General features: G+C 71.1%; 65 protein-coding genes, 1 tRNA gene and 1 pseudogene (1 of these 67 running past the window's edge). 27 read left to right on the top strand and 40 right to left on the bottom strand.

Features of this window, described 5'->3' with window-relative positions; genetic code table 11:
- Positions 1-213: 213 nt before the first annotated feature.
- Positions 214-405 carry a hypothetical protein gene (locus ABD841_RS14815; protein ID WP_344971676.1) on the top strand — a complete coding sequence of 64 codons (192 nt, stop codon included), beginning with the start codon at positions 214-216 and terminating at the stop codon, positions 403-405.
- A 72-nt stretch (positions 406-477) separates the two neighbouring features.
- Entirely contained in the window at positions 478-1,188 is a 711-nt protein-coding gene (lexA, locus tag ABD841_RS14810) for a transcriptional repressor LexA (RefSeq protein ID WP_344971674.1), read from the top strand.
- A 306-nt stretch (positions 1,189-1,494) separates the two neighbouring features.
- Here lexA and leuS read toward each other — a convergent pair whose 3' ends face one another.
- Positions 1,495-3,963 (bottom strand): leucine--tRNA ligase, encoded by a 2,469-nt coding sequence (gene leuS, locus ABD841_RS14805; RefSeq protein WP_344971687.1) that lies wholly within the window; start codon positions 3,961-3,963, stop codon positions 1,495-1,497.
- 557 nt (positions 3,964-4,520) lie between these two features.
- Here leuS and ABD841_RS14800 point away from each other — a divergent pair.
- A complete protein-coding gene (locus ABD841_RS14800) occupies positions 4,521-6,539 on the top strand; it encodes a hypothetical protein (protein WP_344971672.1) in 2,019 nt (672 codons plus the stop codon).
- 434 nt (positions 6,540-6,973) lie between these two features.
- Here ABD841_RS14800 and ABD841_RS14795 read toward each other — a convergent pair whose 3' ends face one another.
- The 7 genes from ABD841_RS14795 to ABD841_RS14765 form a co-directional block, all read right to left on the bottom strand.
- Positions 6,974-8,149 carry a cytochrome P450 gene (locus tag ABD841_RS14795; RefSeq protein WP_344971684.1) on the bottom strand — a complete coding sequence of 392 codons (1,176 nt, stop codon included), beginning with the start codon at positions 8,147-8,149 and terminating at the stop codon, positions 6,974-6,976.
- A 109-nt stretch (positions 8,150-8,258) separates the two neighbouring features.
- Positions 8,259-9,152, bottom strand: coding sequence for an alpha/beta fold hydrolase (locus ABD841_RS14790; RefSeq protein ID WP_344971670.1), 894 nt, complete (start codon positions 9,150-9,152; stop codon positions 8,259-8,261).
- Positions 9,153-9,230: 78 nt separating this feature from the next.
- Positions 9,231-10,487: a cytochrome P450 gene (locus ABD841_RS14785; protein ID WP_344971668.1), complete on the bottom strand. Its 1,257-nt coding sequence runs from the start codon at positions 10,485-10,487 to the stop codon at positions 9,231-9,233.
- A gap of 63 nt (positions 10,488-10,550) precedes the next feature.
- Entirely contained in the window at positions 10,551-11,243 is a 693-nt protein-coding gene (locus tag ABD841_RS14780) for a GNAT family N-acyltransferase (RefSeq protein ID WP_344971666.1), read from the bottom strand.
- Between the two features lie 558 nt (positions 11,244-11,801).
- Positions 11,802-13,637 carry a hypothetical protein gene (locus ABD841_RS14775; RefSeq protein ID WP_344971664.1) on the bottom strand — a complete coding sequence of 612 codons (1,836 nt, stop codon included), beginning with the start codon at positions 13,635-13,637 and terminating at the stop codon, positions 11,802-11,804.
- 109 nt (positions 13,638-13,746) lie between these two features.
- Entirely contained in the window at positions 13,747-16,902 is a 3,156-nt protein-coding gene (locus ABD841_RS14770) for a hypothetical protein (RefSeq protein ID WP_344971662.1), read from the bottom strand.
- A 611-nt stretch (positions 16,903-17,513) separates the two neighbouring features.
- Positions 17,514-19,058 (bottom strand): GMC family oxidoreductase, encoded by a 1,545-nt coding sequence (locus ABD841_RS14765; protein WP_344971660.1) that lies wholly within the window; start codon positions 19,056-19,058, stop codon positions 17,514-17,516.
- 179 nt (positions 19,059-19,237) lie between these two features.
- On the opposite strand from ABD841_RS14765, the gene ABD841_RS14760 reads away from it, so the two are divergent.
- A complete protein-coding gene (locus ABD841_RS14760) occupies positions 19,238-20,773 on the top strand; it encodes a long-chain-fatty-acid--CoA ligase (RefSeq protein ID WP_344971658.1) in 1,536 nt (511 codons plus the stop codon).
- Positions 20,774-21,034: 261 nt separating this feature from the next.
- On the top strand, positions 21,035-21,604 hold the full coding sequence (locus ABD841_RS14755) for a hemerythrin domain-containing protein (RefSeq protein ID WP_344971656.1): 570 nt from the start codon (positions 21,035-21,037) through the stop codon (positions 21,602-21,604).
- Positions 21,605-21,719: 115 nt separating this feature from the next.
- Here the strand turns inward: ABD841_RS14755 and ABD841_RS14750 are convergent, their stop codons facing one another.
- The 4 genes from ABD841_RS14750 to ABD841_RS14735 form a co-directional block, all read right to left on the bottom strand.
- Positions 21,720-22,979, bottom strand: coding sequence for a class I SAM-dependent methyltransferase (locus ABD841_RS14750; protein ID WP_344971654.1), 1,260 nt, complete (start codon positions 22,977-22,979; stop codon positions 21,720-21,722).
- A 14-nt stretch (positions 22,980-22,993) separates the two neighbouring features.
- On the bottom strand, positions 22,994-24,352 hold the full coding sequence (locus ABD841_RS14745; protein ID WP_344971652.1) for an FAD-binding oxidoreductase: 1,359 nt from the start codon (positions 24,350-24,352) through the stop codon (positions 22,994-22,996).
- Between the two features lie 110 nt (positions 24,353-24,462).
- Positions 24,463-25,443, bottom strand: coding sequence for an NAD(P)-dependent oxidoreductase (locus tag ABD841_RS14740; RefSeq protein WP_344971650.1), 981 nt, complete (start codon positions 25,441-25,443; stop codon positions 24,463-24,465).
- Position 25,444: 1 nt separating this feature from the next.
- Positions 25,445-27,049, bottom strand: coding sequence for a serine/threonine-protein kinase (locus ABD841_RS14735; protein WP_344971648.1), 1,605 nt, complete (start codon positions 27,047-27,049; stop codon positions 25,445-25,447).
- 258 nt (positions 27,050-27,307) lie between these two features.
- Here ABD841_RS14735 and ABD841_RS14730 point away from each other — a divergent pair, with 258 nt between their 5' ends.
- The 6 genes from ABD841_RS14730 to ABD841_RS14705 all read left to right on the top strand — a co-directional run bounded on the left by ABD841_RS14730 (position 27,308) and on the right by ABD841_RS14705 (position 31,748).
- Positions 27,308-28,441 carry a CaiB/BaiF CoA transferase family protein gene (locus ABD841_RS14730; RefSeq protein WP_344971646.1) on the top strand — a complete coding sequence of 378 codons (1,134 nt, stop codon included), beginning with the start codon at positions 27,308-27,310 and terminating at the stop codon, positions 28,439-28,441.
- On the top strand, positions 28,438-29,106 hold the full coding sequence (locus ABD841_RS14725; protein WP_344971644.1) for a nitroreductase family protein: 669 nt from the start codon (positions 28,438-28,440) through the stop codon (positions 29,104-29,106). The genes ABD841_RS14730 and ABD841_RS14725 overlap by 4 nt, the downstream gene beginning before the upstream one ends.
- Before the next feature lie 141 nt (positions 29,107-29,247).
- Positions 29,248-30,093: an ABC transporter ATP-binding protein gene (locus tag ABD841_RS14720; protein ID WP_344971642.1), complete on the top strand. Its 846-nt coding sequence runs from the start codon at positions 29,248-29,250 to the stop codon at positions 30,091-30,093.
- The gene (locus ABD841_RS14715) at positions 30,090-30,926 is read left to right on the top strand and encodes an ABC transporter permease (protein ID WP_344971640.1); all 837 of its coding nucleotides are present in this window, start codon (positions 30,090-30,092) and stop codon (positions 30,924-30,926) included. The genes ABD841_RS14720 and ABD841_RS14715 overlap by 4 nt, the downstream gene beginning before the upstream one ends.
- 19 nt (positions 30,927-30,945) lie before the next feature.
- Positions 30,946-31,185, top strand: a complete 240-nt coding sequence (locus ABD841_RS14710) for a helix-turn-helix transcriptional regulator (RefSeq protein WP_184544329.1) — start codon at positions 30,946-30,948, stop codon at positions 31,183-31,185.
- A gap of 5 nt (positions 31,186-31,190) precedes the next feature.
- Positions 31,191-31,748, top strand: coding sequence for a hypothetical protein (locus ABD841_RS14705; protein WP_344971638.1), 558 nt, complete (start codon positions 31,191-31,193; stop codon positions 31,746-31,748).
- 30 nt (positions 31,749-31,778) lie between these two features.
- On the opposite strand, the gene ABD841_RS14700 is transcribed toward ABD841_RS14705, so the two are convergent.
- Positions 31,779-32,246: a GyrI-like domain-containing protein gene (locus tag ABD841_RS14700; RefSeq protein ID WP_344971636.1), complete on the bottom strand. Its 468-nt coding sequence runs from the start codon at positions 32,244-32,246 to the stop codon at positions 31,779-31,781.
- Positions 32,247-32,381: 135 nt separating this feature from the next.
- Between ABD841_RS14700 and ABD841_RS14695 the strand changes: the two genes are divergently transcribed.
- Positions 32,382-33,821, top strand: a complete 1,440-nt coding sequence (locus ABD841_RS14695; protein WP_344971634.1) for a GuaB1 family IMP dehydrogenase-related protein — start codon at positions 32,382-32,384, stop codon at positions 33,819-33,821.
- Positions 33,822-34,359: 538 nt separating this feature from the next.
- Positions 34,360-35,151, top strand: coding sequence for a YflT domain-containing protein (locus ABD841_RS14690; protein ID WP_344971632.1), 792 nt, complete (start codon positions 34,360-34,362; stop codon positions 35,149-35,151).
- 217 nt (positions 35,152-35,368) lie between these two features.
- Here the strand turns inward: ABD841_RS14690 and ABD841_RS14685 are convergent, their stop codons facing one another.
- From ABD841_RS14685 to ABD841_RS14675, 3 genes are all read right to left on the bottom strand, one after another.
- Positions 35,369-36,298: a carbohydrate ABC transporter permease gene (locus ABD841_RS14685; protein ID WP_344971682.1), complete on the bottom strand. Its 930-nt coding sequence runs from the start codon at positions 36,296-36,298 to the stop codon at positions 35,369-35,371.
- An 85-nt stretch (positions 36,299-36,383) separates the two neighbouring features.
- Positions 36,384-37,358 carry a carbohydrate ABC transporter permease gene (locus ABD841_RS14680; RefSeq protein ID WP_344971630.1) on the bottom strand — a complete coding sequence of 325 codons (975 nt, stop codon included), beginning with the start codon at positions 37,356-37,358 and terminating at the stop codon, positions 36,384-36,386.
- Positions 37,359-37,441: 83 nt separating this feature from the next.
- Entirely contained in the window at positions 37,442-38,797 is a 1,356-nt protein-coding gene (locus ABD841_RS14675; RefSeq protein ID WP_344971628.1) for an ABC transporter substrate-binding protein, read from the bottom strand.
- Positions 38,798-38,988: 191 nt separating this feature from the next.
- Here ABD841_RS14675 and ABD841_RS14670 point away from each other — a divergent pair, with 191 nt between their 5' ends.
- Both ABD841_RS14670 and ABD841_RS14665 read left to right on the top strand, forming a co-directional pair.
- Complete coding sequence (locus tag ABD841_RS14670; protein ID WP_344971680.1) at positions 38,989-40,368, top strand: GH1 family beta-glucosidase; 1,380 nt, start codon at positions 38,989-38,991, stop codon at positions 40,366-40,368.
- Positions 40,365-41,375: a LacI family DNA-binding transcriptional regulator gene (locus ABD841_RS14665; protein WP_344971626.1), complete on the top strand. Its 1,011-nt coding sequence runs from the start codon at positions 40,365-40,367 to the stop codon at positions 41,373-41,375. The genes ABD841_RS14670 and ABD841_RS14665 overlap by 4 nt, the downstream gene beginning before the upstream one ends.
- A 44-nt stretch (positions 41,376-41,419) precedes the next feature.
- Here ABD841_RS14665 and ABD841_RS14660 read toward each other — a convergent pair whose 3' ends face one another.
- Positions 41,420-42,190 (bottom strand): SDR family oxidoreductase, encoded by a 771-nt coding sequence (locus tag ABD841_RS14660; protein ID WP_344971624.1) that lies wholly within the window; start codon positions 42,188-42,190, stop codon positions 41,420-41,422.
- Between the two features lie 152 nt (positions 42,191-42,342).
- Between ABD841_RS14660 and ABD841_RS14655 the strand changes: the two genes are divergently transcribed.
- The 3 genes from ABD841_RS14655 to ABD841_RS14645 all read left to right on the top strand — a co-directional run bounded on the left by ABD841_RS14655 (position 42,343) and on the right by ABD841_RS14645 (position 45,742).
- A complete protein-coding gene (locus ABD841_RS14655) occupies positions 42,343-42,717 on the top strand; it encodes an FKBP-type peptidyl-prolyl cis-trans isomerase (protein WP_344971623.1) in 375 nt (124 codons plus the stop codon).
- A gap of 371 nt (positions 42,718-43,088) precedes the next feature.
- On the top strand, positions 43,089-44,615 hold the full coding sequence (locus tag ABD841_RS14650; RefSeq protein ID WP_344971621.1) for an ATP-dependent DNA ligase: 1,527 nt from the start codon (positions 43,089-43,091) through the stop codon (positions 44,613-44,615).
- Positions 44,616-44,968: 353 nt separating this feature from the next.
- Complete coding sequence (locus ABD841_RS14645; RefSeq protein ID WP_344971619.1) at positions 44,969-45,742, top strand: septal ring lytic transglycosylase RlpA family protein; 774 nt, start codon at positions 44,969-44,971, stop codon at positions 45,740-45,742.
- A 212-nt stretch (positions 45,743-45,954) separates the two neighbouring features.
- Here ABD841_RS14645 and ABD841_RS14640 read toward each other — a convergent pair whose 3' ends face one another.
- Complete coding sequence (locus ABD841_RS14640) at positions 45,955-46,503, bottom strand: DUF1707 and DUF4870 domain-containing protein (RefSeq protein ID WP_344971618.1); 549 nt, start codon at positions 46,501-46,503, stop codon at positions 45,955-45,957.
- 232 nt (positions 46,504-46,735) lie between these two features.
- On the opposite strand from ABD841_RS14640, the gene ABD841_RS14635 reads away from it, so the two are divergent.
- Positions 46,736-47,074, top strand: coding sequence for a hypothetical protein (locus tag ABD841_RS14635; RefSeq protein ID WP_344971616.1), 339 nt, complete (start codon positions 46,736-46,738; stop codon positions 47,072-47,074).
- On the opposite strand, the gene ABD841_RS14630 is transcribed toward ABD841_RS14635, so the two are convergent.
- The 5 genes from ABD841_RS14630 to ABD841_RS14610 all read right to left on the bottom strand — a co-directional run bounded on the left by ABD841_RS14630 (position 47,041) and on the right by ABD841_RS14610 (position 51,760).
- On the bottom strand, positions 47,041-48,159 hold the full coding sequence (locus tag ABD841_RS14630; protein WP_344971678.1) for a DUF4192 domain-containing protein: 1,119 nt from the start codon (positions 48,157-48,159) through the stop codon (positions 47,041-47,043). The genes ABD841_RS14635 and ABD841_RS14630 overlap by 34 nt on opposite strands.
- Positions 48,160-48,467: 308 nt before the next feature.
- Positions 48,468-49,244 carry an EI24 domain-containing protein gene (locus ABD841_RS14625; protein ID WP_344971614.1) on the bottom strand — a complete coding sequence of 259 codons (777 nt, stop codon included), beginning with the start codon at positions 49,242-49,244 and terminating at the stop codon, positions 48,468-48,470.
- Between the two features lie 356 nt (positions 49,245-49,600).
- A complete protein-coding gene (locus ABD841_RS14620) occupies positions 49,601-50,194 on the bottom strand; it encodes a Maf family protein (RefSeq protein ID WP_344971613.1) in 594 nt (197 codons plus the stop codon).
- A gap of 290 nt (positions 50,195-50,484) precedes the next feature.
- Positions 50,485-50,787: a hypothetical protein gene (locus ABD841_RS14615; protein WP_344971610.1), complete on the bottom strand. Its 303-nt coding sequence runs from the start codon at positions 50,785-50,787 to the stop codon at positions 50,485-50,487.
- Between the two features lie 79 nt (positions 50,788-50,866).
- Entirely contained in the window at positions 50,867-51,760 is an 894-nt protein-coding gene (locus ABD841_RS14610; protein WP_344971608.1) for a hypothetical protein, read from the bottom strand.
- Positions 51,761-51,999: 239 nt separating this feature from the next.
- Here ABD841_RS14610 and ABD841_RS14605 point away from each other — a divergent pair, with 239 nt between their 5' ends.
- Entirely contained in the window at positions 52,000-53,109 is a 1,110-nt protein-coding gene (locus tag ABD841_RS14605) for a DUF3616 domain-containing protein (RefSeq protein ID WP_344971606.1), read from the top strand.
- Positions 53,110-53,334: 225 nt separating this feature from the next.
- Here ABD841_RS14605 and ABD841_RS14600 read toward each other — a convergent pair whose 3' ends face one another.
- Both ABD841_RS14600 and ABD841_RS14595 read right to left on the bottom strand, forming a co-directional pair.
- Complete coding sequence (locus tag ABD841_RS14600; protein ID WP_344971604.1) at positions 53,335-54,093, bottom strand: peptidyl-tRNA hydrolase; 759 nt, start codon at positions 54,091-54,093, stop codon at positions 53,335-53,337.
- A 138-nt stretch (positions 54,094-54,231) separates the two neighbouring features.
- Positions 54,232-55,506: an MFS transporter gene (locus tag ABD841_RS14595; RefSeq protein ID WP_344971602.1), complete on the bottom strand. Its 1,275-nt coding sequence runs from the start codon at positions 55,504-55,506 to the stop codon at positions 54,232-54,234.
- A 284-nt stretch (positions 55,507-55,790) separates the two neighbouring features.
- Here ABD841_RS14595 and ABD841_RS14590 point away from each other — a divergent pair, with 284 nt between their 5' ends.
- Positions 55,791-57,530 carry an ABC transporter family substrate-binding protein gene (locus ABD841_RS14590; protein ID WP_344971600.1) on the top strand — a complete coding sequence of 580 codons (1,740 nt, stop codon included), beginning with the start codon at positions 55,791-55,793 and terminating at the stop codon, positions 57,528-57,530.
- Positions 57,531-57,679: 149 nt separating this feature from the next.
- Positions 57,680-58,072 (top strand): DUF3224 domain-containing protein, encoded by a 393-nt coding sequence (locus ABD841_RS14585; RefSeq protein ID WP_344971598.1) that lies wholly within the window; start codon positions 57,680-57,682, stop codon positions 58,070-58,072.
- Positions 58,073-58,250: 178 nt separating this feature from the next.
- Here ABD841_RS14585 and ABD841_RS14580 read toward each other — a convergent pair whose 3' ends face one another.
- From ABD841_RS14580 to ABD841_RS14555, 6 genes are all read right to left on the bottom strand, one after another.
- Complete coding sequence (locus tag ABD841_RS14580; protein WP_344971596.1) at positions 58,251-61,067, bottom strand: DUF5682 family protein; 2,817 nt, start codon at positions 61,065-61,067, stop codon at positions 58,251-58,253.
- Positions 61,064-62,179 (bottom strand): ATP-binding protein, encoded by a 1,116-nt coding sequence (locus ABD841_RS14575; protein ID WP_344971594.1) that lies wholly within the window; start codon positions 62,177-62,179, stop codon positions 61,064-61,066. Before ABD841_RS14575 ends, ABD841_RS14580 begins: the two co-directional genes overlap by 4 nt.
- 12 nt (positions 62,180-62,191) lie before the next feature.
- Positions 62,192-63,580 (bottom strand): vWA domain-containing protein, encoded by a 1,389-nt coding sequence (locus tag ABD841_RS14570; protein WP_425581987.1) that lies wholly within the window; start codon positions 63,578-63,580, stop codon positions 62,192-62,194.
- A 32-nt stretch (positions 63,581-63,612) separates the two neighbouring features.
- Complete coding sequence (locus ABD841_RS14565; protein ID WP_344971590.1) at positions 63,613-65,013, bottom strand: hypothetical protein; 1,401 nt, start codon at positions 65,011-65,013, stop codon at positions 63,613-63,615.
- Positions 65,013-65,516 carry a hypothetical protein gene (locus ABD841_RS14560; RefSeq protein ID WP_344971588.1) on the bottom strand — a complete coding sequence of 168 codons (504 nt, stop codon included), beginning with the start codon at positions 65,514-65,516 and terminating at the stop codon, positions 65,013-65,015. The genes ABD841_RS14565 and ABD841_RS14560 overlap by 1 nt, the downstream gene beginning before the upstream one ends.
- 93 nt (positions 65,517-65,609) lie before the next feature.
- A complete protein-coding gene (locus ABD841_RS14555; protein ID WP_344971586.1) occupies positions 65,610-66,428 on the bottom strand; it encodes an alpha/beta hydrolase in 819 nt (272 codons plus the stop codon).
- A gap of 398 nt (positions 66,429-66,826) precedes the next feature.
- Here ABD841_RS14555 and ABD841_RS14550 point away from each other — a divergent pair, with 398 nt between their 5' ends.
- Positions 66,827-67,774 (top strand): hypothetical protein, encoded by a 948-nt coding sequence (locus ABD841_RS14550; RefSeq protein ID WP_344971584.1) that lies wholly within the window; start codon positions 66,827-66,829, stop codon positions 67,772-67,774.
- A gap of 109 nt (positions 67,775-67,883) precedes the next feature.
- On the opposite strand, the gene ABD841_RS14545 is transcribed toward ABD841_RS14550, so the two are convergent.
- The 4 genes from ABD841_RS14545 to ABD841_RS14530 form a co-directional block, all read right to left on the bottom strand.
- The gene (locus tag ABD841_RS14545) at positions 67,884-68,303 is read right to left on the bottom strand and encodes a DUF1622 domain-containing protein (protein WP_344971582.1); all 420 of its coding nucleotides are present in this window, start codon (positions 68,301-68,303) and stop codon (positions 67,884-67,886) included.
- A gap of 240 nt (positions 68,304-68,543) precedes the next feature.
- On the bottom strand, positions 68,544-69,263 hold the full coding sequence (locus ABD841_RS14540) for a hypothetical protein (RefSeq protein WP_344971580.1): 720 nt from the start codon (positions 69,261-69,263) through the stop codon (positions 68,544-68,546).
- A gap of 473 nt (positions 69,264-69,736) precedes the next feature.
- Positions 69,737-70,933: an NAD(P)/FAD-dependent oxidoreductase gene (locus ABD841_RS14535; RefSeq protein WP_344971578.1), complete on the bottom strand. Its 1,197-nt coding sequence runs from the start codon at positions 70,931-70,933 to the stop codon at positions 69,737-69,739.
- Positions 70,934-71,026: 93 nt separating this feature from the next.
- Positions 71,027-71,971 carry an RNA polymerase sigma-70 factor gene (locus ABD841_RS14530; RefSeq protein ID WP_344971576.1) on the bottom strand — a complete coding sequence of 315 codons (945 nt, stop codon included), beginning with the start codon at positions 71,969-71,971 and terminating at the stop codon, positions 71,027-71,029.
- 327 nt (positions 71,972-72,298) lie between these two features.
- On the opposite strand from ABD841_RS14530, the pseudogene ABD841_RS14525 reads away from it, so the two are divergent.
- A pseudogene (locus ABD841_RS14525) lies at positions 72,299-72,469 on the top strand (HU family DNA-binding protein); the annotation flags it as partial.
- A 92-nt stretch (positions 72,470-72,561) separates the two neighbouring features.
- Here ABD841_RS14525 and ABD841_RS14520 read toward each other — a convergent pair.
- The gene (locus ABD841_RS14520) at positions 72,562-73,353 is read right to left on the bottom strand and encodes an ArsR/SmtB family transcription factor (RefSeq protein ID WP_344971574.1); all 792 of its coding nucleotides are present in this window, start codon (positions 73,351-73,353) and stop codon (positions 72,562-72,564) included.
- A gap of 960 nt (positions 73,354-74,313) precedes the next feature.
- Between ABD841_RS14520 and ABD841_RS14515 the strand changes: the two genes are divergently transcribed.
- Entirely contained in the window at positions 74,314-75,753 is a 1,440-nt protein-coding gene (locus ABD841_RS14515; RefSeq protein WP_344971572.1) for a pentapeptide repeat-containing protein, read from the top strand.
- Positions 75,754-75,909: 156 nt separating this feature from the next.
- Here the strand turns inward: ABD841_RS14515 and ABD841_RS14510 are convergent, their stop codons facing one another.
- The 3 genes from ABD841_RS14510 to ABD841_RS14500 form a co-directional block, all read right to left on the bottom strand.
- Positions 75,910-76,077: a hypothetical protein gene (locus ABD841_RS14510; protein ID WP_344971570.1), complete on the bottom strand. Its 168-nt coding sequence runs from the start codon at positions 76,075-76,077 to the stop codon at positions 75,910-75,912.
- A 245-nt stretch (positions 76,078-76,322) separates the two neighbouring features.
- A tRNA-Ala gene (locus tag ABD841_RS14505) sits at positions 76,323-76,395 on the bottom strand.
- A gap of 111 nt (positions 76,396-76,506) precedes the next feature.
- A complete protein-coding gene (locus ABD841_RS14500) occupies positions 76,507-78,060 on the bottom strand; it encodes a vWA domain-containing protein (RefSeq protein WP_344971568.1) in 1,554 nt (517 codons plus the stop codon).
- Between the two features lie 289 nt (positions 78,061-78,349).
- Between ABD841_RS14500 and ABD841_RS14495 the strand changes: the two genes are divergently transcribed.
- Entirely contained in the window at positions 78,350-80,119 is a 1,770-nt protein-coding gene (locus ABD841_RS14495) for an asparagine synthase-related protein (RefSeq protein WP_344971566.1), read from the top strand.
- A gap of 238 nt (positions 80,120-80,357) precedes the next feature.
- On the top strand, positions 80,358-81,224 hold the full coding sequence (locus tag ABD841_RS14490; RefSeq protein ID WP_344971564.1) for an LLM class flavin-dependent oxidoreductase: 867 nt from the start codon (positions 80,358-80,360) through the stop codon (positions 81,222-81,224).
- On the opposite strand, the gene ABD841_RS14485 is transcribed toward ABD841_RS14490, so the two are convergent.
- Positions 81,127-81,375: the 3' portion of a MerR family transcriptional regulator gene (locus ABD841_RS14485; protein WP_344971562.1), read on the bottom strand. The gene runs 168 nt beyond the window's last position; 249 of the gene's 417 nt are visible here — the last part of the coding sequence; its start codon lies off the right edge, out of view; the stop codon is at positions 81,127-81,129. The two genes, ABD841_RS14490 and ABD841_RS14485, sit on opposite strands and share 98 nt — an antisense overlap.

Here is an 81,375-nt window from a genome sequence, read left to right as displayed (position 1 = left end):
CCCGGCTCCGCCCCTCGTGGCATTCCCGGCTCCGGCCTCCGCCGTGACCCCGGCCCCGGGCCCGCCCCCGCCCGGCGCTCGGGACCGGCCCCCGCCCGGCGCTCGGGACCGGCCCCCGCCCGGGGCTCGGGGCCCGCCTCCGGCCGCGGCAACGCCTCCCGCCTCGGCGGCGGGACGAGCCACAGGTGCGGCGCCTCCTGGGATCGCCGCCCGGTGCGCGCCTTTCTCGCGGTCCTGGATCGCCGTGTCGCCGCGGTCGGCTTCATCATGGCCCCCATCCCCTCGACCTGGCCGAACACATGTCGAAGAAAGATCGGCGAATCGAACACGATGTCGATCGAACTCCCGTACGATGTTGTACACCACGGCGTCGCCGATTTCGAGGACATTCGAACAGCTGTTTGAATATGATCTTCGTCCGAGATACGGTCGCTGTGTGCGACGCATTCGATACAGACCGGGAGGCGAGGAGTTCGTATGAGCGAACGCGACGAGAACGGTTCGGCCGCCAGCGACCTGGCGGTCCGCAGACGTGACTCCCTTGGCCTCACCCCCAGGCAGCGGAAGATCCTTGAGGTGATCCGCGACTCCGTGCAGCAGCGGGGCTATCCGCCGTCCATGCGCGAGATCGGCGAGGCGGTGCAGCTCACCAGCACCTCCAGCGTGTCGCACCAGTTGACGGCGTTGCAGCGCAAGGGCTACCTGCGCCGTGACCCACACCGCCCCCGCGCCCTGGAGGTCCGCCTTCCCGGCGAGCCCGTGCTCTGGGTCGACCCCGACTCCCGCGAGGACGAGACCCCGGTCAGCCGCCCGACCGCGGCGTACGTGCCGCTGGTCGGCCGGATCGCCGCCGGTGGTCCCATCCTCGCCGAGGAGAGCATCGAGGACGTGTTCGCCCTGCCGAAGCAGCTCGTGGGCGAGGGCACGCTCTTCCTGCTCCAGGTGACCGGTGACTCGATGATCGAGGCGGCCATCGCCGACGGAGACTGGGTGGTCGTGCGTCAGCAGCCGGTGGCCGACAACGGCGACGTGGTCGCGGCGATGATCGACGGGGAGGCCACGGTCAAGACCTTCAAGCGCAAGGACGGCCACGTCTGGCTGGTCCCGCACAACTCCAACTACGACCCGATCCCGGGTGACGAGGCCACCGTCCTCGGCAAGGTCGTGGCGGTGCTGCGCAAACTCTGAGGCGGCACGACGCGGAAACGCGGATCCCCGGCCGGGGATCCGCGTAGGGCGGCAGGCCGACCTCCGTGGCAAATCGAAGCGGATCCCCGGATGCGGGGATCCGCTTTTTTCGCATGTCTTGCCCCGTGTGCTTCCTGCGTGTCCTTCGCACGCCTCGGCCGCGGCGCCGTCGCCCCACCCACCGTGCGAGATCACCGTGCCGGCCGCGCGGTGGACGCCCCGCGCCGTACCTCAACGGCCTGGGCCCGTATCTCACGAGGCCGGAAGAGAGCCGGGGTGCCCGGCGAGCGGGCACCCCGGCGGCGGCTACGGGACGATGTTGACCAGCTTGGGCGCGCGGACGATGACCTTGCGCGGCGTGCCGGACAGGAACGCCTTCACCTTCTCCGAGGCGAGCGCCAGCGCCTCCAGGTCGGCCTCGGAGATCTCCGGGGAGACCTCCAGCCGGTCGCGCACCTTGCCCGCGACCTGGACGACACAGGTGACGGACTCCTGGACCAGCAGGGCCGGGTCGGCGACCGGCCAGCCGGCCCTGGCGACCGAGGCCGGGTGCCCCAGCCGCTCCCAGCCCTCCTCCGCGGTGTACGGCGCGACCAGCGACAGCATGACCGCCAGGGCCTCGGCCGCCTCCCGGACGGCCGGGTCGGCCGCGCCGGGTCCGGAGTCGATGGCCTTGCGGGCCGCGCTCGTCAGCTCCATCATGCGGGCCACCACGACGTTGAAGCGGTAGGCCTCGACCAGCTTGGTGACCTCGTCGACGATCTGGTGGACGGTCCTGCGCAGGTCCAGGTCGCCGGCGGCGAAGTCCACGCCTGGGGCGGAGGCCGCCCCGGCCTCCGCCATCACCCGGAAGGCGCGGGCCAGGAACTTCTGCGACGCCGCGGGCGAGACGTCGGCCCAGTCGATGTCGTCCTCGGGCGGACCCGCGAAGATCATGGTCAACCGGACGGCGTCCACGCCGTAGGAGTCGATCTGCTGGCCCAGGTCCACGCCGTTGCCCAGCGACTTCGACATCGCCTTGCCCTGGTTGATCACCTGCCCCTGGTTCAGCAGGCGGGTGAAGGGCTCGGTGAAGTCGACCATGCCCATGTCATGCAGGACCTTGGTGAAGAACCGCGAGTACAGCAGGTGGAGGATCGCGTGCTCGACGCCGCCGACGTACTGGTCGATCGGCCCCCACTGGCGGACCTTCTCCACGTCGAACGGGCCGCCCTCGTAGTCGGGGTCCACGTAGCGCAGGTAGTACCAGGAGGAGTCGACGAAGGTGTCCATGGTGTCGGTGTCACGCCGGGCGGCGCCGCCGCACTTGGGGCAGTCGACGTTCACCCAGTCCGTGGCCGCGGCCAGCGGGGAGACGCCCTTGGGCGCCAGGGCCTCGCCGCGCAGGTCGGGCAGGGTGACGGGCAGCTGGTCGTCCGGGACGGGAACCTCGCCGCAGTCGAGGCAGTGGATGATCGGGATCGGGCAGCCCCAGAAGCGCTGGCGGGACAGCAGCCAGTCGCGCAGGCGGAAGTTGACCGCCGGCTTGCCGGTGCCGCGCTCGCTCAGCACCTCGGTGATCTTCCGGATGGCGTCGGCCTTGTTCAGGCCGTCCAGGGGGCCGGAGTTGACCAGCGCGCCGTCGCCGGAGGTGGCGACGCCGGTCTCGCCGGGGTCGGCCATGCCGGTGTGCACCACGACCCGCACCGGCAGGTCGAAGGCGCGGGCGAAGTCGAGGTCACGCTGGTCGTGCGCGGGCACGGCCATGATGGCGCCGTGGCCGTAGTCGGACAGTACGTAGTCGGCCGCCCAGACCGGCATGCGCTCGCCGTTGACCGGGTTGATCGCGTACCGGCCCAGGAAAACGCCGGTCTTCTCCTTCTCGGTGGACAGGCGGTCGATGTCCGACAGCTTGGCCACCTCGGCCCGGTACGCCTCGAAGGCCGCCCGCTGCTCCTCCGCGACGATCTCCTCGGCCAGCGGCGCGTCCGGCGCGACCACGAAGAAGGTCGCGCCGTACAGGGTGTCGGGGCGGGTCGTGTAGACCGTGACCGGCTCGTCGCGGCCCTCGATCACGAAGTCGACGTCGGCGCCCTCGGAGCGGCCGATCCAGTTGCGCTGCATGCTCAGCACGCGCTCCGGCCAGCCGCCCTCCAGCTGGGCCATGTCCTCCAGCAGCCGGTCGGCGTAATCAGTGATCTTGAAGTACCACTGGGTCAGCTCGCGGCGGACGACCTCGGCGCCGCACCGCTCGCACCTGCCGCCGACGACCTGCTCGTTGGCCAGCACGGTCTGGTCATTGGGGCACCAGTTGACCAGGCCGCCCTTGCGGTAGGCCAGGCCGCGCTCGAAGAAACGGATGAACAGCCACTGGGTCCACCTGTAGTAGGTGGTGTCGCTGGTGTGCAGACGGGTCGACCAGTCGAAGGAGACCCCGTAACGCTTGAAGGAGGCCGCCTGAGTCTCGATGTTGGCGTAGGTCCACTCCGCCGGGTGGGCGTTGCGCTTGATCGCGGCGTTCTCCGCGGGCAGGCCGAAGGAGTCCCAGCCGACGGGGTGCAGGACGTTGTAGCCCTTCTGACACCAGTAACGCGCGACGACGTCGCCGATGCCGAACGCCTCGGCGTGGCCCATGTGCAGGTCGCCCGAGGGGTAGGAGAACATATCGAGCACGTAGCGCTTCTCGCGCGTGTCGGCGGGGTCGTCGGAAGCCCGGAAGGGGTCGAGCTCCTCCCACCGCTGCTGCCACTTGACCTGCAGCGCCTGCGGGTCGTAGTGCTGCTCGTCGCTCGCCATGTCGGCTCTGTCGCTCACGTTGAATCTTCCCTCGGTCTACGTCTGCGCGGATGATCTGACCCGTCCGGCCCCAATGGAAAAACCCCCCGCTCACGCGGAGGGCAGCCGCATCGGCCGGGCGCTCAGGGACGGGAAAGCCGATGCGGCCCGGTAAGCAGGGTCGCGGCACGCATAGCCCAAGCCTATCGCAGCCCGCAAGGCGTATTCGTGGCCTGGGAAAACAGAGCCGATCATGCGAAATGAGGGACAGACAGGCCGCCGGGTCAGCAGAATGGGGCTCGCATCCATACCGGGACGGACGAGATCCGACGGCTATGCACCTGTTGTGACCTCATATGTCCCTCCCGTCTACTCTTTTCACCGTGGCACACTCAGTCGAGCCGGGGCAGGGCCCGGATCCGTTGGAGGTCGGTCTCCCCTTGCAAGACCCACCGACCGATCCCACCGGGCTCCAGTTCAGGGGTGCGTTCTCCGGTTTCCCTGCGAACCACCCCGTCTCACGTGAGACCATGCCCAATACACACAATTCGGGCAACCACGCCGGAGGTAAGGAAAGCATGGCCTCGGAGCAGTCCAGCCAGTCCCACCTGCCCCCGGCATGGCCGGAGGCAGCGGAGCCGACGCCCTCCTGGGCGAACGACCCGCTGGGCACCGGTCCGCGGCTTCCCCGTCCCCAGGAGGAGCCGCAGGGCGGCTCCTGGCAGACCTCCCCCGGCGGCAACGGCTGGGCCCAGGCCATGGGCCCCCAGAACGACGCCTGGCAGAACGCCTCCGCGCCGCAGGGCGACACGCAGGGACACACCTCCCCCGGCGGCAACGGCTGGGCCCAGGCCATGGGCCCCCAGAACGACGCCTGGCAGAACGCCTCCGCGCCGCAGGGCGACACGCAGGGACACACCTCCCCCGGCAACAACGGCTGGCCCCAGCCCACCCCGGCGCAGAACGACTGGCAGAACACCTCCGGACCCCGCAACGACGTCTGGCAGAACGCCTCCGCGCCGCAGGGCGACGCGCGCGGGCAGGAAGACGGCGGCTCCTGGGGCGCCGCCGGCCGTTCCTCCGTCCGGCCGGACGACGGTGCGTGGCCGTCCGCCGCCTCTGCCGACGGCGGCACCTGGCCGCCGACGCCGCCGGGAGACGCCGTGTGGCCCCCGGCGCCTCCCACGGGCAACGACGTGTGGGCATCCGCCACCCCGTCGGACGGCGGCGCGCAGGGCGCAGGCTCCGCCGGGACGCAGGACCGGGTGTTCTCCCTGCCCTCCTGGGCGAACGCATCGATCGACGACCCCGCCGCCCCCGGCAGGGTGCCCCTCGACGGCGGCATGCCGCCCGGTGACGGCCACGGCGGCGGCGTGAGCGGCGACGGCTCCGGGAACGGCTTCGGGAACGGTCCTGGAAACGGCATCGGCACCGGTCACGGGAGCGGGAACGGCGGCCCGGCCAATGAGACCATGCGGATCAGCTACGGCGTACCGGACAATCCCGCCATGTGGGCTATGGCCGCGGCGCAGGCCGCCCCCGCCGCGTCACCCCAAGACGCTCCTGTTCAGCATGGCGGAACCGGCTCCCAGCCCACGCAGGCCCACCCCGGCCGGCCCATGCACCCCGATCAGCCCGCGTACCCCGGCCAGCCCATGCACGCGCAGGCCCACCCCGGCCAGCCCATGCAGGCTCACCCCGGCCAGCCCATGCAGCCCGGTCACCACCTGAGCCGCGACCCCTCCGACCCGAACAAGCCGTTCGTGACCGCGGGCCAGATCAGCGGCCCGAAGACGCCTCCGCCGGATCGCCAGCAGGAGCTGTGGGACACGGTCTTCGGTGAGGACTACCAGGCCATGGAGGACGAGGACGAGGCCCAGGGCAGGCCCGTCTGGATCTTCGCACTGGCCGGTTCCGTGGTCATCGCGCTGGTCGGGGCCACGATCTGGGCGTTCCTGGCCGGGCCGTTGGCCTCCGCCGACGAGGATGTCGTCGCGGACCCCAAGCCCTCCGCGACCGCGAAGAAGACCACCAAGCCCGCCGCCGTCGGCCGGTTGCCTCGCTTCACCGGCAAGGCGTCCCCGGTGGCCGGAACGCTCGTCGACCAGCCTGCGGGGATCACGCTGGCCAAGCTCGGCGCTCCCTGGCGGCAGGACCAGCGCCCGACGGTGTCCACCACCTACGGCTTCACGACCCGCCAGTATCTGCTCGCGGGCACCGACTCGACGGGCAAGAACCAGTTCGCCCAGATCATGTCGGGTCCGCTGTCTCCGCGGCTGAAGAGCAAGTACACCTCGCCGACGAACCTCGCCCCGGTCATCAACGCGGTGGCGTCCACCGGCCGCAAGAGGTTCTTCCCGGAGGGCAACACCGCCCGCAAGACCGCGCAGCAGACCCTGTCGGTGAACGGCAAGCCGGGCCAGCTGGCGGCGTACGAGATCACCTCGGGTGACATCAAGACGACCATGGTCGTGGCGGCGGTGAGCACCGGTGCCGACGTGCCGGCGATCGTCTACATGTCCGTGCCGGACACCAAGAAGGAACTGTTGCCCGACGTGAACACCGTGTTCAAGTCGATCAAGCTGCAGGGCCAGTGAGCCGGGGCGCGCGGCCCATGTGCTCGATGCCGTCGACGGAGCTGAAGTAGGGCCGTTCCGGCGTGCCGCCCTCGATCCGGGGGAGGCGCCGGAGCGGCTCGCGGACCAGAGCCCTTCCGTGATCTGCCGGGATCGGCGGTCTCCGGCATCGCCGATCCCGGCAGATCACGGAAACCCCGGCTGCCCCACCCCCGGCGTGTTCCGCCCCGGGCGGGCGGCGCGTGGCACCGAAGACGACCGGCCCGCAGGGGCCCACGTGCCCTGCGGGCCGGTCGTCTTCGGCGGCGCGTCCGCCCGCTGCCGCGGCAGGATCTCCGGACCGGTGGGCCGGTCCGGGGACCTGTGCCGTCAACCGCGGGGTCCCCGAGGCGTTGACCAGGTGCTCGGTACCGAATGCGCCTCACGTAGTGGGACAGGAACGCGAATCCGGCTCGCTAGAAGGCGCACTCCATATGCTTGATGCCGTTGATGAAGCTGGAGCGCAGGCGGTCGGGCTCGCCGACGGAACGGATCTCCGGCAGGCGGGTGAACAGCTCGCGGAACATCACGGTGATCTCACGGCGGGCCAGATGCGCGCCGAGGCAGAAGTGCGGGCCCGGACCGCCGAAGCCGACGTGCGGGCCCTCGGTTCGCGCGATGTCGAAGCGGTACGGGTTGGTGAAGACGGCCTCGTCCCGGTTGGCGGCCCAGTAGAACAGCAGGACCTTGTCCCCCTCGCGGTAGAGCCGGCCGTTCATCTCGTGGTCGCGGGTGAGGCTGCGGCGCATCCAGGCGACGGGCGAGGCGAGGCGGACGATCTCCTCGACCGCGCCGGGCATGCGCCCGTCGAGGTCGGCGAGGAGGAGCGCCCGCTGGTCGGGGTTCTCGGTGAACAGGTGCAGGCCGTGGGAGATGGCGTTGCGGGTGGTCTCGTTGCCCGCCACCACCAGCAAGATGAAGAACGAGCCCAGCTCCTGCATCGTCAGCTTCTCACCGTCGATGTTGGCGCTGGTCAGGGCGGTGGTGAGGGTGTCGCCGCCCTCGGCGGCCAGGGAGACGACGAGTTCCTGGAGCGTCTGCCCGGCGCCGAGGAGCAGTTCGGCGGCGCGGGAGAGGTCGGTGATGAACTCGGGGTCTCCGCCCGAGAGGATGATGCTGGTGGCGTCGAAGACCGTCTGGTAGTCCTTCTCCGGGATGCCCATCATGTCGCAGATGATCTTCAAGGGGAGTTTGGCGGCCACCTCGGTCACGAAGTCACAGCCCGGTCCGGCGGCGATCAGGTCGTCGACGATCCGCGCCGCGGCGGCCTCGACATCGGCCTCGAACTGCTTGATCATCTTGGGCGTGAACGCCCGCGAGACGATCCGGCGCAGGCGCGCGTGCCGCGGGTCGTCCATATTGATCATCGAGCCGAAGTACTCGTTGAAGTCGGGGCCGAGGTCCTGGATGGACGTCGCCCCGCGACCCGAGGAGAAGATCTCGGGATGACGGCTCGCCTCGACGATGTCCGCGTGCCGCACCAGGGCGTAGTAGCCGGGACCGGGCGGCGCGAAGGGAATCTCGGGCTCGGCGAACCGGATCGGGCCCGGTTGGGCGCGGAGCACCGCGAAGGCGGCCTCGCGCTCGGCCATCGGCCGCTCCCAGAACGCGATGTCCGACAGATCGATATCCGCTAGCGAAACCGTCACACCAGCCTCCACTAGAATGGCGTTCTGTTTTGCAGATCCTGCCACATGTCGTTCAGCCCAGCCAGTCCAGGATGAGATCGTTGACCTCCCGGGGCCGCTCCAGGTGGAGGAAGTGCCCGGCCGCAAGGACGTGTTCGACCCTGGACCCGGGCGGGAGGAAGCTCGCCGCCTGGTCGACCTGGTCCACCCCCATGCAGCCGTCGCGGACCCCGTGGAGATAGAGGATCGGCACATCCCGGCCGGTCGCGGCCTGCTCGGCGGCGTAGCGGCCGGTGGGTGCCACGGTGCCGAGCATGGCCCGGTAGTAGCCGATCGCGGCGGCGAGGTTCGCCGGGGCGCCCAGGCTCCGCCGTACGAGCGCGACGTCCTCGGTCGCGTCGTAGCCCGGCGACCAGTCCCGCCACAACCCCTCGATGAAGCCGTCCCGCGACGCGGCGGCCTCGGCCAGTCCGGTCTGGAAGAGGAAGACGTAGAACGACCGCTTGAGCTGCTCGTAGTCGAAGAACGTCTCCAGCACGGCGCCCGTCGGGGGCACCGCCATCGCGACCCCCGTGCGCCAGCGCTCGGGGGCGAAGGCGGTGGCTCCGTAGACCGGAAAGGCACCCCAGTCGTGCCCGATGAGCACCGCGTCGCCGTCGCCGCCGAGCACCTCGTGCAGCGCGCAGGCGTCGGCGACCAGCGCGCCGCCCTCGTAGGCTCCGTCCGAGGGGATGGACGTCGGCGCGTAGCCGCGCATGAACGGCGCGACCGCCCGGTAGCCACGCGCGGCCAGCTGGGGCATCAGGTGCCGCCAGGTGTGCGCGGTGTCGGGGAATCCGTGCAGGCACAGCGCCAGTGGCCCTCGCCCCATCTCCAGGTACGCGAACTCGACGCCGTTGGCGGTGACGGTCTTGAGGTTCTCGGTACGGATGTCGGCGGGGCCGTCGCCCGCGGGGCGGATGTCCATGAGGTGGAACCTAACACTCGCTTGGCCTTCGCGGACGCCGATGTCCCACGTGGGACGCCGGGGCGGGCACCCCGGCGATCAGGTGGTGTACGACATGTGCTTGATGCCGTTGATGAAGTTGGACAGCAGATAGGAGGGCTCCCCGCTGGAGCGGATCTCGGGGAGACGGGTGAACAGCTCGCGGAACATCACGGTGATCTCACGGCGGGCCAGATGCGCGCCGAGGCAGTAGTGCGGGCCCGGACCGCCGAAGCCCACGTGCGGGTTGGGGTGGCGGGTGATGTCGAAGGTGTCGGGGTCGGTGAAGACGGCCTCGTCACGGTTGGCGGAGTTGTAGAAGAGCAGGACCTTCTCGCCCTTACGGTAGAGTCGGCCGTTCATCTCGTGGTCGCGCGTGACCGTACGGCGGAACTGGATCACCGGCGTCGAGTAGCGGACGATCTCCTCGACCGCGCCGGGGATGTGCTCCTCGAAGTCGCTCAACAGCAGCTCACGCTGCTCGGGGTTGTCGGTGAGCAGCTTGAGCCCGTGGGAGATGGCGTTGCGCGTGGTCTCGCTGCCGGCGACGACCAGGAGGATGAAGAACGACCCCAGTTCCTGCGGGGTGAGCGACTCGTCGCCGTTGACGAGCATGCTGGTCAGGTCACCGGTGGAGGCGCCGCGGCGCTCCCTGCCGAGCCTGGCGGCCAGCCGGTTCAGCTCGCGCCCGGCGGCGATGAGTTTGACCAGGCCACGGGCGACGTTCCAGCGGGTGAGTTCGGGCCGGATCCCGGTGTACTCCGCGTCGGCGTTGCCGAGGATGACGTTGGTCGCACGCAGGACCTGCGGATGGAACCGCGGGGGGATGCCCATCATGTCGCAGATGACCTGGACGGGCAGCCGGGCGGCGATCTGGGTGACGAAGTCGCCCGGTCCCTCGGCGATCGCCTCGTCGACGATCCGGGTCGCCGCCCGCTGCAGGTCTTCCTCCATCTTGGCCAGGATTCTGGGCGTGAAGGCCCGCGAGACGATGCGGCGGAGCCGGGCGTGCCGGGGATCGTCCATGTTGATCATTGAGCCGAAGTAGACCGCCAGCCAGCGTGGCATGTCGGCGATGCTGTTGGCGGTCGGCTCGCTGCTGAACACCCCGGCGTTCCTGCTGGCCTCGGTGACGTCGGCGTGCCGTACGAGGGCGTAGTAGCCGGGCCCGTGCCCGATGAAGGGAATCTTGTTCTCTTTCGTGAACACGGGCCGGTCGAGCTGCCGGAGCCGCTTGAAGGCATCCATGCGCTCCGCCTGCGGGAGCGACCAGAACGGGATCTCTGAAAGGTCGACATCCGTCGTTTTCACCGTCATCTGCCCAGATTTGAGCAAGTAAGCACTTACGTCAAGTGTGACCCCCGGCACACCGGAACCAGATCACAGGTGAAGGATGTGGGCGTCGACCTCCCGGCGCAGGACACCGCTGAGTCCTTCGCACAGGTCTGTCACGGCCTGCTCGTACTCCGGCGTCCCGCCTTCGATGCGGTAGGAGACCACGCGGACGGTGTCGCTGTACAGAGGGACGTAACGGTCCGTCTCAGGGTGATCCACCCAGCCAAGACGTCCGTGCCACCCGCTCTCCGTGGCGGCCTGGGCGATCAGAAGCCCGGCGCCCATGGCCCGGCCGACCGCGACGACCGCGGCCATCACCTTGTCGGCCAGTTCGTCGCCGCGCACGCGCCGGGAGACGACGAGCCGGCTCACCTCGAGGACCGGTCCACCGACCGCCCCCGCCATCCTGAGCACCTCGTCGTACCGCTCCGCCCCCAGGTGCCGCCGCGTGTGGAACAGGGTGGTCAGCTCCGGCGGCACGAGGCGGACGCAGGCGGAGATCCTGTCCTCCGACCACAGGTGCGCGGTCATGTGCCAGGAGCCGAAGTCGACCTCATCCGCGTCGACGTAGCGGCCGACGTCGTCGCAGAAGTACGGCCGCCTGCCGTTGTCGTACATGACCTTCCCCCGGAACTCGTGGATCTCCGTCAGCCACGCCTCGGCCCGGCCGAGAGCCGGCTGCTTGCGGATCCGCAGCTCGATCTCATTGCCGCCGATGGGGGTGAGCGCCGATCTCACCGGGGACCCCGAGTCGGGAAACGGGGAGGCGACGGCATCGGCGTCACGGCCGTGTCGCCGGGACCGTCCTCCGGGAGCGTTCCGCGTTGGTCCGTCACTGCGCTCATGTCGTCTGCCTCATCGCCTCACTGTCATCGCTCGCCCGGCGGCAGCGGGACGGTCATGACCGCGGCCGCCACGAGAGAACCGGCGACCGACGGCACATGCCCCCGTCCTCGGGAGACTCTTCCGCGATCCATGGGGATACGCGGGCTGAGGCCCGCCGCACCGCCGGTTCGAGGGGTTTCCCGATCGCCCTTCACGCTAGACCCCGGGAAGCCCCCGCCGATCCCCCTGGGGGCCGATTTCCGATCACCCGCCGGGCTGACGACTCGTTCCGACGGCGTCCGGGCGCGGGAGGCGAACCCCCGGACACGCGACGGGCCGCCGTGCCGCACGGCGTCCGGTCCGCGGAGAGCGGAGCCCCGGGCGCACGACAAGCCGTCACGGCGGACACCGGCCGTACCGGTGACGTCCGCCGTGACGGCCGGGTTCACCCGCCGCCGCTGCCCGGCGGCGTCAGCTCCGCTGGACCGGGCCGCTCAGCACGATGTCGTCGACCACCATCGCGCCGCCGAATTTCAAGCCCCAGATCATGTAGTAGTCACCGAAGTCGTTCGTGGTGAACGTCACCGACTTCGACCGCACGTCCCCGTCCGCGGGTTCGGGCCAGAACGTGACCCCCACGTCCTGGGAGGACCCTCCGGCGGTGCTGCGAGCCCGGAAATAGGGGGACGTCTGTTCGTGGACCTGGAGAAGCCGGTATCTGAAGGTCACCGTGTAGGTGGTCCGGGGGGCGAGCTTCAGCTTGGCCGGGTCGGACCGCAGGAGCTCCGACCACTCCTGCGTCTGCGGGGACTCGCCGTACACGGAGTGGTTCCCCGCCACGCGCTGGACCGGATCAGAGGTGATGCGCCCGTTCGCCGGGGAGTAGACCGAGTTGTCGAACGAGCCCTCCTCGAAGCTCTCCTTGACGCAGCGGCACGGCCCCGCCGAGCCGTCGTAGCGGCCGGTCCACGTGGCGTCGACGCCCGTGGAGACGTTCTTCACCGTGACGGTGACCTCCTGGCCGTCCGGGACGGCGGGGATCGTCGTCTCGAACCCGTGGCGCGGCCCGTACTGCGGGTACCTGGCGCCGATGTCCGGCCGGTCGACGTTCGCCAGGACGGTCTTGACGGGCTTGCCGCCCGCGCGGATCGAGACCGAGACGGCGTTCGTGGTGTCCCAGTCGATCGCCCAGCCCCTCACCAGGACGTTCTCACCCTGCCAGCTCACCTCGTCGAGATATCCGTGCGGGGTGTGACTCTCGTCGTGGTCCTTGCAGTCGATCAGCTGGCTCACGTCCGCCGAGGAGCCGTACACGCACACCGTGTGGTTGCCGTCCCCGGAGATGTGCTGGATCCACGCCTCGAAGCCGTGGCCGGATCCGAAGGCGGGGAAGCTCTGAGCCACTCCCGGGTGCGGGGCGGACGCGGCCATCGTGACGCGCGGCAGCCCGTCCACGGTGACGTCGAGGCGCGCCGGGTCGGCGGTGTACGGATCGATCAGCCACCCGCGGAAGACGGAGAACGTCCCGTTGGGGGTCGCCACGGTGTGGAGGTACTGTTCGACGTGCCCGAACGGCCGGGTGTCGTAACGGAGGCAGCCGAGGTTCGCGTAGGTGTAGCTCGCGTAGGCCTGCACACAGACGGTGTGCTCCCCCCTGGCCGCCGGGAGGGGGATGGTGAAGTCGAAGCCGTGGTAGTCGCCGTTCCCGACGTCGGGCCGGTACGTGTTGGCCCACCCCCAGTACGACTCCGCGCTGTTCTTCCTGGCGACCACCTGGATGGCCTTGGTGGGGGCCAACTCGTCGAGGGCCCACCCCCTGAGCCTGATCTGCCCCGGCTCGAACGTGATCCCATCGAAATATCCCACGATACTGGTCTCGGGGACGGCGGAGCTTCGCGCGGAGTCCCCGGTCCCGGGGATTTCCTCACCCTCGGGGCCGGAGGTCGGCGGCCAGGGTCGGGGGAAGCCGGCCGGGGGCTTGTCGAGCCTGGTCGTCGCGGGGAGCTCGGGCTTGCGCTCCACCGGCGGCGGGAGCGCCTGGCGGTCGAACTCGTTGGGCGTGTAGGGCTTCACTTTCTTCCCAGACTTGCCCTTCTTATCGGGATTGCCGGAGGGCTGGAGGTCCGGTTCCTCCGGTGCGACGGCCCGCAGGACGCCCGCGGGCTCGGCCCGCGCCACCGTCAGGGCGGACGAGCCGGCCGGTTTCGCCGGCGCGTCCGGGCCGGCCTGAGCCGGCGAAGCCGTCATGACCAGCAACAGCGAGCCCAGCAGGCCCGCCGCCAGAGTGGCGGTTGTTCTTCTTCGCATCGATGTTCCTCTGGTTACCTTCACGGGCGGTCGGTTCCACGGGCCGATACCGGTGGCGCGGCGTGCGGACCGGTTCGGCGACCGGCCCGCACGCCGGGAGGGGACGGCGCTACGCCGCGGGGACGCGGAACATCCCGTCGATGCCCTGCAGCAGGCTGACAGCGTCCTTGACCTGGGGGACACCCTCGGTGTAGAGGCCCTCGACGAGTTCCTTGGAGTGCTGCTCGTACCGCGACCGCAGGACGTCCGTGCCGTACCGGGCGAACGCCAGGACCGTGTTCCCGATCGGGTCAGCGGTCCACTCGTCGACCGGCAGGCGGCTCCTGCCGTACCAGCTCGTGCAGTCGAGCAGCCACTGGTGTGACTGGCCCACGAACGGATCGAAGGAGACGGGGCTCGTGCAGGGTGAGCCCGCCTCGCCCGAGGGGGCGCACTGCTCGTAGTTCTGCTTGGCTCTGCGGAAGACATCGGTGATCACGGTGTCGCCGCCCACGTCGGAGGGCAGCCGCTCGGCCCCCGTCAGCACCGTCTGCATGATCTCGTCCTTGCCGAGCGCGGTCGCCCAGCCGGACCGGGTGTAGGCCTGGAGCAGCCGCATGGCCCTGGTCACCTTGGCGTTGGCCTCGAACAGGGGCTTGCCCGCGGTGGTCAGGTCGCTGACCACCCTGTCGTAGTAGGTTTTCTGGCGTCCGGTGAGGAACCGGGCCGCCCTGTCCCGCGCGTCGGTGAGAATCGCCTCGTCACTGGTGACCGTCGCCTTGGCCTCGAAGTACTTCTTGTAGCCGTTCTCCACCCACCTGTCGAGGTAGTAGCTCTGCTGGTTGCAGAAGTAGACCGTCGTGTCGCCCGGAGGGATCTGCCCGAGACGGGTGCGGCAGATCACGCCGAGGGGCTGGCTGAACGACCACGTGCGGTAGGTCTGCGCCGTACCGTTGGGCCACGTGAGCTGCATTTTCATGACGACGGACAGATCCGCCGTCCTCGTCAGCACCTGGTCGGTCACGCTCGACTGCTCGTTCGTGAGGCCCGAGGTGTGGCACAGCGTCAGCGTGGGGCGGTCGGCCTCGGGGAAGGCGTAGAGGGCCATGAGGATCGCGTTCGGGAGCTGGGCCTGCGAGACGACGCTCGGACGCGCGAGGTCCCGGGGCACGGTGGGCGCGCACGACGGGACGGTGGCGGGGCCGTCCGGCGTGGTGCCCGCGGGCAGCGCCTGGTCGGCCGTGCCGAACAGCCTGTAGCCCTTGCCGTCGGTGACCTCCTTCTGAATCCGCTTCAGTTCCTCGGACAGGTCGGCGACGGCCTTCTTGTAGTCCCCGGTCAGGCCGGTGAACAGGTCGTTGGTGCGCGTGCCGTCCGCGCGGGGCTCGGCCAGCGGCTTGCTCAGCTCCCGGGCCGCGCTCTCGATCTCCAGCCCCCTGGCGACGATGTCCGCGGTGCGCTGGCCGTCGATCTGCTTGGCGTAGTTCTGGTTCTCCATCGCCATCCGCACGTAGCCGTGGGCCATCGTGAGCCAGACGGCCAGGTTCGGGGGGTTGGAGGCCTGCGCGGGCCACGTGTGGCGCTTCTTGCCGTACCAGCTCAGGAAGCCGTCGGCGCCTCCGGAGGCCTCGTAGGTGTCCAGCAGCGCGACGGGATTGCCCTCGTGCTGCAGGTAGTTGCTGGGGCTCGGGACGAACGGCTCCTCTCTGGCCTGGGTGACGGCCGAGAAGTGCAGCTCGTTCATCACGGCGGCGTACTCGTCGAGCGTCGGGATCGGCTTCCCGTACGTCTTCTCGTACCCGATGTACCTGTTCATCGCCGCGCGGGCGTCCTTCAGGTTGGTGTTCTGCAGCGACTTGATGATCTCGGCGGCCCAGGTGTCCACGCTCTGCTGGATCCCCTGCAGCTGTCCCTGGATCTGCGTCAGCTGGGCGACCGTCGCCTGCTGCAGCTTGAGGATCTCGTCGAACTTGCCCATCATGTCGCCGTAGATGACGTTCAGCGCCTCGTTCACCCGGCTGAACTGCTCGTTCATGGCGTTGTGCAGGTTCGCGACCTCCTGGCGGAGCTGGCCGAGCTGCTCCATGATCAGTTGCTCCGGGGTGGGCTGCCCGGCCTGGAAGAGGGGCAGCAGGTCGCTGATCGCGCTGATGACGTTCCCGGTGAGCGCCGCGGTGCCCATCGAGAAGATCGCCTTCCCGATCCCCTTGCCTGCGATCTTGGGGAGGTACTCGTTGACGGCGGTGGCGATCCTGATGGCCGCCGCGCCCACGCCCGCCGCCTGCTTGGCGGCTTTCTCGTCGGCGAAGCCGATCAGGGTGGTGAGCAGCCCGATGCCCTGCGCGACGGCGTCGATGTCCTCCTGGCGTTTCTTCGACTCCTCAAGGGCCGTCTCGTAGGCCGAGGGCGGCGGGGGCGGCGTGTGGCTCCTCCAGTCGAAGGCGCCGTCGTAGCCGTTCTGCAGCCCGTCGATCGCGTAGATCGCCTTCCTGATGTTGCCGTTGTTCCGCTCCAGGAGCCGGGCGAGCTGCTTGACGATCTCCTGCTTGTATCTTTCGTCGTTTTTCTGGTACTGCAGGATCGCCTCGATGTCCATCATGGACTTCAGCTGCGGATCGGCGAGCAGCTCCTCGGTCGTGGCGTTGGCCGTGATACCGGCGAAGAACCCGATCTGGCCATTCCAGACCTTCACGTAAGGATTGTCAGGTCCAAGCTTTTCCGCCATATCCCGCACATCTCCGGCGACCCTCCCGTTCCATTTGTCCAGGGTGACGCCGGCCTCCTTGCTGAGAAGCTGGTTCGCGGCCACCGCGTTCTGCCAGCTGTCGTACTCCTGCGCGGGTGCCACCGCGAATCCCTGGAACACCGTGCTGAGGGCCGTGGCGGCGGGCGCGAGTTTCGGATGCCCGGAAACCATCTGGCTGAGTTTGCCGAGGGTCTGCGCCGCGTTCGTCAAGGAGAATCCCCCGGCGCCCTTCATCATGCCGTCGATGTGATTCGACATATCCAGGAGATCCTGGACGATCTCCTCCTCCGATTTTCCGGGGCTGCTTTTCGACCAGCCCACGAGAAGCGAGCTGAGGACGACGTTCTTGTAGAAGTTAGGGCTGTGCAGGCGCATGTTGAGGGCGTGCAGCCGGTTGTTCAGCGCCTTGGTTTCCTCCGGGCTCGGCGCGGCGGAGGCCACGGCCGGAACCCCCTGCAGCAGGGTCGCCGTCAGGACGAATGCCAGCATCGCCGCGAGCGCCCGGGACAGCCGGGCCGTCCCCTTCCTCCGGCGGCGCACGCGGCCGTCACTTCTCCGTGTCGATCTCACTGATCATCTTCTCTCAGGTGGGAGGCCCGCATACCGGGTCACGGCACGATCGGAAAACAGGGGGCGCGGAACGCCGGCGCCCGACGGCCGGAGAGGCGTCCGCGCGCGGGAAGAACATTCACCCGTGGCGGTGAACGACCGTCAGACGCGGGGACGCGCCCTCCGACTGACATGCGATACCGGGGAGAGGAAATCGGCGGGGCACGGGAAATCACCCGCGCGGGCCGGTGCGACAGGAGACAGCCGCGCCGCTGCCTTTCTACTCACACGAATGCTCACCCGAATAAATGAAAAGGAGCAAACAAATGACACCACCGTGCGGCCGACTCTCTTCCCGGAACCACCGAAAGGGTAGGCTCGCGCGGGCCCGTGCCTATCCGTCCCGCAGGTGATCGGAAATCAGCCCACGGGATGACTACTTTCCCGCCCGCTCCGATCCGCGCACGACCGGCCACCTTCGGTGAGAGGAGAAGGGCGCGGGGTGGCACGCCGCACCGGGCGGCGACGAAGCTCGGCGCCCCCGGCGAGATCCGGTGCCCCCGGCGGGATCCGCCGCTCTCCGGAGGTGGAGCGAGCCCGGCTCAGCGGTCGGCGATGATCAGATCCGCGGCCCTCTCGGCGATCATGATGGCGGGGGCGTGGGTGTGGCCGCGGTTGATGACCGGCATGATCGAGACGTCGGCGACCCGGAGACCGGCGATGCCGCGCACCCGCAGGGCGGGATCCACCACCGACCCGTCGTCCTCGCCCATCCGGCAGGTGCCGACCGGGTGGTAGAGGGTCTCGCTGCGCTCGCGGATCCAGCGGACGAGTTCCTCCTCGGTCTCCGCGCCCCAGTACGGGTCCATGGGCGGCCCGGCGAGCGGGGCGAGCGCCGCGGTGGCGAACAGTTCCTTGGCCTTTCTCAGCCCGGCGACCTGGCGCCGGACATCGGCCTCCGCGGTGAGATAGCCGGGGTCGATCACCACGTCTTGGCCGTTCAGGGAGATCCTGCCGCGGCTCTCGGGCTGCAGCAGGATCGAGGCGATGGTCAGGCCGTGGCCGGGGGGCGGGACGAGGCCGTGACTGATGAAAGGGCCGGGAGCGAAGATCAACTCGATGTCGGGGGCGGGCTCGTCCGGGGACGTGCGGATGAACGCCACCGCCTCGCCGACGTTGGAGGTGAGCTTGCCGCTACGGCCGACCAGGAAGCGGAGCAGGTTGCCGAGCGAATCGGCGCCGGCGAGCGTGATCGGCCGGGGGCAGTGCAGGACGATGCCCGACGCCAGGTGGTCCTGAAGGTTCCTGCCGACCTCGGGCAGGTCGTGAACCGGCTCGACCCCCTCGGCCCGCAGTTCGTCGGCCGGGCCGACGCCCGAGAGCATCAGCAGGTGCGGCGAGCCGACCGTCCCGGCCGCCAGTACGACCTCCGCGCGGGACCGCACCACCGCGCCGTCGCCGTACGCGACGCCGACCGCCCGGCCGTTCTCGATCAGGACCGACCGCACGTGCGAGGAGGTCAGCACGGTGAGGTTGGGCCGCCGAACCGCGGGCCTGAGGTAGGCGTCGGCCGAACTCCAGCGGCGGCCCCGGTACTGGGTGACGGGGGTGGGCGAGCAGCCCTCGTTGGAGGGGCCGTTGAGCTCGTCCAGCCGGACGATGCCCAACTCCTCGCAGGCCAGCAGGAACCGCTCGGTGGCGGGGTTCGGCGAGCGCAGCTCGGAGATGTGGACGGGCCCGTCGGTGCCGTACACGCCGCCGCGGTCGGGGCCGGCGCGGCGCTCGCTGCGCCGGAAGTACGGCAGGACCTCGTCGTAGGACCAGCCTGGCACGTTCCATCCGTCGTAGTCGGCGCGGTGCCCCCGTACCCACATCTGGCCGTTCATCGAGGAGGAGCCGCCGAGCATCCTGCCGCGCGGCCAGTACAGCTCCCGACCGGCCAGCTCCGCCTGCTTGGCGGTGGTGAAGTCCCAGTCGTACTCGGTCTTGAACAGCTTGACGAACCCCACGGGCATCCGGATCTCAAGCCTGTCGTCCGGCCCGCCCGCCTCGATGAGGGCGACCGTGACATCTGGGTCCGCCGAGAGCCGGTTGGCCAGGACGCATCCGGCCGATCCCGCGCCGACGATGACATAGTCGTACTCCACGCGCACTGACCCCTCCTCGCACCGACGGTCAGCTCGCCTCCCCCGTAAGCGGGCTCTTATCTGCTCCTCCTTATCCCCCCTTCCATTGCCCGTCAATTTGTAATACGGGTTACCTACCGGTAGGTATCTCCGGCTGCCAGTATGGGCAACGTCAGAGCTTGCTCGGAGGAGGACGCACCATGCTCAACCTGTCGGTCGCCCTGGAGGACAGCGCCCGGGAGTGCCCCGACCGCACCGCACTGGTCTTCGGCGACCTGCGTCTGCCGTACTCCCTGGTCAACACCGTCGCGAACCAGGTCGCCAACCTGTTGGTCTCCCGGGGTGTGGGCAAGGGTGACAAGGTCGCGATCGCCTGTCCCAACCTGCCGTACTTCCCCTTCGTCTACTACGGCATCCTCAAGGCCGGCGCCACGGTCGTGCCGCTCAACGTGCTGCTGCAGTCCAGGGAGATCGCCTACCACCTGGAAGACTCCCACGCCAAGGCGCTGTTCTGCTTCGAGGGCACTCCGGAGCTGCCGCTGGGCGAGCGCGGCAAGGCGGGGTTCGAGGCGGCGCCGTCGACGGAGCACTTCTTCGTGCTGCCCGCCACCGCCTTCGCCACCGAGTCGGAGTACGGCGAGACGCTGTGGGCGGCGCTGGACGGCGTGTCCGGCGAGTTCGAGACCGTGCAGACCTCGCCCGACGACACCGCGGTGATCCTCTACACCAGCGGCACCACGGGCCAGCCCAAGGGCGCCGAGCTGACCCACCAGAACATGCTGCTCAACGCCATGGTCTCGGACGAGATGTTCCCCCGCACCGAGGGCGGCGACGCCTACCTGGCGGTGCTGCCGCTCTTCCACTCCTTCGGGCAGACCGTCATCATGAACGCCGGGTTCCGGCGCCGGGCGACCCTCGTGCTCATGCCGCGCTTCGAGCCCGGACCGGCCCTGGAGCTGATGCGCGCCGAGAACGTCACGCTGTTCGCGGGCGTGCCGACCATGTACTGGGCGATGCTGACGAAGATCCACGCCGACGGCGACGAGGTGCCCACCTCGCTCAAGGTGGCGGTCGCGGGCGGCGCCTCCTCCCCCGTCGAGGTGCTCAAGGACTTCGAGAAGACCTTCGGCGTCGGCATCCTGGAGGGGTACGGCCTGTCGGAGACCTCCCCGGTGGCGAGTTTCAACCAGCTCGGCAAGCCCACCAAGCCCGGTACGATCGGCACGCCGATCTGGGGCGTGGAGATGAAGCTGGTCGACGGCGACTGGAAGACGATCGAGGGCGAGGGCCCCGGCGAGATCGCGATCCGCGGCCACAACGTCATGAAGGGCTACTACAACCGGCCCGAGGCGACCGCGGAGGTCATGAGGGACGGCTGGTTCCGCACCGGCGACATCGCCACCCGCGACGCGGACGGCTACTACGCCATCATCGACCGGGCCAAGGACATGATCATCCGCGGTGGCTTCAACGTCTACCCGCGTGAGATCGAAGAGGTCCTCATCACGCACCCCGAGGTCTCCCTGGCGGCGGTGCTGGGCGTCCCCCACGACTCGCACGGCGAGGAGGTCAAGGCCTACGTGATCCGCACCCCCGGGGCGACCCTCACCGAGGAGGAGCTGGTCGCCTGGTGCAAGGAGAACATGGCGGCCTACAAGTACCCGCGGATCATCGAGTTCCGCGACGCCCTGCCGATGACCGCCACCGGCAAGATCCTCAAGCGCGAGCTCCGCTGAACGTGGTACGGCACCCCGGGCGCGGGTCCCGCTGAGCGTACGGGCATCCCGAGCGCGGGTTCCACCGGTGTGGGGTGGAGGGGACGCCGCCCCACGGCCGGGTGGCGTTCCTTCCACCCCGGTCCGGAGCTTCCGCTCTGCCCCGGAAAGCCGAGGGCATAGGCCGGGTCTGCCCGCCGTGAGGCGCCGGTCAAGTGCGTTTCCACCCCGGCCGTCGGGGTAGGCGGCCCCTGAATTCCAGGGGGAGTCTCAGGGGGAGAAATGACAAGTCATGGCGACACCGTGGTCAGTGTCCTCACCACCGACCATCGCGAGGTGGAGCAGCTCTTCGAGCAGTTGGAGGCGCTCCGCGGCACCGGTGACGAGGAGCGGCGTCAGCAGCTCACCGAAAAGGTGATCACCGAGCTCGTCAAACACGCGATCGCCGAGGAGGCCTACCTCTACCCGGCCACCCGCAAGTTCGTCCCCGGCGGGGACGCGCTGGCCGACCGGGAGCTCTCCGAGCACGCCGAGGCGGAGCAGCTGATGAAGGAGCTGGAGGGGACCGGCGCCGACGACCCGCGCTTCGACCAGCTGCTCAGCCAGTTGACGAGCACGATCCGGCAGCACATCCAGGAGGAGGAGAGCACGCTCTTCCCCCAGCTGGAGCAGCACGCCGACAGTGAGGAGCTGCGGGAGCTGGCCGGCAAGATCCAGGCGGTCAAGAAGATCGCCCCGACCCGGCCGCACCCCTCGGCGCCCGACACCCCGCCGGCCAACAAGCTGCTCGCCCCGGGCGTCGGGCTGGTGGACCGCGTCCGCGACCTGCTGAGCGGGCGGGGCAAGGAGTGACCGCCGCCCATCGGGCGCTGTCGCGCGCCGGAGCCGGACATCGCCGGCCCCGGCGCGCGACCGGGACGGAGCCCGCCCCGGGCTCAGATCAGGAGCGAGACCGGGGCCGGGAGGATCAGGGCCAGTCGAGGGCCGGCCGGAGCGGCACGCCGGACCGCCCCTCCGCGTCGAGCTTGACGGCGAGGATCTGGTGGAGCTGGACCTTGTTGCGCTCGAAGCCGACCACGCAGGCCGCCATGTAGAGCCGCCAGACCCGCGCCGTGCCCTCGCCGACCTCCCTGACCGCCTCGTCCCAGTGCTCGTCGAGGTTCGCGCACCAGTAGCGGAGCGTCTGCGCGTAGTGCTCGCGCAGGTTCTCCTCGTGGCGGATCTCGAAGCCGATGTCCTCGATCTGGCGGGCCAGGTAGCCGACCGACTCCAGCTCCCCATCCGGGAAGACGTAGCGGTTGATGAAGCCGCCGGCGTTGATGGTCTTCTCGACGCCCGTCGGCCGGGTGATGCAGTGGTTCAGCAACCGCCCGCCGGGGACCAGCTTGTCGTACAGGAAGCGGAAGTAGAACGGCAGCTGCTCCTTGCCGATGTGCTCGGTCAGGCCGATCGAGCTGACGGCGTCGAAGCCGGTCTCCTTCACGTCGCGGTAGTCCATGTGGCGGACCTCGGCGAGCTCGCCGAGACCGGCCTCCGCGATGGCCTTCTGCGCCCACTCGGCCTGCTGGCGCGAGAGGGTGACGCCGAGCACCTTGACCCCGTACTCCCGGGCGGCGTGCATGACCATGCCGCCCCAGCCGCAGCCCACGTCCAGCAGCCGCATGCCGGGCTTGAGACCGAGCTTGCGGGCGACGAGATCGAACTTGACACGCTGGGCCTCTTCCAGCGTGGCGTCCTGCTCCGGGAAGACGGCGCAGGTGTAGGCCATGGACGGGCCCAGCACCCACCGGTAGAAGGTGTTGGAGACGTCGTAGTGGTGGTGGATCGCCTCCGCGTCGCGCTGCTTGGCGTGCCTGCTGCCCAGCCGGGCCAGCATGCTGCGCCGCACCTCCTGGGGAGGCGGGGGTACCCGCGTCAGCAGCGGGCGGACGCCGAGAGCCCGCGCGGCCGCGAGCTTCTCGCCGAGGGGGATGTCGTTGAGCGTGAGCGCCCACATGCGCGACAGCAGCGTGTACAGGTCGCCGTGGACATCGATGTGACCGGATACGTACGCTCTGGCGAGACCCAGCTCGCCCGGAGCCTGCGCCAGATACGCGACGGCGGTCGGGGTCTTCACCTCAACGGTGATGTCCGCACTGGCAGAACCGGCCTTGCTTCCGTCGTAGGCGACGAGACGCACTCCGGTCTCGGGGCCCATGACCTTCTCGAAGATCTCTGCGAGTAACACAGAAACAACCTCTCCTAACGCCCCCGAACACACTTGTCGTAGAGGTCGAGCAACCGGCCACCCCCGTCGTATGCCCGTTTAACGGGCCAATAGCTATTTCCGTTATAAAACTGCCAAAATTCATCACGGGGGTAGTAGGAGGTCGAGTACAGGGATTTATGCCCCTCCAGCTCGTGGACACGCTTCTCGATGAGCCGGTTGTAGTAACCGTCGAACTGGCCGCGGGGCAGCGGGACCGTCCCCCAGAAGCCGAAGTTCACATAAAGCCGGCCGGGCTCCAGGGGGTAGAGCGGCCATTCGCCGGTCGCCCGCAGCGGGCACATCCAGACCGGCGTCATGCCGACCTTCTCGTGGAAGAACTCCAGGAACTCGGCGCCGCGCTCGACGGGCACCTCGATGTCCTGAATGACGGACTCCTGCACGGGCTGGTCACGCCAGCGGTCGATCCGGGCGACCACCCCGTACTTGCGGTCGAGACCGACCAGCTTGCGGTAGACGTCGGAGCGCATCCACCTGCGCGGCATCAGCGAGCGCACCATCGGATTCTGCACGCCGAACGCGCGGGAGCACCAGAACCAGTCGGTGTCCCAGCGCCAGAGGTAGTCGCGGACGGTCAGCCAGTCACGGGTCCTGGTCTGGATCGACCGGTAGTAGATGCGCATGCCGGTGTAGTCGGACAGGTAAGGGGCGCGGTCGGCGAAGCGGCCCACGGTGATGTAGAGCTCCCCGGGGCCGAAGAAGGTGCCGTCCACGAAGTCGACCGGCTCGCCGTCGTACTCGCCGCTCTCGCAGATCTCCCGCATGGCGACCATGCACTTGTCGGCGTCGCCGAAGGGGATGTGGGTCAGGCGGACGTACGGCCGGACCCGCTTGAGCCTGATCCTGATCCGGAGCGCGTAGCCCAGCGTGCCGTAGGAGTTGGGGAAGGCCCGGAACAGGTCGCGGTGCTCGTTGTCGTCGCGGGCCACCACGATCCGGCCGTCACCGGTGAGGATCTCCAGTTCCTCCACCGACTCGTGCGGCAGCCCGTCCTTGAAGCTGGTGGACTCGATGCCGAGACCCGTGACCGCTCCGCCGAGCGTGATCGTCTTCAGCTGGGGCACGACGTACGGCATGAGGCCGTGCGCCAGTGTGGCGTCGACCAGGTGCTCGTAGGTCGTCATCCCCTGGACCTCGGCGGTCATCGTCACCGGGTCGACCTCGATGACCTGGTCCAGGTCCTTCGCGGAGAGCTTCGCCGCCCGCCCGCCCTCGCGGAACCGGAACAGGTTCGTGGTGGCCTTGGAAAGCCTGGGCACAGCGTCGTCGGGGATGGCGGCGTAGGACTGCCTGATCTGTTCCACTGCTCGCCGGTGCGTCGCCATCTCCGTCATCTGCCGCACGGTAATCACCCCCATGACCGTCGTTACAAAGATCGCCCTTAGGCACGTTATAACTCGGATGTCTCCGGGGCCAGGCGGGGCGCGTTAAACACGCGGAAACTCTACGACCGCCCCTTCCGGTGCCTGCGCGCGACCACTGGGTCGACGCCGTTCACCACGTTGACCACCGGGCGCCCGTCCATCGCGGCCTGCAGATTGTCCAGCACGCAGCGGATCAGGCGGCCGGTCGACTGCGGGGTCACCCCGGCCACGTGCGGCGAGAGCAGGACCCTGGGACTCTCACGCACCGGGTGGTCCGGCGGCAGCGGCTCGGTGTCGAACACGTCGAGCGCGGCACCGCCCAGGTGCCCGGAGTCCAGGGCGGCCAGCAGCGCCGCCGTGTCGACCACCGGTCCGCGGGCCGCGTTGACCAGCAGCGAGCCCGCGGGCATCCGGGACGGGTCGATCAGCCCCCTGGTCTCCGCCGTCAGCGGCAGCACCACGACGAGCACCTGGGAGCCGGCGACCAGTTCGTCGAGCCCGCGGTAGGCGTACGGCGCGTCACGGGGCGTGCGGGTCCAGTAGGAGACCTCGCACCCGTGTCCGGCGAACATCCGCGCGCACGCCTCCCCGATCGGGCCGAACCCGGCGATCCCCACGCGCGAGCCGTACAGCTCGCTGGGGCCGAGGTCGAGCTGTGGCCAGCGGCCGGCGCGGACCGCCGCGTCGGCGTCGGGCAGCCGCCGCGAGAGCGCGAGCGCCGCGGCGAAGCACCACTCGGCCACGGCGATCGCGTTCACCCCGGCGGTGTTGGCCAGCGGGACGCCGGCCGCGGCGAGCGCGCCGAGGTCGTGCCCGTCCACGCCCACCGAGGGCTGCTGCACGAAGGACAGGCGCGGCGCGGCGCGGACGACCTCGGCGTCCAGGCAGAGTCCTCCGCTCCAGTCCCCGACGACGATCTCGGCCTCCGCGACGGCGGCGAGCAGCGCCTCCCGGTCGCGACGCTCCGGGACCGACACGGCGACCCGGTCGCCCAGCGGGCCGAGCAGGCCGCGCAGCGCCTCCTCCGGGAGCGGCGGCAGCGCGAGCACCCTCCAGGTCACGTCACTCGCCCCCGCGGGGGTGGAAGCTGGCGAAGACCCGGTTCATCAGGGCCTGCTGCCCCTGCCACTCGGTGTCGTGGGTGGTCCAGCTGAGCACCATGACCGTGTCGCCGACCGCGATGAAGCGCCGCACCTCGTGGTAGGTCACCCCGGACCGGGCCCAGGGCGCGCCGCCGCTGTCCTTCATGCTCCAGGTGAACTCCCACTGGAGCCCGGAACCGTAGGCCACGGGGACGGCGGACGTGTCCTCGGAGTGGATCTCGCTCCACTGGGCCACGCTCTCCCGGACGGTCTGCTGGAACTGCTGCAGGCCCTCGATGGGCGCCTCCAGCGCCTCCACCGACATGTGCGCGGCGCCGTCGCGGCGCAGCCACTGGGTGTAGCCCGTCTCGGGCGCCCAGTCGCCGGTCCAGCCCGCCGGATAGCCGATGCTCCAGTTCTCCGGCGGGCGGGCCCGCCATGTCCGCAGTCCCTGCGCGGTGACGGACCTGGGCCGGGTGGCGGTCGGGGTCGGCGTCGGGGTGGGCGTCTCGGACTCGGTGGCCTCCTCGGTGGGCTCGGGCTCGGCGGAGACGGGAGCGGAGGCGGGAGCGGACCGGGTGCCGGCCACGGTCCGCTGCTCGGGCTGGGACATGGCCACGGCCACGGCGCCGCCGCCGGCCGCCAGGACCACCACGGCGGCGATCACCAGCGGGACGCGGCCGGCGCCGGCGCGGCGGCGGCGCCGGTTCGGGGCGGCGGCGGCCCCCGGGGACGACGCGGCCGAGGGCCTGGTCCGGCGGCTCTCCCACTCCCCGGTCCGGCGGACCGCGGCCGCCGGGTCGTTCACGACCTCCGCGAGCAGGGCGTCGGCCTGCTCGGCGGTCAGCCGGTGGGCGGGCTCGCGCTGGAGCATGCCCATGAGCACCGCGCGCATCTCCGTGGGCACCGGGCCGAAGTCGGGCTCCTCGGTGAGCAGGGCGCTGAGGGTGGCGATGGCGTCGCGCCTCTCGAAGGGGCCGTGGCCGACCAGGGCCGCGTAGAGGGTGGCGCCGAGTGCCCACAGGTCGGACCAGGGGCCCGCGTCGGCACCGGTGGCGCGCTCGGGGGGCAGGAAGCTGGGCGAGCCCGTCACCATGCCGGTCTGGGTGAGGGACGTGTCGCCCTCCACCACCGCGATGCCGAAGTCGGAGAGGACGGCGCGGCCGCCCTCGTCCAGCAGGATGTTGCTGGGCTTGACGTCGCGGTGCAGGATGCCCGCGTCGTGGGCGGCCCGCAGCGCCGACAACACCTGCCGGCCGATCTCGGCGACCTGCCGCACCGGCAACCGGCCGACCTGGTCCAGCCCTCGCGCCCGGACGAGCTCCATGATGATCCAGGGGCGGCCGTCCTCCTCCGCCACGTCGTAGATCGCGACGATCCCGTGGTGGTTGAGCCGGGCGGCGGTCCTGGCCTCCCGGGAGGTGCGCGTCAACTGGACCTGCTGCTCGGCCGGGGAGAGGTTCGGAGGCAGGAGCACCTCCTTGACCGCCACCGAACGGTTGAGCAGGGTGTCGTAGCCCTCCCACACCACGCCCATGCCGCCCCGGCCGAGCTCCCGCAGCAATCGATAGCGCCCAGCGACCATCCGTCCACTGTGCGGATTCATCATCGTCGAAACCCCTAGGTCCTGTTCGGAGAGGCGCAAGTTTTTCATACGCGCGGGCGCCACTTTCCCATATGCGAGCGGGCGCCACGCGGTACCGGCCCGGATCTCTTGCCACGGAAAGCCGAATGTTGTTCTACTTGGCCGGAAGGGGCCGGTGGACTGTTACCAAACGATTGGTCGGCATTGGTCGGCGTCGTCGCGCGGCCCGGAGTCGAGACCGTATTCGAGGAGATATCGATGGAGCGCGTGACCAGGAAGGGCCCGCTGGCTGGAGTCCGCGTGCTCGAACTGGCCGGCCTGGCTCCCGGCCCGTTCGCCGGGATGATGCTGGCCGACCACGGGGCCGAGGTGCTGCGCGTCGACCGCGTGAGCGCCGTCGCCAGGGCGGGTGACAGGCCGCGTGCCGACGTGATGGACCGCGGCAAGCGGACGATCGGCCTGGACCTGAAGTCCCCCGAGGGCGTGGCCGCGTTCAGGGAACTGGCGACGGGCGCCGACGTGGTCATCGAGGTGTTCCGGCCGGGGGTCGCCGAGCGTCTCGGCATCGGCCCGGCCGACCTGCACGCGGTCAACCCGCGCCTGGTCTATGCGCGGATGACGGGCTGGGGCCAGGACGGCCCGCTCGCGCCGACCGCCGGGCACGACATCGACTACATCGCGATCTCCGGCGTGCTGTCGATGCTGGGCCGCGCGGGCGAGCGGCCCACCCCGCCGATCAACATCCTCGGCGACTTCGCCGGCGGCGGCCTCATGCTGGCGTACGGCGTGCTGCTCGCGCTGCTCGAGCGGGAGCGGACCGGCGAGGGCCGGGTGATCGACGCCGCCATGGTGGACGGCTCGGCGGCGCTGTTCGCGATGTTCTACCACGGCGTGCAGAGCGGGTTCTGGGGCCCCCGGGGCACGAACCTGCTCGACACCGGCGCCCCGATGTACGACACCTACGAGACCTCGGACGGCAAGTACCTGGCCGTCGGCGCCCTGGAGCCGCAGTTCTGGGCGGAGATGGTCCGGCTGATGGGCCTGTCCGACCTGCCCGACCGCGATGACAGGTCACGCTGGCCCGAGCTGCGCGAGCGGCTGGCCGAGGCGTTCCGGTCCAGGACGCGCGCCGAGTGGGAGGCGGTGTTCGACGGCACGGACGCGTGCGTCTCCCCCGTCCTGGAGATGGGCGAGGCCGCCGACCACCCGCACAACAAGGCCCGCGGCACGTTCGTCGAGGTCGGCGGGGTCCGCCAGCCCGCCCCCGCGCCGCGGCTGCTCGGCGTGCCCGCGCAGGACCTCTCCCCCGCCACCCGGTTGTCGGACCTGTCGTCCTGGGGCCTGTCCGACGAGGCCGCCGCGAAGCTCCGCGAGGCGGGGGTGCTGGCATGACCGATGGCGCCATGGACGTCTTCGAGGCCCTGTACACGACCCGCGCCATGCGCCGGGTCACGCCGGACCCGATCCCCGAGGAGGTCCAGCGGAGCATCCTGGACGCCGCGGTCCGCGCTCCCAGCGGCGGCAACACGCAGAACTGGCGGTTCCTGCTGGTGGACGACCCCGCGGTGAAGGCGCATCTCGGACCGCTCTACCGCGACGCGCTCGGGCGGCTCTTCGAGGGCCACTACCGGCCGATGCGCGAGCGGGCCGAGACCGAGGGCGATACCCGCACGCTCAACGTCCTGAAGTCGGCCAGGCACCTGGCCGACCACTTCGAGGACTACCCGCTGCTGCTGTTCGCGTTCACGCGCAACGACCCGTCCGGCGGCTCGATCTTCCCCGCGGTGTGGAGCGCCCAGCTCGCCGCCCGCGCCCACGGCGTGGGCACCGCGCTGACCAGCGTGCTCGGCATCTTCCACGCGGAGGAGACACTGCGCGTCCTGGGTGTGCCCGAGGGCAGGGGCTGGACCCTCGCCTGCACGGTCACCCTCGGCTACCCGACCGGCCGCTGGGGCGTCGCGCCCCGCCGCCCGGCGCACGAGGTCAGCTACCGCAACCGGTGGGGCGAGCCCGTGGGCTTCGAGATCCACGAGCCCCTGTGGGGGTACGGCGACTGACCACCGGCGGCCGGGACGCCGCTCACCGGGAGGCGACCGGCAGCCACTGAGAGCTCTACAGGGCGGTACACCTGACACAGGTGTACCGCCCTTTGTCATAGACGTTGGAAGTTATGTAGTAGATGTACTACATTCGTTCGCATGAGTACTGCGGTAAGCGTCCGCGGGCTGCGGATGAAGTACGGCGCGACCGAGGTGCTGCGCGGCGTCGACCTCGACATCCGGCGCGGGGAGATCTTCGCCCTCCTCGGCCCCAACGGCGCGGGGAAGACCACCACGATCGAGATCCTGGAGGGGTTCCGGAACCGCTCGGCGGGCGAGGTGAACGTGCTCGGGGCCGACCCCGAGCGGGCCACCGAGACCTGGCGGGCGAAACTGGGCATCGTCCTGCAGAGCTGGCGCGACCACCCCCGATGGGGCGCCCGCGAGCTCCTCGCCCACCTCGGCTCGTTCTACGACGACCCCCGCGACCCCGACGAGCTGCTGGCCGCGCTCGGCCTGACCGCCCAGGCCGGGCAGCGGGTGAGCCGCCTGTCGGGCGGTCAGCGCCGGAGGCTGGACGTGGCGCTCGGCATCGTCGGCCGCCCGGAACTGCTGTTCCTGGACGAGCCGACCACCGGGTTCGACCCGGAGGCGCGCCGGGAGTTCCACCGGCTGGTCGGGAAACTCGCGGCGGACGACGGCATCACGATCCTCCTCACCACGCACGACCTGGCCGAGGCCGAGAAGCTGGCGCACCGCACCGCGATCCTGGTCGCCGGCGAGATCGCCGTCTGCGGCACCCCGGCCGAGCTCGCCGCGGCCGTGCGGAGCGAGTCGCACGTGCGGTGGGTGGAGGACGGCGAGGAGCGGGTCCTGCGCACCGCGGACCCCTCGCGGGCGGCCTGGGAGCTGCACCGCAGGTTCGACGGCCCGGTGCCCGGCCTGGAGGTCCGGCGGCCGTCGCTGGAGGAGAGCTATCTGAGCCTGATCGGGAGGGCGGCGTGAACGTCAGGACACTGCGCATCGGGCTGCGGCGGGGGTGGACGGAGCACACGCACCTCGTCAAGGACCGCAGGGAGCTGATCACCACTCTGGTCGGCACGGTCTGGGTCTTCGCCATGCTGACGATGTGGATCGGCGACCAGAAAGTGACGGGCACCGACGTCTCCAGCGGCACGTACATGACGGTCGGCTTCCTGGCCTTCACCGTCTTCTCCAACGGCCTGATGACGCTGCCGATCGCGATCGCCACGGACCGCGAAGACGGCACCCTCCTGCGGCTGCGGAGCACTCCCGGCGGCGTCCCCGCCTACCTCGCGGGACGGGTGGTGACCGTCCTGTGCCAGATCGTCGTCCAGGGCGCGCTGATCCTGGCCACGGGAGGGGCCCTGGGCAACGTCGCGATGCCCCGCGACTGGGTGACCCTGGCCTGGGTGACGCTGCTGGGCACGCTCGCCGTGGTGCCGCTGGGCGCGGCGCTCGGCTGCCTGCTCCCCGGCCCGAAGGCCGGAGCGGGGATCCTGGCGCTGCCGATGATGATCCTGATGGTCACCTCGGGGGTCATGCTGCCCATCACGTTCATGCCGGAGGCCGTGCAGTGGGTCTCCCAGGCGTTCCCGCTCTACTGGCAGGGCCTGGGTCTGCGGGCCGCCTTCCTGCCCGACACCATGCTCGCCGCCGAGATCGGCGGCGACTGGCGGCTGCCGTGGGCCGGAGCGGCGCTGACGGCGTGGACGGTGGCCGGGATGCTGCTGGCACCGTGGCTGATCCACCGGGTCACCCGCCGCGAGTCGGGCTCGCGCCTCGCCGGGCGCCGACCGGCCGCACAGGGGATCTGAGTGCTGGGAGACTACTGGGATGCCCGCGGAAGACGTATACAACCGGATCTCGGTGCTGAGGGCCGAACGGGGAATCTCACGCAAGGATCTGGCGGCCGCCCTGGGCGTCCACTACCAGACCATCGGCTACCTGGAGCGGGGCGAGTACAGCCCGAGCCTCTTCCTCGCCCTGCGCATCGCCGAGTACTTCGACGTGCCGTTGGAAGTCGTGTTCTCGCTCAGGCCGTTCCCGCGGCTGGGCAGCGGTAGGACGGGGTGAAAGCCGTGAGGAGTTGGAAGACACGCTGGCGCCGGAGCCAGCTGGAAGCCATGCAACGCGACTACCTGCCCGGCTGGTACGCCACCCGGACCCGCAGGCGACTGCTCGCCGGGGCGGTGGCCTGCGCGCTGGCGACCTTCTGGGTGAACGCCGTCGTCACCTGGGTCACGCCGGGCGCCGGGGCCGGCTGGGCCGACGGCGGGGCCGACTGGGCCGACATCGTCCTGTGGACGGCCGTCCTGATGGTCTACCTGCCCGCGGTGACGCTGCTCAACGTCGCCACCCGCGGCGTCACCGCCCTGGCCGAGCGCGACCTGGACGAGCGCCAGGTGAGTGAGCGCCTGCGGGCCGTCGGCATCACCCACCGCATCATGACGGGGATCCTGGTCACCCTGTTCGCCACGACGCTCGCCGTGAGCCTCTACCACGGACGCGGTTACTCCGTCCCTGGAGGGGCGCTGCTCATGCTGGCGATCGCGCTGTTCATGACGCACTTCGTGCTGCCGCTGGTCGTCTCCGGCTGGCGACTGCCCGACCCGCCCCCGGACGACGAGGACGGCTGAGCCCCCGCCGGGGGACGGCGGGGGCGGGGCTCAGCGCAACGGGGGCAGGATCGCCGCGTAGAGGTCGACCCCGCCGGGGTGGTGCACCTCCAGGTCGGTGGTGAAGGCCCGCGCCGGGATACCGCCCGACTCGGTGTGCTTCCACAGCTGCTGCCACGACTCCAGCAGCGCGTCCGGCATCGGCCCCCGGGCCTCCAGCTTCAGCGACGGCACCCCGGGCACCCGCACCGCCACCATGCCCTCGGGCAACGCCGCGGCGGTGCGCACCGCCACCCCGACGATCTGGGTGTAGGCGCCGTGATGGTCGCTCTCGTAGTCGGTGAGGACCGCGTAGACGTTCTCGTCCACCCGCCCCGGCACGTGCGCGAAGGCCCCGGGCACACTCGCCCGCGCCCACAGCGCGCCAAGCCGTCCTCGCCCCGGCTCCATCTCGTCCGCGTTCGAGGTCCGTACGGCATGGCCGACGACGAGCATCTCGGGCCGGTCAACCACGATCACAGCGTCTCCTTCTGGCCATCCCATCGATTCACGCAAACCGGATCTTAGCCTCCCGCCGGAGCGGTCGGTCCTCTTGGACGGCCCCGATACGGGGAACGCTCATCTCTGGCAATTCACGCGATAAGGTGGACGAACGTGAAGTTTCTCAATGGGATGACGCCGACCTACGACCTGACCTACAGCGACGTGTTCATGGTCCCGTCACTCTCCTCCGTCGGCTCCCGGCTCGCCGTCGATCTCTCCACGCAGGACGGCACCGGCACGACCATCCCCATCGTGGTCGCCAACATGACGGCGGTCGCGGGACGGCGGATGGCCGAGACCGTCGCGCGGCGCGGCGGAATCGCGGTGATCCCGCAGGACATCCCGATCGACGTCGTGGCCGACGTCGTGGACTGGGTCAAGAAGCGCGACCTGGTCCACGACACGCCGCTCACGCTCACCCCGCACGCCACGGTCGGCGAAGCGCTCAACCTGCTGCCCAAGCGCGCCCACGGAGCGATCATCATCGTCGACTGGGACAACCGCCCGGTCGGCGTGGTCACCGAGAGCGACTGCTCCGGCGTCGACATGTACACGCAGCTGTCCCAGGTCATGTCCGACCACCTGCTCACCCTCCCGGCGGGACTCGACCCGCGCGAGGCCTTCGACCGCCTCCACGAGGGCCGCCACCGGCTCGCCCCGATCGTGGACGGCGACGGCCGCCTGGTCGGCATCCTGACCAGGACGGGCGCGCTGCGCGCCACCCTGTACCGGCCCGCCGTCGACGCCGCGGGGAGACTCAGGATCGCCGCCGCCGTCGGCGTCAACGGCGACGTGGCCGCCAAGGCCAAGGAGCTTCTCGATGCGGGGGTGGACTGCCTCGTCGTCGACACCGCCCACGGCCACCAGGAGAAGATGATCGCCGCTCTCCGGGCGGTCCGCGCGCTCGACCCCGCGGTGCCGGTCGCGGCGGGCAACGTCGTCACCGCCGCGGGTGTGCGCGACCTGGTCGAGGCCGGGGCGGACATCCTGAAGGTCGGCGTCGGCCCCGGCGCCATGTGCACCACCCGGATGATGACCGGCGTGGGCCGCCCGCAGTTCTCCGCCGTGCTGGAGTGCTCCGCGGAGGCCCGCCGCCTGGGCCGCCACGTCTGGGCCGACGGCGGCGTCCGCCACCCGCGCGACGTGGCCCTGGCCCTGGCCGCGGGAGCCGCCAACGTGATGATCGGCTCCTGGTTCGCCGGGACCTACGAGTCGCCCGGCGACACCCGCACCGCGGCGGACGGGCGCAAGTACAAGGAGAACTTCGGCATGGCCTCGGCCCGCGCCGTGAAGCTGCGCACGGCCGACGACTCTCCCTTCGAGCGGGCCCGCAAGGCGCTGTTCGAGGAGGGCATCTCCACGTCCAGGATGTATCTCGACCCGGCCATGCCCAGCGTCGAGGACCAGATCGACTCGATCGTGGCCGGCCTGCGTTCCGCGTGCACCTACGCGGGCGCGACCACCCTGGAGGAGTTCCACGAGCGCGCGGTGGTCGGCATCCAGAGCTCGTCCGGCTACACCGAGGGCATGCCGCTCCACCAGAGCTGGTGAGGCGGGGGACTCGGCAGAGCCGGTGAAGCGGAGGACGCCGGGAGACCACCGGCACCGGTGATCCCCCGGCGGGGAGGCGGCGCCTTCCGGGCACCGCCTCCCCGGTAGCCGGAAGGCGGCCTGTCGCAGGCGCCCACCCGCGGAAGGCCGCGCTCCACTCGCACGACCCGCGCCCGGCCCCACGCGCACGGCCCGCGCGAGACCGCGTCCGGCCCCACGCGCACGACCCGCGCGAGACCGCGTCCGGCCCCACGCGCACGGCCCACGCGAGACCGCGTCCGGCCCCACGCGCACGGCCCGCGCGAGACCCCATACGCACGACCCACGCACGGCCCCATACATACGACCTGCGCGAAACCGCGCCCGGCGCCATACGCACGACCCGCGCGGGAAACCGGAGGGCACCGGTGCGGGCGGCGATCATCGCGGAGCGCGAAATGCCGGGGAACGTGAGATGCCCGGAGGGACGGCGCATTCTCCCGCGGAGGCGGGGTAGTCGGCCCTTCATGCCATCCCCCACTCCGAAAGGCAGAAGGACATGAAAGAGATATCCACCGGTCTGGATACGCAGGTCGTGGTGGACCGGAGGGTCCTGGCGGGTTACGACAACTACCTGGCGGCGCAGCGGACCGTGGACAGGCTCTCCGACGCGGGTTTCCCCGTCGAGAACACGGCGATCGTCGGCAGCGACCTGAGACTGGAGGAGACGGTCACCGGCAGGATGACGAAGGGGCGCGCCGCACTCGCCGGGGCGGGGAGCGGTGTGCTCTTCGGCGCCGTGGTGGGCATGTTCCTCGGGCTGTTCACCTCGACCACGTTGTCGTTCGTCATGCTCGTGCTGTGGGCGGCGCTGTGGGGTGCCGTGATGGGCGCCGCGTTCGGCTTCATCAACCACCTGTTCACCGGTGGCAAGCGGGACTTCGCCTCGCGCAGCGCGATCGTCGCCGGCCGCTACGACGTGCTGGTCGCGGCCTCGCACCTGGACCACGCCCGCGCCGTCCTCGACAGCGCGGCGGACCCGGCCGACACCCTGGTGGTCGAGACCCCGCCGTCCGCGGGTGTCTACGACCCCACCGCGGCACGACCCACCGCTCCCGGTCACCCCACCCCCGCGCAGGCCGCTCCCGCCCCCGGCCACTCCGTCCCCATGCAGGCCGCTCCCGCCCCCGGCCACCCCGGGCGGGACGCCGTGGGGGAGCACACTCCCGCGCGGCCGGTCACCCCGCAGGCGCAGCCGGTCACCGGCGAGCACTCCGTGCCCGCCCAGCCCTCCTCGCCCGACCGGCCCATGGCAGCCCGGTCGGCCCGCGAGGACGGGCACCGCTCCTGAACACCCGGGCCGTTCCCGCACCGGAGGGATCACCGGGGAGGACCACGGGCCCTCGCAGTCCCGGGCACGGGGTCTCGCGGGATCCGGGAGCACGGAACCCTGCGGGCCCCGAAGCACGGGGCACGGGGCCCGGACGGCGAGAACCGGGTCGCGCGCCGTCCCCGCCGGGGACGGCGCGCGACCCGATCCGGGACGTCCGCCCGGTCAGCCCTTGACGTCAGCCCTTGACACTGCCCGCGAGCAGGCCGCGGACGAAGTAGCGCTGCATCGACAGGAAGACGATCAGCGGGATGACCACCGAGACGAACGCCCCGGCGGTCAGGCGCTGCCACTCGTTGCCTCTCGTACCGGCCATCTGGGCCAGGCGCACCGTCATCGGGGCGCTGTCCGGGGTGCCGCCGGCGAAGATCAGAGCGACCAGCAGGTCGTTCCAGACCCAGAGGAACTGGAAGATCGCGAAGGTGGCGAGCGCGGGCCCGACCAGGGGCAGGACGAGCTTGCGCAGGATCACCCCGTGGCTGGCGCCGTCCACCCTGGCCGCCTCCATCAGCTCGCCGGGCAGCTCGGACATGAAGTTGTGGATCAGGAAGACGCCCAGCGGCAGCGCGAAGCAGGTGTGCGCGAACCAGACCTGGATGAAGAGGGCCGGGCCCTTCAGCTCCCAGGCGGGCAGCACCTGCACGCCGAAGATGTCGACGCCCTGGGAGAAGAAGGACAGCAGCGGGACCAGAGACATCTGCAGCGGTACGATCTGCAGCGCGAAGACCCCGATGTAGATCCACTCGCGCCCCCGGAACGGCAGCCAGGCCAGCGCGTACGCCGCGAAGGTGGCCAGGGCCAGCGGGAAGAGCACCGAGGGGATCGTGATGACGATCGAGTTGATCAGGAAGCTCATCATCTGGCCGGAGGACGAGGAGGTGCCGAACAACACCTCCTGGTAGTTCTCCAGCGTGAGCTGCGGATCGGAGAAGAACGTCCACCAGCCGGTGGTCTTGATCTGGTCCTCCGGGCGCAGCGAGGAGAGCAGCAGGCCGAAGGTCGGGGTGGTCCACAGGACGGCGATGAGGATCGCGACCGCACTGGCGACGTGGCTGGTCAGCCGCCGCCGGACGCGCTGCGGCGCGGTCTGCGCCCCGGGCCGCGCCATGGTCTGGGTCAACGTGGCCACACTGCCTCCTTCGCCCGCTGCGGTGCCGGGGTCCTCACGGCGCCGCGCCGGCCGACTCGCCCGCTCACCTGACGGCCTCCCTGCGCTGGCGGATCTGGTAGATCACGATGGGCGTCACCAGCACGAACAGGAAGACCGCGAGCGCCGCGCCCTTACCCGTCTCGCCGTACCGGAACGCCTGGTTGTACATCTCGTTGGCGATGACGCTGGTGTCGAACTGGCCGCCGGTCATGGTGCGGACGATGTCGAACAGCTTGAGCGTGCCGATCGACTGGGTGACCAGCACCACGACCACGGCCGAGCGGATGCACGGCAGCGTCACCCGGAAGAACATCTGCATCGGGCTCGCCCCGTCCAGCCGGGCGGCCTCGACGATCTCGGCGGGGATCCCCTTGATCGCCGCGGAGAGCACCACGGTGGCGAAGCCCGTCTGGATCCAGACCATGACCACGATCAGGAACAGGGTGTTGAGCGGGGGCTCCTGGAGCCACTGCTGGGGCTCGCCGCCCAGGGCCACCACGAACTGGTTGAGCAGGCCGATCTGCTCCTGTTCCTCGGCCCGGTAGGCGTAGACGAAGCGCCAGATGATGCCCGCGCCGACGAAGGAGATCGCCATGGGCAGGAAGACCAGTGACTTGGCGATCGCCTCGAAACGGGTGCGGTCGACCAGGACCGCGTAGACCAGCCCGACCGAGGTGACCAGGATCGGGACGAGCAGCACCCAGACGAGAGTGTTGCGCAGCACGGTCACGGCCTCGGGCTGGGTGAACATCCAGGCGTAATTGTCCAGGCCGACCCACTGCTGCCCGTCACCACTCATGAACGAGAGCAGGGTGGTGCGCACGGCCGGGATCACGAGGCCGATGGCGAGGAGCAGGAGGGCGGGGGCGAGCAGGATCGTGGCGTGGGGCCAGGCGCGCCGCCGCGTGGGGGTGCTGTCGAGCAGCAGCACGATCAGTGCGACCACCGCGAGGAACGCGGCGACACCGATCAACAGTTGGACGAACTTGGGGAGTTCGCCGGCGAAGTCGAAGTCCATCGGAGGGGTCTCCCGGAAGGATCGGGCCGGGGCGGGCGGGTCCGGTCCCGCAGGTCACACGGGACCGGACCCGCCGCCGGGCGTCAGGACTTGGGCCAGGAGGCCTCGATGAAGTCGAGGACCGTCTTGGTGTCCTTGCCGTTGATCCAGTCGGTCATGCCCTTCCAGAAGGTGCCGGCGCCCACGGCGGCCGGCATCAGGTCGGAGCCGTCGAAGCGGAAGACCGTGCTCGGGTCCTGCAGCATCTCGATCGAGAGCTTGTCGATCGGGTTCTGGGCGTTCGCCGTGTCGACGCCCTTGCGCGCGGAGACGTACGTGCCGAGCTTCATGCGGGCGTTGGGGAACTCCGCGGAGGCCAGGTACGCCTGCAGGGCCTGGACCTCGGGCCGGTCGGTGAAGGCCGCCACGAACTCGCCCGCGCCGAGCACCGGCTTCTTGGCCGGGTCGTTGCCCGGCAGGTAGAAGGCGAACACGTCGCCGTCCTCGGCCACCTTGGTGCCCTCGGGCCAGAAGTTGGCGTAGAAGGAGGCCTGGCGGTGCAGGGCGCACTTGCCCTCGGTGATCGGGACACCGCCCTCCTGGAAGGCGGTGCTGGCGATCGACTTGACCGGGCCGTAGCCGCCGTTGACGAACTTGTCGTTCTTGAGGATCGCGCCGACCTTGTCGACCGCCGCGACGACCTTCGGGTCGTTGAACGGGGTCTTGTGGCCCACCCAGTCGTCGTAGCCCTCGGGGCCGAGCTCGCGGAGCAGGACGTCCTCGATCCAGTCGGTGGCCGGCCAGCCGGTCGCGTCACCGGACTCGATGCCGGCGCACCACGGCTTGATGCCGGTGGCGGCGATCGTGTTGCTGAGCGTCATGAGCTCGTCCCAGGTCTTGGGGATGGTCCAGCCCTTCTCCTGGAACATCTTCGGCGAGTACCACACGAAGGACTTCACGCTCGCGCCCAGGGGGGCGCCGTAGAAGGTGCCGTCGACCGTGGAGTACTTGGCCCAGTCGGCCGACCAGCCCTCGTCGGTGAGTTTCTTGACCTCCGCGGAGGCCGGCTTGAGCTTGCCGGCCTTGGCGAAGCGCTCCAGCAGGCCCGGCTGGGGGAAGAAGGCGAGGTCCGGCGGGTTGCCGCCGTCGGCGCGGACCTGGATCTGGGCCTCGAACTCGCCGGTGCCCTCATAGCTGATCTTCATGCCGGTGCACTCGGCGAACGGCTTCCAGGCCTGCTCGAAGAGATCGGCCTCGGCGTCACGGATCGGCGAGTAGATACTGACGGTCTTGCCGTCGTGCTTGCCGTACTTGGTGAAGGGGGCGCATTCTGCGGAGGTGCTGCTGCTGCCGCCCGCCGATGGCTTGGGCTCCGTGGATCCGCAGGCGGTGGCGAGGAGCGCCAGTCCCATGGTGCCTGCCGCCAGGGCGACACGGTGAGGCCGGGAGAGGAGCGACATAGATCTTCCTCCGTATACATCGCTGGGGGGTGTGAGAGCGCTCTCTGGAAGAATTGTCTGCCCACAACACGATGTCAATGCCTGTGATATTACGGTTACAGTCGCATTTTTCTTGACACGATCCTTACGCTACCGTGATGCTCCAGAGAGCGCTCTCACACGACTGCGACACAGAATGGGGCGGTGAGGACATGACCGTGTCCGCCGAAAAGTCCTACGAGATCCAGGACTCCGGCGTGCTGACGTTCCCCGAGGGCTTCGTCTGGGGCGCCGCCACGGCGGCGTACCAGATCGAAGGCGCCGCCCGGGAAGACGGCAGGGGACCCTCCATCTGGGACACCTTCTCCCGGACCCCCGGCAAGGTTCATGCCGGCCACACCGGTGACGTCGCGTGCGACCACTACCATCGCTACCCCGACGACGTGCGCATCATGCGCGACCTGGGTCTTGCCGCCTACCGCTTCTCCGTCTCCTGGCCCCGCGTCCAGCCGGACGGCTCCGGACCGGCCAACCCGCGCGGCCTCGACTTCTACGACCGCCTGGTGGACGAGCTGCGCGAGAACGGCATCACCCCGATCGTGACGCTCTACCACTGGGACCTCCCGCAGACGCTGGAGGACCGGGGCGGCTGGACCAACCGGGAGACCGCCGAGCGCTTCGCCGAGTACGCCGCCATCACGCACGCCCGGCTGGGCGACCGGGTCGAGACGTGGACGACGCTGAACGAGCCCTGGTGCTCGGCATTCCTCGGCTACGCGTCCGGCATCCACGCGCCGGGCCGCGCCGAGCCCGCGCTGGGCTTCACCGCGGCCCACCACCTGCTGCTCGGCCACGGCCTGGCCGTCCAGGCGCTGCGCGCCTCCGGCGCGGGCAAGGTCGGCATCACGCTCAACCTCTCCCCCGTGATCAGCGACGACGCCGAGGCCGCCGCCATCGTCGACGGCCTGCAGAACCGGATCTTCCTGGACCCGGTGCTCCGCGGCGAGTATCCCGCCGACGTCGTGGAACACGCCCGCCGCTTCACCGACTGGTCCTTCGTGCGGGACGGCGATCTGGAGATCATCAGCCGGCCGACCGACCTGCTGGGCGTGAACTACTACCACCCGCAGACCGTGGCCGCCCGCGCCGGCGAGCCCGCCAACCCGGTCTACCCGGGCAGCGAGGGCATCGCCTTCGGCGGCGCCGACGCGCCGCGGACCGCGATGGGCTGGCCGGTGCAGCCGTTCGGCCTGACCGACCTGCTCCTGCGGCTCGCGCGCGACTACCCCGGCACCCCGCTGCTGATCACCGAGAACGGTGCCGCGTTCGACGACGTCGTCGAGGACGGCGAAGTGCACGACGTCGGCCGCCTCTCCTATCTCGACGGTCACCTGCGCGCGGCGCACGCGGCCATCCAAGGAGGCGCGGACCTGCGCGGCTACCTCGTCTGGTCCCTGCTGGACAATTTCGAGTGGGCCGAGGGCTACCGCAAGCGGTTCGGCATCGTGCACGTCGACTACGGAACTCAGCGCCGCACACCCAAGGACAGTGCCCTGTGGTACAGCGAAGTCGTACGCCGGAACGGGCTGTGAGGGCACGGCCGACGCTGGAGAAAGTGGCCGCCCGGGCCGGGGTGTCCCGGGCGACCGCCTCACGCGTGGTCAACGGCTCCACCCGCGTCGCGCCGGAGATCCGCGAGGCGGTCAACCGCGCCGTGGAGGAGCTGGGCTATGTCCCCAACCAGGCGGCGCGGAGCCTGGTCACCCAGCGGGCCGACTCGATCGCCCTCGTCTTCCCCGAACCGGCGACCCGTGTCTTCTCCGAGGACCCCACCTTCGCCGGGATCATCCGCGGGGTCAGCCTGGAGATCGAGCAGGCCGACAAACAGCTCGTGCTGATGCTCACCGGCACGCCGGGCGGTTACCAGCGGGTCGAGCGCTACGCCACCAACGGGCACGTGGACGCGGTGATCATCGCCTCGATGCACGGGACCGACCCGCTACCGGGCATCCTGTCCCGGCGCGGCGTGCCGGTGGTCTGCAGCGGCCGGCCCGGCGTGCCCGGCGACCTGCCGTACGTGGACATGGACAACCTCGGCGGGGCCGAACGCGCGGTGCGGCACCTGCTGGAGCAGGGCAGGCGGCGGATCGCGACCATCGCGGGGCCGCAGGACATGATCGCCGGCATCGACCGGCTCAACGGCTACCGCAACGTGCTGCGCGACTCAGACCGGCGGTCGATCGTCGCGGTGGGCGACTTCACCCGCGAGTCGGGGGCGGTGGCGATGCGGCAGCTCCTCGCCGACGACCCGGAGATCGACGCGGTCTTCGCGGCCAACGACCTGATGGCGCTGGGCGCGCTCCGGACCCTCCGGGCCGAGCACCGGCGGGTCCCCGCCGACATCGCCGTGGTCGGCTTCGACGATATCCCCGCGGCCTCCTACGCCGAGCCGCCGCTGACCACGGTCAGGCAGCCGACCGTCGAGATGGGGCGGCGCCTGGCGCGCATGGTGCTGGACCTGGAGGAGAGGAGGCAGGTGGTGCTCCCCACCGAGCTGGTGGTCCGCGACTCCACGGCCTCAGGTGGAGCCGCCTCCTGAAAACCTCAGTCGGACCCGCCTCCTGAAAGACCGTGGGCGGCGGGTCAGGGCTCCACGCGCCGCCAGCCGCCCGCGGCGTGGATGCCTCCGTCCACGTGCAGGGTGGCCCCGGTGACGAACCCCGCCAGGTCGCTCGCCAGGAACACCGCGGCGGCCCCGGCCTCCGCGGGATCGCCCAGGCGGCCCAGCGGGGGCAGCCGCACCGGCTCGAAGGGCAGCGGATCGTCGAGCATGCGCGCCCGCACGGCCTCCTCCCCGCCGGTGGGCAGGGCGTCGGGGGCGAGGGCGTTGACGCGGATGCCGCGCGGGGCCAGCTCCAGCGCGAGCGACCGGGTCAGGCTCTCGACGGCCGCCTTCATCGCCGCGTAGACGGCGAACCCGGGCGCGGCCTGGTGCGCCTCGCTGGAGGTGACGTTGACGATCGACGCGCCGGGCGGCATGAGCGGCAGGAAGCTCCGGATCACCGCGGTGACCTGGGTGAAGTTCTCCGCGACCAGCGTGGCCTCGCCCTTGGGGGAGGTCTCGGCGAACGCCGCGTGGAACGTGCCGCCGGCGTTGTTGACGAGCACGTCGACCCGGCCGAACCGCTCGCGCACTGCCTGGGCGAAGACCTCCAACGCCAGCGTGTCGCGCACGTCGATGGTCAAGGTGAGCGTGTCGAACCCGTCGATCGGGTCGCGGTCGCACAGCGCCAGGTCGGCGCCGAACTCACGCATGGTCTCCGCGATCGCCCGTCCCAGCCCCCGCGCGGCCCCCGTCACGACGGCGACCTTCCCGGTGAGAAGGACGTCCTGCGGGGCGTACGGCTTGCGCATGTCACCTCCGGCCGTTCTCCCCCGACGGTCTTCTCCGAGAGTACGACGCCGGCGCCGGCACGTCCCCTCGTCACTCGCACCGACGCCGGACCCCGTAGAGTCGTTCGGCCGGTCGGACATCGGCCGGCACGCATCAAACCGAGGAGAACCACGTGGCACTGGAGAAGCCGGAGATCGACTTTCCGGAAGGCGCCCCGCCCGCGGAGCTGGAGATCGTCGACATCGTCGTGGGTGACGGCCCGGAGGCCAAGCCGGGACACCAGGTCACCGTGCATTATGTCGGCGTCGCCTTCTCGACCGGCGAGGAGTTCGACGCGTCGTGGAACCGCGGTGACACCTTCCAGTTCCCCCTGGGGGCGGGCCGGGTCATCGCGGGCTGGGACCAGGGTGTCGCGGGCATGCGGGTCGGCGGCCGCCGCCGCCTGACCATCCCGCCGCACCTCGGCTACGGCAACGCCGGCGCGGGCAACCGCATCAAGCCCGGTGAGACGCTGATCTTCGTCGTCGACCTGCTCGGCGTGAGCTGACGCTGCGGCGACCGCGAAGGCCCGACCGGGCGGGCCCCCTCCTCAGGGGTGGCCTGCCCGGCACGAGGTACGGACCGGCGGAGGCCGAGCGGTACGGACGGTGGGACGACAGGGCGCCCCACAGAGCGCGAATGCCCACCGGACGCAAGACGCCCCACCGGGCACAAAATGCTTCACGGGTCGCAAGGCGTCCCAGCGAGCGCGAGTGCCCACCGGATGCGGAACGCCTCGCGGGGCATGCGGATGCCTCGCGGGGCATGCGGATGCCTCACAGGGCGTGCGGAAGATCGGTTTCCGGCGCGAGGAAGATCGATGAGGAAAGAGGGGCTCTCTTTCCCGAAATGTCGTCTGCAGCTTCTAAGCTGGCCATTGTGCTGTTGATCGACCTCGCTCGCACCTCCGCAGCCGTGGCCGCCGGGTCCGCCCGGCTGGCGAAGATCGCCCATCTCGCAGAGCTGCTCGGCCGGGTCGAACCGCACGAGGCGGAGATCGCCATCGCTTATCTCTCCGGGGAGCTGCCGCAGCGCTTCATCGGAGTGGGCTGGAGGAGCCTGCAGGATCCACCCGAGCCGCGTCTGGCGGCCACCGCCACCCTGAGCCAGGTCGACGGCCTCCTCGATCGCGTCAAGGCGCAGTCCGGCGCCGGATCCCAGGCCGCGCGCAAGGCTCTGCTCGACGAGTTGTTCAGCGCCCTCACCCGTCCCGAGCAGGTCTTCCTGTCCCGGCTGCTCACCGGCGAGCTCCGCCAGGGCGCGCTCGACGGGGTGATGATCGAAGCCGTCGCGAAGGCCGCCGAGGTGCCCGCGGCGGAGGTCAGGCGGGCGCTGACCCTGCGCGGCTGGCTGCCCGCGGTCGGTGCCGCCGCGCTCAGCGGCGGAGTCGAGGCGCTGCGCGCCTTCCACCTGGAGGTCGGCCGCCCGGTGTCGCCGATGCTCGCGCAGAGCGCCACGTCCATCGCCGCCGCGCTGGGCAAGCTCGGCGGGCAGGTCGCCATCGAGTGGAAGCTCGACGGGGTGAGGGTCCAGGCGCACCGCATCGGCGACCGGGTGTCCGTCTTCACCCGCACCCTCGACGACATCACCGGGCAGGTGCCCGAGCTGGTCGAGGCGGTGAGCGCGCTCCCCTCCGGCGACCTGGTCCTCGACGGCGAGGTCATCGCGCTGCGCCCCGACGGCCGCCCCGAGCCCTTCCAGGTCACCTCCGGCCGCGTGTCCAGCCGCACCGACGTGGCCCGCGTGCGTGAGAAGACCCCGTTGAGCGTCTTCTTCTTCGACGCGCTACGGGTCGACGGCGAGGATCTGCTGGACCTGCCGGGCGAGACCCGCCACGCCGCCCTCGCCTCGGCCGTGCCCGCCGAACTGGTGACCCCCCGCCTGGTCACCGGCGACCCCGCCGAGGGTGAGGCGTTCTTCAAGGACGCGATCAGGAGCGGCCACGAGGGCGTGGTGGTCAAGTCGCTGCGGACGCCCTACGCGGCCGGGCGGCGCGGCGCCGGATGGATCAAGGTGAAGCCCCGGCACACCCTCGACCTGGTCGTCCTGGCCGCCGAGTGGGGCCACGGCCGCCGCGAGGGCAGGCTCTCCAACCTGCACCTGGGCGCCCGCGATCCGGAGACCGGCGGGTTCGTCATGCTCGGCAAGACCTTCAAGGGTCTGACCGACGAGCTGCTCGCCTGGCAGACCGAGCGCTTCCTCTCCCTCGCCGAAGGCCCCACCGACGGCTGGACGGTGACCGTCCGTCCCGAGCTGGTCGTCGAGATCGCCTTCGACGGAGTCCAGCAGTCCAGCCGCTACCCGGGCGGCGTGGCCCTGCGCTTCGCGCGGGTTCTCCGCTACCGTCCCGACAAGTCGATCGACCAGGCCGACACCATCGAGACGGTCCGCTCCCTCATGCTCTGACCTTCTCCGGCCTTCTCCGGCCTTCTCTGACCTCCTCCGCTCCGTCGCCGGTCACCGGCGGTCCATCACGCGGACGTCAGCCCCACACCCGAAGCCACGAGCTGATATCGGCCCCCCGCGAACGCCCCCACCTGATGATCTTTATCCCCTAATGTACTGTTTCTTGGTTAAAGTGACATAAATCACCATACATGGCATTAACTTGCGTTTACTGAGGGTTTGTCGCATATGGTCGTCGTGGTCAGGCGGGTGATGCCCCCATCCCCGCCGATGGGAACGGCCGCGTGTGTCCCCCTCCCCACCCCTCGTGCGGCCTTCCCCGCCCTGCCCCCGATCTTGGACTGTGGTTTCCCTTGGGCCAGCACTCACGTACCCCGTCCTCCAGCAGCGCCCTCTCCTCGGAGGAGGTCTCCCCCAAGAAGCCGGCGCCGGGCAGGCCGCGCCTGGCCGTGGCCGTCGCGGGCGTCGCCGCACTCGCCGTGGCGTCCGCCGCCTGGGCGATCTCCGGCGGCGAGGGCGTACCCGCCCGGAGCGCCACCACCGGAGCCGTCGACGCCGCCGGAAGCGCCCCCACCGGAGCCGCCGCCTCCCCCACCCCTGCCGCCGATCCCACCGCCACCCCGCAGCCCGGCGGACCGCTCGCTCAAGAGCTCTCCGGCCTCTCGACCTCCGGCGGGACGACGGCCACCGGTGAGGAGAACGACAGCGGCAGGAGCGACAGCCCGGTCAAAGCCGTCTCCGCGGCCAAGGACAAAGCGGCCAAGGACAGGCCCAAGGCCGCGAAGGTCCAAGGTGCCAAGGCCACGCGTGAGACCGCGTCCGCGCCGAAGGCCCGTGTGCTGTCGAGTGGAACCTGCGGCGCCTCTTTCTACTCGGAGCCGCAGGCGACCGCCAGCGGCGAACGCTTCAACCCGAACGCGATGACCGCGGCGCACAAGAGCCTGCCGATGGGCAGCAAGGTCCGGGTGACCAATCCGAACACCGGCGATTCGGTGACGGTCCGGATCAACGACCGCGGCCCCTACGTGGGCGGGCGCTGTCTCGACCTGTCCAGGGCCGCGTTCTCCGCCATCGGCGACACCGGCTCCGGTGTCATGCACGTCAAGTATGAGGTTCTCGGCGGCTGACCGGCCCGAGCCGCAGCGGACAGAACACGGCCGCCGCTCCGCCACTTCGGCCGTCCGACCGCCGCCCCCTCCCCGGCGGCTCCTGCCCCGTCACGGCCCACCCCGGTCCGCCGTAGTCCGCCCCAGTCCCGTCACGGCCTGCGGCCGGCGCGGCGCCCCCCTCCCCGGCCGCCGCCCCCGGCCCCGATCCGAGGTGCGAGCCTTCGGCCGGATTACTTGACCATGCGCAAGGTCCAGGGGTAGCGGAAGTCACCGCCGCCCAGGGCGGCGACACCGGCGATCACCGACATGACCACACCGCCGATCCAGAGCACCGGCGTCAGGACCGCGCCCACGAACGTGATCGCCAGTACCACGGTGGCCGCGAGCAGGGTCAGCTGGAAGTTGAGGGCCTCCACCGCGTGCCTGCGGATGTAGGGCGAGGTCTTGCCCGCCGCGAGCATCAGGATCAGCGGGCCGATCGCGAACAGCCCGACCAGCGGGAGCAGGTGCGCCGCCGCGGCCCCCAGGCGGTCGGATCCGGCGTCGGTCCGCACGTCACGGTACGCGGCACCGGACGGCGCGTTCGCGGTGAAGGGGTACGGTGCGGGGTGAGCCGGGCGTGAGCCGTACAGCTCCTGCATGATCGGCATGAGGTCGCCGTGCACGCGGGCCGTCATCGCCCGCTCCAGCCTGTCGTCGAACTCGAACTTGTCGAGTCTTCCCTCCGCGTAGGCGGTCTTGACGTGCTCGACCACCTGCTCCCGATCCTGATTGCTCACCCGCAGCCCGGCGTACTCGGGCCTCAGGCCTGCCGCCGGCGCTCCCCCGTGCCAGGGGCCGGCCGCTGGTGTCGATGTGCCTGCCATGGGACCGATACCCTTTCGTCGCCTCTTTGATCTCAATGCTCGCCCACAACGCCAGGCCGACACATCAGGATGAACCCTTACAAGCCCCTGAGAGTGACCCCTGGCTTCCCGCCATGGGGCGAGCAGGAGAGGTATACAAGGAGACATGAGATGGCGAGATCGCTACGGGCTGAGGCGGTTACGCGGGCCGAAAATCGCCAAGTTCGATCGTGAGGCGAACGACTCCGACATCGAAGCGCTCATCGCCTTCGCGAAGTCGCGTCGCGGCGTGGAGTTCTACGTCGAGCCTGAGACCTTCGCCACCGACACCACTGCGATGGCGGTCGCCGACGACGGTGAGTGGACCCGCCGCCGGGTCGGCTCCCCCGCGGTGATCCGCAAGGTGGCGCGTGACCTCGGGGTTCCCGTCTACGACGTGCAGCTGACCGGCTACCCGGCCCGGGTGAGGGCCTACAACGAGCGTCGCAGGCGCGAGGAGAGCTGAGCGGAAGACCCGGCGGCCGCCTCGAGACCGGAATCGCCCGGGCCGTCCAGCAAGGTGATCATCGGGAGCAGCCAGGTCGTCCGCGGGCTGCCCATCTCCCGGTCCAGTTCCTCGGGGCCGGGCATCCTCTCCCTGAGGACGTGTGGCGGAACCAGATGGCGCAGGGCATGCATGAGCAGGTTGGCCATCGAGTACGAGGGGTCGATGTCGAGCGCCCGGGTGAGGGCGACCCCCGCCAGCGCGGAATCTCCCTGGCGCCAGGCCACCATGCCCAGCAGGGAAGCCACCGGCGGCACGAACCTGGGCTCCAGCCGCCGGGTGAGATCGTGCCACAGCTTGAGGTGGACGTCATGGGTGTCGTCCGTGACCAGCGTCCACGCCTCGTCCCGAACGCGGATCACCGCCAGGTCGAGCCCCAGCCTGACCGCCTGCTCGTCGTCGAGCCGGCCACCCGAGGCGCAGGCGCCGAGCACCGCCCGGACCCTGGCGACGCCGTCCGCCACGAACTCCGCGGCGAACTCCTCGGGGTCGCCGCATCCGGCGAGCCTGTCGCGCACCTCCTCCGTGACGCGGCGCGTCATCCGCCGGACGGCCTCGCGGGCGAGGCCCTCGACCGGGTCGAGTGACCGTTCCAGGGTCTCGCGGTCGGGCAGGGCGACCAGCCCCTGCAGGACGGCCTCGGCGGCCACGGCGGTGGCCCGATGCCCGTACGGCGTGCCGTCGGCGGGGCAGCACTCGGTGCGCGAGCACTCGTACGACCAGTAGCGGTCTCCCTCGACCCGGAGGGCGTCGACGACGGTGAAGCCGCCGTGGCGGAACAGTGCCGTGACCGTGTCCACAGCGGGGGTGACCAGCGAAGCCGGGCCGTAGCCGGCCACGAAGACGTGGGTGACGCCTTCCTTGCGGAACAGCGGGACGACCTGATCCGGGCCGCAGGCCGCCAGGGGCAGGTCCCACCGGACGGTGAGATGCAGGCGGCTGCGGGGCGGGCCTCCGATGAGGCCGATCGCGATGATGCTGTCGGACGGGTGAAACCCCAGCAGGTAGGGCACGGCGCCGAGGACGTCCTCCGTGCAGCCGAGCAGGAACCGGGGCGGTGAGGACGGCGGGAGCGGGGAAGCCCGCGGAAGCGGGGGGACCGGCGAAGAAGACGGGGGTGGGGAAGCCGGCGAGGGGGGCGAGGCCGGGTTGTCGGTTGTCATGGCCGCAAGCTTCGCCGAGTCCCGGGCCGTTTTCCGTACGCGTACCGCGTTCTGTGGAAACCGCTTCCGGTTGTCCACAGCCGGAAGCGGGCGTGCCCGGTGTTCCGTCCCGGCGGCTCCCCTGTTCGCCCCCTGTGTCCTCCGCCGGTCCCGCTGCCCGGACGGTCCGCGCCGGGTCCGGGGAAAGGCCCTCAGATCCTGCCGAAGTGCGTGTCCCCTCCCGGCCTCCCGGCGGGGAAGGCCGGTGCCGCCAGGCGCGTACGGACCATGATGGCCGCGCCGGCCACGGCTGCGGGCATGGCGATCACCGCGACGAACGGCACCAGGAAGAGCAGGAAGAGCAGCACGCCGAAACCGAGTGAGGTGGCCTTGTTCCGGCGGAGCAGGGCGAACCGGCTCTTGCGCACCATGCCCCGGCGCTCCAGGGCAAGCGTGGTCAGCTCGACCGTCAGGAAGAAACCCGAGACCAGCGCGCCCAGGACAGGCACCACCGTCTGCCCGATCACGGGCACGAAGCCGAGGAAGAACAGCGGGATCGTGAACAGCAGCACCCAGCAGAGGGTGACCAGGCTGTCCTTGATGGACCGGGGGATCGACTTCCAGAGCGGGAGCTCGTGCCCGGTCGGCACCTCACCGTAGGTCTCCTCGACCTTCTCGGAGAGCTTCTCGTAGAAGGGCTCGCCCACGATGAGGGTGACCGCCGTGAAGGTCACCACGGACAGGACCAGCCCCGCGCCGAAGAGCGCCAGCGCGACCACGCCCCGCAGCGCGGTCCGCGCCGCCTCACCCCACCCGTCGGCGAACGGCGTCGCCCAGTCGGCGATATCCAGCGCGTTCGTGCCGAGGAAGTAGAGCCCGAACGCGTAGAGGACGAACACGATCAGAGCCGGGATCAGCCCGAACGACCACCAGCGCGGGTACCGCGCGACCCAGCGCAGGCCCTGGAAAAAGAACCCGATGCCGTCCATAAAGGAACGGATATGACCCATGGCGGAAGATTATCGGGTTTGGGCACCCCGGAGGACTGTGTGCCCGAACCGCCGTCCGTGTCCCACTGCGGAAAACCGCCGTGTACCACCACACGGGGCACCGCATCCCGCCGGGAGCGCCCGCCCCCGCCACCACACCGCCACAAGCGCCCGCAACCCGCCACCACCGTACGGCCGCGACCCGCATCCGTGCGACCGCGCCGCTCACCGGGCGTCCGCGTCCCGGTGACCCGCGTCCGTCACCCCGTGTTCCGACGGCCCGCGATGGGAGATCACGCGATGCCCCGCGACAGAACGGGGCACTGCGCCTCGGCAGCGGAAACCGTGTCTCGCGGTCAGGCCCGCTGCCACAGACCGGAGACGGAGACGCCGAGGGTGCCGAAGAGGCGGCGGAGCAGGGGCAGCGAGATGCCCAGGACGTTGCCGTGGTCGCCGTCGACGCCCTCGACGAACCAGCCGCCGTGGCCGTCGAGGGTGAAGGCGCCCGCGACGCGGAGAGGCTCGCCGGTGGCGACGTAGGCGGCGATCTCGTCGTCGCCGGGGGTGCCGAAGCGCACGACCGTCGCCCCCACCTCCGCCGCCTCCCGCCCGGCGGCCACGTCGATCACGCAGTGGCCGGTCAGCAGGCGGCCTTCGCGCCCGCGCATGCTGCGCCAGCGCTCGACGGCCTCCTCGGGCGAGGACGGCTTGCCGTACGCCCGCCCGTCGAGCTCCAGCACCGAGTCGCAGCCGATGACGAGCCCGTCGGTCAGGCCCCGGGCCACCACGGCCGCCTTGGCCCGGGCGAGCGCGAGGCAGAGCCCGCTCGGGCTGTCGGCGGTGATGGCGTCCTCGTCCACGCCGCTGACGATCACTTTGGGATCGAGTCCGGCGCTGCGGAGCAGGGCGAGGCGGGCGGGGGAGGCGGAGGCGAGCACGATCTGGGTCATGTCCATCGAGCCTAGCGGGGGCCGCCCTCCTTCACCGCTCCGGTGGGGAATCCCGGCGGCCCGGGGCGCGGCACGACGGACCATCCATGCATCCCCGGCGGCCCGGGGCGCGGCACGACGGACCGCCCTCGAACCCCCGGACCCCCGGCCCGTGTGCGCTCCGGTGGCTCCGCGTCCGGACGCCTTGGGGGCCGGTGCCCACCCGGCCGGGCGCTGTCGCGGTGACCGGAGAGGCTCACCGGGTTCCTCCGGAGCCGACCAGGTTCGGCAGCGCCGACGGCGACCGGCGGTCACTCCTGCACCGAGCGGACGCCCCGGTCGGTGAGGCCCGCCTCCTCCTGACCGAATGTGATCACCATGTACCTGCCGTTGGCGTAGCTGACCACGGGCCGCCGGAGCATGTCACCCACCCTGCGGGCGACCCCCTGGAACAACTCCACCAGCTCGGGGGTGTCGGCGCTCACCCTGAACCGGCCGCTGACGGTGAGGTGCTCGGCGACGAGGGGGACGAAGTTCGCTTCGGCCCGGACCTTCTCCTCCGCGCCGAGGGGGGTACGCCGGGGCTCGGGCCGCGTGCCGAGGGGGGAGGACATCGCTGGTCTCCTCGTGATCGCTGGTCTTCCAGGATGCCGGACGAACCGATGGTGCCCGGCAAGGTTTCCGGTCGCGGCGCTATCTCAGCTTGAGGGAGGCGACCGCGGTGTTGATGTCGCGCCAGCGGGTGCGCTGGCTGTCGGGAATCGTCACGAAGAGCATCGCGGGTTTGGCGTCGGGGACCTCTGTCACGGCGACGGCGGCCACCGAGAAGCGCGGCTTGCCCTTGACCCTGTACTTCACCCGGTAGGCGAGCAGCCAGCCGCCCTTGATCGGCTGGGAGGCCAGCCAGGAGATCCTGCTGCCCTTGGGGTGGTGGTTGAGCGTCCAGCGGGCGGCCAGCAGGGCGGTGTCCTTCGGCTTCTGTTGCACCAGGATCGGCACCGGGCAGCTCACGAGCATCGCCCGGTGACCGGTGCCCTTCACCTTGGGCAGAACCTGCTTGGTCGAGAAGGGCGACGCGCCGAAGATCTTCCAGGGCCTGCCGAAGCGGATCAGCGACACACCGGCCTTGCGGTCCTGGAGGCGGCGCTTGCCCTGGTACGGCTTGCCGGGCAACCGGGCCAGCCGCCGGTCGCGCGTCAGCTCCGGGACACGCGGGTCGGCCAGGGCCGCCACCACGGCGCTGCGGTCGGGCGCCGGGGTGGCGTCGTCGGACGGGCCCGGCGCCGAGGGGGTGGCGCTCCCCGGGACCGATGCGGAGGGGGTCTGCGCCGGGGACGCCGGTGGGGAAGCGGCCGACTCCGGCGCGGACGCCGCGGGGGTCGGCGCGGGCGGGGAGCCGAGACCGGGCGAGGGCGCCGCGGCAGATGGCGCGGCGATCGGCCCCGACGCATCCCCGCCCGGTTGATCTGAGGAGCCCGACGACAGGAACACCACCACCGCGACCGCGGCCACGACCAGCGCGGTGGCCACGGCCAGGATGCGGTAGATCACACGCATCCGCAGGTCACCGATGAGGGATCGCTTCACGGGCGAGGCCGGTGGCTTGGGGCGGGTCTGCACCGCTGCCTTCGGCAGCTCCGACGTATCCGCCTCGGCGGCATACGTCGGAGTGGAACCCGTCCCCCGGGTCCCCTGAGTCCCACCCAACCCATCGAGCACGATCGGGAGCGTACGACAAATCCAGTTTTCTCGTGCAGGATCCCCATCACACTTCGGGAACGAGTACCTGCCCCATCCGCCGCGAACGCACCTGCGATGATTTCGGGATGTTCGTCGAACGCCAGGTGGAACTCCGATTCGACGCCGCCTCCCGGGAGGCGGCGACGCACACCAATCTGTCAGCGGTCCGCACCGACGACCTCGGCATCTGGCTGGCGGGTGACGAGACCGCGACGGTGGAGCACCTGACGTTCCGGGAGGGCCGCTTCTGCGACCAGCGCACCTTCTACCTGGCCGACTACGTGGACCTGCCGGCCGGCCGCGAGGACGAGGCGGACATCGAGGGTCTGGCCCGGGCCGACGGCTGGCTGTGGGCCATCGGATCGCACAGCCTCAAACGCAGGCGGGCCAAGGCGCACCATTCTCCGGACAGGGTCCGCCGCCGTCTGGCCGACGTGGTACGCGAGGAGAACCGCTACATCCTCGTACGGTTACCGCTGGCCGGCTCCGCCCCGGTGCGCGAGGACGGCCGCCGCAGGGCCGAGATCCTGTCCGGCGCCGGTCACAACCTGGCCGACCTGGTCGCGAAGGACCCGCACCTGGGTCCGTTCACGGCGATCCCGAGCAAGGACAACGGCCTGGACATCGAGGGCATCGCCGTGATCGGCGGGCGCGTGTTCGTCGGCCTGCGGGGGCCGGTGCTGCGCGGCTGGGCCGTGCTCCTGGAGATCCGGCCGGAGAGCGACCCGCGACGGCCCGGCAGGCTCAGGCCGGCCCTCATCGACGGCAGGCCGTACCGGACGCACTTCCTGAACCTGGGCGGTCTCGGCGTACGGGACCTGTGCCCGTACGAGGACGGCCTGCTGATCCTCGCCGGGCCGACCATGAGTCTCGACGGCCCGATCCGGGTGCTGCGCTGGCGTCCCGGGGACGGACCGTCCGCCGCCCATCGCGTGGAGACGGTCATGGACCTGGTCCACGGCGACGGGCACGACCACGCGGAGGGGATCGCCGCGCTCGACGGCGAGCGTCTCCTGGTGGTCTACGACAACCCGGCCGCGGCGCGCCTCACCCCGGAGGGGGGCGTACTCGCCGACATCGTGAGGATCCCCCGGCCGGTCCCGGACGCCCCGGGCGTCCAGGACTCCCCGCGGGGGAGGAGCGGGACGACACCGGGTGGCGCGGGCGGCGCCGGGATCGCACGGCATCCGGGATGACCGCGGCCGAGCCCGGCCCCACCGCCCGGGACCGCCCGCATCCGGGCCCGGCCGGCCTCGCGTGGGCCGGACACGCCGGGAGCGGCCCGGTCCGCCGGGGACTGCCGGAAGCGGCGCCGGGTGGCGCGGGCGGCACCGGAGCCCGGTACGGGCGGTCTCCGCGACGCCACCCGGGAGACGTCGGGCACGCGGAACCGTTGCCCTCCCGGGCGTGGAGTCACATCGTCACGGACGCGGAACCGGTGGGGAACCGGCCGTGCGGCGCAGCCAGGGGGTGTCCGCGACGACCGTGCAGGATCCGGGCGCGATCTCGGTGAAGCCGGCGTCCCTGACCACGGGCAGCCCGGAGGCGACCAGCTCGGCCCACGCGGCGGGGTCGGCGGTCCGCACGGAGACGGCCAGGCCCCGGTCGCGCCACGTCCGCCGGGCCTGGCCGTCGCTCCCCTGCCAGGCGAGCTGGGCCGCGTGCCCGGCCTGGGCCATGGCCTTGCCCGCCGACATCTTCAGCTCGGGGTTGAGCCAGAGAACCACGTCCCCGGGCGGTCCGGGCTCGGCGACGTCGGTCAGCTCGGTGCCGGAGACCTGGAGCCGGGACAGGTCCTTGGGCCATCCGTCGAGCGGGATCGGCGGGTGGACGCGGACCTCGGCGGTGCCGGAGGTGACCGTGACGCCCGGCAGTTCGAGCACCCGGCGCCACTCGGATCCCCGCGCCCGCCGGACGACCTTCCGGAACCTGCTGGTGTCCCAGGCCCGGACCGGTTCGGCCCACTCACCGCCGTCGCGGGCACGGGGATCGTCGAGCAATGTCAGGACGGCGAGGGCCGCCGCCGCCAAAGCGTCGGACCGCCCGGGCGGGGAGGCGCGCTCGATCCGCACCACGAGCGGAAGGACCATCCTGTCCTCCCTGAGCGGCTCGCCCGCCTCGTCCCGCGCTCCGTCCGTCTCGCCCGCCGTACCTGTCACCTCACCCGCGACGCCGCTCACGAAGCCTCCTCCGTCGGCAGCGCCCGCGCACCGCCGTACCCGCCGGCTCGCCCGCACCGCTCACTCACGAAGCCTCCCCAGTCGGCCGTGCGCCCGGTGCGGTCCCGTGTCCGGCGACGCACCCGCCTCGCTGTTCTCTCATACCTTCAAGGATGCCGTCTTCCTGATGGCCACCGACATGATCGCGGCGGCGAGGCAGAGGGCGGCGGCGGCGTACCAGGCGAGGTCGTAGGCGCCCAGGTGGTCGCGGGTGAGTCCCGCGCCGACCGCGGCGACCGCGGCTCCGACCTGGTGGGAGGCGAAGACCCAGCCGAAGACCACGGCGCCGTCCGGGCCGTAGACCTGGCGGCACAGGGCCACCGTGGGCGGGACCGTGGCCACCCAGTCGAGGCCGTAGAAGACGATGAAGACGAGCATGCTGGGCTCGGCGGTGGCCGCGAACAGGCTGGGCAGGATCAGCAGCGACAGGCCGCGCAGCCCGTAGTAGACGCCGAGGAGGATGCGCGAGTCGACCTTGTCGCTCAGCCAGCCGGACGCGACGGTCCCGGCGACGTCGAAGATCCCGACGAGCGCGAGCAGCCCGGCGGCGGTCGGCTCGGACATGCCGTGGTCGTGGGCGGCGGGGATGAAGTGCGTGCCGACCAGGCCGTTGGTGCTCATCCCGCAGATCGCGAACCCTCCGGCGAGCAGCCAGAAGGGGCGGGTCCGCGCGGCGCTCCGCAGCACGCCCAGAGCCCGGGACGCGGCGCCGCCGGTACGGACGGGCGGGGCGGCCGGGGGCGCGGCGGGGTCCGCGCCCAGGGCGGTGGTGCCGACCTCCGCGGGGTGGTCGCGCAGCAGGAACCAGACCAGGGGCACGACCGCCAGGGCGGCCACGGCGACCGTGACGGCGGCCCAGCGCCAGCCGTGGCCGGCGGCCAGGTGGGCCAGGACGGGCAGGAAGACGAGCTGCCCGGTGGCGCCGCCGGCGGTGAGCACGCCGGTGACGAGGCCGCGGTGACGGACGAACCATCGCTCGGTGAGGGTGGCCGCGAAGACCAGGGCCATCGACCCGGTGCCGAGGCCCACCAGGACGCCCCAGCAGAGCACGAGCTGCCAGGGGGCGTCCATCAGGATCGTGAACCCGCTGCCCGCGGCGACCAGCAGCAGCGCGTACGTCACCACCCTGCGCATGCCGAAGCGGTCCATGAGGGCGGCGGCGAAGGGCGCGGTCAGCCCGTAGAGCATGAGGTTGACGGACACGGCGAGTGAGATCGTGCCCCGGGACCAGCCGAACTCCTCCTGGAGTGGGGTGATCAGCACGCCGGGCGTCGCCCGGAACCCGGCGGCGCCGAGTATGGCCACGAACGCGACTCCCGCCACGATCCAGGCGCGGTGCAGCCCGCGCTTCCGTGTTTGAAGAGCCGTTGTCATGCGGTTCATCATCGGGACCGGACCCGGTATCCCACGAGTGGCCCGAGTGCCAACATGCGCAAGGATCAGGCCAACTCCCGTCCCGGAGGACCACGGTGAGGGCGTATTCACAGGCCAAGAAGTTTCGAGGTGATCGCCCGGCTTTGTTACAGTTTGGCGCGGTGACGGTCCCAGGTCCGCAACGCCCAGGTCATCGCCCGTGTCCGGAGGAGAGACACGGTGCGCGGCTGCGCACGACAGCGCCGGCGGATGACCGAGGACCGGAGAGTCGAAGGAGTGTCGCCGTGTCCCACGCACGCACATCAGGCAGGTTGCTGGCGGCGACGTTGGGGGGCTCGCTCCTGCTGAGCGCCTGCGCGGGCACCGAGCAGGCGGGCACCCCCGCGGACTCCGTCTCCGGATCGACCTCGATCCCGGCGCATACGATCGTCTACGCCTACGAGCAGGAGTTCCAGTCCTACAACAACAACACCGCCGCCGAGAACGCCACGCGTAACGCCGCCCCTCTCCAGCGGGTGCTGACGGGATTCTGGTTCTACGGCGACAAGGGCGCGATCACCCCCGACCGCGACTTCGGCACCTACGCGAAGATCTCCGACGATCCGCTGACCGTCGAGTACACGATCAACGACAGAGCGGTCTGGTCCGACGGCGTCCCGATCGACTGCGACGACGTCATGCTGTGGTGGGCCTTCCGCTCCGGCAAGGTCAAGGGCTTCTCCGCGGCCGACACCAACGGCGTCGAGCACACCCGGATCCCCGACTGCGAGAAGGGCGGCAAGAGGTTCACCCTCGTCTACGACAAGCCGTTCGCGGACTGGGCGGCCGGCGGCCCGGCCGCGACCGAGCTGCTGCCCGCCCACGTGATCGCCAAGCAGGACGGCCTGTCGGAGGAGGAGTTCATCGCGGCGGTCAAGGACTCCGACGAGAAGAAGATCGCCCGGGGCATCGCGTTCTTCAACAACGGCTGGGTCTCCGAGGGCAGGCTCCCGGCGGCCGAGCTGATCCCCTCCTCCGGCCCGTACAAGCTCTCCAAACTGGACGCCGGACATTCCCTGACCCTCGTCGCCAACGACAGGTGGTGGGGCACCCCCGCCGCGACCCCGACGATCGTCGAGCGCTTCATCACCCTGGACGAGCAGGCGCAGGCGCTGCAGAACCGGGAGGTCCAGATCGTCGAGCCGCAGCCCGGCCCCGACGTGCTGGAACAGCTGCGTTCCCTCGACCGGGTCGAGGTCAGCGTCTCCGACAAGTACACCTACGAGCACCTGGACTTCAACCTCGACTCCAGCCCGTTCCGGGACAGGACGCTGCGCAGGGCGTTCGCCAAGTGCGTGCCCCGGCAGCGCATCGTCGACGCCCTGATCAGGCCCGTCGCCCCGGAGGCCAGGCCGCTGGAGATCCGCACCGTGGCCCCGTTCCAGGCCAACCACGCCGCCGTCGTCGCGGCCAGCGGCGGCGCCGGCGCCCACGGCGAGCAGGACATCGACGGCGCCAGGGCCCTGCTGAGGAAGGCGGGCAAGATCGGGCTGGAGGTCAAGATCGGCTACCAGACCCCGAACCCGCCCCGGACCGCCGCGGTGCAGCTCATCATCGACTCCTGCAACAAGGCCGGCTTCAAGGTCGTCGACAAGGGCTCGGAGGACTTCTTCGGCACCGTGATGCCGGCCAACGGCTACGATGTGGCGCTGTTCGCCTGGAACGGATCGGCCCTGGTCAGCGGGTGGGCCTCCAACTTCACCACCCCGAAGAAGTGCAACGGCGAGTTCAAGGGCAACAACAACGGCTGCTACTCCAGCAAGAAGGTGGACAGGCTCATCGCCGAGCTGAACTCCACCGTGGACCTGGCCGCCCAGGACCCGATCATCGGTGCGATCGAGAAGGAGCTCTGGAAGGACCTGGCCACCATCCCGCTGTTCCAGCACCCGGGCCTCAGCGCGTGGGACGAGACCCTGCAGAACGTCGTCCCGAACCCCGCGCAGTCGACCATCACCTGGAACATGGACAAGTGGCGGCTCTCCTGACCCGCGCCGCCGCAACCCGTCCCGGTCCCGGCGGCGCTTCCGTGCGGCAGGTCCGCGTCCCGCCACCGGGCCGCGACCGTACCTGACATCGGATGACAGGTACGGACTCCAGGATGGACGCAGACCCGAACGTCCCGAAGGAGAGACCCATGCCGCGCGCCGCCGGAACCTTCACCGTCGACAGCTGGGATCCGCAGCCCTACGACGAGGCCGAGGGCGCCGTACTCACCCGCGTCCACCTCACCAAGACCTTCGACGGCGACCTGACCGGCACCAGCACCACCGACATCATCACCGCGATCGCGAAGGTCGAGACATCGGCGGCGTACGCGGGCTTCGAGCGCTTCACCGGCACCGTGCACGGCCGCAAGGGCACCTTCGTCCTCCACCACACGGCGACCAGCCACGCCGGGGAGTCATCGCTGAGCTGGACGATCCTCCCCGACTCCGGCACCGGTGAGCTGGCGGGCATCCGAGGCGGCGGCCGGATCGTCAACGACGACGGCGCCCACTCCTTCCACCTGGACTACGAGCTCGGCTGACCTTCCGGCCCGCCCCGGCGTCCGGGACGACCGGGGCGGGCCCCGGCGAGCGCGGCGACGACGCCCGGCGCGGTGACCGGCCGAGCCGGGCGGCAGGCCGGCCACCCGGCTCCGGGTGCCGGACCGGCAGACCGGCCACCGGCCCGACCGGGGCGGGCGCCGCCCGGTGAATCGGGGCTCAGCCGCCGAGCAACGCCGCGACCGCGCCGGCCGTCTCCGGGTGCCGGGCGAGCAACCCCCGCACCTCCGGGTCCCCCGCCTGCGGGCCGCCGTCCGCGGGCCACTCCGCCGCGCAGCCGAGAAGCGCCGCCACGGCGTCGCACGCCTGCGGATGCCGGACCAGCAGCCCGGCCACCGGCCCGCTCTGCGCGGGCACCGAGCGGGCCGCCCGCGCGGGTGCGGCCGGCCGTTCCCACGGCGGAGTCCACGCGTCCAGCTCGGCCAGCGTGCCGGGGAAGGTCCGGCCCGCCTCCCGGACGAGGACGGGGACCAGCTCCACCGCGTGCCGGCGCAGCGTCGTGATCAGCGTCGGCAGCCACGGCAGCAGGACGGGGTCGGGCAGCCGCGCGAAGGCCTTGGACAGCACCTCGACCACGAAGGGCGCGAGGGCCGGGACCGGTTCGAGCGCCTGGACGAACCCGCTCAGGTAGAGCGGGAAGGCGGGGACGACGAGCGGGTTGGCCAGCAGTTCGTCACACCGGGCACGCAGCTCGTCCCGCGGCAGCAGGCCCAGCTGCGTCTTGGCCGCCCACAGCAGCGCGACCTTGGCCGGCGCCTCCGGGTGCGACTGCCGTACCGCCAGCTCCAGCTGGGCCCGGTCGCACCCCAGCGACAGCGCGAGGCTCTCCAGGGTGAACAGGAAGCCGAGCATGGCGCCGACCTGGCGGACGCCGGTGTCGTCGTCGGCGAAAGCGGTCGGCAGCAGCGTGCAGTAGTGCGCGTACCCGGCCGTGACGAACGCCTCGCACCAGGCCGGCAGGTCCGGTTCGGTGGCCCGGTAGTGGGCCAGCAGTCGCCGGATCCGGCGCAGCACCTCGGGGGCGTCGTCGACGGTGCGCTCGGCGGCCAGCAGTTCCACCGCGCGGTTGCCGAGCTCGTCGGTGAAGCGGCGGCCGCCCAGGTAGAGGATGGCGTCCTCCACGGCCGCGAGCGCGACCCCCGCGGTGGCCCGCGGGTCCCACACCTTGCGGCGCAGCCGCTGCTCCAGCACCTGTTCGATGGTGACGCCCTCGTAACCCAGCTCGATGATCGACCGCTGGTGGCGGCCGATCGCCAGGTCCCAGCTCTCCTGGATCGGCCGCTCGCCGAGGCGGCGCGCCCCCATGATGGGCCGGACCGCGTCGTCGGGCAGCAGGTAGCGCAGCGTCCACAGCAGGTCCGAGCACGGCACCAGTTCGGGGTTCGCCACCAGGTCGAGCAGTACCCGCTGCTGGGTGCGCCTGCTCAGGTCCAGCCCGAGTGGCGCCAGCCGGTCGTACACGTCCTGGGCCAGCGGAGGGAGCGCGTCGTACCCGACCGTGCCGATCCGGTCGCCGCCCAGGAGGATCTCGCACAGGCGGCGGACGTCGCGGCGGCCCGGCACGACGTCCTTCTCGATGCAGGTGACCGCGGCGTCCTGGAAGTCGTACGGCGTCGGCCTCGCCCGGCCCCGCAGACCGGCGAGCAGGATCGACGTCTCGAACACCGCGATGGCGTCGGCCGTGCTGGCCAGGTAGCCGTTGCGGCGGGCCAGCCGCACGATGTCGACGCACCACCCGCGCAGTTCGTCCTCGTCCAGGCCGTCCAGCGCGGGCGGGGTGGCCAGGAACCCCGACAGCCGGTCGGCGGCCGGTTCCCGCGGGACGGGCGGCGCGGGCGGCGCGGACTTCGCGGCCCGCGAGCGGGTGCGGCCGCCCTTCTGCCCCTGGAGCCGGTACGGCGTGACGCCCCCGCGGGTCGCCGCCTTGGCCCAGGTCGCCGCGGCGATCGACACCGACCCCTGGGCCAGGCCGAACTGGGCCTCGATGGCCGAGTGGCTGGAGGGGATGAGCCCGTACAGCCAGCGGGTGGCCGTGCGGGGGGTGACGGTGTAGGGGGGCGCCTCGGAGGCCAGGCCGAACTCGGCGACCCGGCTGACGGCGTGGAAGGCGCCGCACACGTACAGGCAGTCCGCCGGGTCCGCGCCCGAGGTGGCGAGGTGCTCGCGGATCCGGGTCCACATGTAGCGTTCGCGTTCCTCGTCACGGGCCAGGCGGTCGTCCCCGGAGGGGCGCAGTCGCCGGAACAGGCTGCCGACCAGCGCCATGGCCTGGCGGTAGGTGCCGTAGTCCGCTCCGGTCAGCGGCTGCTCGACGTACTGGTCCCACCACTCGGACCAGTGCCGGACCTTGCCGTGGTGCAGCAGGTGCGCTTCGAGCTCGGCGAAGCGGGGCCGCAGGTCGCCGATCTCGACGCCCACGGCGTCGCCGTGCAGGGCCGCCTCCTCACCGTGCCCGGCGGTGTCGTCCTCGGGGGCGGCGGGCTCGGGGCCCGCCGGCCCGTCCGGTTCCCGGGGCAGCCACTGGAAGACGTGGTCCACCGAGCGGTCGACCAGCACCAGTTCGACGCCGGGGGTCTCGAGCGCGTAGGCGATGGCCTGGTACTCCGCCGACGCCTCGGTGACCGGCGCCACGACGCTGAGCGGGCCGGAGCCGGGCGGGAAGCCGTCGAGGTCGGTGGCGAACGCCTGCAGCGCCACCGGCAGCCGGCAGTTGCGCAGCTCGTCCAGGAGCGGCCGCAGGTCCTCGCACAGTTCCAGGTAGACGACCTTGGGCCGCTTGTCGCGCAGCCGCCGCGTCATGGCGAGCGCGGAGGCCGGTGAGTGGTGACACACCGGGAAGATCTCAAGTTCCTCGCGCAGCACCCGGTCGACGTCGTCGACCATGCCGGACAGGATGCCGGGCAGGGCGTCCCGGCCGCCGGAGAATGCCTCGGCGGCGTCGAGGAGTTGCTCGCGCAGGGCGTCGAAGGTGCTCATGACAGCGTGGAGATCGCCTGACGGCCGCCTTCGAGGAAGTTCGTCCACTCCCCGCCGTCCTTCTTGCTGCGCGGTTCGACGACCCCGTGCCAGTACTTGTTCAGGATGGCCAGGTCCTCGGGGGCGCGCCTGGCCAGCGAGCCCACCAGGGCACCGCCCAGCGTCTGGGCGCGCAGCGTGCGGTCACCGAAGAAGTGGCTGTGCAGGATGGCGTCCTCCAGGACGCCGATCTGCTCGGCGGTGGACAGCGCCGACTCCAGCTTCTCGTCCTCGCTGGCGGCCGACGCCGCCGCGGCGCGCAGGTCGGCGAAGCTCTGCAGCAGGATGTCCAGCAGCGTGGGCGGCACATCCAGCTCGATCCGGTGCCGGCGCAGCAGTTCCGTGGTGCGGAAGCGGACGATCTCCGCCTCGCTGGTCTTGCTCGTCACCACCGGGATGCGGACGAAGTTGAACCGCCGTTTCAGCGCCGAGGACAGGTCGTTCACGCCCCGGTCGCGGCTGTTGGCCGTGGCGATGATCGAGAACCCGGGCCGGGCGAACACGGTGTTGTCGGTGTCGAGCTCGGGGATGGACACGTACTTCTCGGACAGGATCGAGATCAGGGCGTCCTGCACGTCGCTGGTCGAGCGGGTCAGCTCCTCGAAACGGCCGATCATGCCCTGTTCCATCGCCGTCATGATGGGCGAGGGGATCATCGACTCGCGGGACTGGCCCTTGGCGATCACCATGGAGACGTTCCACGAGTACTTGATGTGGTCCTCGGTGGTGCCCGCGGTGCCCTGGACGACCAGGGTGGAGTTGCGGCAGATGGCCGCGGAGAGCAGTTCGGCCAGCCAGCTCTTGCCGGTTCCGGGGTCGCCGATCAGCAGCAGGCCGCGGTCGGAGGCGAGCGTCACGATGCTGCGCTCGACGAAACTCCGGTCACCGAACCACTTCTGCGAGATCTCCCGGTCCAGGCCGTCGGAGCGCTCGGAGCCGAGCACGAACAGCCGGACCATCCGGGGGCTGAGCCGCCAGGAGAACGGCTTGGGACCGTCGTCGATCGACTCCAGCCAGTCGAGCTCCTCGGCGTACTTCACTTCGGCGGGCGCGCGCAGCATCTCATTGGTCATCGGGGGATTCTCCTAAGCGAGGAAGTTCTTGAGTTCGAACACGAGTTTGCGAATGTGGCCGGAGATGACCGGTGTGCCCAGGTCCTTGAGTTTCTGCCGGAACCACGGGTTGACGCTCTGCTGGCCGCCGCTGTTCACCGAGCCCACGGGGATGAGCCGGACACCGGAGCGGTGCAGCGCCTCCATCCCGGCGAAGACGGCGTCACAGTTCCATTCGTAGAAGTCCGAGATCCACACGACCACGGTGTTGCGCGGGTCGGCCACCTTCGGCTGGGCGACGGCCAGGGCGGCCGTGCCGTCGGTGCCGCCGCCGAGCTGGGTGCGCAGCAGCACCTCGAACGGGTCATGCACCCACGGGGTGAGGTCGAGCGCGCGGGTGTCGTAGGCGACGAGGTGCACGTCGACCTTGGGCAGCCCGGCGAAGATCGACGCCAGGATGGTGCAGTTCACCATGGCGTCGACCATCGAGCCCGACTGGTCGACGACCACGATCATCCGGGCCGGCGTGGTGCGCCTGGCGGTGCGCCGGTAGTACAGCCGGTCGACGTAGAGCCGCTGGTCCTCGGGGTTGTAGTTGGTGAGGTTCTTCCAGATGGTGCGCTCGACGTCGAGGTTGCGGAACACCCGCTTGGGCGGCACCGACCGGTCGATGACGCCCGCGCTGGCCTTCTCGACCTGCGTGCGCAGCACCTCGGCGACCTCGTCGACGAACCTGCGGATCAACGCCTTGGCGTTGGCCAGCGCCACCCCCGAGAGGTTGGCCTTGTCGCGCAGCAACTGCTCGACGAGCGACATGCTGGGCGTGAGCTGTCTCGCCAGGGCCGGGTCGGCCAGGACCTCGCGCAGCCGCATGCGGCTGACCAGGTCGGCCTCCAGACCGGCCAGCACTCCGGCCAGTTCGCCGCCGTTCTCACCACCGGTCCCGGCACCCGTGCCCGCTCCGGGGCCGGCCCCCGCTCCGGTCCCCGTGCCCGTGCCCGTGCCCGCTCCGGGGCCGGCGCAGAGGGCCTGCCTGAACCAGCCGGCGTCCTGCTGCCAGGCCGCGAGCCGGGTGGCGGTGACGTCGCCCGTTCCGGTGGCGAAGACGTTGAGCAGCAGCTTCGACACCAGGGCGGCCCTGCGCACCTCGTCGCCGGGCGCGCTCTCCCCCGGCGTGAGCAGGTTCTGGAACTCCGCGGCCAGCTCGGGAAAGCGCTGCACCAGAGTGTCGACCGAGACCGCGGGGTCGAGCAGCGCCGCGGGCAGGCCGAGATCACCGACGACCGCCATGGCGGCGGTCTCCAGCGCGGGCTGCTCGTCGTGGTCGAAGAGACGGGCGAGCAACCGCCAGTAGAGCACCTGGCGCCGGTTCTGCCCGGCGCTCACCGTAGCGCCGTCACCGGCCACGATGCCGTCGCTCATCGAAGCGTCGGCGCCCACGGGAATGTCAGCGTTCATCGTCTCAGCAACCGTCCGGCTCGCTCGCGCAGTACGGCGACCGCGTCTCCGGCCTTGGCCTCGGCCTTCACCACCTTGGGGTCGGTGGGGCCCAGCGCCCAGTCGCCGGTGCCGGCCTCGACCGTCTCCCGCTTGACTTTCGCCTGTACGGCGAGTGGCTGCAGCAGCCAGCGGCCGCCGTCCCAGCGGACCAGCCCGACGCATGCCGAGGAGTCCGCCACCAGTTTCGGCGTGAGCGGGCCGCAGGAGGGCAGCCGCTCGGTGTCCACGGCGAGCACGGTGCCGTCCAGGTCGAACGAGCCGTCCCCGGTGACCTGGTAGCCCTCCACCAGCACGGGTTCGGCGATGCGCACCGGGTCGCGGTCCAGGGGCGGCGTCGCCGGGGCGAGCGCGCCGGCGAGCAGCAGCCGGGCGGTGGTGAACGGGTCGGCGGGCTTGCCCGGCAGGGCCCGGTCGTCGTGCCAGACCAGATCGCCGCTGTCGAGCAGGGGCAGGTCCGTGACGTCCAGGCTGCGGCGGTCCGCCAGCGCGGCCAGCAGCACGGGGTGGCGGTGCAGCAGCTTCCACATCGCGGGACCGGTGATGGTGTCCACCTTGGCGGCGGCGACGCCGGTCCGCACCAGCCGGGCCCGGCCGCCGTCGGCGGGTTCCAGGACGGCGTGGACCTGGAACTGGACCGCGGTGCCGTGCTCGTGCACGTCGACGCCGAGGATCAGCAACCGCCCCGACACCGTGCCGACGGGCTGGGGAGCACCGGGCAGGACGCCGTCCTGCGACAGCAGCAGGGCCCGGGTCCACAGACCGGCCCAGCGCCGTACCGGCACGTGCTTCATCGTGCCGACCGGGCAGGAGGCGCGCAGTTCGGCCGCGAGACCGTCCAGCAGCACCGCGAGCCTGCGCTGTCCCGGCACGGCCGGCAGCGCCTCGATGATCTGGTCCGCGGCGGAGACGAGGTCGTGGTCGACACCGCGCCAGCCGGTGATGGCCAGCTCACGCAGCCAGGACCGGGCACCGCCGAGCAGGTTGCCGCCGCCGTCCTCCTCGGGCTCCGGCGCGGCCCGCCAGGGGGCGCGCTCACGTCCCAGCGCCGCGTCCAGGTCCGCGAGCAGGGCGTCGTGCACGGCGCCGAACAGCGCGGCCCGGCCGCCGGCCAGGGCCGTCAGGTGCTCCGCGGCGATCGAGCCGGAGGCGACCTTGGCCACGGCCTCCGCCAGCCGCTCGCCGATCGGGGTGGCCGCGAAGGCTCCGGCCAGGGCGGCCAGCGCCTCGGCACGCTCCTCGGCCAGCCGGGCGAGGCCGTGCACCAGGGCGTCGTCGAAACCGGACACCAGGGCGAGCGCCTCCCCGGTGCCCTCCGGGTCACCGTCGAGCAGTCCGGCCAGTTGTACGGCGAGCATCAGCGCACCACCCCCGCGGCCGGGAACCAGTGCAGCTCGGGGATCGGCATGGTGGTGTCAGGCACCTCCAGGTAGGCCAGGTGGCGCAGGAAGCGGCTGAACACCATGGCGGCGGGGGCGGGCTCGTGGGCGCCGTTCAGGCAGCCGATCAGGTCGGCACCCTCGGGAACGTCGGCCCTCAGGTAGCGGGCCACGCGGTCGGTGCCGTACTGCAGCACGGCCTCGGCGGCGAGGGCGCGCAGGTGCTTGCACGGCGCGCCGTACAGGCCGCCGCACGGGCGGTTGTTGTTGGTGCTGCAGTTGTAGGCGTGGGTGCCGGCGGCGATGGAGGAGACGTAGACCCGGCTGATGTCCGAGCCGCTCGACACCACGCCCTGCAGCCGGCCGTCCGCCAGCTCGACGAAGGGGACCTTCGCCAGCTTGCGGGGCCGGACGGGCGGCACCACCCGCACCCTGCTGTGTTGTTCCCACACGGCTGCGCCGTCGGGTGAACGGTTGATCATGGGTCCGGAACGTAGCGGACCACTCCGACAGAAATGCCGCGAAGGCCGTTACGCGGTCCCGGGGGCGGGACGTCGCCGGCGCGGCGGCATCGGTCAGGGGCGTTCGGCGAGGTCGAGCACCGCCGACACGATGTCGGGACCGTCGAACAGCACCGGGTCGTTGTGCCCCGCTCCGGGGACCTCGATGACCCGGACCGGCCCGCCGGCCGCCTCCCCGACCGACCGGCTGAGGTGCGGCGGCACGATCGTGTCGCGCGAGCCGTACACGATGGTGGTGGGCACGCGCACGGAGGCCAGCCGCTCCGCCAGCGGGAAGCGGTCGCGGAGCAGCAGGCGCACGGGAAGGAACGGGTAGTTGGCCTGACCCGCGGCGGCCAGATCGGTGAACGGCGAGCGGAGCAGCAGTCCGTCCGGCGGGTGCTCGGTGGCGAGCTCGGTGACCACCGCCGCGCCCAGGCTCTCGCCGAAATAGACCAGCCGCTCCCCCCGGGGGAGCGTGGAGTCGAGGAACGCGCGAGCGGCCCGCGCGTCCGCCGCCAGGGCCTCCTCGGCCGGGCTGCCCTCGTTGCCGCCGTAGCCTCGGTAGTCCATCAGCAGCACGGAGACACCACGCCCGACAAGCGCGCGGGCCAGCGTGACACGGTGTCCGCGGTTGCCCGCGTTACCGCCCGCGACCAGGACGGTGGCCCCGAGCCGAGGCTCCGCTCCCGGGAAGAACCAGGCGCCCAGCCGCACACCGTCCTCGGTGACCAGGGTGACGTCCCGGCCACCCGGCAGCACGGACGCGGCCGCCGGGACCGGCCCGGAATCGGGCAGGTAGATCAGGTGGCGCTGGAACGCCCACAGCAGGGCGACCGCCAACGCCACCACCACGACGATCACAGTCAGCGCGCGCATCTCGCCTTCGATCATCTCCCACGGCATGGCTCCCGTGGAGTTGGAGGCCGGTGCGAAGCCCCGGACGTCTGCTCCGCGTGCCGGGTCCGGCCGCGCGCGCCAGGGCCGGGACGTCGGTGGCGCCGGCGACGACCTCGGTGGTGCGGACGGTGAACGCCATCTGGTTTGCCGGGGATTTCCTGATCCCTTGATCCAGTACGGTATCCGACATGGGAGCCGGTGTGGTGTTGCTTGAGGTGTCGGGCGAGGGTGATCGTGCCGCGTTGCACGAGGCGATCTGGGAAGCCGTAAAGGAGTTCATCAGATGGTATACCGGTTCGTCAGCATATTCAGGGGTCTATGAGTACCTAGAGGATGGGGTCGGGTACGCCTATACGAATCCCTCGGCTGTCGACGGTGACGAGCTGAGCTGGGTGTTCGGAGACTTCGCCGGCTGCTGCGCGCGATCGGCGTGGGCGTGGGAGCACTGGTTCCAGCTTGCGCTCGCCGCGGACTGGGACCGTTTCACCTGGCTGGCCAAGGAGCACGGGCTCACACTGGAGAGTGAGCCGCCCCCGCTCGGCGAGCTTCTCGCCAAGGACTGGGGTTACGTGGTGCTCCGCGGTGACCTGTGGTCCGTCAGCGAAGAGGGGCTGCACGGCGACGACAAGTATGTCGGACTGGCCGAGCTCACCGCCGAGGAGCGGGCGCGCCACGCCGAGGCGTGCGAGCGGTGCATGTGCGGGCCCTGCGAGATGCTGCGGCCGGAACCGGATTTCCTCGCGACGATGCTGAACGCGCTCGACGACAGCAGCACCGCGCCGAGCGCGGGATGGTATCTGGCGCGTATGCACGAGACCTCACCGGAGGTGCTCGTGGCCCTCGTGCGCGCCGGCAACGGCGCGATGCGCGGCCTCGCCCCCGAGGTCGAGCGCTACGCGCTGCGGGTGCCCGACGCGCGGTCGACGCTCATGGCCCTGCTCCCGGACCTGCGCGGCGGCGCGCTCGGCCTGGCGCTGTACGCGCTCGCCGAAATCGGTCCCGCCGCCGAACGCCCCACGCTGGTCCCCCGGCTGCGCGCCCTGCTCGACGGATCGGACGAGGCCGCCGAGGCCGCCGCCGAGCTGGCCGGTCGTGTCGGTCACGGCGTCCCCGGCCTGGCCGAGGAACTCGCCGCGGTCCTCGACCGCGAGGTCTCCGAAGAGCTGCGCCACAGCGCGGTGCTCGGACTCGCCAACCTCCACCTGCCGCCCCGGACACCGAGCCCCGCGGTCCGCGCACGGCTCGAGCGTGAGGCCGCGCGGGACACCAAGGCGGGCAAGCTCGCGAAGTGGGTGCTGACGGGTCCGGTTCCACCGAGTTGGCTGGTCCCATCGGGCTGACCGGCGGCTTCGATCGAACACCCGCTGAGCGGCGTCGGCGGAATCGGCCGCGGTGGCCGGCCCGAGCCGGTCGGCCACCGCGGCCGGCACCGCGACGGTGTCCGCGGCCTCAACCGCCCCCGTCCCGGCCGCCGTCCCCGGCGGCTCGCGTCTCCCGGTCCGCCGGGTGACGGCGGGCGTCCTGGACCGTGCGGCCCTCGCGCTCGATCTCCTTGTTGAGGAAGAAGTTCAGGGCCGTGCGGATGGCCGCGATCGCCGCCAGCTGTCCGATCTGCTGGAAGGTCGGGGCGATGGCCGTGCGCAGCACGTCACCGGCCAGCTGGAACTCCAGGCCCAGCGCCAGGAAGCGCCCCAGGAGCAGGCGCACGGCGATGAAGTCCTCCCCGCTCCGCCGCACCGCCACCAGCAGGAACCGCACGAAGGCCACGCCCGCGCCGAGGACGATGACGATCGCGCCCGCCGCCTCGACCAGGCGGACGAACAGGTCGACGGCCTGACGCAGGGCCGATTCGGAAAGCAGGTCGGGCATGTGCCGCCGATACCCGTGAGCGGCGGGCCCACGCCCGGGGAACACCATGAGCGCGTGCGTACCGGGACCCCGAGTGCCGTCCTGGCGGTTGCCGCGGCCACCTTATCCCGATGATCCGGATCACCACGGCCCACGACGAGTCACCGCGGCCGGCGCTTTCCCGGCAGGCCCCGGGCGCTCCCGCGGTGGGCGGGGCCTCCCGGGTCCGGTGCGCGGCGCGGTCGCTTACGCGACGGGGACTCAGTGGTCGTCGGGCACCGTCACGGGCGCACTGAACGGGAGCACGAAAAGCGGTCCCGTCACCACTGCGCGCTCACTGCCCGGACCATAGGGAAGATCGGCGATCTGCCGGCAGGTGCCACGGTCCTCGATCCCATAGGTGGCCCCCTGGCCGTCGCGTCCGGAGTTGAAGCGGCCGATGAGCGAGATGCGGTCTCGCACCCGCCCACGCTGGTCGACGAACAGACCGTGGATCGGCGCAGTGGCGGAGAAACCGTCCGCGGTCAGGACCTCCTGCACCAGATCCGAGATCAGGAAGCGCAGCGTCCGGCCCTCGGCGTCGGTCACGGTCCCTTCGAGCTCACCGACGAACGGGGTGAAGATGCCCGGTGAGCCGGTGGCGAACCCCTCGGTGTACGGAAGCGGACGTCTGGCGAACTGCGAGACCCGATAGGTGCGCTTGAAGGTTCCCGTCTTGATCGTGTACGTGCCGTTCTCGCATTCGAAGGGCCGCAGCGCGCGCCCGGTGAGGTCGATCGTCTGCCGCTCGATCGGGTTTCCGGTGGCGGGGTCGCCGAATCTCCCCTCGTCGATGCGCACGTCGAGCCCGCGCGGCGACAGCTTCAGCACGAAGCCGGGGCCGATCGCCTTGACGTGGAACCGGTTCTCTTTGATCTCCAGGCCCGGGGCGCCCGGCTGCGCGTGAGCGGCGGTCGCGGGCAGAAGACCGGCGGCCAGCACCGCGAACAGGGTGATGGTGATTCGCATGACCGGAACACCAGGACTCATACACCCTCCTCGCGGCCGCGACGACCACGTCATGGTACAGCGGGCGCAAAGCGAAAGTCGATCACCTTGTCGCGGACCGTGGGACCGTGCTGCGCCGGTCCTGGCGGGCGGCGGCGACCGGGCCGGCGTTCCCGGCCTGTCGAGTCCGGACGCACCGCCGGAGCTTCCCAGGCCGCCCCGGGCAGGATCTCGTCAACTACCTTCAGGCCGTCTCGAGAACGGCCCAGAGGTGGGGTGTTCACGAATGGGGCCGGCCTGGGACGCAGGAGGGACCAGGAAGATCGATTCCCGGAATTCCTGTGATCGTTTCCCGGGGTTGTGCGGGTATCGAGGTCGCCGGAGTGCTCGCCGCGAAGCTTCCTGATTTTTTCGCCTGTCTTCTTCGCCGGCCGGCGACATCGAGGGTGCCTGCTTCGCTTCGTGCTCTACGCCGGCGCCTTGACGGCCGAACCCGCCGCGGCCCGCTCCCGCGTGACGCGGCGGCGCCGGGTCGGCAGCCCGAGCGTCGGGTTGGCGACGCCCCAGGCGGCGCCCTTGCAGACCAGCTCCTTGTAGACGGCGGCGAGCCGTCCGGTCAGGGCCGCCCGCACGGCGCGGTCGTCGGCGGTGACGTACTGGATCAAACCCTCCTTGCGGCCCAGTGAGATGCACTGGTTGAAGTAGCGGATCGGTGTGTTCGGGAGCTTCCCGCCGGTCAGGCGCGCCGCGATCGCGTCGGCGGCCTGCCACGCGGTCGGAGTTCCCGAGGCGCACGACATCCGCAGCGGCTTGTCCCCGGGGCCCATCACCATGGCCGCGTCGCCGACGGCGTACACGTCCGGGTGCGAGACCGAGCGCATGGTCCCGTCGACCACGATCTGGCCGGTGTCGGTGACCTTCAGGGCGGTCGCCTTCGCGATCGGGTGGACCGCGAAGCCGGTGGTCCACACGGTGACCGCGGCCGGGATGACCCTGCCGTCGGCGGTGGCGACGCGCTCGGCTTCGACGCCGGTGACGGTGGTGTGCTCGTGCACGGTGATCCCGAGCTTGCCGAAGACCTTCCGCAGGTGCTCGCGGCCCTTGGGCGAGAGCCAGTCCCCGAGGTCGCCGCGGGCGGCGAGGGCGACGTCAAGGTCCGGGCGGGCCTCGGCGATCTCGGTCGCGGCCTCCAGGCCGGTGAGGCCCCCGCCGACGACGACCACGGTCCGCCCGGCGTCGAGGCGGGCCAGGCGCTCGCGCAGCCGGAGTGCTCCGGGGCGGCCGGCGATCTCATAGGCGTGCTCGGCGGCCCCGGGTACGCCCTGGGCGTTCCAGCCGCTGCCGAGGGCGTAGACGAGCGTGTCGTAGGCGAGTTCTTCGGCGCCGTTCGCGTCGACGACGGCGACGGTCCTGCGGTCGACGTCGACGCCGGTGACCTTCGCGAGCCTCAGTCCGACGCCGGTGCCCGCAAACATCTCGCTGAATGGCCGGGGCTTGAGGTCCTGGCCGGCCGCCAGCTGGTGCATGCGGACGCGTTCGACGAAGTGGGGCTCGGCGTTGACGAGGGTGATGGCGACGTCCTCGCGGCGGAGCCGCCTGGCAAGGCGACCGGCGGCGATGGCTCCGGTGTATCCGGCTCCGAGGACGACGATGCGGTGCTGCATTTCCTTGCTCCTGTCGTACGCGGGTTTGCCCCTTGAACCGGGCGGCCCGCCGTTTCCTGACAGGAGCGCGATGTGAAGCACCTCACATAGCGATCAGAAGGCGTTGCACAGGGGCTCCCCGTGGTCGGCGGCCGCCCAGCGCGCGGTCGCGCGTTCGAGCTTGTCGGGGTTGACCTGGTTGCGGAACGCGGTGATGCCCTCGGCGGTGACCTCCAGGCACATGACGCCGACGACCCGGCCGTCCACGACGGCCACCACGGCGGGATCGCCGTTGGCGGTCCAGGCGTAGACCTCGGGCGCGCCACCGACCACGGCGCGCTTGGCCTTGCTGGGTTTGAACAGGCCCCGCAGGAACTTCGCGACCGCGACGGCGCCCTCGAACGCCTTGGCGCGGGCCGGGACCTTCCCGCCGCCGTCTCCGATCGAGATGGCGTCCTCGGTGAGCAGGCGCACGAGCGGATCGGTCCGGCCGCTGGTGGCGGCCGCCAGGAACTCCTCGACGATCCGCCGGGCGGCGGCCTCGTCGATCTCGGCTCGGGCCTTGCCGTCCGCGACGTGCTTCTTGGCGCGGTGGAAGATCTGCTGGCTGGCGGCCTCGGTGATGCCGAGGATCTCGGCGATCTCCCGGTGCGGGTAGTCGAAGGCCTCCCGCAGCACGTACACCGCCCGCTCGTTGGGAGAGAGGCGCTCCATGAGGGTGAGGACCGCGTATGAGACCGATTCGCGCTGCTCGGCGGTTTCGGCCGGGCCGAGCATCGGGTCACCGGCGAGCAGCGGCTCGGGAAGCCATTGGCCCACATAGGTCTCGCGGCGCGCCCGCGCGGAGGTGAGCTGGTTGAGGCACAGGTTGGTGAGGACCTTCGTCAGCCAGGCCTCGAGGACCTCGATGCGGTCGACGTCGGCGGCCTGCCAGCGCAGGAACGTCTCCTGCACGGCGTCCTCGGCCTCCCCGGCGGAGCCGAGGAGGCGGTAGGCGATGGCCTCCAGACGCGGCCTGGAGGCCTCGAACCGATCGATGTCGTCCGCGGTCAAGGGCATGGCCCGATCCTAGGTCGCGCCGCGCGAACCGGCCGCCGTCGCGATGGGGCCCTTCGCCGTCCGGCGCGCTATCCGATCTCGGGGACGCAGTAGATCGCGGTGATCGAGTCGATCTCGGGTTCCCATTCGTGACCGGTCCGTGATGCGCCCGCGGCGGCCGCACACCGCCCGCGCCGTCGGGCTCACGACGAGGTCGTGCGCCCCGGAGATCCCGCCGCCGATGATGATCCCGGCATACCCGACCCTGCCCGACCGTACCGCCCAGGAGAGCGCGTGCCTCATCCTCCGACTTGAGAGAAGGGAGCTGAGGGCGTGTCACCGCCTCTGATGGTCCCGCGCCCGATAGAGAGGACCAGGAACAAGAGCGAACTCGTCGACGCGATCGCCGAGAAGGCGGGCCTGGAGAAGCCCCAGGCTGAGAAAGCCCTCAACGCCTTCATCGACACGACCACCGACGCCCTACGCACGGGCGATGACGTGATTTTGGCCGGTTTCGGCACCTTTCGGGCTGCTCGCCTTCCGCTGGGCGGTCGCCCGGGCGGGCCGGCCCGGCGGCACCCCGCGACGTCGTCGAGCCCTGATCGGGGAGGTCACGCGTCGTCCGGCAGCGGTTCGCCGGTCTCCAGCAGCGACTTCAGGCTCGCCACCACGTTCGGCCAGCCGTGGCTGACCATCTCGGCCAGGCCCGATCCGGGCTCGAAGCCGTCGTGCACGACGGTGAGCTTCACGACCTGCGCGGCCTCCTCGATCGTGAAGGTGACCTTCGAGCGGGCCTCGCCGGACAGCCGGGCGAGCAGCTCCTCGTCCCAGCCGAAGCGCTTGGCGAGCTCCGGGGTGATGGCGTGCCAGGTGTAGGAGAGCCGGCTGTAGGGTTCGGCCTCCAGCACGACCTGCTCCGGGTCGCTGATCAGCACGCCGTGGTTGTCCCAGGTCATCGGCGAGCCGACGGACCAGTCCGTGGTGAACTCCGTGGCCCAGTAGCGGCGGGTGAAGGCGGGATCGGTCAGCGCCTGCCAGAGCTTCTGCGGGGTGGTGCGGATGTAGGTGGTGTAGACGAAGGTCGGCGCGTCCATCGGGGTCTCCTCCAGGGCGAGTTTCAGGTCCGCCAGGGCTTGGACCCTGGCCCGGTCGTAGCGGCTGATCCACCGGTGGGCGATCTCGTGCACGGGCGCGGCGTTGAGGTAGTGCAGCTTCTCCCGGCCCCGCCGCACGGTGGTGACCAGCCCGGCCTCCTCCAGCACCGCGAGGTGCTTGCTGACGGACTGCCTGGCCATGTCGAGTCCGGCGCACAGCTCGCGCAGCGTCTGCCCGTTGCGGGCGTTGAGCGAGTCGAGCAGCGCGCGCCGGCTCGGATCGGCCAGCGCCTTGAACACCTCGTCCATGTCCGCCCTCGTACCCGGGTTGCCGCTTGTCGATATGCAGCCTTTCGGCTGCCTTTAATTTAGGCAGCCGGATGGCTGCATGTCAAGACGTGCGGCCACGACGGGCGGACGCGGGAGCTGATCATCCTCGACACGACCTCGCAGGTGCCGACGCGCACGCGCGCACCCAACGGCCGGTCATCGGACTTCGGTCGATACAGGTTCGCCCCGACTTCGTTCACGGGCGTTCCGTGCGCTTCACCCGGTATCTCTTCGAACAGCAATCGTCCCCCTCACGTGGAGAAGTGACCGCCGCACGCGCTCACACGGGCCCGCCGACGGCCACGCCGGCCGGGAAAACGACGGGATCCCACCCGATCGAGCCGATCGGACGGGATCTCGTCACTATCTTCAGGCCATCTCAAGAACGGCCCTGAAGTGGGATGTTCACCAACGGCGTCGGCCTGGGGCGAGACCGCCCGCGTGAAGATCGCTCCCCGCGCGGGCGGTGATCGCTTCCCGGGGCGCGTCCCAGCCGGGGGCGATCCGGAGGTCCGGCGGCGGCCGGAGCGGTGTCCGGTCCGGTGACCTCAAGGAGGCCCCGTGATGGGCGTGGCCCGCCGTCTGCCGGAACCCCACCGCGGCAGGTGCTCGACGCCATACGGGCCGCCTTCGAGGGCCTGATGGCCCGGATCGCCCTCGGTTCTTCCGCGTCGAGCCCCGCCGTGCGGCACGCGCCTATCTGGCTGGACTGTTGTTGGACAGCAAGCGCGAGGACTGTTGGTAACCGGCTGATTCGTCCGATGAACCGCCGCTTCCCGGACCGGCAGAGACCTCCGCTCACCGCACCAGCCGGTCACAGGTGGCTTCCAAGTGCCGGCGTCCAGCATGGGCGGCGTCTCCACACGCGGATGCACGGCGGTGGACGACACTCATCCCCGGGCGGCCCGGAGCGTGCGGTCTCGGAATGGACGGAGGACAATGACTCCTGAGCGACGCGTAGTCACGCGGGAGGATCTCGAGAAAGCCGCCCGCGGGCGGGCCCGGCTCAAAGACGTCGCCGCGCCGGGTCTCGACCTCGCCGGCGCCTGGCTGCCCCGTCTCGAGGCGGACTTCCTGGACGTCTCCAGGGCGGATCTGTCCGGAGCCAACCTCTCCGGATCCCACCTCATGGACTCCGACTTCACCGGTGTCCGGTGCGACCGGGCGGGGTTCAGCGGAGTCACGCTCTTCCAGTGCGGTTTCGACAACGTTATCGGCGAGGACGTCTCCTTCCACGCCGTGCACTCCGCGATGAGCCGGTGGCGGCGGGCCGACCTGCCCCGGGCCTCCTTCTGGGAGGCACGCCTGTCCCACGCCGACTTCCAGGAAGCGGGCCTGGAAGAGTCACTATTCGATCTTGCCACCGGTGAGGCGGTGGTCTTCCGCAACGCCCGGCTGGCCCGCGCGTCGTTCCGGGGCGCCGGGCTGCCGGGGGCGGACTTCCGTGAGGCCGACCTGCGGGAGGCGGACTTCAGCCTCGCCGATCTCACCGGCGCCGACTTCACCGGGGCCCTTCTCGGCGGGGCGATGTTCGACGGGGCCGCCATCGATGCGGCGCGTTTCGACGGAGACCCGCCCGCCGTCGAGCCGCGGCCGTCCGCCGCCGATCGCGCCTCGGCCCTGCGGGGATACCTGCGCCGCGGGGACGCGCGGCGGGCCGTCGAGCTCTACCGCCGCCGTCCGGGAGCGTGGGTCTGGGACGCCCTGGACGGCCGGGACCTGCGGCAGACGGCGACCGAGGAACTACTGCGGCACCTGCTCACCGACGACGCGCTGCTCGTGCTGCACCGCGCCTGCCAGGCTGCGGCGGATATCGCCCGGCGGGAGAGCATGGCGCTCGACGTCATCGAGGAATTGTCCGCGCTGCTGGCCTGCGGCACCGCGGTGTACGTGCCCAAGAACGGGAGCGAGGTACGTTTCACGATGGACCCCGGCCGGGAGGCCGCGTTCGCCCTGGGCAGCCTCATGCGCCATCCGGATATCCGTCCGGCCGCCGAGGCGGCACTGCGTACGGGCCTGGGCGGCAGGGCGGCCGTGATGGAGCGCTGTGCCGCAGGCCTGGTGACGCATCTGGCGAGGGAACGCCGGTGGGCCGAGATAGGCGAGATGCTCTCGTCGAGTAGGTCGCGTGTGCACAAGGGCGTCGTCCTCGGTCTCGAACGGCATCTCAGGGCCGCAGGAGAGGTCGCGAGGTGGGAGGAGACAGTGAGAAGGCCGCCGTCAGAGGACGTGCGCTCCGCCTTCAACCTCCTGAAGGAGTTGCGCGCGCACCCCGATCCCAAGATCGCCGGACTCGCCCGGGCACGCGCACGGTCCATCGACTGGATCCGCCTGTACTTCACCGACTTCGACGGGTCGCAAGACGAACGGCGTGCCTGACCAGGCCCGGCCGACACGGTGCGAATGCCGGTGACCGCCAATGCCCGCTACTCGCCCTACCGCGTCCGGCGACCGCTGACCGTCACCACCGCCCGGCTCGCGCCGTGGTGCCACCGGCAGGGCCACCCTCATGATCCGGAACTGTGGCCGGGGTGTTCACGAGTAGGCCTCGACCGTCGACCAGGCCGCCCTCCAGTCGTAGTCGTCGCCTCTTTCCTCGAACTCGACGAAGAAGTCCGTCATCGCCGCCAGTTCGGGCCACCGCCTCAGGTGGGGATGGTCCTCTGGTTGTCCGGGAAAGAGCGCGTCGATCGTCAGGAGCACCTCGCCTCCTATCAACCGCACAGTTCACCGCCGACCGCGAGGTCACGCATGCCTCGCGACCGGTCCGTGCTGCGCCCGCAGTGGCCGCACATCGCCCGCGCCCTTCTCCACGACCGCCGCACGCGCTCGCACGGGCCCGCCGACGGCCACGCCGGCCGGGAAAACGACGAGATCCCGCCCGATCGAGCCGATCGGACGGGATCTCGTCAACCACCTGCAGGCCATTTCAAGAACGGCCCATGAGGTGGAGCTATGGGGATTCGAACCCCAGACCTCCTCCATGCCATGGAGGCGCGCTACCAGCTGCGCCATAGCCCCTAGGTGAAACGTGGTGCCTTCCGGACTCCGCCCGGCTGGCACCACGCCAGTGTATAGGACATCGCACCGCACCCTGTAACCGTCGCGGCGGACGGCGCCGGCGGCGCGCGGCTAACCGAGCGACGCGGCCCTGTCGATCAACCGGGCGAGCTCCCCCACCGCGGCGTCCTCGGTGGCCGCGGCCAGGCGGGTGGCGTGGCCGGAAAGTTCCGCGGGGCCCAACTCGGCGGCCGGCTCACGGGTGCGCAGGTACTCGGCGAAGACGGCCGCCACCACGTCCACCTGGAACCTCGGCGGCGGCCCGTCCCACAGCGATTCCGCCAGGGCACCGATCTCCAGGGAACGGCCGGCCTCGGACGGAGCGCGGGTGTCGGGGTCCTGCCAGCGCACGGTGGCGGTGGCCAGCCGGCCCGAGGCCCCGCTGCGCAGGCGCACCTCGTACAGGGCGGTCACCGAGTGGCCGGGGCCGATCTCGCCGCCGTCCTTGGCGTCGTCGCGGAACTCCTCGGCCGCGATCCGCCGGTTCTCATAGCCGATCAGGCGGTACGACTCCACGGTGGACGGGTTGAACACGACCTGCGCCTTGGCGTCACGGGCCCGCAGGTCGAGGTTGGTGGCGAGCCGCTCGACGAAGACCTTGCGGGCGTCGTCCACGGAGCTGACGTAGACCGCGGCGCCGTCACCGTTGTCGGCGAGCTGCTCCATCAACTGGTCGCCGTAGTCGCGGCCGACGCCGACGCACAGGAGCGTGATCTTCTTGCCGGCGGACTCCTCGACCCGGTCGAGGATGCCCTGCCAGCTGGTGTCGCCGGTGTTGGCCAGACCGTCGGAGAGCAGGATGACCCGGTTGGTGGCCATCGGCCGGAAGCCGCGGGCGGCCTCGGCGTAACCGGCGGTGAGCCCGGCCTCGAGGTTCGTCGACGCCTGGACGGCCAGGCGCTCGACGGCGGCGTGCAGCCGGTTCCAGTCGGTGGCCGGAGTCATGGACTGGATCACCTCGGCGCTGGAGCTGAAGGCCACGATGGAGACCTGGTCGTCCGGCCCGAGCTGGTCGATGAGCTTGTGCAGGGCGTTCCTGACGAGGTCGATCCTGCCGGGTTCGGCCATCGAGCCGGACACGTCCACCACGAAGGTCAGGTTCGCCGGGCGCCGCGCCTCGGGGTCCGCGCCGCGGGTCTGCAGGCCGACCCTGAGCAGCGCGGTGCCGTCACCGGGCCCGCGCGCCCCGTCCATGTGCACCGTGAACCCGTCCTCCTCCGGCTCCGCGTAGTCCTGCCTGAAGGCGTTGACGAACTCCTCGGGCCGGACCTGACCCGGATCGGGCAGGCGACCCTCCCGCAGGGTCCGCCTGCTGTAGCCGTATGAGGCGGTGTCGACGTCGAGAGCGAAGGTGGAGACCTGTTCGGTGGCGGTGTCCCGCAGCCGGGCGGAGTCCTCGCCCGTGTTCTCGGCGGCCTCGTTCTCGGCGGGCGCTTCCGCGGTCGCGCCGGCTGTCCGGTCCGCGGCCTCGGCGGAATCCTGTTCCCGCGCCGGGGAGGGGGCCGCCTGCGCGGAGGAGGGCGCCGGCCGGGTGTCGGCCCCACCGGTGTCTCCCGCGCCTCCGCAGGCGGTGACGGGCAGCAGGACGATGACGGCGAGGGCTGTGGCGATCGCGCGTGACTTCATGTCGCCTCCGGGGGATACGTGTCACCCCCTAGACGGGCCCTCTCCGCCACGGGGCGGGTGCTTGACCCAAGCGAGCGCAAACCGTGTTCGGTATGTGATCGGGCTCGGACGGCGGCCAGGTCCGGGTGCGGACGACGACCGTGCGCGGGTGCGGACAATGGCGGTGATCGGCGCGGGCGGCGGCCACCGTACGGGTGACGGCGCGGGAAAGCGTCCCGTTCACGGTGGCCATAATTCGCTTTGCTATTTCCTATATATCTTGAAAAGACGCGACATATGATCTTTCACCATGCGCGTTTATCTCGGTCTGGCCGCCAAGGACCGGAGAAGCGGAATCCCGGAGACGATGTTCCACGCCGTCAGGGGAGCGATCGAGGCCGCCTTCCCCGTCCCCCCCGAGGTCATCAGGTCCCGCGAGTGGCACCGCCCCGGTGTCTCCATGTTCGCCTGGACCAACGAACCGGACGACTCCCGGCAGCCGCCCCTGCTGGTGACCGGGCACGACCGGGTCACCGGGGTCAACGGCTACCTGGCCGAGCCGGGCGAGGTCGACCGGCTGGCGGGTATGCCCGTGCTGGGGACCGAGGCCGTCGGCGGATGCTTCTCGGCGTTCCGGGCGACCGGCGAGGAACTGTCCGCCGCCACCGCGATCCACCGGGTCTGCCCGGTTTACTACGCCGAGACGCCCGACGCACACGTGATCGGCAGCAGGGCGCTCCTGGTCCACCTCGCCGCCGGCGGCGAGCGGGTCGAGTGGGACGTGCTCGCGCTGCAGTCGATGGTCCGCCAGGGCTACTTCCTGTCCGACGAGACGCCCTTCCGCGGGGTGACCGCGCTGCCGCCGTCCGCGGCCGTCACCGTCCGGGACGGCAGGCGCACGATCGCCGAGAACCCGCTCCCGGCCGCCGTGCCCGCGCCCGAGACGCGAAAGCGCAAGAAGGAACTCGTCCGGGACCTGGCCGGGGCGCTGCTGGCCACCGTGAAGCCGCTGCGCGCGGCGGGCGACCCGGTGAACCTGGCCCTGACCGGCGGCCGGGACAGCCGCCTGATCGCCGCCGTGCTGCACGCGGCCGGCGTCCCGTTCCGCGCGACCACCAACGGCCTGGACACCCACCCCGACGTGATCATCGCCAGGCGGATCGCCGGTGTGCTCGGCATCGAGCACACCGTCATCCCGCCGGCCCGCGCCGAGAAGAAGGACGCGATCATCGTCGACCACCCGCTGGCGCGGACGTACGAGACGCTGCGCGCCTGCGAGGGCATGACGTCGGCGTACGAGTCGATCGTCGGCTACCTGCCGTACAGCGCCAAGCCGACCATGTCCGGGCAGAGCGGCGAGATCCTCCGCGCCGGCGGCCTGCTGCTGCTCCAGACCGATCTGAGCGACAAGGCGCTGCGGCGCCGGGTCGAGGTCACCTTCCTGCGGGACCCGGCGCTGTTCAGCGACGCGGCCAACGAGCACGCCCGCGAGCTGGCCGGACCCTGGCGGGAGCGGGCGCCGCTGGAAGCGCTGGACCACATGTACATCACCTACAAGGTCGGCCGCTGGCATGCCGGGGCACGGGCGGGCTCGCTGCGCCGGGGCGATCAGATCTGGCCGTTCCTCGACAACCGGGTGGTCCGCGCCGCGCTCGGGCTCGACCAGGCCTGGCGGCTGTCGGAGGAGGTCATCTACGAGCTCCTGGGTGTCCTCGCGCCGCGGCTGCGCGGCATCCCGGTCGAGGGCAAGCCGTGGCGGTTCACCGCCGGTCGGCGGTACTACCCGTGGCAGCGCAGGCCGCGGGTGCTGACCGCGCCGAAGACCGGCGGCGGCTGGAACTGGCGGACCAGCCCCGGCGAGGAGCTGACCGGCCTGATGCGCGACCACGTCCTCGGCCGCCTCGACCTGCTGGCCCCCATCGTCAAGCCCGACGAGGTCCGCAAACTGTTCGCCGAACCCGTCCTGAAGAAGCCCAACCAGGCCTGGCACCTGTACACGGTCGCCACCATGCTGGGCGGCGAGTATCCCGGCAAGGAGCCCCAGGGTCTGCCCCGGGTCCACATCCCCATCCCGTCATGACCCCCGGCCGCGCCCCGTGGGAGCGCGGGGGCTTCCGGGGCGGGGACGGGCACGCGTCGCCTTCCGAACGTGTCGCCCGCGTGCCGGGCGGCTCCCCGGACGGCACCCGTGACGCCTTCACCCGCGCGATGCGCTCCCACGGCCTGCCGGAGGGCCTTCCGCGCCGGACGACCCGCCCGGTGGCCGGGGTCCCCGGTGGGATGATCGGGATGCGGGTGTTCGCCGCTATCGTGGCGGAATGCAGCTTGACGCCATCATGTGGCCGGATGCTCCGTGGCCGACGCTCCGCGACGAATGGGCGCACGCCGAGAAGCTCGGTGTGGGCCGTGGGTGGCTCTACGACCACCTGTTGCTGAACGGCCGCGACCCGTGGCACGAGGCCCACACCACGCTGGCGGCGGCCGCAGCGGTGACCTCGCGCATCGGCGTGGGCACCATGGTGACGTCTCCGAACTTCCGCCACCCCGTCACCTCCGCCAAGGCCGCCCTGAGCCTCCACGCCCTTTCGGAGGGACGTTTCGTCCTGGGAATCGGTGCCGGCGGGCCCGGCGGCGACTCCGACGCCTTCGGCGGCGAGCCGCTCACCCGGGCCGACCGCACGGCGCGCTTCGCCGAATGGGTCGAGCTCACCGACCTGCTGCTGCGCCGTCCCGGCACCGACTTCACCGGCCGGTTCTTCTCCGCGCACCAGGTCGCCATCGGGGGCGGCGAGCCCCGCCGGCCGCCGCTCGCGATCGCCGCCACCGGAGCACGCGGCATGGAGCTCGCGGTCCGCTTCGCCGACCTGTGGATCACCCAGGACGTCAGCCAGGACCCGAGGGTGTACGCCGGTACCCCGCACGCCGAGGTGCGGCGTCAGATCGCCCTGCTGGACGAGATCTGCGCCGCGCGGGGACGCGAGCCGGGCACCCTGCCGCGCCTGGCGGTCCTCGGCTACGGAGGAGAGCGCCCGCTCGCCTCGATCGAGGCTTTCCGCGACTGCCTCGGCCGCTACGCGGAACTCGGCGTCACCACCCTGGCCGTCCTGTGGCCCCGCGGCGACCACGCCGCGGCCCGGCTCGCCGTCCTGGAGCAGGCCGCCGAGGAGTGCCGTCCGGCTCCGTGACCGGATCGCGGATCTGCTCCAGCGACGCGCCCGTCTGCTTGGCCCGCACGATCAGCGCGACCCTGGCGGAGCGCTCGGGGCCGTAACGGCGGCGGCCGTTGACCCGCCGGGCCGGGCCGAGCAGGCCCATCGCCGCCCAGTGCCGCAGGAC

Origin of the sequence: Streptosporangium fragile (assembly GCF_039534445.1) — a bacterium.
Classification (GTDB): domain Bacteria; phylum Actinomycetota; class Actinomycetes; order Streptosporangiales; family Streptosporangiaceae; genus Streptosporangium; species Streptosporangium fragile.
The sequence above is the reverse complement of the archived record's forward strand: the minus strand, read 5'-3'. Positions and strand labels throughout refer to the sequence as shown.

Bases quoted from the DNA above. Each gene is read 5' to 3' on its own strand.
- ABD841_RS14500 (WP_344971568.1), bottom strand. From the start codon at position 78,060: ATGAAGTCACGCGCGATCGCCACAGCCCTCGCCGTCATCGTCCTGCTG.
- ABD841_RS14575 (WP_344971594.1), bottom strand. From the start codon at position 62,179: ATGACCAATGAGATGCTGCGCGCGCCCGCCGAAGTGAAGTACGCCGAG.
- ABD841_RS14635 (WP_344971616.1), top strand. From the start codon at position 46,736: ATGAGATGGCGAGATCGCTACGGGCTGAGGCGGTTACGCGGGCCGAAA.
- ABD841_RS14680 (WP_344971630.1), bottom strand. From the start codon at position 37,358: ATGGACTTCGACTTCGCCGGCGAACTCCCCAAGTTCGTCCAACTGTTG.
- ABD841_RS14730 (WP_344971646.1), top strand. From the start codon at position 27,308: ATGGAGCGCGTGACCAGGAAGGGCCCGCTGGCTGGAGTCCGCGTGCTC.
- ABD841_RS14760 (WP_344971658.1), top strand. From the start codon at position 19,238: ATGCTCAACCTGTCGGTCGCCCTGGAGGACAGCGCCCGGGAGTGCCCC.
- ABD841_RS14800 (WP_344971672.1), top strand. From the start codon at position 4,521: ATGGCCTCGGAGCAGTCCAGCCAGTCCCACCTGCCCCCGGCATGGCCG.
- ABD841_RS14685 (WP_344971682.1), bottom strand. From the start codon at position 36,298: ATGGCGCGGCCCGGGGCGCAGACCGCGCCGCAGCGCGTCCGGCGGCGG.
- ABD841_RS14565 (WP_344971590.1), bottom strand. From the start codon at position 65,013: ATGCTCGCCGTACAACTGGCCGGACTGCTCGACGGTGACCCGGAGGGC.
- ABD841_RS14745 (WP_344971652.1), bottom strand. From the start codon at position 24,352: ATGACGGAGATGGCGACGCACCGGCGAGCAGTGGAACAGATCAGGCAG.
- ABD841_RS14620 (WP_344971613.1), bottom strand. From the start codon at position 50,194: ATGACCCAGATCGTGCTCGCCTCCGCCTCCCCCGCCCGCCTCGCCCTG.
- ABD841_RS14515 (WP_344971572.1), top strand. From the start codon at position 74,314: ATGACTCCTGAGCGACGCGTAGTCACGCGGGAGGATCTCGAGAAAGCC.
- lexA (WP_344971674.1), top strand. From the start codon at position 478: ATGAGCGAACGCGACGAGAACGGTTCGGCCGCCAGCGACCTGGCGGTC.
- ABD841_RS14495 (WP_344971566.1), top strand. From the start codon at position 78,350: ATGCGCGTTTATCTCGGTCTGGCCGCCAAGGACCGGAGAAGCGGAATC.
- ABD841_RS14790 (WP_344971670.1), bottom strand. From the start codon at position 9,152: ATGGACATCCGCCCCGCGGGCGACGGCCCCGCCGACATCCGTACCGAG.
- ABD841_RS14675 (WP_344971628.1), bottom strand. From the start codon at position 38,797: ATGTCGCTCCTCTCCCGGCCTCACCGTGTCGCCCTGGCGGCAGGCACC.
- ABD841_RS14490 (WP_344971564.1), top strand. From the start codon at position 80,358: ATGCAGCTTGACGCCATCATGTGGCCGGATGCTCCGTGGCCGACGCTC.
- ABD841_RS14555 (WP_344971586.1), bottom strand. From the start codon at position 66,428: ATGATCGAAGGCGAGATGCGCGCGCTGACTGTGATCGTCGTGGTGGTG.
- ABD841_RS14670 (WP_344971680.1), top strand. From the start codon at position 38,989: ATGACCGTGTCCGCCGAAAAGTCCTACGAGATCCAGGACTCCGGCGTG.
- ABD841_RS14720 (WP_344971642.1), top strand. From the start codon at position 29,248: ATGAGTACTGCGGTAAGCGTCCGCGGGCTGCGGATGAAGTACGGCGCG.
- ABD841_RS14660 (WP_344971624.1), bottom strand. From the start codon at position 42,190: ATGCGCAAGCCGTACGCCCCGCAGGACGTCCTTCTCACCGGGAAGGTC.
- ABD841_RS14785 (WP_344971668.1), bottom strand. From the start codon at position 10,487: ATGACGGTGAAAACGACGGATGTCGACCTTTCAGAGATCCCGTTCTGG.
- ABD841_RS14795 (WP_344971684.1), bottom strand. From the start codon at position 8,149: ATGGCCGAGCGCGAGGCCGCCTTCGCGGTGCTCCGCGCCCAACCGGGC.
- ABD841_RS14580 (WP_344971596.1), bottom strand. From the start codon at position 61,067: ATGAGCACCTTCGACGCCCTGCGCGAGCAACTCCTCGACGCCGCCGAG.
- ABD841_RS14625 (WP_344971614.1), bottom strand. From the start codon at position 49,244: ATGGACGGCATCGGGTTCTTTTTCCAGGGCCTGCGCTGGGTCGCGCGG.
- ABD841_RS14615 (WP_344971610.1), bottom strand. From the start codon at position 50,787: ATGTCCTCCCCCCTCGGCACGCGGCCCGAGCCCCGGCGTACCCCCCTC.
- ABD841_RS14595 (WP_344971602.1), bottom strand. From the start codon at position 55,506: ATGACAACGGCTCTTCAAACACGGAAGCGCGGGCTGCACCGCGCCTGG.
- ABD841_RS14725 (WP_344971644.1), top strand. From the start codon at position 28,438: ATGACCGATGGCGCCATGGACGTCTTCGAGGCCCTGTACACGACCCGC.
- ABD841_RS14585 (WP_344971598.1), top strand. From the start codon at position 57,680: ATGCCGCGCGCCGCCGGAACCTTCACCGTCGACAGCTGGGATCCGCAG.
- ABD841_RS14775 (WP_344971664.1), bottom strand. From the start codon at position 13,637: ATGCGAAGAAGAACAACCGCCACTCTGGCGGCGGGCCTGCTGGGCTCG.
- ABD841_RS14520 (WP_344971574.1), bottom strand. From the start codon at position 73,353: ATGGACGAGGTGTTCAAGGCGCTGGCCGATCCGAGCCGGCGCGCGCTG.
- ABD841_RS14605 (WP_344971606.1), top strand. From the start codon at position 52,000: ATGTTCGTCGAACGCCAGGTGGAACTCCGATTCGACGCCGCCTCCCGG.
- ABD841_RS14710 (WP_184544329.1), top strand. From the start codon at position 30,946: ATGCCCGCGGAAGACGTATACAACCGGATCTCGGTGCTGAGGGCCGAA.
- ABD841_RS14735 (WP_344971648.1), bottom strand. From the start codon at position 27,049: ATGGTCGCTGGGCGCTATCGATTGCTGCGGGAGCTCGGCCGGGGCGGC.
- ABD841_RS14535 (WP_344971578.1), bottom strand. From the start codon at position 70,933: ATGCAGCACCGCATCGTCGTCCTCGGAGCCGGATACACCGGAGCCATC.
- ABD841_RS14545 (WP_344971582.1), bottom strand. From the start codon at position 68,303: ATGCCCGACCTGCTTTCCGAATCGGCCCTGCGTCAGGCCGTCGACCTG.
- ABD841_RS14755 (WP_344971656.1), top strand. From the start codon at position 21,035: ATGACAAGTCATGGCGACACCGTGGTCAGTGTCCTCACCACCGACCAT.
- ABD841_RS14690 (WP_344971632.1), top strand. From the start codon at position 34,360: ATGAAAGAGATATCCACCGGTCTGGATACGCAGGTCGTGGTGGACCGG.
- ABD841_RS14530 (WP_344971576.1), bottom strand. From the start codon at position 71,971: ATGCCCTTGACCGCGGACGACATCGATCGGTTCGAGGCCTCCAGGCCG.
- ABD841_RS14570 (WP_425581987.1), bottom strand. From the start codon at position 63,580: ATGAGCGACGGCATCGTGGCCGGTGACGGCGCTACGGTGAGCGCCGGG.
- leuS (WP_344971687.1), bottom strand. From the start codon at position 3,963: ATGGCGAGCGACGAGCAGCACTACGACCCGCAGGCGCTGCAGGTCAAG.
- ABD841_RS14560 (WP_344971588.1), bottom strand. From the start codon at position 65,516: ATGATCAACCGTTCACCCGACGGCGCAGCCGTGTGGGAACAACACAGC.